This window comes from Myroides sp. C15-4, from assembly GCF_050522745.1.
GTDB lineage: Bacteria > Bacteroidota > Bacteroidia > Flavobacteriales > Flavobacteriaceae > Flavobacterium.
The window spans coordinates 115,344-216,673 of the sequence record NZ_JBMVQX010000001.1 but is presented as its reverse complement, the minus strand read 5'-3'; the positions used below and the strand labels follow the sequence as shown (position 1 = coordinate 216,673).

Below are 101,330 nucleotides of genomic sequence, written 5' to 3'. Positions count from 1 at the left end.
CCTGCGGAAGTAGCTCAGTTGGTAGAGCTCCAGCCTTCCAAGCTGGTTGTCGCGAGTTCGAGCCTCGTCTTCCGCTCCAAAAACTGGATGAAAGTTTCAAAAGATCATCACCTGCGGAAGTAGCTCAGTTGGTAGAGCTCCAGCCTTCCAAGCTGGTTGTCGCGAGTTCGAGCCTCGTCTTCCGCTCAAATAAAAAAGCCTGCTGATGCAGGCTTTTTTATTTTAATGTACTTAGATCTGTATTAGATTGAACTTCATATGCGGGTTTGTTTTGCTCAAAGATACGCGCTGGGAGTGTCCCTTTCAGTACAATGCGATCGCCTGTTACTTTTAGCCAACTTCCCTCTCTCAATCCAACCACTGGCTGTGAATTGATGGTGTGAAATTCATTGATTCTTGTTTCTCGTGTTTCACCCATATGGGTTGATCCTTCAATAGGATCTAAATAATGAGGATTAATGTTAAAAGGAACTAATCCAAAGGTTTTGAAAGAAGGTGGATAGGTGATCGGCATGTCATTGGTTGTTTCCATGGTCAACCCACAAATATTACTCCCTGCACTACAACCTAAATAAGGAGTCCCCTTATTGACAACCGCAGTAATGGTTTGTACCAAATCATGGGCGTATAGCTGTTTGACTAATAAAAAGGTATTACCACCTCCTGTAAAAATACCTGATGCTTCTTGAATCGCCGCTTTGGGATCGTCAAATTCATGAAGACCTTTTACCTGTATGTTGATAGGCTCAAGTGCTTCTCTTACTTTTGCAGTGTACTCCTCGTGACTAATGCCTCCTGGACGAGCATACGGTATAAAAATAATCGTTGATCCCGCAGTAAAATGATCCTGTAACGTAGGTAATAAGTACTCCAAATACCCTTGATTGTGTAAGGTTGATGTACTGGCTATGATAATGTTTCTCATAATTATTCCATTTGAAGTAACAAAAATAGCCTTTATTCGTCAAATGGAAAAGAGAGTTAAGGTTCGATTCTTTTTACATTTAACATAACTTTACACGATTAAAATTTTGCTTTATGCGATTATAAGATATTTTTACAGACTTCATTAATATAGTAGTAGATGAAATTAATTTTAACTTTTTTGTTGTTGATAGTAGGTGTAGGAGTGCTCGCTCAAGATCGGGTTGCTTTACACGGGAAAATTGTTTCTCGAAGCAAAAACCTCAAGGATATTTACGTATCCAATATCAACACAGGAGATGCTTTAATGACGGAGCAAGGGGGGTATTTTACTATTCAAGCACAAGAAAATGATACGTTGATGTTTTCAGGACCTCTGTTTATTGGCTACCGCTATGTTTTAGATGACATTGATTTTAAACGCGATATTGTTCTAATTCCTTTAGAACCCAATGACTTGAATCTTCAACTGAACGAAATTGTTATTACACATATTTCTTCTTCGTCTTTGGGGCTTGTACCTGAAAATGTAAGGCGTTATACCCCAGCGGAAAGACGACTCTACACGGCCACTTCAGGAAGTGGAATTATCCCAGTGAGCGCAATTGTCAATTGGATTAGTGGGCGTACAGCCATGTTGAAGAAAGCGCTGAAATATGAAAAACAAGAGATGAGAAAAGAGAAGTTCTTGAGTATCATGGATGAATATACCTTGATTAAAGACTACAGCATCCCAAAAGATTACGTTGTCGGTTTTGCTTATTTTGTTTCGGATGACGATCTCATGTCTAGTTTACTGACCACAAGTATGGTTGAAAAAGAGAAAGTTTCTTCTAGAACGGGAGTTTTAGCATTGGAGTTTTTAGATTTGCTTGGGGATAAAATAGAAACAGCGCCTTTAAAAGATACTTTAACAATCGAATAGGGAAATTAAAGTCTATAGATAGTAAATAAAAAATAATAAACTTTGTAGATTTGTAACGTAACTAAAAATAGAGGTATGTTTGGAATAGGAGGAGGAGAGCTTTTTTTTATCATATTAATCATTTTAATGCTTTTTGGTTCTGATAAGGTACCAGAAATGGCTCGCGCTTTTGGTAAGTTCATGGCTCAAGTGAAAAATGCAACGAATGACATCAAGCACGAAATCAATAAGAGCGCGGATGAATCAGGTATAAAAAAAGACATAGAAGACGCTTTAAACTTGGATGAGCATATTAATCCAATAAAGGATATTCAGCAAGAAATTGAAAAGCAAAAAGAAGATATTGAAGATATTACAGGCCCAATAAAAAGAAGAAATTAATGTTAGATCGCCTTATTCAACTAGACAAAGAGTGGTTGATTTTTTTTAATGGATTAGGTAGCGAAACCTATGATCCTTTTTGGTTATTCATTACAAAGCAGTTCAATTGGATTCCCTTTTTTGTCCTACTAGTCTATTTAACCTACCGCAAAGTTTCTTTGAAAAAGCTTGGCGTTATTATCTTGCTATTGGCAGGATTGGTTACTTTTACAGATCAAATGACCAATGTAGTGAAATATGCTGTAGCACGTCCTAGGCCGTGTAATACGGAAGATATTCAAAGCTTGATCCGCATTGTGAAATGCAGCCCTAGTTTGAGCTTCTTTTCTGGACATGCTTCCAATTCCATGGCGAATATGCTGTTTATGTTTATGCTGCTGAGACGCTATTATAAACACGCCTATTTGGTTTTCCTATTTCCTTTGATTTTTGCCTATAGTAGAATATACTTGACGATGCACTTCCCTCTTGATATTTTAGTAGGGTATTGCTTCGGATTAGTTTCAGGAACACTCTTCTATCAAATCTTCTTGTGGATTGAAAGAAAATACGATAACAAATTGATATAACAAAAAAGGGATTGGCCGTTCAAAGCCAATCCCTTTTTTGTTTATCGTACACGAGATACGGTTAGCCCGTCTCGAATTGGAAGAAGAATCGTTTCTACACGAGGATCTTCTTTTAGTAGCTTGTTGTATTGATCTAACGCCAAGGTACTTTTGTCATTGGCCTTTATTTCTTCAATTACCTTTCCAGACCACAACACATTATCGGATAAGATAAGGCCGCCAGGATTCATTTTACCTATGATTAATTCAAAGTAATTGCTGTAGTTTTTCTTATCAGCATCGATAAAGACTAAATCGTATGTTTTGTCTAGTTGCGGAATAATGTCCAAGGCACTTCCTATGTGTTGAGTGATTTGTTTACCATAGGGAGATAGGTCAAAATACTTGCGTTGAAAATCGTATAATTCCTCATTGACGTCAATGGTATCTAAGGTTCCTTCCGCTTTTAGGCCTTCGGCTAAACTCAAGGTAGCATATCCTGTAAAGGTGCCGATTTCCAAAATATGAGTTGGGTGTACTAATTTGGAGATCATACTTAAAAAACGCCCTTGAAAATGCCCACTCAACATACGGGGTTGCAGTACTTTTTGGTGTGTCTCCTTGTCGAGTTGCGCGAGTAATTCAGGTTCATTTTCACTGTGATTTGCCGCGTATTCTTCTAATTCTTTGGATATAAAGTGCATATAAGAAACAATTTTAAATGATGGGAATTGAGATGCAAAGATAAAAGGCTTTTGGCAATTCAGCTCTATTTTGTCGATTTTATAAGAATGAAGACTAAATCCTCAAAACCAAAGAAAAAAATGGTACATTTAACTATCATCAAGAAGAATTGGTTATGAAAATACTATGGAAATTCCTAAAGGGATTGATTATACTTCTAGCTGGAATAGTCCTTCTGGCTTATGTTTTTAAGGTAGATTACTTGTTTACCGCTGTGCGAACGATTTATTTTAATGGCTATAAAACGGCATTTTTAGATGACTACCACTATTTTCCCACTCGAGAGATTCCCACTGGAGTGCCACAACCATGGCCTCTAGCTGCGGATTATAACACTGTTGAGCCAACAGCCATTTTGGCCGACACCCATAAAGAACTCCAAACCATAGCATTTTTGATTATCAAAAACGATAGCATTTGGCATGAGAGTTACTATGATGGCTATACAGCGAATAGTAAAACCAATTCTTTTTCTATGGCCAAGAGCGTAGTTTCGGCTGCCTTGGGAAAAGCACTGCAACGGGGGGAGATTAAGAGTTTAGATGATAAGGTAATTCAATATCTCCCAGAACTAAAGGGAAAATACAACCAAGAGGTTACTGTGGGCGATTTGTCTTCAATGGCTTCTGGTTTGGATTGGGATGAGGGCTATTACAGTCCCTTTTCTGTGGTAACTCAGGCGTATTTTGACAAAGATTTGCGCAAGGTGATGATGGGGTTGGAAATTAAGGATCAACCGGGAAAAGAATTTAGCTATAAAAGTGGAGATACGGAATTGCTCACGATGGTGCTTGAAAAAGCAACTGGACAAACGCTTTCTTCCTATGTTTCTGCTTATTTTTGGAAACCAATGGGAGCGGATCACGATGCATTATGGCAAATCGACCACAAGGGAGACGGAATCGAAAAATCGTACTGTTGTTTTACCAGTGGAGCACGTGACTTTGCGCGATTTGGTAAATTATATAAGGACTTTGGTAAGTGGAAGGGTGAGCAAATTCTCGATAGTACTTTTATTGCAAAATCAATTGTTCCTCGTTTTGAAGCGAGCCCCGAATATGGATATGGGTGGTGGTTGAAGCAATACAACGGACAAGATTTTTTCTATATGCGTGGTCACCTCGGTCAATTTACTATTGTATCTCCCAAAGATAACGTCATAATTGTGCGATTAGGTCATATCAAAGGGGTCCAAACTGAAGAAGATCCTCATAGTAATGATTTGTATACCTATATTGATGAAGCTTATAAAATGTTAGCTCAACGAAAAAAATAACCATGTTAGATCGAATTAATTTAGCACATATTCTATTTTTAGATATTGAAACAGTTCCACAAGAGCGTGAATTTGGCTTATTGGAACCTGAAGTTCAGGAATTGTATGAGGAGAAAACGCGCTATCAACGCAAAGGTGAAATTCCCGCGGAAGAGTTTTATGCGCATGCGGGTATTTGGGCTGAATTTGGACGGATTGTTTGCCTGTCTGTAGGCTACTTTACGTATAAGATGGGAGAACGTCAGTTTAGAACGACTTCTTTTGTTGGAGAAGAAGTAAATATTCTTCAATCGTTTGCCAACCTGTTGCATGCTCATTTCAATCGAGGGGAACACCTGTTATGCGGACACAATGCCAAGGAGTTTGATTTCCCTTATATTGCACGCCGCATGATTATTCATGGAGTCAAAGTACCAGCTAAATTAAACTTAATGGGGAGAAAACCGTGGGAGGTTCCTCATTTGGATACGATGGAGATGTGGAAGTTTGGCGATTATAAACACTATACGTCTCTCAAATTATTGGCGCATATTTTACAGATTCCCTCTCCAAAAGATGATATACACGGAGCTGATGTAGCTCGGGTGTACTATGTTGACCAAGATATGGACCGCATTGTTCGCTATTGTGAAAAAGATGTCATTACAGTAGCTCAAATTGTATTGCGTTTAAGAGGGGAAGCAATTTTGGAGGAAGAGGAACTACTATCCGTCTAAAAAAAATAGTTAAAAATATTTGTAAATTTGCTTTTTATAAAAAAATAATTTCTAGCTTTGTACGCAGTAAAAAACAGAGAAAAATATACAATGTTAACAATTCAATCTTATTTTCATAAATCAATGTGGTATTCAGCTCCAGAGGTGGATGGATTGAGATTGTTATTTTAAAAGACATAAAATAATAAACGATATACAAAAAGCCTCTGTTGATTAAACAGTGGCTTTTTTTTTAACTATAATACAATGAGAACGCAAATTCAGTATCTATCGAACCCAGTATGTATGATGTGGATGTTTATTAAACATTCGCCTAATCGCTCGTTACCAGAACTGAAGCAAAAATCATCGTGTTTTTTTTAATAAAAATAATTCAATGTAATATTTCAAGTCCTTTTGGTAACGTACGACGACCAAAAGGACTTTTTTTTTGAGGTAAAGTGTCGTATTTAAAACAAGAAAAAATGAGTGAAAAAGTAGTAAAAGTATTGGGGTTTTCAGTGAGGGAAAGTCAATTGGCAATCAAAACAGCTAACTTTTCTTTTACCGTAAGAGACGGAAGAGAATTGGTGAGGGCAGCACAAGTAGATTCAGAAGAATTGCTCTTGGCAAAATTGGCTGGAAGTATTCACGCTGTAGGAAATTTAGTAGGATCAACGCTAAATGTAGATCTTAAATCAATCCAAATTGAGGTGAGTGGCGTGTTAAACGAAATCCAACAAAAAGAGGAATTAAATGCAAGCGCATTTCGACAAATTGACGTGATTGTCAAACCGACATCAACAGCGTCTATTGTGGTATTGAAAGAATGGATGGATGCAGTAAAATCAGCATGCCCTGTGTTTGCTAATTTTAAACAACAAACACCGACAATTGTGACGTTGGTAAAGGAATATGATCATGTAAATGTGGCTTAGTATGACGGACTCTAATTTTTTAGTTGCGGTTTAGTGTGCTATTCTCTGCCGAATAGCGGAAAACAGCGCACTAAATCACAATTAAATAGCTTATTTTTGTTTTAGACCTATTACATTTTATTCATGTCAACACAAAAAACATTGCTTACCGTTGAGAATCTCCAAGTTAGTTTTAAGCATAACAAGGATTGGAAGGCTATTGTACAAGGCGTTTCCTTTGATCTATATGCCAATCAAATCTTGGGTATCGTTGGAGAATCAGGTTCAGGCAAGTCTGTGAGTTCGTTGGCTCTTATGCGTTTACTTCCCGCGCATCAAAGTAAAATTGAAGGAAGGATTGAATTTGAAGGGGATGATTTAACCGCATTTAGCGAGGAGGAATACCGTCAAGTTCGCGGAAATAAAATAGCCATGATTTTCCAAGAGCCCATGAGTGCATTAAATCCATCGATGCGCTGTGGGTATCAAGTGGAAGAAATGTTGCGTTGGCATACGCCACTACGTGGTACTGCACTCAAGCAACGCGTCATGGCGCTATTCGAGCAAGTAAAGTTACCTGCTCCAGACGAGGTGTACCGAAAGTACCCTCATCAATTATCTGGAGGGCAAAAGCAACGGGTGGTTATTGCTATGGCAATTGCGTGTAAACCAACCTTATTAATCGCTGATGAACCTACAACCGCTTTGGATGTAACGGTTCAGAAAGACATTATACATTTACTCAAAGAACTACAGGAAGAGACACAAATGGCGATGATTTTTATCTCCCATGACTTAGGCTTGGTTTCGAGTATTGCCGATGAGGTCATGGTGATGTATCAAGGCAAAGTAGTCGAAAAAGGTGCCACAGAAGCGGTGTTCCATCAACCCCAACAACGGTATACACAGGCGTTGATTGCCGCTCGACCTTCAAGTTCCATTCGATTAAAGCGCTTGCCTACCATCCAAGATTTTGTTGAAAATACAGTGCCAGAGCTTGTAATCACAGTTGAAGAACGTCAACAGGCCCATCGCAAATTATATGCACAACAACCGCTTTTGTCTGTGCGTGATATAGCTAAAGATTATATATCAAGTGTAGGCCTATGGGGTAAAAAGAGTTTTCGTGCCTTGGATCAAATTAATTTTGAGGTATATGAAGGAGAAACCTTGGGATTAGTAGGAGAAAGTGGTTGTGGTAAATCGACCTTAGGTAATGCTATTTTACAGCTAGATCCTGCATCATCAGGTGCTATTTTTTATCAAGGTGTGGATATTACACAACTAAAAGGCAAGGCACTCCGCGCCTTGCGAAAAGATATTCAAATTATTTTTCAGGATCCTTTTTCTTCTTTAAATCCGAAGTTAACTGTTGGACAAGCCATTATGGAACCCATGATTGTACACCGGTTATTTGGCAGTAAAAAAGAGAAAAAACAAAAAGTATTAGCACTTTTACAGCAGGTCGGACTAGAAGCAGAAGCTTTCGATCGTTATCCTCATGAATTTTCGGGTGGACAACGTCAACGTATCGGTATTGCGCGTACCATTGCGGTACATCCCAAATTAATTATCTGTGACGAATCTGTTTCCGCTTTAGATATATCAGTCCAAGCCCAAGTATTAAATTTGCTGAATGAACTCAAACAACAGTATCAATTTACCTATATATTTATTTCACATGATTTAGCAGTAGTGAAATATATGTCGGATCAAGTATTGGTGATGAACAAAGGCAAAGTAGAAGAAATTCGCGAAGCCGATGACTTATATGCTCACCCTAAAACTCCGTATACACGAAAGTTAATTGCCTCTATCTTAGAATAAACAAAGGGTTTGCATGAAATAGCGCGTTGTTTCGATTGTTTTTGTTAATTTTACAGAATCACTTTTAGTGTTGAGCGTAAAGACCAAAGACGTGTGCTTCGTAGCGCATAAAAGAAAACAATAAAAAACAACTAGAGTATCCCATGAAAAAAGTCACAACCTATTTCTGTCTATTTTTTCTTATTTTTTGTACGGCCTGTAGCAGCGATGATGCTTCAAAAGAATCTTATCCCAAGATAGCGGAAGAAGATAAAGCCTTGTTACCTGGGGAATGGCAATTACTAAATTATTCAAATCTTAAGGGCGATGCCGTTGATTTAAAAAAAGAGGGTATCCTAATTTATTATCAATTCGCGTCTGTTGGAATACTGGATATTCGCAATGTTTCAGGAAAGCCAATTGAGTTGGCGTCTAATTCTAGGTATCTGAGTACTACGAGAACGTTGAACTATATGTATGCTAACATAGAATCAAAAGACGAAAAAGAAAAAAGAGGAGAGAAATTGTATTTTTATGACATGCGTTTAGCGTTTGATATGCAGGTGAGTCAAGATCAATTGATTATTACGGAGATAGGTGGTGAAATTTTGACATTTAAGCGATCAATCGAAGAAGATAACGTTGAATAATCTGCAATCGCAGCGGATGAAAAAGTTTACTCCTTGATTTATTTTATAAAATAAATTTCTTTAGTGTTGAGATTACAGCGCAACACAAGTGCTTCGCGGAGTATGGAAAAGAATAGTAAAAGAACAACTATAGTATACGATGAAAAATATTACAACTTATTTATGTCTATTTTTTCTTATTTTTTGCACGGCTTGTAGCAGTGATGATTCTTCAAAGAGAGCATACCCAAAGATAGGTGAAGAAGAAAAAGCCTTATTACTAGGGGATTGGCAACTACTAAGTTATTCCGATTCTCAGGGAAATTTAGTTGATTTTAAACAAAACGGTATCTTAATTTATTATTATTTTATCCCAAATGGAGTGTTACAAATCGATAATGTTTCTTCAAAATATGACGGTTTGTTGACTGGGAGAGCTAGGTATCTGATAGAAACGATTGACGTAAATTATAATTTTTGGAGAATAGAATTTAAAGAAGAGATCGAAGATCAAGGGGAAAAATTAATTTTTTTAGGGTTTATGTTTGATATACAGGCGAGCCAAGATCAATTGATTTTGACGAACACAGAGGGAGGTATCTTGACTTTTAAACGATCAAACAAGGGAGATGACATCGAATATCCTGCAATTGCACAGCATCAAAAAAGCTTGTTATATTCAAATAAATGGAAATTAGAAGCTATTTATGCTTTTAACGGAGCAACGAGATCGTTTGGCCAAGAGGAAGAGGTGATTTATTATTTTGGAAATACTCATGTTGTTATAAGTGAAAATGAGGTCGATATAGCGGATGAGTTTGCAGCGCTACTAGAGCCTAGATCGATTCCTTGTTCGTATCGCTACGATTTTGAATGGGAAAAAAGGGAAGTACTCTATGTAGAGGATTTGGGAGGTTTTAGGGTGGAAATCGAAGATGAAGAGTTAACACTAACCCAAAAAGAGGGCTATCTGCTTAGATTCAGTAAGAAATAAAAAACAAAAAGGTCAAAAGCATTGCTTTTGACCTTTTTGTTTGGTGACAAAGGATGTTCTTGATAGAAACTATGGGAAGGAAAAACAGTTGAAAAGAGGGAGGGAAAAAAGTTTATTTCCTGATTTATTTGATTACTTTCGATAAATTAACTTAAAAATTTATAGAACAGTCTAAACCATGAAAAAATTATTCCCTTACTTACTTTTTTTAGGTCTTATCTTCTGTACGGGGTGCAGTAAGGAAGAGTCTTCGCCATCCTCTTATACTAAAATAACAAAGGAAGAAAAAGAGTTATTAATAGGTAACTGGCAGTTGAGCCATTATTCGAATCGTGAAGGTGTGCAGTTTGATTTGATTCAAGAGGGTATTTTGATTCATTATGTTTTTACACAACATGGCACAGTAAACATTAGCAATGTGTCATCGAGACTCCTTCAATATACAGGTACTTCGCTTAGTATGACGAAAAGTGAGACATTGAATTACTTGTTCGATTATATCCCCCAATGGGATAAGGAAGCTCCTAAGAAAGAGCTTTTGTATTTTCGAAGCCCGTTTGATACAAGCCTTCCGCTTGATTTAGAAGTAACGCCACATCAATTGATCTTGAGACATGAAGAAGGAGATGTGTTTACATTTAGGCGTATGGATGCGGGTGAAGACTACCCTGTGGTTTCACAAGCAGATAAACTGTTAGTTGTTGGCCATTGGCAATTGAAGAGTATTAGGGCATTTAGTGGAGCGAAGCGATTTATCGAAGACAATGAACGATTGATCTATCATTTTACCTATGAAGATAAATTAGTTATTGAGAATAGATCAACAAACTTTGATGGTGTATTTGATCGTTTCCTAAAAGTAAACATTAGCGATTATGCTTATCGCTATGATTTTGCTTGGGAAAAAAGAGAAATACTCGATATAGCAGATTTAGGAGTTTATCGAGTGCAAGTAACGGATCAGGAACTTGTCTTGACGCAAACAGACGGGTATATCCTTAAATTTTTACGTGTAAACCAATAAGAAAAAAGGTCAAAAGCGCAGCTTTTGACCTTTTTGTATTTTAATAGATTTTAATAACCTTGGTATTCTACTTCGTTTTCGTCGAAAACGATACCGTTTTCTTCTAGTTCTTTTAGAATAGGAGCATATACTTCTTCCTCAATTGGCATTTGAACCCCTGGCGTGCTAATAATTCCTTTTAGAATTTTCAAAGCGGCAATAGCGAGTGGTAATCCAACGGTTTTTGCCATAGCAGTGTAGGTTTGATCATCGCCAATACAAATCATGGTAGAGTCAATTTGTTTTTTCTCTCCATTTAATTCGTAGCCAATTTTGTGGTACATAACGATCATGTCCTTGTCATCGGGAGCTAAAGTCCAGCTATCAGCCAATATTCGCTCTAGAATCTGAGCAGGCGTAGCATTTTTCAGGCCGATAATTTTATTGGGGTTGAAAAGATCTAATTCTAGTAATTTTTCCCAAGCAATATCATCTTGATCGATGTTTAATGCTAAGCGCAATTTTGTTTCCACTGTATCTGATGGGTGATAGGGAAGGTATAAATTGATAAATTCGCGGTAAGACATAGTCTCAGAATGGTCTATTACATACGTATCATCTGTAATGCCCAGTTCGGCGAATAAGTTCCAAGCTCTTGAATATCCAACACGGCGAATCGTTCCTCTAAAGATCGTTTTCGCGTCATCTAAACCGTAAACACTTTGGTATTTTAAAGAATCGCGGTTGGCATAAGCCTCAAATTTTCCATATCCTTTTACGTCTAAGAATTCAGTTCTTCTAAAAACCTTGTTGTAGGGAATGTATTTGTATTGTCCTTCTTGGATAAATTTAGCGGCTCCACCTTGTCCTGCAAGTACCACGTTACGAGGATTCCAAGTAAATTTATAGTTCCAAAGATTGGTATCTGATTCAGGAGCCATTAACCCACCACAAAAAGATTCGAAAGAAATTACTTTTCCTCCCTTTTCTTTTACTTCGTGGATGATTTTCATGGCACTCATGTGATCAATCCCTGGATCTAAGCCTACCTCATTCATGAAAACTAAATTGTTTGCTTTCACTTCTTCATCTAAAGCTGCCATAGCAGGACTGATATAAGATGCTGTGGCTAAGTGTTTTTTGAATTGTACACAATCTTTTGCCAATTCAATATGGAGAGCTGCTGGTAGCATTGAAATGACAATGTCTGATTGCTGAACCAAGGCTTGTCTTTGTTCTGTATTAAATAAATCAAACTCCTTTGCCGTAGCATTCGGATGTCCCATTGCTTTTTTCTCTGCTAGTGCTAAAGACAAGTCGCAGATGGTTAAATGAAGGTTTTCTGTCGTAGATTTTTCAAGTAAATACTTAATAAGTGAAGAGGCAGAACGGCCAGCGCCTACGATTAATATTTCTTTCATTATTTTGTTTTTGGTTGTTTTACGAGTTACGAAAGTAATGAAATATATAATCAAAGAGATAAATTATTTGCTAAAAAAAGTTTCGATACTTTGGGGGGATGCACTTGAATAAATTACAATTTACGATACAGAGGGACCGATAGTAAAGCGTTTAGAAGCAAGGGGTGTACATTTATTTTTCTAAAATCTTCTGCGTTATGTAGTGGATAATTTGTATCTTCGAGGGAAAAATAAATGGGACGAAAAATTATTATAACTGCAACATTATTAGGTGCTTTAGGTATTATTCTAGGTGCTTTTGGAGCACATGGATTGAAAAAGATTGTCAGCGAATCCGCGGTTGCTTCTTATGAAGTAGGCGTGCGTTATCAAATGTATCACGTCTTTTTCCTCTTGTTTGTTGGGCTTTCTACGTTCTTTTCTGATGTGGTGAAAAAGAGAATCTTTACGTTAACTTTGATTGGTGTATTGTTGTTTTCAGGATCAATTTACCTGTTAACCTTCAATGGTTTATCGGGATTTAACGTCAAGTTTTTAGGGCCAGTAACTCCTATTGGGGGTGTTTTTATGATTGCTGCGTGGATTTACGCTGCAATTCAGACCATTAAAACAGGAAAAAGTACGAAAAACTAGTTTTGTGTATCGTTATATTAAATTTATTTCTAAGTTTGCATATTAATTAAAAAGACAACATAACATAATGAAAATGGCTAATACGCAATCAATTTCACTTGAAAAATATGGTATTAAAGATGTTGTAGAGATTGTATATAATCCTTCCTACGATCTTTTATATAATGAAGAAATTAAGTCTGACCTGCAGGGTTTTGAAAAAGGACAAGTAACTGAATTAGGAGCTGTAAATGTTATGACAGGTGAGTTCACTGGTCGTTCTCCAAAAGATAAATACATCGTAAAAGACGCTGTGACTGAGCATACGGTTTGGTGGAACTCTCCAGAATCGCCGAATGACAATAAGCCAATTGACCAAAAAACGTGGGAAGCTTTAAAAGCAACTACTGCAACAGAGTTGTCAGGAAAAAAACTGTATGTTGTTGACGCTTTCTGTGGTGCGAATGAAAATACGCGTTTGAAAGTAAGATTCATTATGGAGGTAGCATGGCAAGCACATTTCGTAAAAAACATGTTCATTCGTCCAACAGAAGAGGAATTAGCGAACTTTGGTGAGCCTGATTTCGTAGTAATGAATGGTTCTAAAGCGACATTTAAAGATTATAAAGCATACGGATTAAATTCTGAAGTATATATCGCTTTCAACTTGACAGAGAAAATTCAGGTTATTGGAGGTACTTGGTACGGTGGTGAGATGAAAAAAGGGTTGTTCTCAATGATGAACTACTACCTGCCGTTACAAGGTATGGCTTCGATGCACTGTTCAGCTAACAAAGGAAAAGACGGCGATGTAGCTGTGTTTTTTGGCTTGTCAGGAACAGGAAAAACAACGCTATCCACAGATCCAAAACGCGAGTTAATTGGAGACGATGAGCACGGATGGGATGATCAAGGGGTGTTTAACTTTGAAGGGGGTTGTTATGCAAAAACAATCAACTTGAGCCAAGAAAACGAACCAGATATCTTTGGCGCAATCCGCAGAGATGCTTTATTAGAAAACGTAACCGTTGATGCAAATGGAGTAATCGATTTTAACGATGGATCTGTGACGCAAAATACACGTGTTTCTTATCCAATCGATCACATTGAAAATATTGTAAAACCGGTTTCTAAAGCAGGTCACGCAACAAAAGTAATCTTCTTAACTGCAGATGCTTTTGGAGTAATGCCACCAGTTTCAAAATTGACACCGGAACAAACGAAATATTACTTCTTATCTGGATTTACTGCTAAATTAGCGGGTACTGAAAGAGGAGTAACACAACCTGAGCCTACATTCTCTGCTTGTTTTGGTAAAGCATTCTTGTCTTTACATCCAACAAAATACGGAGAAGAATTGGTAAAGAAAATGGAAGAGCACAACGCTACCGCTTACATGGTTAACACGGGTTGGAATGGAACAGGAAAGCGTATCTCTATTAAAGATACACGTGCAATTATCGACCGCATCTTAGATGGTTCTATCGAGAAAGCAGAAACAACGATTGTTCCAATCTACAATTTCGCTGTACCAACAGCTTTAGAAGGTGTAGATACCAATATTCTTGATCCTCGTAATACTTATGCTGATGCTAAGGAGTGGGAAGACAAAGCAAAGAACTTAGCTGAGTTGTTCATCAAGAACTTTAATTTGTACACGAATAATGACGCAGGAAAAGCTTTAGTAGAAGCAGGACCTCAATTATAAAATAAAAAAAGGAAGCTTCATGGCTTCCTTTTTTTTTGGAAATGGGAGAATGGAGATTGGAAAAGGGTGAATGGAGATTGGAAAAGGGTGAATGGAGAGTGATAAGAATACTAAAATGGCTATAAAATTATTGAGCTAAATTGAAAAAAAAGGTTCGATCTGTTGAAACAGATCGAACCTTTTTTTTGATACTGCTAGTTATCAGTATGTAATTATGGGTATCTAATTATCGGTTAGCACCCTTTTATCTCACTAATTTTATATTGGTTTTGGTGTTCGATGAATATATCTCACCGAGCTTATATTTGTTTGGGAGTTCGATGAATCTACACTGCGTTTCGATTTTCACTGCGTTTCGATTTTCACTGCGTTCCGGTTTCCCATTTCCCATTTCTCATTTCCCATTTCTCATCACCAATAAAAACGGCTTCCGCAAGGAAGCCGTTTTTATTATTTATTTACTTTTTGAATGTATTTTTCAAGTGCCATGGTCATGGATGGAGCTTCTGGTGAAGGCGCCATAATATCCACGCGTAAATCGTGATCTAAGGCTTCTTTTTGAGTTGTTGTACCAAATACAGCAATACGTGTATTATCTTGGGTGAAATCAGGGAAATTCATGAATAATGATTTAATTCCCGTTGGACTAAAGAACGCTAAAACATCGTATTTTACATCTGCTAAATCTGATAGATCACTCATTACAGTTCTGTAAAATGTTCCAGGTGTCCAATCCACTTTTAATTCTCCTAAAATGGTTGGAACTTCGGCGTTTAATTGATCCGAAGCAGATAGTAAGAATTTTTCGTCTTTGTATTTCTTAATCAAAGGAGCTAAATCAGCGAAGTCTTTTTGCCCAACATAGATTTTTCTTTTGCGGTACACGACATATTTCTGTAAATAAAAAGCAATTGCTTCTGATTGGCAGAAGTACTTAAGGGTTTCAGGTACTTTATAGCGCATTTCTTCAGCAACACGGAAGAAATGATCTACCGAGTTTCTACTGGTTAAAATAACGGCTGTAAAGTTGTTTAAATCGATCTTTTGTTGTCTTACATCCTTAGCCGGTACACCTTCTACGTGTATAAAAGGCCTAAAATCAATTTTTACTTTATACTTTTGTTCGATCTCAAAGTATGGAGAGTTTTCTACTTTAGGTTCTGGCTGAGAAACCAAAATTGTTTTCACTTTCATAGTTTAATTCTTATTTAGGCTCTAAAGTTTTTAAATGCAAAGTATATTATAAAATAAGGAGCTATTTCAAGGGTGCAAAGATACAAAATAAAATAGAACAACTTATTTAATATCGTTTTTCGATTGTTTTTTATAAAAATAACGTATAAACTAAGATTTGTTAAGATTAACGTAATTCCTGTTAGACTAATAATCATTTGATTGACTATATCGTTGTAAAATAAGAGCAGGTCAATGCCCAATAGATACATACCAATGTAATTTCGATAGGTTGCTTTTTGCAAATTAAAATGATCTACAAAGTCTTCAATACCAAAAGTAATTCCAATAATCTTATCGATAAGGTATTTGCTAATGACAAAAAAACAAGTAAAATTGAGAATTTGAATAAAGGACAAAAAACTATAATGTTCGATATATCCGAAAGTCTTTGCCACAATTTGCAAAAAGAAAGTAATCGACAAAAGCTGAATCGTCAAAAAAGACAGGGTAAAACTATTTCGCAGGTTGGTATTGTCTTTGTAAATTTTTAGGTATTTATCTGAAATAGCTAAGCGTGTGAATTCAGCAAATCGAATACTAAAAATAGTTCGGTTTATGGCAATGATAGAAAAGCCCACGAAAAATAGTAGGGTAGCCCAATCCTTATTGGTTACAATTCTTTCAGTTAGTAGTAGATTGTCCATATCATTTGCAAAATTAGCAAAAAAATGTATTTGTCGGACTTTGTTAATTATTTAAGGGATAACTTTCTATAAAAAGGTTATTTTTGTATCCAAAGTAAAGACAATGAATGCAGGACTAGTTATTATTCCTACCTATAATGAGATTGAAAATATAGCGCAAATAATTGAGGCTGTGTTCGAATTGCCCGAGTGTTTTCACGTGCTTATTGTGGATGATAACTCGCCTGATGGTACAGCAGCTGTTGTAGAGCAGCTACAAGAGCAGTACGATAATCTACACCTTTTAAAGCGCAAAGGAAAAGATGGATTAGGCACAGCTTATGTCGATGGATTTAAATGGGCATTGGCTCGTGATTATGCGTATATTTTTGAAATGGACGCTGATTTCTCACACAATCCCCATGATCTAAGTCGGTTATTAGCGAGCTGTCAGGCCAATGGAGGTATGGTTGTGGGGTCGAGATATGTTACAGGTGTAAATGTGGTCAATTGGCCTTTAAATCGCGTACTCTTGTCTTATGGTGCCTCTATTTACGTGCGTTGGATCACGCGTATGCCGATCAAAGATACTACTGCGGGCTTTGTTTGTTATACAAAAGAAGTGCTAGAGCGCATTGACCTCGATCGAATTCGATTTGTTGGCTATGCCTTTCAAATTGAAATGAAGTATCGCGTCTATGTCAAGAAATTTCCCATCACTGAGGTTCCTATTATTTTTACTGATCGAACAAGAGGAGAATCAAAAATGTCCAAAGGCATTATCAAAGAAGCTATCTTTGGTGTGATGAGCTTGAAAATTAGAAAACTACTAAACAAACTATAATGAGCAACTACTTAATTAAAAATGGAAGCCTAGTCAATGAAGGAATTGTCAAAAAAGGAGATATTCTAATTCAAGACGGAAAAATTGCACGCATTGCCGATGTGATTGAAGCTGCGGAAGGAATGCAATGTATCGATGCAACAGGAAAATACGTACTTCCTGGTATGATCGACGATCAAGTGCACTTCCGCGAACCTGGATTGACACATAAAGGCGATATAGAATCTGAATCAAGAGCTGCTGTCGCAGGGGGGATTACGTCATTTATTGAGCAACCGAATACTGTTCCCAATGCTGTGACGCAAGAATTGCTCGAACAAAAATATGAAATTGCAGCGTCTAAATCATACGCGAATTACTCGTTTATGATGGGGGGAACCAACGATAACTTAGCCGAATTGTTGAAAACTAATCCGCGCAATGTAGCGGGAATTAAATTGTTTTTAGGTTCCTCAACTGGAAATATGTTAGTGGATCGTCAGGATGTTTTAGAGAAAATATTTTCTAGTACATCGATGTTGATTGCCGTACACGCAGAAGACGAAGGTACGATTCAAGCTAATTTACAACAGCATAAAGAAAAATACGGAGAAGATATTCCCGTACAATGCCACCCAATTATTCGAAGTGAAGAAGCCTGTTATTTATCTTCTTCTAAAGCGATAGAATTGGCAAAAAAAACAGGGGCTCGTCTGCATGTATTCCACGTGTCAACAGGAAAGGAGACTGCATTATTTCGCAATGATATCCCGTTAAAAGACAAGAAAATCACAGCAGAAGTTTGTGTACACCATTTATGGTTTACGGATAAGGATTATGACACCAAAGGAAATTTTATCAAATGGAATCCTGCGGTTAAAACAGAACAAGACAGAGAAATGTTATGGGAAGCGTTATTAGATGGTCGTATTGACGTCATTGCAACGGATCACGCGCCCCATACAAAAGAGGAGAAATCAAAGGCGTATGGACAAGCTCCATCCGGAGGACCGTTAGTTCAACATGCTTTAGTGTCGCTATTTGAGGCTAAAAAACAAGGTCGAATTACCGTAGAGCAAATTGTTGAAAAAACAGCACATAATCCTGCAATTCTCTTCCAAATCGAAAAAAGAGGTTTTTTAAAAGAAGGTTATCACGCCGATATTGTGTTGATTGATCCAGCGAATAGTTGGGAAGTGAATGCTTCAAATATTTTGTATAAATGTGGATGGTCTCCATTTGAAGGAGAAACATTTTCTTCTAAAGTAACCCATACCTTTGTCAATGGTTGTTTAGTCTATGAGAATGAAGTAGTACAAGATATTCGTTGCGGACAAAGAATGCTTTTTGAACGTTAGTAGTACCAAAAAATGAAAAATATACTAGTTGCTTTTTTTGCCGTTATTTTGTTGTCTGCATGTCAGGACAAGATCGCAAAACCCAGTCCGTTTATTGATGAATCAAAAATGGAAGATATGCTGTATGATGTGACGCTGCTATACGGTGCACAGAATACGAATTCCTTCGTTATTGATACAGTACAACCGGTACAGATGGCCGATATTTTTAAAAAATACGAGATTGACAGTTTGGCTTTTGTTGAGAATAGCCGCTATTATATCGCCTTAAAAAAGAATGTGTATTACAATATGCAGACACGAGTGCTGGAGCGATTGAAAAAAGAGCAGTCACGCCTGGATACGATTGTGGGCAAGCAAGATATGTTAAAGAAAGAAAAAATGAGTGAGCCCATAACGGATTCCCTAACAGATTCCCTGAAAAAAGGAGAGGTGACTCAGCCATAACGCCTGCATAGTTGAAAAAACACACAGCTAGAAAAAAAGGGTAAAAAAGAGACTGGAGCGTCAACAATACGTTCTATTTTATGGAAGGAAGTTTTCCATGAATAAAAAAAATATAAATAGATAAAAACTACGGTAAGTTTTTGCTGATAACTGCTAAAAAATGATTGTAGGGTGAAAATTGAAAGGATAGTGTTTCTTCAATTTTTGATGAATCATATACAAAAGTAGAAAGAGAGGCTTTCGCGATTGCTCGTGTAAAGCTTCTTTTTTTGCCAGTAATTAAAGAAACAAAGGCATCTAATCGCCAAGCAAGGGATAGTCCGATGCGGTTGACTTTAAAGTGGGCGGGTTTTTTTTGTAATAAAGTTGCAATTTCTCCTAGTAATTCTCGATTCGTTACGTTTGCTGCAACGAGAAGGTAACGCTCATTTTTAGTTGGGTTTTGCATCAATTGATACATACAAGATACAACATCTTCTACGGCTACGATTGCCGTAATCCCATCTGTATAGAAGGGAAGTCCACGATTTACCTTGTTAACTAGTTCACTGCTGCCTTCGTTGGTAAAACCACGTCCAAAGATTACGCCTGGATTGACAATTACGGCTGATAATCCTTCTTGTGTACCACGCCAAACTTCCATTTCTGCGCCAAATTTACTCAAGGCATAATCGCTGTGGTATAGCTCGGGATTCCATTCTGTTTTTTCTGTAATGGGAATTGAAGGGGTTAAGGGTTCTCCTAAAGTGGCGATTGAGCTGACATGGCATAGTTTTTTTATGCCAAAAGTCAAACTTAGATTCACAATATTAGCAGTGCCTTCAATATTGGTCTTGCGCAGTTTTTTCTCGTCTTTTGGATCAAAGGAGACAAGAGCTGCACAGTGATACACCTGGGTTATTCCAATAAAAGCTTCTTCGAGGGCAGGAAGATCTAAAATATCAGCTTCTTGCCAGTGAATACGATCAAATAAATCACGAGCATTGTGTAGTTCAAAGATATGTTTGGTTCTAGCAATACGCGAGGCATCTCGATAGATTGCACGCACATATTGCTCCTCCTCTTGAAGAAGATGTAAAAGAAGGTAGCTTCCTACTAAGCCTGTGGCACCTGTAATCAGTATCATAATAAACAAATGTAAAGGTTATGTTTTAGATAGTGAAAGAATAGGAGTAAAAGTTTTAAAGTAACGCCCGTATTTTCAATGTATTGTTTTGAAGAGTTTGAAAGCAATAAAAATGCAGATGTGGCAAAAAAAAGTTCTAATCACGCAAGGAATTGAACTATCTTTGCATAAAATATAATTAAATGAAAAATTTTATTGAAGAAGTGACTTGGAGAGGAATGCTCCACGACGTTATGCCAGGCACTGAAGAACATTTGTTGGAGCAGATGCGTGCAGCGTATGTGGGAATTGACCCAACAGCGGATTCATTGCATATTGGACATTTAGTAGGTGTAATGCTTTTAAAGCATTTTCAGTTGGCAGGACATAAACCAATTGCTTTAATTGGTGGAGCTACTGGAATGGTAGGAGACCCTTCAGGGAAATCAAATGAGCGTAATCTATTGTCAGAAGAAGCATTGCGTCACAATCAACAGGCGATTAAAGCACAATTAGAGCGTTTTTTAGATTTTAATTCTGGTGCTGAAAATGCAGCAGAACTAGTGAATAACTATGATTGGATGAAAGACTTTTCATTCTTAGAATTCATTAGAACCGTAGGAAAACACATTACTGTTAACTATATGATGGCGAAGGATTCTGTAAAGAAACGCCTAAATGGTGAATTCCAAGATGGAATGTCTTTTACTGAATTTTGTTATCAATTGTTGCAAGGATATGACTTCTTGCACCTGTTCCAAGCCAAGAATGTAACCCTGCAAATGGGAGGTTCAGATCAATGGGGAAATATTACAACGGGAACGGAATTAATTCGTCGTACGATTAGTGAAAAAGCCTATGCGTTGACTTGTCCATTAATTACAAAAGCTGACGGAACAAAATTTGGTAAATCCGAAGGAGGAAATATTTGGCTATCGGCTGAATATACGTCCCCTTATAAGTTTTACCAATACTGGGTAAACGTATCAGATGCAGATGCAGAAAAGTACATCAAGATCTTTACCTTTATCGGTCGTGAAGAAATCGAAACACTCGTAAAAGAACACCTAGAAGCACCTCATTTACGCGTATTGCAAAAGCGATTAGCAGAGGAGGTAACAACGATGGTGCACGGTACAGAAAATTTAGAAAACGCAATTAAAGCGTCTGGAATCTTGTTTGGAAATTCTTCTGCTGATGATTTGAAACAATTGGATGCGAAAACATTTCTAGAGGTTTTTGATGGAGTGCCACAAGCCGAAGTAGCGAAAGCCGATGTTGAAGCAGGATTGCCAATCATTGAAGCTTTAGCTGCAAAAAGTGGTTTTATGCCATCGAATGGAGAGGCTCGTCGTTCACTTCAAGCGAATTCTATTGCTGTTAATAGAGAAAAAGTGACCGAAGAGTATGTGATTACCACAGCTGATTTGATTAATAATCAATTTATTCTCTTACAAAAAGGAAAAAAGAATTACTTTATATTAGATGTAAAGTAGTTAAAATCAATATAGTAAATTAAAAAAGGTTATCTCAATCCAACTGAGATAACCTTTTTTAGTTAAATCTACCATATACATGGTATTTACTCCTATATAGGGAGTCCTTATCTTTGTCCTATCAAAATAAAATGATACTTGCCTTGATGCTAACGCTTTTGTGAGTAGTTGAGGTTAAAATCTAAAACAATAACATTATGCAGTCAATAGTTTTTTTACCTAAAATGACTTCTTCTTTTTCTTATGGTCTACCTGGAGTTTCTTCTTCCGTGACGATGAAGTGCTGCATGGGTTTGTGTTGTATCTAGCACATCTTCATTTCGAGGGCTTCAAGTTGAGTAGGCCTAAATCTTTTTAATTATAACATTTTTTTATTAATGTATTGATGAATACTATTCATCAAGCAAAGGGACAATTTATGCAAAAAATTTTACAAATTGTTTTTGTACTGGTAGGGGTTTATCAGCTACAAGCACAAGAAATTACGCTAAAAGGTACAGTTTCTGATGTTGGAGGAAATCTACCTGGGGTAAGTGTAATCGTAGAAGAAACAGGTAAAGGGGTAGCGACCGATTTTGATGGACATTATGCCATCAAAGTAGAGCCAAACCAAACCGTTGCCTTCTCTTTTATTGGTTACGTAACGAAAAGAGTAAAAGTGTCCAATCAAACGGAAATCAATATTTACTTAGAGGCGACGGCCGAAAACTTAGAAGAAGTTATTATTCAGGTGCCCTATGGTACAGCGAATAAAAAAACGTATACAGGATCAGTTGGATTAGTTAGCGCTAAAACCATTGGACAGTCTCAAGTGAGCAACGTTTCAAGAGTTTTAGAAGGCTCGGTAGCAGGGGTTCAATCGTTTGCAGCAAGTGGACAACCTGGTTCGGAAGCGGAAATACGCATCCGTGGGATTGGTTCAATTAATGCCGACAGTAAACCTTTATATGTAGTAGATGGAGTTCCTTATGAAGGAGGTCTATCTGCTATTGCTCCGGCAGATATAGAATCTATTTCCGTATTAAAAGATGCAACAGCTGCTACATTATACGGATCTAGAGCAGCAAATGGGGTGATTATCATTACCACCAAAAAAGGGTTGAAAAATCAAGAGCCTCAAATTGAAATATCCGCAAAATACGGAACGTCAAGTCGAGCGCGTAGTGATTATAAAACCTTGGGAACCAATCAATACATGGAATTGTATTGGGAAGCACTTCGCAACGGTCATATGGACCAAACAGGTGCTAGTTGGGATGCTGCAGGGCAGTATGCAACAGCCAATTTAGTTAATGAATTGGGAATTAATCCGTATGGATTGAATAATCCACAACCTGTTGGTACAGACGGAAAGTTACGCGCTGGTTTACAACCGTTGTGGAATGACAATTGGACGGATGCATTATCCCAATCGGCTAATTATACGGATATTAATGTACGTGTATCAGGAGGTGGAGAAAAATCGAAATACTATGTGTCAGGAGGGTTCTTGAACAATCAAGGGTATATCAAAGAATCGGGGTTTAAACGTTTTAATTTCCGTTCAAACCTTGTCGTGGATGCGAAAGATTGGTTGGAGCTAGGACTGAACGCTTCTGCTTCACATGCTATTCAAGATTATCCAAAACAGGACGATAGTGCCATTGGAAACGTAATCGGCTTTGGACGTAACATGCCATCGTTTTATCCAATTTATGAACGCGATCTAACAACAGGGGCATATCTAGTAGATCCTGTAACAGGAAATCGAATCTATGACTTTGGAACCTACAGAGCGAGTTCATATGCTCGCCACAACTTAGTAGCGACTCTACCCTTAGACAAAGCAGAGAACAAATTTGATATTGCTACTGTACGCACCTATGCACAAGTGAAGTTTTTGGACAATTTGAAGTGGAAAACATCGGTGAATATTGATTACAACAGTGAATATAAACACAATGTAACAAATCCAGAAATCGGACCATCGAGCTCAACTGGGGGAGGAGTAAGTATGCGAAATACACGTACGGTAAGTATGACCTACAATAACGTGTTGAATTATGATCTGGATTTAGATGATAAAAATAGCTTGACCTTTATGGGCGGACAAGAGTATTACCACTTTAAGTCAAACTATTTTGGAGGAGCAAGAGAGCAATTAGCAATGATGGGGTATGAACAGGCGGATGCGGCTTCTCGATTAGTTGATTTCTATGGAAAAGCGGATGAGTATAAAATGTTGAGTTTCTTCGGAAATGCGCAATATTCGTATGATAAGAAGTATTATCTATCAGCTTCTTATCGTGCAGATGGATCGTCTCGTTTTGCAAAGGCAAAACGTTGGGGTGGATTCTGGTCTGTAGGGGCTTCATGGAGAATTATAGATGAAGACTTTATGCAGAACTATCGCAATACGTGGTTGAATGAGCTCGTATTCCGTGCAAGTTATGGGGCACAAGGAAATGATAAAGTAGGATATTACGCGTATCAAGAGTTATACGATATCTACAACAATTTAGGAAACCCTGGTTTAGTTGCCTCTCGTTTAGAAACGCCTGAATTGAGCTGGGAATCAAATATGAACATGAATATCGGTTTTGACTTTGCAGTTTTAGACAACCGTTTAAGTGGTACAGTGGAGTATTTTGAACGCTCTTCTAAAGATTTGTTATTCAGTAAATCAATTGCTCCTTCTTTAGGCTTTACCTCCATCTTAGAAAATGTGGGGAAAATTAAAAATTACGGAGTGGAGCTTTCATTAGAAGGATATCCTATTCGAACAACAGATTGGCAATGGAAGTTGGGCTTGAATATCACTACCTATAAAAATAAAATTGTTTCTCTTCCTTCTGATGAAATGTTCTCTGGAACAAAGCGATGGGCAAAAGGAGGTTCGTTATATGACTTTTATTTACAAGAATGGGCTGGACCAAACCCAGAAACGGGAAGACCTCAATGGTATGGTACAGATGTCAACGGAAATCGCTATATCACCGAAAATTATGGTGATTTAGATGATCAGGATAAAGTGAAGGCTGGAAATTCTTTGCCTAAGTTTTCTGGAGGTTTCCTAACAGATTTGACGTATAAAAATTGGCAAGTAATTGCTAATTTCTCTTACAATATTGGAGGTAAGATTTACAATGGAGATAAAACGAGTTTGATGAGTAACGAGCCAGGAGGAGGAACATGGAGTGTGGATATGTTAGATCGTTGGACACCCGAAAATCCAAATGCAAATGTAGGTCGATTAACTACTGCCGATGCAGGAAGATGGACGTACTCCTCTGATCGTTTCTTAGTTGATCGTTCGTTCCTGAAATTAAAAACACTTTCTCTTGCGTATAATTTTCCACAAGAGTGGCTAGATAAAGTGAATATCGGACAAGCTTCGTTATACTTACAAGCAGAAAATTTATTCACTTGGACCAAACAACAAGGATTAGATCCAGAACAAAACTTCGATGGTACAACCTACTATCGTTATCCCGCAATGAAAACCATTTCAGTGGGGGTAAACTTAAAATTATAAACAGATGAAAAGATATATTACCTATACTAAAGTTTTTGTTTTACTAGTTGCTTTAGGATTGACTTCTTGTGAATTAGATACTTCACCAACGGATGCAATCGAAAAAAAGGAAGTCTTTAAAACAGTATCAGGGAGTGAAAAGGTATTAAACGGAAGTTGGGGACAACTGATGGAAACGTTCTATACGTATGCAAATCCTGGATTTGGTTCTTTTTTACGCACCAGTGATGCCATGGGGAATGATGTGGTATACCAAACCAATAAATATGGATTTGGTTCACATTACCAATTCAATGCTTTGTATGGAAAAGGGGGAACGAATACCCACAGCTGGAATTTGACCTATAAGACCATTAATAATATGAATAATATTTTGGCTTATATTGATGATTCACAAGGGGATGGTGGCGATCGTAGACGAATTAAAGGACAAGCTTATGCGCTAAGAGGATTTATGTATCTGCACTTGGCCTCTTCCTATGCCTTTGCTATCGATAAGGATCCCAATGCTTTAACAGCGCCAATTTACCTACAACCAACGACAGCAAAGTCACAGCCAGGTAAACGAGCAACTGTAACAGAGCTTTATAATCAAGCCCTGAAAGATTTGGAAGAAGCCTTAGTGCTAATTCCTGAGGGATATGCACGTGATCAGAAATTCCAAATTGATCATAACGTAGTCTTGGGCTTACTATCTAGAGGGAATTTATATGCGAGAAATTGGGATAAAGCAAAAGAGTATTCCGATCGTCTCTTAGCTAAAAATGATTATTTAATGAATGAAGTAGAGTATAAAGCAGGATTTAATGATGCCAATAATCGCGAATGGATTTGGGGACATCTGCAAACACCTGATCAAAGCTCTGCCTCGTATCAGTTCCACTATTTAGATGTGACGTCTAAAGATAGTTACTACTATAGTTTTAATGCAGATCCTTATTTTAAAGATCTTTTTGACGAGGGAGATTATAGAAAATCGATGATTAATTGGGCGCCAGATCCAAGTGCTGATATCGAGAAAACAGGTGTGGTTTGGATGCGTTATGCTAAGTTCAAATTCAAAGCAGGACAGATTGCTGATATTGTGTTGATGCGTACTTCAGAAATTTACCTAATTAATGCAGAAGCAAAAGCGCGACTACAGGATGGAGATGCTATCAATAAATTAAACGAAGTAAAACGCGCTCGAAATGCGGTCTTAGCTAGTAATTTATCAGGAAATGAATTGCTGGAAGCAATCTGGTTGGAAAGAAGAAAAGAGTTGTTTGGCGAAGGATTTAGCTTAGTGGATATCGTTAGAAATCAAAAAGCCGTGGTTCGCAAAAAATACGAACACGATAAAATAGAATATTCCTATGTGGTAAAAGATGAAGAAGGAAAGGAAATAACGAAAACGAAACTAATGACAGCAAATGGTCATTATGCGTTGAACTTTCCAGATAAAAGTCCTTTTGTATCGAATAGTCCATACTATTTGTATCAAATACCAAATGTGGAAGTAAGAGAGAATCCAAATCTGTAAGAGTGAGTGGTTCATTAGTTGTTTATTTTATTCAATCAGTAATGGTGGAAAAGGCTGTCTCATCGACAGCCTTTTCTGTTTATTCCTGAGATTATTTCCTTAATTTTGTACGATAAAGGTAAGTTATGATGCACATTGCTATTTTAGAAGAAAAAGAATTGGTTCGTTTAGGCATCAAAACGATAGCAGAACAGGTGTGCCCTGAGGAAATTGTATGGTATGATCTGCAAACAGTACAAGATATCCGTCTCTTTTTAAAGAAAAACAGTACAGGCTATGTCTTTTTTAATCCAACGACCTACCACCTTTTGCAACAGGTTGATGTTATTTATGAATTGAAAATCGACTATGAACGAAGTACCTGGGTCATGTGGTTAGAAGAATTACCCGAAGTGTGGTTGAAAAAAATACTGCAAGTGAAATCGGTGAATGGATTTAATATGGTCCAACAAAGAAATACCATTCAGGAGTTAAAAAACGCTTTGGCTCTCATTTGTAAAAAAGACCATTATATAGCGCCTTGTGTACAAGAAGTTCTCGCTTCATATAAGACAACTGCATTTAAGGTAGATCAAATTTTGACTAATGCAGAACGAGAAATTTTAAAGGAGATTGCCACAGGAAAAATGACAAAGGAAATTGCAGCCGATCGCAATATTAGTATACATACGGTGATTACACACCGAAAGAATATCTTTAAAAAACTAGAGGTTAACAGTGTACATGATGCTACGCGTTATGCTATACGAGCGGGTATTATTACAGTAAACGATTACTATATTTAGAAACAAAAAAAACTGCCTGGGCAGTTTTTTTTTGTTTTATATCGGTAATGGATTTTTGAAGATGTCTTGATTGATTTCATCAATATAAGCCAATACTTCATCTCGACCTGTTTTGTCTTCTGAAGACGTGACGAAATAAGGGGGCATTTCTTCCCAAAGTCCATTTAATAATTGCTTCTCGTAAGCAGCAACTAATTGGTGTATTTTGGTTTTACCTACCTTATCCGCTTTGGTGAAGATAATAGCAAAGGGAATACCCGTTTCACCTAAATACTCCATGAACTCCAAATCAATTTTTTGAGCTTCATGTCGAATGTCAATTAAAACAAAAGCAGAAACTAATTGTTGGCGTTTTTCAAAGTATTCCGTAATGAATTTTTGGAAAACACTTTTCGTCTTTTTCGATACTTTAGCGTACCCATATCCAGGTAAATCGACTAAAAACCAATTCGAATTGATTTTAAAGTGATTAATCAATTGCGTTTTTCCTGGTCTAGAGGATGTTTTGGCTAAGTTTTTTGAATTGGTAAGCATGTTGATTAGGGAAGATTTTCCAACGTTGGATCTCCCGATAAAAGCATACTCTGGTAAAGGCTCATTCGGGCACTTACTTACTTCAGAGTTACTCATTACAAATGCTGCAGTATTTATTTTCATTGTTTTATATGTTGCGTTCGTTGAACCATTTATTTAATAGTTCATTGAATTCGTCTGGGTGTTCCATCATGGCTGCATGCCCACATTTATCGATCCAATATAGATCAGAGTCAGGTAGTAATTCGTGAAATTCAACCGCAACTTCAGGTGGAGTTACTTTGTCATTTCTTCCCCAAATTAAACAAGTAGGAACATTTATTTTTGGTAAGTCTTTGGACATATTATGTCGAATTGCACTTTTTGCAATAGTCAAAGTCTTAATCAGCTTCATGCGATCATTTACTGTGGCAAAAACGTCGTCCACAATTTCTTTGGTTGCTACAGCAGGATCATAAAATACGTCTTCTGCTTTTTTTCGAATGTATTCGTAGTCTCCGCGCTTTGGATAACTATCACCCATAGCACTCTCGTATAGTCCTGAACTGCCAGTCAGCACCATAGCTTGTAGATGTTTCGGATACATTTTAGCAAAGTACAAAGCGATATGTCCTCCTAGTGAATTACCTAAAATAATAGCATCTTTATAACCAATACGTTCAATAAAGTCTTTGACAAACTTGGCAAAGGCTTTTACATTTGTTTTTAAAATGCTGTTGGTATATAAAGGCAATTCAGGAATAACAACTTTGTAACCTTTTTGCGGAAAGTAATTGGCAACCCCATCGAAATTACTAAGACCTCCCATTAATCCATGTAAGATGATAATTGGTGTTCCTTCACCAACTTCCACATATCGGAATTTACCGTCTTCTTTTAAAGTTCGCTCCATTAGCTCTTACTTGCGATTTTTAAATTCTTACAAATATACATTTTTAATAGAGACATTTATTGTAATAAAAGGATAAAATCGAATAGGGTGTGAAAAATATCAGAATAATTAAGCTGTTGCATTTTACAGTGTTTCTATTCAACGAAATAATGGTTAGGGAATGCACTGAATCTGTTGTGCTATAAGGAAGTTGCGTCTATTGCCTATGCAAATAGCGCAAAGGTATGGTGAAGTGAAATAAAAGGGAAGAAGGAGGAATGATTTGTTCATTTTAGAGTTTTTCTAACAATCTTTCTTTTTTTACTTGCCCGTTGGAAGAGTAAAAAAAAAAAAAGAGGTATTTGTTACAGGAAAATAAGAGTTAATTATGTCTCCCCTATAAGGAGATTTTAAGGCAATAGCTCCAATGAGATGACGAATATAAGGTACGAAGCGAAGTAATAAAATTGTTCTGATAGGCATTTGGTCGATAATCGTTAAACATGTACAAAGTTGTTCACATCAGAGAAGCACGGCATAATTTATGGATGTAAATTGCGCCAAACGAAGGAGTCGTGATTCCTGTTTTGTCTTGGATTTTAACCTAGGTGATAAAAGAGTGAATAGAGCGAGGTTAGTATGATTTAATTGAAGTATCGTTCAGGTTCGTATACCATGTCCAACGTACTTCATTGGAGTAATAAGCTGCTTTCTACTTATTTTTTTCTAGCAAAGACGGTTTCAAACTTTTGGATTGTATCAAGTATTTGATATTTAGAACATGCGTTTTGCGATGAGTTACCAAAAAAGAAGCCGTTCAAAGGTTAAGAGGACAGTCCTTCGTATAATTTTAATTAACACTTTGAATGTTTATTTAGTTTATACCTATTGGTTGTTTGAAGGCTCTTTGAATAGAAATAGGGAGGAATTTGATGTGCTCCTTTCTCCTGTGTTACAAGGGGGGATACAGTTCTTTTTTTTTCTTCAGAGGATAAAAAAAGTTGTTAAATCAGGTATCAGAAAGGAGGATGGTCTAAAGTAGCCGTTTTGTAGTCAAAACAGAAGATATGCTGCGGTGTCTTAGAGGGGTGTTTAAGAGGTGATGGGTTTTTGTTGAGCTGTAGGATAACGGTTGATACGTGTCTTTTTTAGGTAGAATAGGGCAGGTGAACACGAAAAAAGGCAGGGTTTTCAGCAAGTGAATTTTGCTTTTCTTTTGTGATTTATAGTTGTTTTAAAAAAGGAATAAAAAAATTGTTTTTGTGTGTTAAATGTGTCTTTTAAGTTAAAAGTATGGTAATTAATAAATAGAGGGAGTTGGTGAAAATGAAACATCACTTTTGGTGATAAGTGAGTTCAAATCAACTAGTTTGATCAAAAAATGCGAGGTTTTGGAGGGGGTAATCGCTGATTGAGGTCAGTAAATACGGTATATTTAGAAAACTTATCAACAAAGTGGGTAAAAGTGGGTAAAAGTGGTAAAAAAATAATTACATTTGCTAAGTATACATAAAATTAAATTTTGACGTCAATTATCGGTACATATGAATGTAAAGTCGATACCAAAGGTAGGGTATTGGTGCCTGCTTCTCTGAAGAAGCAGTTGCCTGCTATTGCCGATGGTTTTGTGCTGAAGCGATCGGTATTTGAAACATGTTTAGAATTGTGGCCAATGGCTGAGTGGGAGAAGATGATGGTGAAGATCAATAAGTTAAATCCCTTTGATAAAAAAGTAGATACGTTCATCCGTGCTTTTATGGCAGGGGTTAAGAAAGTTGATATTGATGATGCAGGTCGTTTGCTAATAGCAAAGGATCTGTTGCAGTTTGGTAGCATTACAAAAGAAATTGTAATGGCATCGAAAGTAAATATCGTAGAAATATGGGATAAAGACCTGTATGAAGCTACTTTAGAACCAGATGATTTTGACTTTGGCGCATTGGCACAAGAAGTAATGAGTAATATAAGTTTTGATGACTAACGATTTATACGCATATCATAGACCTGTTTTATTAACAGAAACGGTGGATGGATTGAATATTCGTCCAGATGGTGTTTATGTTGATGTGACTTTTGGAGGAGGAGGGCACTCACGAGAAATATTGAGCCGCCTAGGAGAAAATGGAAAATTATTTGCTTTTGATCAGGATGATGATGCAGTGAAAAATGCAATTGATGATCCTCGATTTGTTTTGATCAATCAAAATTTTAGATACTTAAAACGCTACTTGAGATTTTATGGAGTACGTGAAGTAGATGGAATACTGGGAGACTTGGGAGTTTCTTCTCATCAGTTTGATGTAGCAGAACGCGGATTCTCTACTCGTTTTGATGGCGAGCTTGATATGCGAATGAACCAAAATGGGGAAATGTCAGCGTATCACGTAGTAAACGACTACGAAGAAAAAGATTTGAGGTATGTACTTAGTGTATACGGAGAATTAAAAAATGCAGGATCTATGGCTTTTGCTATTGTAAAAGCAAGACAAGAGGGAGAAATAAAAAATACAGATCAGCTGAAACAAGTGCTATCTCGTTTTTTACCCGCACATAAAAGTGCTAAAATATTAGCACAAGTATATCAAGCAATTCGCATTGAAGTAAATCAAGAGATTGAGGTGCTGAAAGAATTGTTGGAACAAAGTGTTGAGGTGCTAAAAGAAGGAGGGCGATTAAGTGTGATTTCGTATCACTCGCTCGAAGATCGATTAGTGAAACGCTTTATGAAGAATGGGATGTTTGAAGGAGAGCCAGAGCGCGACATGTTTGGACGATTTGAAGTGCCGTTGAAACAATTGGGAAAATTAATTGTACCAACGGATGAAGAAATAGCAGTAAATAACCGAGCTCGATCAGCAAAGTTGAGAGTTGCAGAGAAAAAATGAAAAAAACAATAGCAAGTCCCGTAGATATAATAAAGGCAAAGATTCTTGTGAACGAGAATTCAGCGAGAACTTGGGGTTTTATTATATATGTGATTGTGTTGGGTATGATTTTGATTGGAAATACACAGCGATACGAATCGAAAGTGTTTAAAATTGGAAAACTAACACATGAGGTGAAAATGCTACGTGCTGAGTTTGTGGCAACGCGTTCAGAATTAATGGAACTGAAAATGGAGTCAACAATCACACGAAAATTAGAGGAAGAAGGAATTTATCCTTCCGAAACACCTCCACAAAAGATAAAGGTGTTAAAGGAGGAAGAAAATAAAACAGTGTGGAATAAGCTATGGCCCTAGGTAACAAAAATATTTACATCAATATTTATGTCGTCACTGCGATCGTGTTACTACTAGCAGGAGGGGTGGTTTATCGGTTACTGTTAATTCAGGGAGTAGAAGGAAGTGAACTTCGACAAAAAGCGCGAAGTGAAAATCGAGTGAAGGAGGAAGTAATAGAAGCCAATAGAGGAAATGTTTATTCTGCTGATGGAAGCTTATTAGCGACCTCAGTACCGGTCTTTGAAATACGTTTTGACGGGGTAGCACCCAAACAAGAAGTTTTTGAAAAGGAAGTAAAGCCTTTAGCTGATTCGTTGGCTGTGATGTTTAATAAATCTAGCGGACATTACGAGAGTATGTTGCGCAAAGGAAGAGCATCCAAAAGCAGGTATATTCTAATCGCTCGAAATTTGAGCTATGTCGAATATGTGCGAATTAAAAATTTCCCTCTATTTAAAAGAGGAGGGAATGGCGGTGGTTTTATCTCCTCTCAAAAGACAGTTCGCCAGCATCCTATCGGAAGAATTGCGAAGCGTACCATTGGTTACGAACGCAAGAATGAAGATGGAACATTCGGAAGAGTGGGAATTGAGGGGGCTTTTACAGATTACCTCAGTGGATTTGATGGCAAACGAAAAATGCAAAGCTTGGCAAAGAATCAATGGAAACCCATTAACGATGAAAATGAAATTGAACCGATTGATGGAAAAGATGTTATCTCGACCATTGATGTATACATTCAGGATATTGCGCATCATGCTTTGTTACAGTCACTAGATAAATACAGTGCCGACCACGGTTGTGTGATTGTGATGGAAACAAAAACGGGAGCAATTCGCGCGATTTCAAACTTAGGTAGAGATCCACAAACAGGAGCTTACTATGAAACGGTTAACTATGCAGTAGGAGAAAAGCACGAACCGGGATCTACCTTTAAAATTGCATCGCTATTAGCGCTGTTAGAAAAAAAACAAGTGGATACCGCTCGTGTATATGATACGAATAACGGGATGGTTCGCTTTTACAACGCAAGGGTCCGAGATTCCAAACACGGAGGCTATGGGAAAATTTCGTTGGCAAGAGGAATCGAAGTTTCATCCAATACAGTGATTACACAAGCTGTTGATGAGGCGTTTAAAAGCGATCCCAAAGTGTTTACGGATTATTTAGGTGCTTTGTGGATGGATAAACCACTAGGATTAAAAATAAAAGGAGAAGCAACACCCTATATTCCTAAACCAGGACAAAAAGGATGGAGTGGACTAGCGTTGCCTTGGATGGCTTTTGGATATGGATTATCCGTAACGCCTTTGCAAACGCTTACCTTATATAATGCTGTAGCAAATAATGGAGAAATGGTAAAACCTTATTTCGTTTCTGAGATCAAAGAATTTGATCAAACGATAGAGAAATTTGATAAGGTAGTGCTGAATCCGCAAATCGCATCGCCAGAGGTAATCGCTCAAGTACAAGCTATTTTGGCGAATACGGTAAAGAAAGGAACAGGGAGAAAATTGTACTCAGCGAACTTTTCAATGGCGGGGAAAACGGGAACTGCACAGGTGAATTATGGTAAGGGAAAAGGATATGATTCAGATATGTATTATTCCTCTTCGTTTGCAGGGTATTTTCCAGCAGATAACCCAAAGTATTCTTGTATTGTGGTGATTCACAAGCCAGATCGATCCAAGAGTTATTATGGAGCAGATGTAGCAGGACCCGTATTTAAACGTATTGCACAGAAGATTTATACGGATGTGCCAACGACAAAAGAACTAAGAGAATCGAATGAGGTACCTGAAAGTATTGCATCGAGTTACCAATCTTTTACAGTTCAAAACCAGTCGAGAGAATTGGTTATGCCAGACGTGAAAGGAATGCAAGTGATGGACGCCTTGCCTTTACTAGAAAACTTGGGATTAAAAGTACAAGTAAAAGGGGTAGGAAAAGTTAAAACACAGTCCATTGTTGCAGGACAAAAAATAAATAAGAATCAAAAAATAGTTTTAGAACTATCGTGAAAAAGATAAAAGACATATTATACAAAGTAGAGATACAGTCTATTGTTGGATCAACAGATACAACCATAGACCATTTGGCTTTTGACTCCCGTCAAGTAAAGTCAAATACTCTATTTATTGCCATTGTAGGAGAGGTAGCGGACGGACATACCTATATCCAACAAGCAATCGAGAAAGGAGCAACGGCTGTTGTATGTCAAGAATTGCCAGGTGAATTGGTCACTGGCGTAGTGTATGCTGTGGTAGAGGATAGCAATAGAGCATTAGCGGTAATTGCTGCTAATTTCTATGAGAATCCCTCGCATAAATTAAAACTAGTGGGCGTAACAGGAACCAATGGTAAAACGACCATCGCCACCTTGTTATATACCCTATTTACCAATTTGGGCTACAAAGTAGGATTGCTTTCAACAGTTAACATCCGAATAGGGGAAACTATTTATGAAACGTCACATACTACTCCAGATTCAATAACTATTAATGCGTATTTGAATCAAATGGCGGAAGAAGGTTGTGAATTTTGTTTCATGGAAGTGAGCTCTCATGGGGTGATTCAACATCGTACGTTTGGTCTTCAATTTGCTGGGGGAATATTTACCAATTTGACCCATGACCATTTGGATTACCACAAAACGTTCGCTGCATATCGCGACGCCAAAAAAATGTTCTTTGATCAATTGAAAAAAGCAAGTTTCGCTTTAACTAATATTGATGATAAGAATGGACCAATTATGGTTCAAAATACGCAAGCTAAGGTTTGTTCGTATGCCTTAAAAAATATGGCAGATTACAAAGGACAGATCTTGGAAAGTCAGTTTTCGGGCATGTTGATGAAAATCAATCAGCAAGAATTATGGGTACAACTGATTGGGGCATTCAATGCGTACAATTTATTGGCAGTATTGGGTACAGCAGTAGAGCTGGGTGTCCCGATGGAAGAAGCTTTGGTACAGTTGAGTAAATTGACTAGTGTAGAAGGGCGTTTTCAATACATTGTTTCGTCTAAAAACGTAACAGCAATTGTAGATTACGCACATACACCAGATGCTTTAGCGAATGTAATTGATACCATTAACAGCATTCGTACCAACAACGAACAACTGATTACAGTTGTAGGCTGTGGAGGGAATAGAGATAAAACAAAACGCCCAGAAATGGGGAAAATAGCTTCTGATTTAAGTAATAAAGTGATTTTTACATCAGATAACCCTCGATTTGAAGAGCCTGCAGCCATATTGGAGGATATTGAAGCAGGTGTTGAACCACAACACAAGATGAAAACAGTGGTGGTTGAAGATCGAAAACAGGCTATTAAGTTAGCGTGTCAACAAGCAACTGCTGGTGATATTATTTTGATCGCAGGAAAGGGACACGAAACATATCAAGAGATAAAAGGAGTAAGAAGTCATTTTAGTGACTTGGAAATAGTAAAGGAGTTTTTAGAACTATAGAAAAAGAAAAACAATTATGTTGTATTACGTATTTCAATACTTAGAAAGTTTATTCAAAATACCCGGAGCAGGTGTGTTTCAGTACATTACGTTTCGTTCGGGTATGGCGATGATCTTCTCGTTGTTGATCTCGATTATTTATGGAAAGCGCATTATTAAGCGTTTGAGAACTATGCAAATCGGAGAAACAGTTCGAGAACTAGGTTTAGAAGGACAAAAAGAAAAGGCAGGAACTCCTACCATGGGGGGAATCATTATTATTATAGCAACACTAATCCCCGTATTATTGTTTGCAAAACTTGATAATATCTATGTACTCCTGCTTATTTTGACAACAGTATGGATGGGGATTATAGGGTTCTTAGACGACTATATTAAAGTATTTAAAAAAGATAAAGAAGGATTGAAAGGCCGATTTAAAGTAATTGGTCAAGTGGGATTAGGACTTATCGTTGGAGCAGTCTTGTATTTTAGTCCAGCGGTGACCGTTCGCGAAGTACCAGCCAAACACATGTTAAGTGAGGTTGCTGTAAGTCAGTATGACGTGAAATCAACCGCTACAACAATTCCTTTTTTCAAGAATAATGAATTTGATTACAGTATGTTAATCAGCTGGATGGGAGAAGGAGCAGCAGACTATGCTTGGTTGATCTTTATTCCCATTGTGATTTTCATCGTAACAGCAGTCTCAAACGGGGCAAATTTAACGGATGGGATTGACGGTTTAGCCGCAGGAACTTCTGCTATTTCTACCTTTGTGTTGGGTATTTTTGCCTTTATATCTGGGAACGTGATATTTGCGAATTATCTTGATATCATGTATATCCCACATTCAGGAGAAATGACGGTTTTTGTCTCCGCATTCATTGGAGCGCTGATTGGATTTTTGTGGTATAATACCTATCCTGCTCAAGTGTTTATGGGAGATACGGGTAGTTTAACTATTGGGGGAATTATCGCTGTATTGGCTATTGCCGTGCGAAAAGAATTATTGATACCCGTATTGTGTGCTGTGTTTTTTGCAGAAACACTATCCGTGGTACTGCAAGTAAGTTATTTCAAATACACCAAAAATAAATACGGAGAGGGAAGACGTATATTTTTAATGTCGCCTTTGCATCACCATTTTCAGAAGAAAGGGTATCATGAAAGTAAAATCGTGACTCGTTTTTGGATTATTGCGATTCTGTTGGGTGTATTTTGTGTGATTTCATTAAAACTGAGATAATAAAATGAGGGTTGTTATTTTAGGAGGAGGAGAAAGTGGTGTAGGAACAGCTTTATTGGCCGTTGAAAAAGGATATGACACCTTTGTTTCAGATTATGGAGTAATTCAAGAGAAGTATAAAGAAGTTCTTATACATAATGCCATCGATTGGGAGGAAAAACAGCACACAGAAGCTAAAATAGTAAATGCTGATGTTGTAGTGAAAAGCCCTGGGATACCAGATAAGGCGCCAATCGTACAAAAAATAGTAGCAAAGGGAATTAGGATAATCTCAGAAATAGAGTTTGCTTACCCTTTTAATGATGCGTTGTCCGTTGGCATTACAGGTAGTAATGGAAAAACGACAACTACGATGTTAACTTACCATTTATTACAGCAAGGTGGACTCAATGTCGGTGTTGGTGGAAATATTGGTCAAAGTTATGCGGAGCAAGTAAAGGTGGATCCTGCAAAATGTTATGTTTTGGAGTTGAGTAGTTTCCAGTTAGATGGAATAGAAACCTACAGACCCCATATTGCAGTAATCACTAATATTAGTCCAGATCATTTAGATCGATACGACTATAAATATGAGAATTATATCGCTTCAAAATTTCGAATTACGATGAATCAGACAGCAGATGACTATTTGATTTATGATTATGACGATGTAGAGATTCAGAAATGGCTGAGCGAGCATGAGGTAAAAGCACAGAAGTTACCTTTTTCTATCAAACATAAGTTAGAACGAGGTGCCTATGTGGAAGACGATAAAATTATAGTGAATATGAGTGATGAAAAATTTGTATTACCTATTAAGGACGTGGCACTAGAAGGGATGCACAACGTAAAAAATGTTATGGCAGCAACAACAATAGCGCAGTTAAAGCGAATTAGAAAGAATGTAATACGAGAAAGTCTATCTGATTTTCAAGGTGTGGAGCATCGTTTAGAAAAAGTGCTGAAATTAGAAAATGTTCAGTACATCAACGATTCAAAAGCAACCAATGTCAATGCTACTTTCTTTGCTTTAGAAAGCATGAAAACACCAACAGTTTGGATTGTTGGAGGTGTAGACAAAGGAAATGATTACGATGAGTTAATGCCCTTGGTGCGTGAAAAAGTAAAAGCGATTGTTTGTTTGGGAATTGACAACCAAAAAATAAAAGCCGCCTATGAAAAGGTAGTCGATGATCTGGTTGAAGTACAATCCATGCATGATGCTGTTGTTCAGGCAAAAGCATTAGCTGAAGGCGGAGACACCGTTTTACTATCACCCGCATGTGCGAGTTTTGATTTGTTTACCAGCTATGAAGATAGAGGAAAACAGTTCAAAGAAGAAGTATTGAAATTATAAAATAAAATAAAGAAAAGGTAGATGATGAAAAAACTACTTTCATTGTTGTACGGAGATAAGATTATATGGGCATTAGCAATTTTATTGGCCATGCTGTCTTTTTTACCCGTTTATAGTGCGAGTACGAATCTAGTTTACACCATCGGAACAGGAAAGGCAACCACCGATTATTTGTTTCGACATTTCGTTCATTTATTTATTGGAATTTGCATCATGTGGTATTTTCACAAAAGAGATTATGCGCTCTTTCGGAAAATTGCCATCATCGGTATGCCCATTATTGCATTGATCTTGTTGTACACCTTATTAAAGGGAAATACAATTGGAGGAGCCAATGCAAGTAGATGGTTGAAAATCCCCTTGTTGGGACAATTTCAACCCTCTTCTACAGCGGCAATTATCTTGCTTATGTATGTGGCGCAATACCTTACAGGAATTAAAGATGAAGTAGTTACGTTTAAAACGTCCTTTTGGCAATTATGGGTTCCCGTATTGGTCATTATTGGATTGATTTTACCCGCTAACTTTTCCACGGCAGCCTTGATCTTTTGCATGGTCTGTGTATTGGTGTTTATTGGAAAATATCCCTTTAAATACTTGATGACAATCATCGGAATCGGTGCCTGTTGTATGCTTGTATTCGTTCTAGTAGCTAAAGCTTTTCCAGGAGCATTCCCCCATCGGGTGGATACTTGGATTAGCCGTATTGATCGCTTTGCTGGCCCCGATGATGGAACCCGAGATTTATATCAGGTAGAAAATGCTAAAATGGCCATCGCTAATGGTGGATTGTTCGGGGTTGGTCCTGGTAAAAGTGTATTGAAAAACTTTTTACCTCAATCTTCCTCCGATTTTATCTTTGCTATCATTGTAGAAGAATGGGGATTGCTAGGCGGATTTAGCATTTTAGGGATCTACCTCTTGCTTTTTTATCGCTTTCTCATTGCTGTGCACAAAGCACCTACCCTCTTTGGAAAGTTATTGGTAGCAGGATTGGGGTTTTATCTCATCTTCCAAGCGTTAATCAATATGGGAGTAGCCGTTTCACTTTTACCAACAACAGGACAAGCTTTGCCGTTGGTTAGTAGTGGTGGAACAGCAATCTGGATGACGTGTTTTGCCATTGCTGTTATTCTCAGCGTGACCAAAAAAGAAGCGGAAGTACAAGCAGAAGAACAAAAAAGACAAGAAGAAGAGCAAATGGAACAAGAAATGTTGCATGATTTGCACTTAGAACGATTAGAAAAAAATAGTATAGAAGAATAAAAGCAAATGGAACGTAAACCGAAGTTTATAATTAGTGGCGGAGGAACAGGAGGACATATTTTTCCTGCATTGGCAATTGCCGACGAATTAAAGGCGAGATTTCCTGAAGCAGCTATTCTTTTTGTAGGAGCAGAAGGGAAAATGGAAATGCAACGCGTACCCCAAGCTGGCTATCCCATCGAAGGATTGTGGATTTCGGGTATTCAACGCAAATTGACCCTCGATAATTTGATGTTTCCTTTTAAGTTGTTGAGCAGCTTGAAGCGATCTAGAAAAATTATTAAAAATTTTCAACCCGATGTTGTTATTGGTACTGGTGGATTTGCAAGTGGAGCAGTGGTAAAAGTAGCAGCAGGAAAAGGAATTCCAACGCTTATACAAGAGCAAAACTCATTTCCGGGGATTACCAATAAGTTATTGGCAAAAGAAGTAGACAAAGTCTGTGTGGCCTATGATGGATTAGAACATTTTTTTCCGGCACACAAAATTATAAAAACGGGAAATCCAGTTCGTCAGGGGTTACTCGATATAGCAACAAAAAGAGACGAAGCCATCAGTCATTTTGGATTAGATTCATCAAAAAATACACTGTTGGTTATTGGAGGAAGTTTAGGCGCACGTAGAATAAACCAATTGATAGAAGAACAATTGCCCTTGTTTAGCGAAATGGGGATTCAATTGATCTGGCAATGTGGAACGTTCTACTACGAGGAATACAAACAATATGAGTCAGCCGCTGTACGCGTATGTGCATTTGTAGATCGAATGGATCTAGCCTATGCCGCAGCAGATAGTATTATTTCTCGTGCAGGAGCATCTTCAGTATCGGAGCTAGCATTAGTGGGAAAGGCAGTACTGTTTATTCCTTCACCTAATGTAGCAGAAGATCATCAGACCAAAAATGCGAGAAGTATCGTCGAACAAGATGCAGCACTTTTGATCAAAGAAAGCGAGTTGAATGAAAAGTTTGTTTCGACTTTTCAAGACTTGTTTAATGATAAAGAAAGACAGAAGGCTTTGGGACAAAAGTTTAGAACACTAGCTTTACCCACTGCCACAAAAGAGATAGTAGATCAGATCGTAGAATTAATGAAGAAGTAAAAAATGGATATAAATAGCATTAAGAGCGTATATTTTATTGGAATTGGAGGCATTGGTATGAGTGCTTTGGCTCGTTATTTTAAGTTCATTGGAAAAGAAGTTGCAGGATATGATAAAGTATCTACGCAATTGACACAAGAATTAGAAGCCGCAGGTATTGAGATTCACTACGAAGATAGCGTAGACTTAATCCGCGAAAATTATAAAGAGGTAGTCTCAACTTTAGTTGTCGTTACTCCAGCAGTGCCTCAAGAGCATACAGAGTGGAATTATTTCAAAAACAATCAATTTGAAATTAAAAAACGCGCGGAGGTTTTAGGCATAATTACCAAAGATACCTACTGCTTTGCGGTAGCAGGTACGCATGGTAAAACAACAACAACGAGTATCTTAGGGCATTTGTTGTTTCAAGCGGGATTAGATGTAACCGCTTTTGTTGGTGGAGTAGTTGAAAACTATCAAACCAATTTAATCGGAAGTGGTAAAACCATTACCGTTGTAGAGGCAGATGAATTTGATCGTTCTTTTTTGCGCTTGTTTCCCAATGTAGCCTGTATCACTTCAACAGAAGCGGATCACTTGGATATTTTTGGAACAGCAGAACAGATGCTTGTTGCATTTGAGGATTTTGCGCAGCGATTGCCAGATGCTAATAAACTCTTCGTTACAGAAGCGGTGAGTTTAGATGGAATTCAAGTCGGATTTGGTCCTACTTGTAGCTATAGAGCGACGAATGTAAAGGTGGTAGACGGCTGGTATGTGTTTGATCTTGTAACACCGAAAGAAACCCTTCAAGACGTTTCTTTTGGATTGCCAGGAAGACACAACCTATCCAATGCTTTAATGGCTTTTGCTATGGCAAGTGATTACGGCGTGGATTCGCAAAAATTAATTGAAGGGTTAAAGAGCTTTCGAGGAGTACGCAGAAGATTCTCTTATAAAATAAGAACAGAGAACCTAATCTACATCGATGATTATGCACATCACCCAACTGAAATTAAAGCGGCTAGCCAAGGGGTACACGAAATGCACGGAGACAAGAAAATTGTCGCCGTATTTCAACCACACTTGTACAGTCGAACAAGAGATTTTATGGATGAATTTGCCGAAGCACTTTCGACGTTTGACAATGTGATTTTGCTGGATATTTATCCCGCACGCGAATTGCCAATCGAAGGAGTTACTTCAGCGAAATTGTTGGAGCAGTTAACCTCTAAACAAAAAGAGCTAGTGACAAAAGAAGATTTAATCGAACATTTAAAAGCATCAGATGCGGAGATCATCTTAACCATTGGAGCAGGAGATATTGGAGAAATGGTTCAGGAGATTAAAGTAGCTTTAGAAGGAAAATAAAAAAATGAAAAAATTGTTGAAGAAAATAAAATGGTCTGATTTGCGCATCTTGATGATGCTAGGAGTCGTCTTGTTTTTATATTCTTTTAGCAATGACAGAAGTACACATCGAAACTTAAAAGGAGTAGAGATTATACTGAAGGGAGAAGAGACTCATTTTGTAACCTCTAGTGATGTAAGCGAGATTGTAAGATACCAGAGTGGTACTGTGACAGCACAGGACAGAATGACGATTGATTTGAATGCGTTAGAAAAAAGCGTATTGCAAAACAGGTTGATCAAGGATGCAGAGGTTTATCTTACTATTGACGGGTTTTTGAAGGTGGAGATTGACCAAAAAAAGGCAATTGGACGAGTGGTAGGCGAACAGGAATCCTATTATTTGGATGAGAATGGAAATAAAATGCCCTTGTCAGAAAACTATGCAGAACGCGTCATTTTAGTTGAAGGTCGTATTAAAAGCGAAGCACAGCAGGATTTAAAACAGATGTTGGAAATTATCAATGCGGATGAGTTTTTAAAACAAGAGATTACAGGGATCAGTATTCAACCCGGGGAGGTCATTTACTTGAAAAGTCGAGTGAATAAGTTTCAGATTCTATTTGGAAGCTTTAATGAAATGGAGCGTAAACTCATGAATTATAAAGCTTTTATACAGTATGCAATCGATGAAAAAATAGAAATAGATAGTTATAAAAAAATCAATCTGAAATTTACCCAACAAGTGGTGTGTTCAAAATAAAATTGAGTATGGAAAAAGAAAATATAGCTGTTGGTTTAGACATTGGGACAACAAAGATTGTCGCAATGATTGGTAAAAAAAATGAATATGGAAAGCTCGAGATTTTAGGTTTGGGAAAAGCTAAGAGTTTGGGCGTTAAACGAGGGGTGGTGAATAATATTACACAAACCATCCAATCGATTCAACATGCAGTTGCAGATGCGGAGACTCAAGCAGGCTACAAGATTAAAAATGTTGTAGTAGGTATTGCGGGTCAACACATTCGAAGCATTCAGCACAGTGATTATATTAGTCGTCCGAATCCCGATGAGGTGATTGGAGATAAAGATATTGAACAGTTGATTAATCAGGTTCAGAAATTGAGTATGCTGCCTGGTGAAGAAATTATTCACGTTTTACCACAAGAATTTAAAATAGATGGAGAACCGGGAATTAAAGAACCGGTCGGAATGTATGGAAGCCGTTTAGAAGCTACGTTTCACGTGGTAGTAGGTCAGGCTGCTTTGATAAAAAACGCAGGACGTTGTATCAAAGATGCAGGACTTGAATTAGCGGGGATTACATTAGAACCGCTTGCTTCTGCAGAAGCAGTATTGAGTCAAGAAGAAAAAGAAGCGGGTGTTGCTCTAATAGATATCGGAGGTGGTACAACCGATTTAGCCATTTTTAAAGATGGGATTATTCGCCATACGGCTGTAGTTCCTTTCGGCGGAAATGTCATTACGGAAGATATCAAAGAAGGATGTTCTATTATTGAACGTCAGGCGGAGATCTTAAAAGTAAAATTTGGTTCGGCTTGGCCAGGGGAAAATAAAGACAATGAGATTGTTTCTATTCCTGGATTAAGAGGAAAAGAACCCAAAGAAATTTCTTTAAAAAATCTTTCTAAGATAATAAATGCAAGGGTAGAAGAGATTGTGCAACTCGTTTTTTCTGAAATTAAGAGTTATGGATATGAAAATCCACAGAAAAAATTAATCGCAGGAATTGTTTTAACAGGAGGAGGATCAGAACTCAAGCACATCAAACAATTAGTAGAGTATATCACGGGTATTGATACGCGTATTGGATATCCAAACGAGCATTTAGCTGGAGATTCGAGCTTAGAAGTTTCAAGTCCATTATATGCAACGGGAGTTGGATTAGTTATGGAGAGCGAAAAACACCGCAACAAAGGAGCGGTTGCAGTTGAAGAACTGAGAGCTGTAGAAACGAAAGTCGAAACAAAACCAGAAGAGAGAAAAGTGATTTACCAAACGCCTCCAGTGGAAGCAGAAGTAAACGCACCAAAAGAGCCAGTTGAACCGGTGAGCCAACCCCGAGTGGAAGTACACCGTTCACAACCTATGGAAGAGCCAAGAGAAGCGCAACCTAGTACAGCAGACCGCTTCGAAAGTAGTTTCATAGGAAACTTTTTTAGAAAAATTAAAGAATTTATTGAAAAGCAAGAATAATAAAACGATACGTATATGGAGAATACAGATTTCGGAGGAATAAAGTTTGATATGCCTAAAAACCAATCAAACGTTATTAAGGTAATTGGTGTAGGTGGCGGAGGTAGTAACGCGATCAATCACATGTTTAAGCAGGGAATTAAAGGCGTGGATTTCATCGTTTGTAATACGGATTCACAGGCTTTAGAAAATAGTTCAGTACCCAATAAAATTCAGTTAGGGGTTAACCTAACCGAAGGACTTGGTGCTGGGGCAAACCCAGAAGTTGGACAACAATCTGCTTTAGAAAGTATAGAAGAAATTGAGAAAATGCTCGATACCAATACCAAAATGGTGTTTATCACCGCGGGTATGGGTGGAGGAACAGGAACAGGTGCAGCTCCTGTGATCGCACAATTATCAAAAGAAAGAGATATATTAACGGTTGGGATTGTAACGATTCCTTTCCAGTTTGAAGGAAAAGTTCGTCAAGAACAAGCGTTAAAAGGAGTTGATCGATTGAGAAAACAAGTGGATTCTCTTATCGTTATCAATAACAATAAATTACGTGAAGTATATGGAAACTTAGGCTTTAAGGCTGGCTTCTCCAAAGCAGATGAGGTATTGTCAACTGCTGCCCGTGGTATCGCCGAAGTTATTACGCACCACTATACGCAAAATATTGACTTAAAAGATGCAAAAACAGTATTGTCAGATAGCGGTACCGCTATTATGGGGTCGGGAACTGCATCTGGTGACAATAGAGCGAAAGATGCAATTATTGATGCGTTAGATTCTCCATTGCTTAACGATAACAAGATTTCAGGAGCTAAAAACGTATTGTTATTGATCGTTTCTGGTACGAATGAAATTACAATTGATGAAATCGGTGAAATTAACGATCACATCCAAACAGAAGCAGGTCATAATGCCAATATCATTATGGGGGTTGGTGAAGATGAATCATTAGGTGAAGCGATCTCTGTAACGATTATTGCAACGGGATTTAACTACGAGCAACAAAAGAGTATCGTTAATTCTTCGGAACCTAAAGTTATTATTCACACCCTAGAAGAAGAACAAAAAGTAGTGCGCGATTTAACGCAAACGGCAGCTGTTCCTTCTTTTGGATTTACAACACCAGATCAACCTTTGCGCGTTTCTACTCCAGAAAGCCATGAGTTAGAAATGGAAAAAGAAGAAGTACATAACGAGGTGGAAACACGTAAAGTTTTTACCTTAGAAGATGATTACGAAGGTGACAATGATAATGACGATTTTGGTGGACCTGGATTTCCAACTCAACCAACAGGCGAAGTAGAGGAATTGGCTTTTGAAAGAAGAACCGCAGATGCTGCTAATTTAGACGTATTTTTCGAAATTGTAACGCCCAAAACGGAAGAGCGTACTATCGATCAGTCGAACAATGATCCTTCAGCTGTTAAACAAAAAGATATTCGAGATATCCAAGTATTTGACCCTGAATTTGTCATTGTAACGCCTAAAAAACAAGAATCAGCTGCGCCAATTGTACACCATCTTACGGAAGAGCTAGCTGAAATCGAAATAGCTCCTGCCGAAGCAGTAAGTCGTGCGAATGAAGTAATGGCACAAGCATCAGCGAAAAAAGAAGAGATTATTCGCTTCTCTTTGGAAGACTATATGGATAAAGAAGAAGAACTATCTTTAGCTAAACCTGTAAGTACACACCAAGAGGAAATTGCGGAAGAATTTAAGTTTTCAGTACGCGCTGAGGATGCTCCCGTAGTAAATAAAGTAGAAGTAGAAGCTTCTGCTGATGATTATGACGAGATGAATCCAACAGAAATGAGCATTGAAGAATTTACCTTGAGAAGTCGTGCTGCAGAGCGCAGAAGAAAGATGAAGGATTTCAACTATAAGTTCAACAACTCAACGGCACATTATTCAGATTTGGAAAAAGAACCGGCTTATAAGCGTTTAGGTGTTGATTTAGATGAAGTAAATGACGAGAATAACAAGTCGAGAATTTCATTTGGTGTGGACGGAAATAACGATCCTAAATTGAGATCAAACAATTCGTTTTTACACGATAATGTAGACTAATACGCTATAATACAAGAGCGTTTTAATATCAAACAGTAGTAAGCTTTCGTTTACTACTGTTTTTTTTTATGTCTAAGGGAAGCTGTTCTCTTTTCATCCCGTTTTTTTTAAAATTAATGTAATTATTCAATTATTGTTGATTGATTGTTACTTAATTCGTTTAAAGTGTTCATTATGTGATTTTTAAGGTATGTTTTTTGGGTTAAATGGATTTTATTTAACCCAATTGCATATGAGGAAACTTTATTTTATTATTCCTATTTTTTTGTTGCTCTCTTGTTCCAAAGAGGATAACCCTTTGGATCAACAAAAAGTAAAGCCTGGTGTTTACAAACAAGCAACAGCCTTTTGTTATTTAGAAGATGAGCTTGGTAATTGCTACGATGGAGGCCCCCCTATTGTCTTACCTGAAATCTTAATTGGTGTTCCAGGAGCTGGTGGAGGAACGGGGATTGGCGATTTGTGGCTAGAGATGTATCCTTCCATGAGTACACTTCCCAATGATGTTGAAGGTGGAGGTGGAGGACCTCCAAATAATGGCAACTTACATAATGGAGTGGAGGTGGACCAAAATTCACCCCAATATTTAAATGTGCAAAAAATTTTAAATGATACATTAATTGTTGGTAAATTACAGGAAATTTTCATTCAGACAACTCATTCTGCATCTGCAGAGGAAGGCAGGAGAGAAGCGGGTGCTTATGTTTTTTACGATGAAGTTAGCGATAAATTATATCTCGGTACTATCAAGTATGGTGCATATGTACAAGGTGGAGCAGGAACGAGTGGGGCTGTGAATCTTGGCAATGGTAGTGTTGCATCTAATTCCGATGAGAATAATGTGATACCTCTGACAGCAGTAGCAATAGCCGTATTTCATACCCATACGCCTTTGACCTATTTGCCTGAGGATGACTCTAGAAAAGTGGGTTTTTCACCGGCAGATATAGCCTTTGCAAATCGAAATAATGTACCCATGATTTTATTGGATTATGTTGGTACAGAGGCAACAGATGGTAACTTTTATATACACGGTGGTCATTCCATAGATGACCCTTCTAATTTTATTATTTATTACCCAAATCAGCATTAATTATGAAAAAAATAGAATTATTGATTTTATCCCTGTTGGTATCGGTTGTTTCTTTTTCCCAACCCAATAGTATTTACGTAAAAACCAAATACCTAGCCGATGAGGTAATCAAGAAATTGGAGTTTACTCAACCGTATACAGTTACCGATCGTACCCCTGTTACTTTTGTAGAGAAAGAGTCAATAAAGGATTTTACAGGAAGCGAATATGCCAAGACACCTTGGTATGGCGCTACAGCAGGAAAAGAGTTTATTGTGGTTGAATATGCAGACCCTAATCAGCAAACAGAATGGGGGTACCTTTATCAAGTGTATTTCTGGAAGGATCATACCTTGCCTTTTTTTGTTAATCGAGGAGATGGTATGGGTTTAAATTTAAAGTATAATGGCACATCGCAACCGTATTTCCGCGTTCATTATGCTACGGATTTACAAATATTCAAATATCCTTCCTTAGTGGAGCCCAACCAAGAATTAACCCTTCAGTATTTAGAAAGCGAATGGGTAGATGCCAGTGATTGGGTGACGGTTACTTCTTATGAATTTAGACCTGACAAAAGTAGAGGGGTTGAATTGATCTCTAGAACAGAAGAACCCTTGAGAGGAAATATTTTAATTACGTACAAAATTAAAGTGATCGCAGATGACGCTTGGGTTATTATTGAAAAAACGCAGGATGGTTATGATCTCAATCCACTTTAAATATCATATAATTTGAATAGCCTCAATCTTGTTATGTCCTACAGTACTCTAGTTTTCAAAGGAAGATCGTTTAATCACCGATAAAATTAAAGTCATCGTAGAGGAGGCTTGGCTTGCTATTGAGAAAACAAAAGAGAAATAGGAGCTCAATACACGGTAGCATCTACAGCGATATTAAAAAGTAAAAATGGCGAAATTATCTTATTTTACCGGCTTTTTTATATCTTTGCAAAATCAAATAAAAAAGATATGAGTTTACAAGCAAATATTATGGATGCGATGAAAAGCGCCATGAAATCAAAAGATAGTGTCGCTTTAGAGGCCTTGAGAGCTATTAAAGCAGAATTGTTATTAGCGCAAACTCAATCAGGCTCTAAGGAAGAAATCAGCGAAGAGGAGGAGATTAAGATCTTACAAAAATTAGTTAAACAACGCAAAGATAGCGCTGCGATTTTTTCGGAACAAGGAAGAGCTGATTTGGTTGAACCTGAATTAGCACAGGTTGCAGTTATTGAGAAATTCTTGCCAGCACAATTGTCTAATGAAGAAGTAGAAGCGATTATTGCTAAGATTATCGCTGATGGAAATCATGCAGGAATGGCTGCCATGGGACAAGTAATGGGAATGGCATCCAAAGAATTGGCCGGTAAAGCGGATGGAAAAACAATTTCAACAATAGTGAAAACACTATTAACAAAATAATATTTTAGGTCAGTCCGCGTAGTTCAATTGGATAGAATATCAGATTTCGGCTCTGAGGGTTGAGGGTTCGAGCCCTTCCGCGGACGCAAAAAAAAAAGCACTTATGAGGACCATAAGTGCTTTTTTTGTTAAAGTTTGCTTTTTTTTGTCATAAAGAGTGGAAAATGATAAAAGTCATGTTTTATGCATGCATAGCATCTTATATTTGTAGTGTAATAAAATACAGCTATAAAGAGAAATTAAGTTTCTATTTAGCTTGCTAGTAAACGAGGTTTGAGTGTCTTGTCCAAGACGGTTTACAGTAAATAAGTAGAAATGCTATGAAAAAGAAAAAGGATATTTTGTAGTTTGTGAGTTTGGCTACAGAATAGCATATTGTTGTTTGAAAAAAAAGCACTAATCGCTAGTTAGTGCTTTTTTTGTGCTATTATCTTTCGTATTTACAACAGCTGTGCAAACCGTTGTACGCTTCATCTGTCGCCTTTACTGCTGCTGTATCGTGTCCTGCTTTAGCAATGGCATTTTGTACTTCTTTTCCCGTTGTTTTTTTAGGGTTCAGGTAAACTGTTAGTTGCTGATCAGCAATTGACCAATCAACAGAGCGAACTCCTTTTACATCTAAAGCTGCTTTTTCGATGCGTTTTTTGCACATTTCACATTGTCCTTTTACAGCAATTACTTGTTTGGGTTGTTCTTTTTCTTGCGCTGATACAGCTGCACTAGTAAGAAGAACTAGAGTTAAAGTGGCAACTAATTTTTTCATATTGTAATTCGTTTAAGTTAATTAATCAAGTTTAAAGCGCAATCCTGCATAGTACATGGAACCAGCAATTGGAGCGTAGACCATCGACGTGTCAAAATCTGCGTCAAAAGGATTCTGTGCATTGACAATTGGATTGCGTTGTTTGTAGTTTCCTATATTCTCACCTCCTACATAAAATTCAAATTGAGGAGAAAATACTTTAGTGATCTGAAAGTTCATTAAGGAGTATGGATTAGATTCCTTTTTCATTTGATTGACAGTAGCATATTGTGCTGTGGAGGTAATACGCTGTTTACCTAGCCAATTATATGTAAAATCAAACTTCCAATGCGCACCGTTCTCTTGCTCATTTGTCGTGTATTCCACGTTTGCAAATAATCGGTGTTTGGGTTGATAGGCCTTTTCAAATGTACCCGTTTTTTGTTCTGTCGCAATATCGTAATACTTATAAGCAGAGCGCAAGTTTAAATTGCGAGCGAGGTTGTAGTTGACTTCTAGTTGAAAACTATTCGCATAGGATTTACCATCTAGGTTGTAGAATAACACTTGATGGGCATCATAATCGGCATCAACAACAATTTGATTTTCAAAATCAGTGCGATAAAAGTCTAACGTAACATCACCTTTTCGTCCAATTAGATGGAAGTTTTGGGTAAAACTCAACCCATAGTTCCAGGCAATTTCAGGATCGAGGTCATAGGTTTTTCCGTTGTTGCCTTCAATTTGAAACAGGCGATTTGTCGCTAAGAAGAGTTGATTCTCTGCAAAAATATTAGCTAGGCGTTTTCCCCTTCCTATAGAAGCACGCAATACGCTATTTTCCCACGGATTATAGCGCAAGTGTAAACGCGGCGTAGCAAATGCTCCCATACGGTTGTGGTAGTCCACTCGCATACCCGCGACAATACTAAAGTCAGTCGTATTGTCATAGGTATATTCATAGAATGCTCCTAAAGCATTGTCCGTGCGATTGAAATTCCCATCAATACCTGGCACAAAAACTTGTTCGGTATATTGATCTAAGGTAAAACTAATCCCTGTTGTAAATTTGTGTAAGGTATTACTGATAATGGAGTTGAATACAAAATTGGAATATAGACTATTCTGTTTGATATCGTAGCGATTTAACCCAAAATAAGAATCTTGCTTGTGGTAGTTGTATGCCACTTGAATTCCCGCACTTTGAAATGGTAAATCTGGAAATACATAACCGAGTTTGGTCGATAAATCTAATTTTTCGGTATTGATTTCAGATCCCCAAACAGTCGTTGATCCTTTGTCTTTATTCTTGTCAAAGTCAACTTGCCCAGCTACTTTATTGTCTTTCATATAGCGAGCGGTAATAAAATTGACAAGGCCTTTTTCGGCGTTGATATACTGCCAGCGGTTCATCACGTTGATTTGTTCTCCTTTGGGCATGTCTAAGAACCCATCGTGATTTTTGTCGTGATCTCCTGTTCGTAAATTGCCGTGAATAAAGAGAGAAGAACTCCATTTGTCATTGATATGATAGTTGCCATGTACGTTAGCTTCAAAACGCTCATCGGTAGATCCATATAGGTTGACGAACAAAGGACGATCCGTTGCCGGTTTGATTAATTCGGTATTCAATTGACCGGAAATACTCTCATATCCGTTGATCACAGTTCCTGTCCCTTTCGTCACTTGAATGCTCTCTACCCAGGTTCCTGGGGTAAAAGTCATCCCATATATTTGAGAGGCTCCGCGAACGGAAGGGATATTTTCTTCGGCAATTAAGATATACGGACTTGTTAAGCCTAACATTTTAATTTGTTTGGTTCCTGTGATGGCATCCGTATAATTGACGTCTATTGAGGGATTGGTTTCAAAAGCTTCTGAAATGTTACAACAAGCCGCTTTCAATAGCTCACCACTATTCATGGTGAAACTATTCGTTGTTCCCTTGATTGAGCGACTGGTATTGCGTTGTTTGGTCTTAATAATGACCTCTTCTAAAGACTCTTCAGGTTGTAGGACAATATGATAGGATTGGTTGGCCTTTACTGCTACCGTTTGGCTTTTATAACCAATATAAGAAATTGTTAGGGGCTCATGTTCTATATAGTTGAGCGTAAATTTTCCTTCCATGTCCGTGGCTACCCCCAAAGAGGCATTAGCATAGAAAACAGAGGCTCCAATTACTGGCGTATGGGTTTCATCTACCACTTGTCCTGTAATTGTTTGTTGTGCATATAGCGAAGTTCCTGCAGTAAATACTACAAGAGTAACTAAATTTTTTATCATTTTTTACGAATAAATAGTAATACATAATAGGGGTTTGACCTATAAATAATGGGGTCAAACTAAAATGTAAAACAAAATTTAGGCGTAAAAGACTAAGCGACAATAGAGTTGATAGAGTGGAGGGGCATTGGCCTCCAAGTAATAAGCTAGTGTTTCCTGTTTCTGAGTAGGAACGTACGCCCATGGCGTAGTAAGTGTTGTCCAGCTGTAGTCAGGTAAGATAAAATCGAAATGAGGAGCATAAACCTGTTGAATGTTGTGATCTGATGGATTGGATTTAATCAACTCATCTTGGCAACATTTTTTATCTGCAAATTTCTTTACGGGTTGTTGAACAGGTTTTTGAGTGGAACAACAAGACTTTTCTTCGTGTTGCTCTTCTGCTTTCATTTCTGCTTCCATCATGCATCCTGTTTCCTGATGTGCTTGATGGGTATGCGTATAACGCAGCGGACTGTAATGCGCTTCGCCTTGACAATAGTGCACACTCATTGACCATCCAATATTCGAGAATAGGAAGATCAATAAAAATAGCATACTGACAAGTTGTTTCTTTAGCATGAAACAAAAATAAGAAAAAAAGCACTATTTTGACAGGATAGAAAGTTTTTTGTATAAAATATAGGCCTGAAAAAAGAAAAAATGCCTAGAAGGAATCCCTTATCTTTGGTGACTAAAAACAAAACAAGATGCAAACGATATATCAAACACTATTAGCAGAAGCCCAACAAATTATAGCTAGTGAAGCCACAGTGACAGAAAAATTACAACTCATTTGCGAGGTATTGGAAAAGCGCATAGCTCACTATGATTGGGTAGGGTTTTATTTTGCAGATACTGAAAAACGCGTATTGCACTTAGGTCCATATAAAGGAGAAGCAACGGATCATACACTTATTCCTTTCGGAAAGGGAATCTGTGGGCAAGTGGCAGAAAGTAATCAAACCTTTTTGGTAGAAGATGTCACGGCTCAAACCAATTACATTGCTTGTAGCCTGACGGTAAAATCTGAAATTGTCGTACCTTTATTCGTTGCGGGAAAGAATATTGGGCAGTTGGACATTGATTCACATACGTTGAATGCCTTCACAATAGAGGACCAAGCATTCTTGGAAACGCTTAATGCGTCCATCGCTTCTTTATATGTATAAATAATTGCCTGTGAGGAGATTATTATTTTTTTTAAAATAAATCGTGAACTGTGATGTAGATTTAAAAAATAAAATTACCTTTGCAATTGAATTTTAGAACACTAGAATTCGTACATAAAAATCATTAAAGAATATTGGCATGTATTTAACAAAAGAAAAAAAGGCTGAGATCTTCCAACAACACGGAGGTGTAGCTGCAAACACAGGATCTGCAGAAGGACAAATTGCTTTGTTCACTTACAGAATCTCTCACTTAACTGAGCACTTGAAAAGAAATCGTAAAGATTACAACACGGAGCGTTCATTAGTTCTTTTAGTAGGTAAAAGAAGAAGACTTCTTGACTACTTAAAGAAAACTGAGATTAACAGATATCGTGAGATCATTAAAGTATTGGGTATTAGAAAATAATCAATATAGGAAAGAGGTGCCTGCGCGCCTCTTTTTGTTTTTTTGCCTTTAGCAGAGTTAGATCTGGTTTTTCATTGGGTTTCATATACTACACAACACACAACACAACACACACAACACATTTTACGTCTCTCTTCGGAGAGACAGAAACCCTAAAGTATTAAATTATTATGATTCCTAAGGTAACCAAAGAAATTATCGATTTAGGAGATGGACGTAGCATCTCAATCGAAACTGGGAAATTAGCGAAACAAGCAGATGGATCTGTTGTTGTTCGTATGGGAGACTGTATGCTTTTAGCTACAGCAGTTTCTGCGAGAACAGCTAACCCTGGTGTGGACTTCCTTCCTTTAACTGTAGATTACAGAGAAAAATTCGCTGCTGCTGGACGTTTTCCAGGAGGCTTTTTTAAGCGTGAAGCGCGTCCGAGTGACCAAGAAGTATTAACAATGCGTCTAGTTGACCGTTGTTTACGTCCATTGTTCCCAGATGACTACCATGCTGAAACACAAGTGATGATTCAATTAATGTCACATGACGAAAATGTAATGCCTGATGCATTAGCTGGTTTAGCTGCTTCTGCAGCCTTAGCTGTGTCAGATATTCCTTTTTACAATTCAATCTCTGAGGTTAGAGTTGGACGTGTAGACGGACAATTTATTATCAACCCATCTAGAGAGCAGTTAGATGCTTCCGATTTAGACATGATGATCGGTGCTTCGAAAGACTCTGTTTGTATGGTAGAAGGTGAAATGAGAGAAATTTCTGAACAAGAAATGATTGATGCAATTAAATTTGCACATGATGCCATCAAAGTTCAAATTGAAGCACAAGAAAAAATGCGCGCAGCATTAGGACTTACATTCCGTGAGTACGAAGCTGAACCAACAGATGCTGAGGTAGAAAAAATCGTTCACGAGGCAGCTTACGCTAAATTGTACGAAATCGCTTCTCATGCAAGTGCAAAGAGTGAGCGTGGTGAGAAATTCGATGAAGTTTACGAAGAAGTTAAAGCCTTATTCTCTGAAGAAGATTTAGAAGAAAAAGCAGAATTAATCAGCACGTACTTCAAGAAAACACAAAAAGAAGCAGTACGAAACCTGATCTTAGATCAAAATATTCGTCTTGACGGACGTAAGACTACAGAAATTCGTCCTATTTGGAGTGAAGTAGATTACTTGCCGTCTGTTCATGGATCCTCTATCTTTACACGTGGTGAAACGCAAGCGTTAGCAACAGTAACATTAGGTACATCAAGAGATGCGAATATTATTGATTTACCAAGTGAGCAAGGAGAAGAGCGTTTTTACTTACACTATAACTTCCCTCCATTCTCAACAGGTGAAGCAAAACCATTAAGAGGTACATCACGTAGAGAAGTAGGTCATGGTAACTTGGCACAACGTGCGTTGAAAAACATGATCCCTGCTGATTGTCCTTATACTATCCGTTTAGTGTCTGAAGTATTAGAGTCAAACGGTTCGTCTTCGATGGCAACAGTTTGTGCTGGTACATTAGCCTTAATGGATGCAGGTATCCAAATTACAAAACCAGTTTCTGGTATTGCTATGGGATTAATCTCAGATTCAAAAACAGGTCGTTGGGCTGTCTTGTCTGATATTTTAGGTGATGAAGATCACTTAGGAGATATGGACTTTAAAGTTACAGGTACAAAAGACGGTATCACAGCTTGTCAAATGGATATCAAAATTGATGGATTAGCTTATGAAATTATGGAACAAGCGTTGAAACAAGCGCTTGATGGACGTCTTCATATCCTAGGATTATTAGAAGAAACGATCGCTGTTCCAAATGCAACAGTTAAACCGAAAGCGCCAAAAATTGTTACAGTTACTATCCCTAAAGATTTTATCGGTGCAGTTATCGGACCTGGAGGTAAAAATATTCAAGCCCTTCAAGCAGATACAGGTACAACTATCGTGATTAACGAAGAAGGTGACTTTGGTGTAATCGAAGTATTAGGTACAGATGCAGCAGGTATGGACCGTGCATTAGCTTCTATTAGCAACACAATCTTCTCTCCAGTGGAAGGAGAAGTGTACAAAGTGAAAGTAGTAAAAATGCTTGACTTTGGTGCAGTAGTAGAATTTGTACCTGGAAAAGAAACCTTACTTCACGTGTCTGAATTCGATTGGAAACGCATCGAAAATCCAGCAGATGTATTGAAGATTGGCGATGAGTTAGAAGTGAAATACATGGGTGTTGATCCGAAAACGAAAAAACCAAAAGTTTCTAGAAAAGCATTGATGCCACGCCCTCCAAGAGAAAATAAACCAGAAGGTAACAACAAGCCAGAAGGTGCTCAAGGAGCAAAACGAGAAGAAAAAAAATAAGATAAAAAACACCTCAATTGAGGTGTTTTTTTGTTTACGGTTAGCTGTTCACCGTTTACGGCAAATGTAATACCGCAAGTACGCATAGTATTAGTACAAGGTAAAATAGGTGGACTAAGAAAAAATGTTTTATTTTAGACAAACTAAACTGTCAACCGTTAACTAATCATCATGAATATAGGAATTATAGGGCTAGGAGGAGTAGGAGGATTTTATGGAGGCTTATTAGCGCATCATTTTGAAGGGGATGCCCAAGTGGCTATTCATTTTGTGGCTCGAGGAGCACATGGTGCTAAGATCAAAGGAACTGGATTAACTGTACAATCCAAAGGGACTACGGTTGTTGGAAAACCTACACAAGTAGTAGAACGCATTCAGGATTTGGGTGAGATGGATGTTATCTTGCTCTGTACAAAGGAATACGATTTGGATGAGGTAATTATTGATTTAAAAGCAATCGTGTCTAAAAACACCATTATTTTGCCTTTATTGAATGGTGTTGAAGCATTTGAGAAGCTAGATCAGCAATTGGAAGCTGAAGTATGGCAGGGATGTACCTATATGGTTTCTCGTTTAAAAGAACCTGGGGTGATTGACAACCCCAGTGGGAGACAAAAAATTGTATTTGGACGAACAGAGGGAGTAACGGATCGCATGTTACAAGTAGATACGCTATTGAAAGTAGCTGGGATTCAGTCAATTTGTACGCAAGAGATTGCACGTGAAGTTTGGGAGAAGTATATTTTAGTTTCTTCCTCAGCGGTCGCTACCGCTTATTACAACTGCTCCTTTGGGGTAGTCATGCGCGATCACCCTACTGCTATTCACGCACTGGTTTCTGAAGCTGCGAGTATTGCAAAGGCAAAAGACATTGCAGTAGGGGCCGATGTCGTTGAAGTTGTCATGCAGCGCTTGCAAGCCATTCCCTTTGATTCTACCACCTCCATGCACAGTGATTTTATCAGTAATAAAGAAAAAACAGAGCTCGAAGTGATGGCGGGCTACTTAATCCGAGAAGGTGTGAGATTGCAAACTGATGTACAAACGTATCAAAAGATGTATGCTGTTTTAAAAGATAAGCAAGGAAAATATACCGTAGAATAAAAAGAAAAGCAGTGAGTACACTGCTTTTTTTATGTAAAAAAAGCAAGGAGGGACAGCAAGGTTTTCAGTACTAAAACAGCGGGAATCAACACTGGTCTTTAAATAACTTTTTTGTATACGAGGACAAACCATGCCAGGGGTAAGCGAACTACAGTTGTACTAGTCGGAGGTATAACAGCTCATAAAGAGTACTGAATACGCGATAGCTCTAAATTCTGTTTTCTCAAACACGCGACGGTGGCATAAAGGTCGTAATGACCAAAACACTTCCCCTAGAACGTAGTTGAAAAAGTTGGGCGGTTAGCTTGGATATATTCATCGTCTCGTTTTAACTACACGAATGATCTTCTTTTTTATAAGGGAAAAAGAAACGTTTTCAGAATAGACCAATTGATTATTAGCTAGTTATTAAAAGTCAAGTTTGGTCATGTCTAAAAAAATGCTTATATTTGCTATATCAGCTGTAAAGCGATTGTGAAAAATTGCTTTAAAATAGGCAGTATCGCAAAGAGAATCTCTCTCTTGCGTCTAGTAAGAACCCCTCTGGTTCTCCTATAACTAGGTCGTACAACGTACAACCTATCAAATCACTCCGCAGGAGTGTCTGTAAAGAATCTGTGAAATGATTCTTTTTTTGAGGAAATCGAAAATATCGTTTATTAATTAGCTCCATTTCGACAGAAATTTAGGGGCCTAAAATAGTAGTATATAATGACTAATTTTAAAGTAGGAATTATTGGCGCAGGACCAAGTGGACTTGCTATGTTAAGAGCTTTTGAATCAGAACAGAAAAAGGGTAATCCCATACCAGAAATTAAATGTTATGAAAAACAGGATAATTGGGGTGGCATGTGGAACTATACTTGGCGTACAGGTGTAGGAAAATACGGAGAGCCTTTACATGGAAGTATGTATAAATACCTTTGGTCCAATGGCCCCAAGGAGTGTTTAGAGTTCGCCGATTACACTTTTATGGAACATTTTAAGCAACCAATATCTTCTTATCCACCACGTGAAGTTCTCTTTGATTATATTGAAGGACGCATTAAACAAAGTAATGCAAGAGATTATATTAAGTTTAATACCGTCGCGCGTTGGGTGGATTATTTAGAAGACAAGAAGCAGTTTCGCGTTATCTTTGATGACTTGGTTAAAAATGAAACATTTGAAGAGTTTTTTGACTATCTCGTGGTGGGTACAGGCCACTTCTCAACACCAAATATGCCCTATTTTAAAGGAATTGACAATTTTCCAGGTACCGTTATGCATGCCCATGACTTCCGTGGAGCGGATCAATTCATTGACAAAGACATCTTGTTAATCGGAAGTAGTTATTCTGCTGAAGATATTGGGGTACAGTGTTTCAAACACGGAAGTAAATCCGTAACCATTTCCTATCGTACGAATCCTATAGGCGTAAAATGGCCAAAGGGAATCGAAGAGAAACCAATTGTTACGCATTTTGAAGGAAATACGGCTTTCTTTAAAGATGGTACAACAAAAGCATACGACGCTGTTGTATTGTGTACGGGTTATCAACATAAGTTTCCTTTTCTGCCTGATAATTTGCGATTAAAAACAAAAAATTGTTTGTATCCAGACAACTTGTATAAAGGTGTGATCTTTAATGAAAACGAACGTTTGATTTTCTTAGGTATGCAGGATCAATACTATACATTTAATATGTTTGATGCTCAAGCGTGGTTTGCTAGAGATTATATGTTGGGCCGTATTGCTTTACCTACTAAAGATGAACGGGAAGCAGATATCGCTAAATGGTTAGCTGGCGAAGAGCGAACAGAAACAGGGAATGACCATGTTGATTTTCAAACAGCTTATATTAAAGAGTTAATTAATCTGACCGATTATCCCACATTTAATATTGATAAAGTGGCTGAGATGTTTAAAACTTGGTTAGATTCTAAAGAAGAGAATATCTTAGGTTATCGCGATCAGGTGTATACCTCTGTTATGACTGAGGTTACAGCAGAAGAGCATCATACAGTATGGATGAAAGAATTGGATGATAGTTTAGAGCGTTACTTAGATGAAGTGGAAGTAGACGAAAAAGAACTGAGTAAGACGAATTATTACTAATTCGCTTGATAAATAGCAATCAGTCTTATTACTTTTAAAGCCTTGAAAACCTAGTTTTTAAGGCTTTTCAATTTTCAAATAGAACTATGAAAAAAATTATTTTTTCAAATATTGTAACTTTTTGAATGAAGCGTACGTATAACTAGTGTAGACCATAAGAACAAAGACAAATAAGGAGTAAAATAATATGAGACAACTTAAAATTACCAAGCAAGTTACGAATCGTGAAACCGCTTCACTAGATAAGTATTTGCAAGAGATTGGTAAAGTAGATTTGATTACTGCAGATGAAGAGGTAGAATTAGCGCAGCGAATTAAAGCAGGTGATCAAAGAGCTTTAGAAAAATTGACTAAAGCAAACTTGAGATTCGTGGTTTCGGTAGCAAAACAGTACCAAAATCAAGGATTGACCCTTCCGGATTTAATTAATGAAGGAAATTTAGGTTTGATCAAAGCAGCACAGCGTTTTGATGAGACTCGTGGATTTAAATTTATTTCTTACGCAGTTTGGTGGATTAGACAATCTATTTTATCCGCTTTAGCTGAGCAATCGAGAATTGTACGTTTACCATTAAACAAAATTGGTTCGATTAATAAAATTAATAAAATGTACGCCTTGTTAGAACAGTCAAATGAGCGTCCACCTTCAGCAGAAGAAATTGCGGTTGAATTGGACATGACTGTAAACGATGTGAAAGAGAGTATGAAAAACTCGGGTCGTCACTTATCAATGGATGCGCCTTTAGTAGAAGGAGAGGATTCAAATTTATATGACGTATTGCGTTCAGGAGAATCACCAAATCCAGACCGTGAGTTGATTCACGAATCCCTGCGTACTGAAATTGAAAGAGCATTAGAAACCTTGACTCCTAGAGAGGCAGATGTAGTTCGTTTGTATTTTGGTTTAGGAGATCAACACCCAATGACCCTAGAAGAAATAGGAGAAACTTTTGACTTAACGAGAGAACGCGTTCGTCAGATTAAAGAAAAAGCAATCCGTCGTTTAAAACATACATCGAGAAGTAAAATACTAAAAACGTATTTAGGATAATAGAAAAAGCACTGCCCAGGCAGTGCTTTTTTATTCAATAAATAAAAAAAGGATGCGATCGATCGCATCCTTTTTTTTAGTGTTGATAAACAACATATTTGATTTCGTCTTCTGTTACGACTTTCGTTAAGTTATGAGAAGATAGCCCTTTCATGGCTTTATCCCATTTCTTACCACTTAAAGCGGCTTGTTCTTTTAATGAACCTAACTCCACTTTATTTTCGTTGTTCGTCAGAATTTGGATGATGATTTTCTCTTCGTCCGATAATTCTACCGTAGGAGTTGTTTTTTCTGGTCTCATTTGAGGGAAGAACAATACTTCTTGGATTGATGGATTATTGGTTAAGAACATGGCTAAACGATCCATTCCAATTCCCATTCCCGAAGTAGGTGGCATTCCGTATTCTAAAGCGCGTAGGAAATCTTGGTCGATAAACATTGCTTCATCATCTCCGCGATCAGCTAACGCCATTTGAGCCTCAAAACGCTCTCTTTGGTCAATTGGATCATTTAACTCGGAATAAGCATTAGCAATCTCTTTTCCACAAACCATCAACTCAAAACGCTCGGTTAATTCAGGATTATCGCGGTGTGCTTTAGTTAAAGGTGACATCTCTTTTGGATAATCTGTGATAAACGTGGGTTGGATATAATTTCCTTCACATTTTTCACCGAAAATCTCGTCAATCAGTTTTCCTTTCCCCATGGTTTCATCTACGGGAATTCCCATGCCTAAAGCAGCTTGGCGAATTTCGTCCTCTGATTTACCTGTGATGTCAAAACCAGTAAACTCTTTAATCGAGTCTGCCATGGTGATGCGCTTGTATGGTGCTTTAAAGTCAATCTCGTGTTCACCAAAAATAGCTTTAGAAGAACCGTTTACTGCAATCGCACAATGCTCTAATAAGCGCTCTGTGAAGTCCATCATCCAGTTGTAGTCTTTGTAGGCTACATAGATTTCCATTACGGTAAATTCAGGGTTATGCGTACGATCCATTCCTTCGTTACGGAAGTTTTTAGCAAACTCATAAACGCCATCAAAACCACCTACGATTAAGCGTTTTAAGTACAATTCGTTGGCGATACGCAAATATAATGGAATGTCCAGCGCATTGTGATGAGTCATGAACGGACGTGCAGCAGCTCCACCAGGGATAGACTGTAATACAGGTGTTTCAACCTCCATATAGCCAGATTCGTTGAAGAACTGACGCATCGCGTTAAATAATTTCGTGCGTTTAATAAACGTTTCCTTGATTGAAGGGTTAACAACTAAATCTACATAACGCATTCTGTAACGCAATTCTGGATCAGTAAAGGCGTCAAAGGTATTTCCTTCGGCATCAGTTTTAGGTAACGGTAATGGACGTAGTGATTTACTCAATAGGGAAAGTCCTTTTACACGAACGGTTTTTTCTCCTACTTGTGTGGTAAATAACTCCCCTTCGATACCGATGATATCCCCTAGGTCAATTAGTTTTTTGTAGACTTCGTTATATAGATCTTTGTTCTCACCTGGACAAAGTTCATCTCGGTTGATGTATAGTTGAATTTTTCCTTCGCTATCTTGAATCGTTGCAAAAGAAGCTTTTCCTTGAATACGGGAAGACATTAATCTCCCTGCCACAATTACCTTCTTACCTTCTTCAAAACCGTTCTTTATCTGCTTGGAAGTATGGTTAACTGGAAATAAGTTAGCAGGATAAGGATTCACACCAAGCTCTTGCAATTTTGCGAGCTTCTCTCTTCTGATGATTTCTTGTTCTGAAAGTTGCATAATAATTGTGAATTATGAATTAATTTATAAAGTGCAAATATAGTTAATCTTTAAAAATTAGGGGCATTTGTATCTAGCCAAATGTCAGTTAATTAGTCATTTGATGCTTTAGTAGGGATTCTTGATGTGGCTTTAACTGAATTTATAGAAGTTATTCCTAAAAAAATGACGAAATTTGTCTTTTATAAATTGGTGATTATGAGTATTTGGAGAGTTATTCTATCGATTATTTTTCCTCCTATCGCTGTATATGATAAAGGATGTGGATCGATATTGATTGTATTGTTATTGACCCTTGCGGGATGGATTCCTGGTGTGATTGGTGCTTTAGTTATTCTTAATAATCCAAAATATAACCGTTAAGCTTTAAAATGATGAATAAAGAAGTAACGCTAATTGATTTAGGAGAAAAAGATTATAACGATACATGGACGTATCAAGAAGAACTTTTTCAGTCTGTTTTAGATATTAAAATTAAAAATAGACGAGAGGAAACAGAAGAACTAACACCGAATTACTTTTTATTTGTAGAACATCCCCATGTCTATACCTTAGGAAAAAGCGGACACATGGAAAACTTGTTGCTAAATGAGGCGCAATTAAAAGAAAAGGGAGCTACTTTTTACAAAATTAATAGAGGGGGAGATATTACATACCACGGACCTGGGCAAATTGTAGGATATCCGATCTTAGATTTAGAAAATTTCTTTACAGATATCCACAAGTACTTGCGTTTGTTGGAGGAGACGATGATCCTCGTATTAAAAGATTATGGTATTGAATCGGGTAGAAGTGAGGGGGAAACAGGGGTTTGGCTTGATGCGGGAACTCCTTTTGCTAGAAAGATTTGTGCAATGGGAGTACGGGCTTCGCGTTGGGTAACCATGCATGGTTTTGCCTTAAATGTCAATTCTGACCTCGGATATTTTGACAATATTATTCCCTGTGGGATTCGCGGAAAAGGGGTAACCTCTTTACATGTGGAACTTGGAGTGGATCATGTAGATGAAGACGAAGTACGCGCAAAAATTATCAAGTACTTTGCTGAACTTTTTGAAGCGACAATAAAAGCACAATAAAACAAGTTATGAAATCTCAAGTGGACATTCCTCTTGAGATTTTTTTTATCTTTGTACAAACAACACAAGAGTATGAAAAATATTAAGATTGCGCCATCAGTTTTGGCAGCGGATTTTGCTAATCTACAACGCGACATCGAAATGATGAACGACAGTCAAGCAGAGTGGTTTCACATCGATATCATGGACGGTGTTTTTGTACCAAATATTTCTTTTGGGATGCCCGTTTTGGAGGCAATTAATAAGCACAGAAGCGCAAATAAAGTATTAGATGTGCATTTGATGATTGTAGATCCTGATCGTTACATCAAAACCTTTAAAGAATTGGGCGCGGATATTTTAACCGTACACTATGAAGCTTGTACGCATTTACACCGCACTATCCAGGCGATTAAAGCGGAAGGCATGCAAGCAGGAGTAGCGTTAAATCCGCATACACCTGTTTCGGTTCTAGAAGATATCATTCAAGATTTGGATTTGGTGTTGATTATGAGCGTGAATCCTGGTTTTGGAGGTCAAAGCTTTATTGAGAATACCTATGATAAAGTACGCAGGTTGAAAGCAATGATCGACGCCAAAGGAGCGAAGACGATCATTGAAATCGACGGAGGAGTCAATGACAAAAACGCAAAAGCTTTGGTTGATGCAGGTGCAGAAGCTTTAGTAGCAGGAAATTTTGTATTTAAGTCGACGGATCCAAAAGCAACAATTGCGCAATTAAAAGAGATTACTTCCAACTAGTTTGTGAGGCGAATGACATTCGACTCGTATAGTTACATAAAAAGCCAAAGGAATTTTCCTTTGGCTTTTTATGTTTTTGTTCCTAAGCGTTCAAAAAAAGTGGCTTGAACATTACATCCAAGCCACTCAACTATAAAATGTGCGATTTTATTACATCATTCCTGGCATTCCTCCGCCCATTGGCATACCACCACTGTTTTCGTCTTTAATATCGACTAAAGCACATTCCGTGATAAGAATCATACCAGCAACCGAAGCTGCATTTTCTAAAGCAACTCGTGTTACTTTTTTCGGATCGATTACACCCGCTTGTAGCATATCGATGTATTCGTTTGTTTTTGCGTTGTATCCGAAGTTGTTACTTCCTTCTAATACTTTGGCTACTACTACAGAACCTTCTAAACCTGCGTTTTCAACAATTGTTCTCAATGGAGCTTCAATTGCTTTAGCGATGATTTGGATTCCTGTTTCTTCGTCAGCGTTAACCGCTTGAATCGTGTTTAAGTTTGCTTTAGCGCGTAGTAGAGCAACTCCACCACCTGCAACAATTCCTTCTTCGATTGCCGCTCTAGTAGCGTGTAAAGCATCGTCAACTCTGTCTTTTTTCTCTTTCATCTCTACTTCCGTAGCAGCACCAACATAAAGAACAGCTACACCACCAGCTAATTTAGCTAAGCGCTCTTGTAATTTTTCTTTATCATAGTCAGAGGTTGTTGTTTCCATCTGCGCTTTGATTTGGTTTACACGGTTTTGAATCATATCTGACTCGCCACTTCCGCTAACGATTGTCGTATTGTCTTTATCAATGCTTACGCGTTTACACGTACCCAACATCTCTAATGTTGTATTTTCTAATGTATATCCTTGCTCTTCAGAGATTACCACACCACCTGTTAAGATAGCGATATCTTCTAACATGGCTTTTCTTCTGTCTCCGAATCCTGGTGCTTTTACAGCAGCAATTTTCAAAGCTCCTCTTAATTTATTTACTACTAAAGTAGATAACGCTTCTCCGTCTACATCTTCAGCAATAATTAAAAGTGGTTTTCCAGATTGAGCAACAGGCTCTAATACTGGAAGTAATTCTTTTAGAGAAGATACTTTTTTGTCGTATAATAAAATGTAAGGAGAATCTAGTTCCACTTCCATTTTTTCAGAATTAGTTACGAAATAAGGAGATAAATATCCTCTGTCAAATTGCATTCCTTCTACTACATCAACGAATGTTTCTGTTCCTTTTGCTTCTTCAACAGTGATTACGCCTTCTTTACCTACTTTTTCAAATGCTTGCGCAATTAATTCACCGATAAATTCGTCGTTATTTGCTGAAATAGATGCGATTTGTTGGATTTTATCCATTGATCCACCTACTTCTTGTGCTTGGTCTTTTAAGTGACTTACAATTACTTCAACTGCTTTGTCCATCCCGCGTTTTAAGTCCATTGGATTTGCTCCAGCGGCTACGTTTTTCAACCCTTCTTTTACGATTGCTTGTGCTAATACCGTAGCAGTTGTTGTTCCGTCTCCAGCTAAGTCATTTGTTTTAGAAGCTACTTCTTTCACCATTTGAGCACCCATGTTTTCAAGTGCGTCTTCGAGTTCAACTTCTTTTGCTACAGAAACTCCGTCTTTTGTTACAGTAGGAGCTCCGAATGATTTTCCAATGATTACATTGCGTCCTTTTGGACCTAAAGTTACTTTAACAGCATTTGCTAAAGCGTCAACACCACGTTTTAAACCTTCACGTGCTTCAATGTCGAATTTAATATCTTTTGCCATGATCTAGTCTTGTTTTTCTTTGTTATTGATTCAATTTATTAAACAATCGCTAAAATGTCATCTTCACGCATGATTAGGTAATCTTTACCTTCCAATTTTAGCTCTGTTCCTGCATATTTACCATATAGGACTGTATCGCCTACTTGTACGGTCATGTTGTGGTCTTTTGTTCCATTTCCTACAGCGACTACTGTTCCTTTTTGTGGTTTTTCTTTCGCTGTATCAGGAATAAAAATACCAGAAGCAGTTTTTGTTTCTGCTGGTTGAGGTTCAATAAGAACTCTATCTGCAAGTGGTTTAATGTTTAATGCCATAGTATTATAGTTTATAAAATTGAATTATTTATATTTAATCTAAACGCAATAAAATAGTCATAAAGTGTGCCAAACCTTGTATTGACAGCTAATGGCAAAAAAAAATGCCAACTTGACAGCTGGCATTTTATATTCAAAGTTTTTACTTTCTTATTCTTGTGTAGTTTCAGGTGTTGAAGTTTCGCTTGTAGCTGGAGCTTCAGTTCCTGTAGCTTGTGTATTGTCTTCTTGTGATGCAGGAACAAGCTCTTGCTGCACTGGTACTGGCATTTCTGCATTAGGATCTAAAAGTTTAGAATCACCCATCGCACCACCGCTAAAGCTAATGCTTGACGTTAAGATTAAGATGATTAACACCGCTCCTAATGTCCAAGTACTCTTATCTAAGAAGTCATTCGTGTTTTTTACACCTCCTGCTACAGTAGATCCTCCGAAAGAGGAGTCTAAACCTCCACCTTTAGGATTTTGTACCATAATAACCACAATTAATAAAAAACATACGATAGCAATCAATACTAAAAATACTGTAAATGTGTTCATGCTTATAAACTATTATGTTGTTGTAACGCTTTTATATCTAATATTTGGTTTGCAAAGAAACTACTTTTTTCTGGATATTTCAAAATTAAAATCTCATAAGCTTGTATTGCTTTTTGATATTTTTTTTGCTCCAAATAAATTTTGGCTAAAGTCTCCGTCATCAAACTTGTATTCTCTTGTACTGATAATTCAATATTTATGGGGCTTGCCGTTGCTTTTTTTGTTGGGATAATTTTAGGATTTGTTTCGATGAATTTATCAATCATGGCCTGTTTTTTTTCTAAACTTTCCTGAAATTTTTTTTCATCTTTTGTAATTATCTCCTTTTTTTGCTCTTCTTCTTGTGGAGAATCGTCGCTTTTTGTATTCGATTCTCTGAGAATTGGCTGTTGTTTGGACAATTGTAACCACTCTTGAAAGGAGTATTTCTCGTCAGCCTCAAAAGCTAAAGGTTTGCCAATTTCCAACTTGTTTTCCAATATTTCAGTTGGGGAATCTGCGAGGGTATTTTCGCGACGAACTTGGTCGTTTTGCTCTTCTTGTACGTGGTCAGCAATTACTTCCGACGAGGTTGCTGCTGTAAAAACAGAGGTGTCTGTTGTATTAAGTGCTGTTTCTATGCTTGTTTCTGCCGAAGGTTCTACAGCAGGCTGTATCGCATCCTCCTGTTTGTGGCGTTCTTCGAAAGGAACTCTATCTTCTTTGGTGATAGCATAAGCTACTTTAGAAATACTCTCAAGTAGCGAACTAATGTTTTGTTCTGGTTCTCTGTCTTTGGTGGCTATGACAACAGACTCTGGTTGTATTTCTTCTACCTCTTTTTCTACTTCTTCTAGCGCTAGAGGTCGGTAAGCGGTAAAATCATCTGACACAATGAAGTTAAACAACATGTCGCGATCTAACGTATAAGCTGCTGTTTTCTTGAGTTCCTGATTGTAGGAGGTACTTTCATTTGAATATAGCGCTTTGAGGTATAAACTTCGGACGGCTTGTACATAGGGATACTGCTCAAGGAGTTGTTTTAACTCTTGAATATCTGATCGTTTGATTTGAGAGGGATCAGCTAAGTATGTATGTAGTGTGTTTATAGTCAAATTTTGGTTTTTAATATATTTTACCATTTAGCTAAAGACTCATTGAAGACATCTTGTGTAATGCGTTCAAAGATTTCGTCTAAAGCCGTGCTTAATGTTCCTCCAACTAATTGTGCATTAGCTTCATAGTCATGATAGAATGAAAAGCGCTTTTCAAAATCGTCTTCTGGATTTTTCTTGTTAATAAAGCGAACGTTAATGGCGATATACAAACGGTTTTGCGCAGCTCGCTGATCAGCTGTCGCTGTCATTGGACTGATTCTGTAATCGACAATTTCTCCTTCATAGATTAAATCTGCATCTGAGTTGGTCAGGGTTAAACTGGTTTGACCTTGAATTAAATCTTGTAATGCCAAGGTAAATGTACGTTCAATACCAGGTTCAACTAAAGGCGCATTATTCTGAAAATAATTGACTTGGAATGAATCAGCATCAATTTTTCCTGTACCAGTAAAGTTATAATATTTACAGCTTTGTAAGCCTAAAGCTATAAAAAGAATTGCAATAATAGGGCTAAACTTTTTCATTTATAAGTTGTATTGTTTAATCTTTCGATACAGCGTTCGTTCTGAAATACCCAATTCTTCGGCAGCCGCTTTTCTCTTTCCTTTATTTCTGTCGAGGGCTTTTCGGATTAATTCTACCTCCTGTTCTTCTAGATTTAGTGGTTCGTCGTCTTCCACGGTTTCTGCGATAAGGTAATCCTCGTCATCGTCATCGTCATTCATAAGGGTTGGATGAAAAGTAGGATGATTGGGTTGACCTGGGTGTAAGTTGCTGTTCTCCAATTGTAAAATATCAGAAGGATTCGCTGGATAATCTATGGATTCGTTGGAGGTATTGCCGTAAATGCGCTGGATCAAATGTTGGTTACTTTCTTGCACTTGACCTTTGTCTTGTTTTAAAAGCTCTAGGGTTAGTTTTTTTAGATCCGTAATGTCATTGCGCATGTCAAAGAGAATTTTATATAGAATTTCTCGTTCTGTACTAAAGTCACTTTCTGCTTTTTTACTGTGTATCACCGAAGGCAGTTGTCTATCGTGATTGGGTAAATACGATTGTAAAATAGGTAGCGTAATTTCTCGATTTGTTTCCAAAACGGAGATTTCTTCTGCCACATTTCGCAACTGTCTAATGTTTCCGTCCCAGCGATAGCGAATTAAGAAGTTAGCTGCATTAGCATCGAGGCGAACGGGAGGCATTTTGTATTTATGAGCAAAATCCGAAGCGAATTTTCGGAATAGCAAGTGAATATCTTCTCCTCTTTCGCGAAGGGGAGGAAGGGTAATTTCAATGGTACTCAAACGATAGTAAAGGTCTTCTCTAAACTTGCCTTTGTGAATGGCTTCTATCATATTGACATTGGTTGCAGCAATAATTCGGATGTCTGTTTTTTGAACACGTGAGGAACCTACTTTGATGAATTCGCCATTTTCTAAAATACGCAATAAACGCACTTGTGTGGTTAGGGGCAATTCTCCTACTTCATCTAAAAAAATAGTTCCGCCGTTGGCCTCTTCAAAATATCCTTCACGTGTGCTAATAGCACCAGTGAAGGCTCCTTTTTCGTGGCCAAAAAGTTCACTGTCAATGGTTCCTTCTGGAATGGCCCCACAGTTTACGGCAATGTATTTACCATGTTTGCGATGGGAAAGCGAATGGATGATTTTGGGAATACTTTCCTTTCCAACCCCACTTTCTCCCGTTACTAAAACAGAGATATCCGTTGGAGCAACCTGAACTGCTTTCTGGATGGCTCGGTTTAGCTTCGGATCATTTCCTATAATTTCAAATCGTTGTTTTATCGCTTGAACATTTTCCATGTAGTGAACTTTTTGATAGCGCTGTTTTTAACTGGGATTACGCCTGCATAGGTGAATAACCAACGGCCTTGCCTATAAGCGTGGCAGATGTACAATCTTCTACGTATACTTGGACGAAATCTCCCACTTTATAATTTTCTTTCGGAAATACCACCGTTGTGTTTTGTGAATTTCTACCGCTCCATTCTAAATCAGAACGCTTCGATGATTTCTCAATTAATACTTCAACTGTTTGTCCTACAAAACGCTTCGTACGCTCTAAACTGATCTTCCCTTGAACGGCAATGATCTCGCTTAAACGGCGTTTTTTTATTTCTTCTGGAATGTCGTCCTCTAATTTACGCGCAGCAAGTGTACCTGGGCGTTCAGAATAAGCAAACATAAACCCAAAATCATAACGCACATGTTCCATTAAGGAAAGTGTATCTTGGTGATCTTCTTCGGTTTCGGTTGGGAAACCCGTGATCATATCTTGTGAAAGCGAAATATCGGGAATTAAAGCGTAGATTTTGTCTACCAATTCGATGTATTCTTCTCTTGTGTGTTGGCGATTCATCTCTTGTAAAATACGCGTACTACCCGATTGAACAGGTAAGTGAATGTATTTACAGATATTTTCGTGACGAGCAATAACTTCAATCACTTCCATGTGCATATCCTGTGGATTTGACGTTGAAAAACGAAATCTCATTTTTGGAAATTTGGTTGCACATAGATCCAGAAGTTGAGCGAAGTCAACAGCTGTAGCTTTTTGAATTTCAGTTGCTTTGTCGAAGTCTTTTTTCAAACCACCGCCATACCAAAGGTAACTGTCTACGTTTTGTCCTAATAAGGTAATTTCCTTAAAGCCTCTTTCGTAAAGATCTTGAATTTCTGAAATAATACTGTGCGGTTCTCTACTGCGTTCGCGTCCTCGTGTAAATGGAACCACGCAGAACGTACACATATTATCACATCCTCTTGTAATCGATACGAAAGCCGTTACGCCATTACTTTGCAAACGAACAGGTGAAATATCACCATAGGTTTCGTCTTTGGATAATATAACATTGATGGCATCGCGTCCTTCGTCTACTTCTTTGAGGAGATTTGGTAAATCTTTGTATGCATCTGGACCAACAACCATGTCTACAATTTTTTCCTCTTCTAAGAATTTACTCTTTAAGCGTTCGGCCATACACCCCAAAACCCCCACTTTCATGCCTGGGTTTTTTCTTTTGATGCGGTTGTATTGATCTAGGCGCTTGCGTACAGTTTGTTCGGCCTTATCACGAATCGAACAAGTGTTTACTAATACTAAATCAGCTTCTTCTAGATTATTGGTTGTATTGTATCCTGCGTCAGATAAAATGGAGGCAACAATTTCACTGTCAGAAAAGTTCATTTGACATCCGTAGCTTTCAATAAAAAGCTTCTTTGTATTGTCTTTATTCTGTTCTAGCTGTAAGCTTGTTCCTTGTTTATTTTCGTCAATTACCTTTTCCATATGATTATTTAAAAGGGAGTTTTATTTTAGAGTACAAAGATAGTTTAATTTTATTTACTGACAAGTTGACAGCTTTATATTTAAGACGCTCTTAGCTATTTTATTGCTCTTCATCTTTCTAGTTCGAAACCGCTGTTTGAAAGGAAAAATAAATTGGCAAGGAGGAAAAACCGCTTGATTTGAATAGATAAGGGTTAATACTGCGTTGACAATGCCCCGAGAATGCTTCGACAGTGCTTCGAGAAAAGCCTGTTTTTACTAGCGAAACACGAAGGATTGTCGAAGGGTACTTGAACCAGTGTTTTTGTAGGTATAGGCAAAGCATGGCATTCTTGTAGGTAAGAGGAAAGGAAAAGAAAGGAGCTAGGGAAGGAGTATATAAGGAAAGAAGGAAGCGAATAAGAGCGGTTTTTTTAGGGGAGTATTCGTTGAGATTTCTTTATTTAATGGTGTTTTGAATGTATAGCTAAAGTAAAATACACCCGAAGGTACGCGTTAATTACTTTTGTTTTTTTACTTTTGAGCGAATTTCTTTTTATAGGAGGCGTTTGGTAAAAAAAGTTTTTTTTTGGTAATCAACGTTAAAAAAGTGTAGATTTTTTAAATCCTCCGAAAGGATTTTAAGAGAAAGTATGAATAATATCGGTTGAAGTGGAAATATTAAGAAAAAACACATATTTTTGCTTCACAAAACAATGAAGTATGGCAAAGAATTTAGTGATCGTGGAGTCGCCTGCAAAGGCAAAAACAATAGAGAAATTTTTAGGAAAAGATTATCAGGTAGAATCGAGCTATGGGCACATTGCTGATTTGCCTGCTAAAGAGATAGGAGTAAATGTAGAAGATAATTTCAAACCCAAATACGAGGTTTCGAGTGATAAAAAAGCAGTAGTAAAAAAGTTAAAGGATCTTTCTAAAACAGCAGAAACTGTTTGGTTGGCTTCCGATGAGGACCGCGAGGGAGAGGCTATTGCCTGGCATTTGGCGGAAGAATTAAAGTTAGATCAAAATAAAACGAAACGCATTGTTTTTCACGAGATTACTAAATCAGCGATTTTAAAAGCCATTGAAAATCCCAGAGGAATTAATTACAATTTAGTAAATGCACAACAAGCGAGACGTGTATTGGACCGTTTGGTAGGGTATGAATTATCGCCTGTGTTGTGGAAAAAAGTGAAAGGCGGATTGTCCGCAGGACGCGTACAGTCTGTTGCTGTTCGACTGATTGTCGAAAGAGAAAAAGAAATCAACGAATTCAACGTAGAATCTTCTTATGTGATAACGGCAGAGTTTAAAACAGAAGAAGGAAAAGTAGTTAAAGCTCGCTTGTCGAAAAACTTTACAAGTGAACAAGAGGCGAAAGATTTTTTAAACCTTAATATAGGAGCGAATTATGCCATTAAGGATTTAGAAACCAAACCTGCAAAGAAATCGCCAGCTGCTCCATTTACAACGTCAACGTTGCAACAGGAAGCTGCGCGTAAATTATATTATTCAGTTGGGCAAACCATGATGTTAGCACAGCGTTTGTACGAAGAAGGATTTATTACCTACATGAGAACGGATAGTGTGAATCTATCTGAAGAGGCTACCAAAGCCGCTGCTGCGGAGATCACAAAATCTTACGGTGCAGAATATGTACAATCGAGAAGTTATGTAACAAAAAGTAAAGGAGCTCAGGAAGCGCACGAGGCCATTCGACCAACGAATATGGCGCTACATGCTGTGCCTTTGGACAGAGACCAAGCCCGTCTATACGACTTGATCTGGAAGCGTACATTGGCTTCTCAAATGAGTGATGCTAAATTAGAGCGAACCAATGTGAAAATTGGTGCTAATAAATACAATGACTTATTTGTTGCAACAGGAGAAGTGCTGTTATTCGATGGTTTCCTGAAAGTGTATTTAGAAGGTCACGATGATGAAGATGAAGAAGTAGAAGGTATTTTACCTCACCTAAGGGTTGGGGAACCGCTATTGTCTAATACTATGGTAGCAACACAACGCTTTAGCAAACCTGCTGCTCGTTATACAGAAGCTTCGTTAGTAAAAAAATTAGAAGAGCTGGGAATTGGTCGTCCATCTACCTATGCGCCAACAATCTCGACGATTATAGCGCGTAATTATGTGGAAAAAGGAACCACAGAAGGAAAAGAACGTCCTTATAAAGTAATGACCTTAGCGCAGGCTGCTGTTACAGAGAAGGTGCTTGTTGAAAAAACGGGGTCTGATAAAGGGAAAATGATACCAACAGATATTGGAATTATTGTGACCGACTTCTTAGTTAAGAATTTCAAGACCATTTTAGATTATAATTTCACAGCAAAAGTAGAGGAAGACTTTGATGCAATTGCTGCAGGAGAAGAAGATTGGGCCAAGATGATGCGCGAGTTTTACGACCATTTTCATCCAACAGTAAAAGATGTAGAGGAAAATGCAGAGCGCGAATCAGGTGAGCGCATCTTGGGAACGGATCCAGTCTCCGGTAAACCCGTTTTGGTTCGCCTTGGGAAGTTTGGACCTATGGCACAGATTGGGGATGCAGAGGATGAAAACAAACAATTTGCAAGTTTAGCACCAGATCAAAATATTGGTACCATCTCCTTAGAAGAGGCGTTAAAGTTATTCTTGTTGCCTAAAATGTTAGGCGAGTACAATGGAGAAGAGGTTGAAGTTAACAATGGGCGATTTGGTCCCTATGTGCGTGTGGGTAAGACGTTTATTTCACTGCCAAAAGGATTAGAACCATTGGATGTGTCCTATGAAACGGCATTAGGTTTTATTAAAGAAAAGGAAGAAGCAGATCGACCAATCGCTACCTATAAAGATTTACCCGTTCAAAAAGGAGTAGGGCGATTTGGTCCCTACCTAAAATGGAATGGAATTTTTATTAATGTTAATAAAAAATACGACTTTGACAATCTTTCGAATCAAGATGTAATTGAATTAATTGAAGATAAAATTCAAAAAGAAAAAGACAAGGTTATTCACGATTGGACCGAAGAGGGAATTCGCGTAGAAAAAGCGAGATGGGGAAGATCTGTGATCTTAAAAGGTAAGGTTAAAATTGAGCTTTCTAAAGATGTCGATGCGCAAGCGTTAACCTTGGAGGAAGTAAAAGCGATGATTGAGGCAAAAACACCAGCTAAAAAGACTAAAGCGGCAACGAAAAAACCTGCCGCTAAAACTACTGCAAAGAAACCTGCAGCGAAGAAAACGACAACAAAGAAATAATTGAATAGAGAAGGTATGTTAGAGCTTTTACGTCCAGTTAGTGTTGAGTTTAGGAATTATATAGACGGATTACCCAGTCAAAGTTTGGGTAAGAAGGTTCATTTTCACTCAGGCGGAGATTTCGATAAGTATGATCAATATAAGATTGCAATTATCGGAGTGACGGATAACAGAGGATTAGCCTCTGATGTTGAAACGGTTGATTTGATGAAGGTTCGAAAATCGTTCTATACGTTATTTCCTGGCAATTGGCATGTTCGAATCGTGGATTTAGGAGATATAGCACCTGGAGAATCTGTTGAAGATACGTATTTCTTGTTGGGGAAAGTTATTGCAGATTTAGTTAAAAATGGAACGATTCCCGTTGTGATTGGTGGAAGTCAAGATTTAACATATGCTTTGTACCGAGGCTATGACAAATTAGAACAAATGGTCAACTTGGTTTGTATCGATCACAAATTAGATGTCGCTAAAGATGGAAGTCACCCTGCAGAAAGTTTTTTGTCGAGAATTATTCTAGAAGAACCCAATAATTTGTTTAATTTTTCAAATTTAGGCTACCAAACGTATTATAATTCGCAAGAAGAGATCGATTTAATTGAAAGTTTATACTTTGAAGCATACAGAGTTGGCGAAATTATTAATAATATTGCACTGGCAGAACCCGTTTTACGTGATGCGGATATTGTAAGTATCGATATTAATGCTGTAAAGTCGAGTGATTCTGGTAATTTTACGACATATAATCCCAACGGATTTGATGGACGAGAAATATGTTCTTTGGCTCGATACAGCGGTTTAAGTGACAAGGTTAGCACTTTTGGAGTGTTTAATTACAATAATCAAGTAAACGAAACGTTATTATTGGGACAACTGTTGTGGTATTTTATAGAAGGTGTTAATTACCGTTATAATGAATACCCTTTTGCTTGTAAAGATAATTACATCAAGTACATAGTGCCATTTGATGACTATGAAAACTTAGTATTCTACAAGAGTGATGTTTCGGGTAGATGGTGGATCGAGGTGAATGTTGGTGGGGGTGTTAACGAAAAGTTAATGAAGAAAACTTTGTTGCCATGTAGTTATGAAGATTACCAAAATGCCATTGCTCAGCAACTACCTGATAGGTGGTGGAGAGCATTTAAAAAGAGTTTAGTTTGACTAAAAAAAATTTAACATTTATATATGTTAAATATAAACTAAATTTTTTTTAGCTTTGTTTTTGAAAATTAAAAATAATTGAATACGTTTACATTTTTAAGAAGTATATAAGAAAACCTAAATAATATATGAAGAAGATCATTACGTTAGGAGCAGTTTTAGCTTTGGTATGCAGCTGTGGTACTGGAGATCGAGGTGAGTTGTTAGGAGGAACAGAAGGAAAGAGATGGTCAACTACGAAGCCTCATGGTATGTCTTTAGTTCCTGGTGGGACTTTTACAATGGGACAATCAAACGAAGATTTCCTTGGTGCACAGGATGCTCCAACAAAAACGGTAACGGTTGGTTCGTTCTATATGGATGAAACTGCAGTTACAAACAACCAGTATAGAAAATTCGTTGAATGGGTAAAGGATTCGGTTATCCGAACTCGTTTAGCTATTGCAGCTGATGATATGGGGTTAACTCCCGATGGTGGTGGTATTGGTGCATATGCATTTTTAGACAATGAAGAGAATCTAGATCGCATGACGCCTTATCAAAGATATATGTATGAGAACTACTACAGCATGGATAGCAGTGATGATATGTATGCTGGAAGAAGATTAAACAAAAAAGTAAATCTACCTTCGTCTGTAGATCGTTATCCAGATGAATACTATGTAGAGGTTATGGACTCGTTGTACATTCCAGCTTCGGAAACATATAATGGGTTGGGTATGTTTGATGCATCTAAACTTAGCTTCAAGTACACCTATGTGGATTTAGAAGGAGCAATGAAAGATAAAGGCGTAGATCCTCGTGGAAAACGCAACAGACACCTAAAAACAGAAACATTGTTGATCTATCCAGATACAACACGTTGGATTAAAGAATTCCAATATTCTTACAACGAGCCAATGCACAATGATTATTTCTGGCATGAAGCTTTCGGAGAATATCCAGTAGTAGGAGTAAACTGGCACCAAGCAAGAGCATTTGCAGCGTGGAGAACCTTGTACAAAAATACATTCTTACGTTCAAAACGCATGCCTTCAGAAGTACATGAGTACAGATTGCCAATGGAAAGCGAATGGGAATTTGCAGCTAGAGGTGGTTTAGAAGGAGCAATGTATCCTTGGGGTGGTCCTTACACAACAGATGAAAAAGGATGTTTCATGGCTAACTTCAAACCAAGTCGTTTTGATTATGCAGCGGATGGAGCTACTTATACAGCTGAAGCACGTGCATATCCGCCAAATGGATATAATCTATACAATATGTCTGGAAACGTTGCTGAATGGACGAGTTCACCTTATGACTCATCGTCTTATGACTTTATGTCAAGCTTAAAACCAAAAAATATCAGATCTGAGACACCATTAAAAGTAATCAGAGGAGGATCTTGGAGAGACCCTGCTTATATGTTACAAGTGGCAACTCGTGATTCTGAATATGCAGACTCGGCTAGATCATATATCGGATTTAGATTAGTACAATCTGTTTCTGGATCGATGTCAAGAAGCAACGCCGCTAAAATGGCAAGATAATTTTGAACCAAAACAATTATAGATTATAGACAAACAATTAAAACAATTAAAAAATTATGGCAATACCTAAAAAAGTAATGAACTTCTGTTATGGAATGGGGGCTTCAGTTGTAATTATCGGTGCATTATTTAAAATTACGCACATGGAGTTAGGTCCAATTAATGGAAATAATATGCTAACTTTAGGATTGGTTGTAGAAGCTCTTATTTTTGCGATATCTGCTTTTGAACCAGTTGATGACGAGTTAGACTGGTCTAAAGTTTATCCCGAATTAAAAGGCGGAGAACCAACACAAGTTAGAGGTGGCGGTAGTGGTGCTGTAGGATTTGTAGGTGGAGGAACTGAAGAGCAAGGAATGTTATCTAAAAAATTAGATGATTTACTTAAAGAAGCCAAAATTGATGGTGAATTAATGAATAGCTTAAATAGAAGTATCAGAAACTTTGAAGCAGCATCGAAAGAAATCGCTCCAACAGTTGATTCAGTTGCTTCTACAAGAAAATACGCTGAAGAAATGTCATTGGCTGCTGCTCAATTAGAATCTTTAAACTCAATGTATAAAGTTCAATTGGAAAGCGCAACGCGCAATGCTGAGATCAATAAAGAAGTTGCTGAAAATAACATCAAATTAAAAGAGCAAATGTCTGCTTTGACAGGCAATCTAGCTTCTTTAAACACAGTTTATGGAGGTATGCTTTCTGCAATGGGTCACCGCGGTGCTAATTAATTTATAATCAGATAAAGTTATAAATAATGGCAGGAGGAGCAAAATTGACGCCTAGGCAAAGGATGATTAACCTTATGTATCTTGTGTTCATCGCGATGATGGCACTTCAGATGTCAAAGGAGGTTTTATCAGCTTTTGGTATGGTAAACGACAAATTTGAATCGTCGAATATTTCGGCGATAGATAATAATAGCAATTTATTAGGAGGTTTAGAAGCTAAATCAGCAGATGATCCAACTCGTTTTGGCGAGCCTTATAAGAAAGCTAAGCAAGTAGCAGCAGTAACAAAAGAGTTTTACGATTATGTTGCCGTTGTTAAGAAACAAATTACAGATCCTTTAGAAGAGCAACGTGTGGATGGTAAATTACCAGCAGAGCGCATGGAAAAAGGCGATGTAATTGATCAAGCCTGGTTTAAAGGTGATAAATATTCTGCAGAAGGAGAAGAGTTTATCGGAGCAATTGAAAAATACAAAAGCACAATCTTAGAAATTATTGGGGATGACGTGAAGTTTATTCCAATCGTTTCAGAAGTGCAAAATAGATTTGATATTTCGGATGTAAAAGATGCTGAAGGGGTAGTCAAACCGTATTTAAATTACAATTTCCAAGGGTTTCCTGCAATTGCGTCTTTAACGAAGTTATCGACAATGCAAAATGATGCGATGATTATTGAGCATGATTACTATAACGTATTATTAGGTAATACATTAAGTCAAGCGGCTTCAATGCGTAACTATGCTGCAATTGTAATCCCTGAAAAATCAGCTTTCTTTGCTGGAGAGCAGTTTAAAGGAAAAGTTGTATTAGGACGTTATGATAAATCTACAGTTCCTACTGAAGTAGTGGTAAATGGACAAAAAGTTGATTTAACTCAAGCTTTAGAAGATGGGCAAGTAAACCTGAGCTTCGGTACAGGTAACGTTGGAGAACATGATGTAAAAGGTAAATTTACGTTCATGGAAGATGGAAAACCAGTTGAAATCGATATCAAAGGAAACTATGTTGTAGTGCCAAAACCGAATTCAGCGAATATCTCTGCAGATAAAATGAACGTGGTATACCGCGGGGTTGTGAACCCAATGACTATTTCATTTGCTGGTATTTCTGATGATAAAGTAGTAGCAAATGCGCCTGGTTTATCAAAAGGTGGAAAAGCAGGGCAGTATAATATGCGTCCGCAAGCAGGTAGAGAAGTTACAATTAACGTATCTGGAAAATTACCTGACGGATCAACTGTAAGCGACAAAAAAGTATTTAGAATTAAAGATATTCCTGCACCTCGTGGTACAGTTCGTGGTGAGTATGCTGCGAAAGGTCCTAAGTCTAACTTAGAGATCGTAACGATTGGTGCAAAATTAGAAGATTTTGATTTTGAATTAGGATTAACAGTTACAGGATTTGTATTGCAAGTTCCAGGACAACCATCTGTGGTCGTTCAAGGAAATAGAATGAATGACAGAGCGAAAGCTGCAATTTCAAAAGCAAGACTAGGAGATGTAGTGGTTATTTCTGATATCAAGGTGCGTTTAGATGGTGCGGGTGATTACGCATTAAAGAAAACAGCTCCTTGTACATTCGAAATCATGTAATTTCGAAATAAATAATAGAAGAAAACTTTGAATAATATGAACTGGAAAAAAATTTCACTATTTGTAGCATTTTCGATATTCTCATTGCAAGCATCTGCACAAAAAAACTTGTTAAATGCTAAGTCAGCAGAAGAAATCGGAATTAAAAGTATTCAAGATATATACGTACAAAGCGAAGGGCCAATTCCATACGGGTATGTAGCAGATAAGGATATCCTATTTGGTATAAAAGTATGGGAAAACATTTCTCTAGAAGAGAAAGCAAATGAGTCTTATTACTATCCAATCGAAGAAGTTTCGGGCGATGGAAGAAAATCAATGTTCCAAGCTTTGATTGACGGTATTAAGTCTGGAGCTATCACAGAAGTATATGATGATAGTGACTTTAAAAGAAAAAGAACGTTAAAGGAACTTGAAACATCTTTCGTTAAAATTGATACTACAGATGCTGGTATTGAATACTATAATGCTGGTGAAAGAATTCCAGAAGAATATATTCAACGTGTAGAATTACGTCCATCTGATGTAAAATCGTACCACGTAGTAGGGATGTGGTATTTTGATCGCAATGAAGGTCAGTTGAAATACCGTCTTTTAGGTATCGCGCCAGTAGTAGTAGATTTGTATACCAAAGGTGCAGAAGTTGAAAACGCAGTAGAACTTTTCTGGATTTTCTTCCCAGATGCTAGAAATACCTTGTTCGAAGCACAAGTATTCAACTCTAAAAACCCGATGAATCCAATGAATTTTGATCATTTGTTAAACGCAAGACGCTTTAGCTCTACGATTTATAAAGCAGATAATCAATACGGAGATTCACGTATTAACGATTATATCAAAGGTGGGGAGTTAAGTCAATTATTTGAAGGCGAGCGCATCAAAGAATTGATCAGAAACCTTGAAGATGATTTATGGAATTACTAATTTTGTAATTACTAATTTATAAAGCTCTTATCTAAATTAGATAAGAGCTTTTTTTATTATTTGACCTATGGTGGATTATATTGTTGTTGGAACAGGATTAGCTGGAATTGCTTTTACTGAGAAATTAGCCCAAGAAGGAAAAACGTTTATCGTGATCGATGCAGAAGAACGATCGTCCTCCTTAGTTGCAGGAGGGATGTATAATCCTGTTGTTCTAAAGCGCTTTACTGATGTTTGGAAGGTCAAAGAACAACTTACTTTAGCAGAAGTTTTTTATCCTGCACTGGAGGAGAAATTACAGATTTCATGTTGGCATCCTATGGCATTATACCGTCGTTTGGCTTCTATTGAAGAGCAAAATAATTGGTTTCAGGCCGCAGATCGTCCCAATCTAAATGCTTTTTTATCTCCCGAAATTGAAAAGAAGCAATTAGATGGAGTAGATTTGCCCTTTGGATTAGGTAAAGTGATGGCAACTGGTTATTTGGAAACCGATGATTTAATCCCTGCTTATCGGCAATATCTGACCCAATTGGGATGTTATAAAAAAGAATCGTTCGACTATGCGGCTTTGCAATATGATGAGCAAGGTATTTCATACAAAGGTATTCAGGCACACCGCATTGTTTTTGCGGAAGGTTTCGGTTTATTGCAGAATCCTTTTTTTAATACGCTACCCTTAGATGGTACCAAAGGAGAGTTGATGATTGTGAAAATACCAAACTTAAACTGCGATTTTATGCTAAAAGCAGGGGTGTTTTTAATTCCAATTGGAAACGATCTTTATAAAGTAGGAGCCACTTATAATTGGGAAGACAAAACAGATGATCCTACGCCGGCAGGTAAAGAAGAACTTTTGGAAGGATTGCGTAGTTTTATTACGCTCGATTTTGAAGTAGTCGAACACATGGCGGGTATTCGGCCAACTGTGAAAGATAGACGCCCTTTGTTAGGTAGAAGTATAGAATCTGACCGTATTCTCGTTTTGAACGGCTTGGGAACGCGAGGAGTCTTGCTTGCGCCTTATTTGGCTGAGCAATTATACAATTACATAGAAAAAGATATAGCGTTGGAGGAAAATATATCCATTCACCGCTACAAAAAATTTAAATTAAAGAAGTAGTATTTATGTTGAATATACATAATTTGTCTGTTTCGTTTTCAGGAGAGTTTTTATTTGAAAGCGTTACATTCAGAATTGGAGCTGGTGACCGTGTTGGTTTAGTGGGGAAAAATGGAGCTGGAAAGTCAACGATGTTGAAACTTTTATCTCGCGATATGGAACCTGATACGGGTAGTATCGCGATGGAAAAGGAACTTAAAATAGGATTCCTACGTCAGGATATTGATTTTATTCCTGGAAGAACGGTACTAGAAGAAGCCTACCAAGCCTTTGTAGAAATTAAAGAAGTTGAAGCAGCGCTGGATCGCGTCAATAAAGAATTAGCTGAACGTACGGATTATGAATCGGAATCCTACAGTGAGTTGATTGAGAAATTGAGTGATTTAACCCATCGTTTTGAAATTATTGGGGGATATAACTATGTCGGAAATACTGAGCGCGTACTCCAAGGATTGGGTTTCAAACGTGAAGATTTTGATAATCTTACTGATACATTCTCTGGGGGGTGGCGCATGCGTATCGAATTAGCTAAGCTCTTGTTGCAAGATAATGATGTACTATTACTCGATGAGCCAACCAACCACTTGGATATTGAAAGTATCATCTGGTTGGAAAACTTTTTAAAAGGATATCCAGGCGCTGTGGTAATTATTTCCCACGATAAAATGTTCTTGGATAACGTAACAAACCGCACCATTGAAATTTCATTGGGTAAGATTTACGATTTTGATAAGCCGTATTCTGAATACTTGGTATTGCGTGAAGAATTACGCGAAATGCAATTGGCTGCTCAAAAAAATCAAGCTAAAAAAATAGAGGAAACAGAGAAATTGATCGAGCGTTTCCGCTACAAAGCAACAAAAGCGTCCATGGCGCAATCGCTAATTAAAAAACTAGATAAGGTTGAGCGCATTGAGGTTGATGAAGATGATAATGCTGTGATGAATATCTCCTTTCCTGTAAGTATTGATCCTGGAAAGGTCGTATTGGAAATGGAGAATGTTACCAAGCGTTTTGGCGATAAAGTAATCTTTAAAGACGTGAATTTCTTGATTGAGCGCGGAAGTAAAATTGCCTTCGTTGGACAGAATGGACAAGGAAAGTCTACGTTGATCAAAGCGGTAATGAAAGAATTTGAATACGAGGGGTCAATTAAAGTGGGACACAACGTGCAAATTGGCTATTTTGCGCAAAATCAAGCGGATTATTTAGATGGCGAAAAAACGCTTTTAGATACCATGCTGGATGCTGCTACAGATGGCAACCGCGTCAAAGTTCGCGATATGCTAGGTGCTTTCTTATTTAGAGGAGACGATGTAGAAAAGAAAGTAAAAGTATTGTCAGGGGGTGAGCGAAATCGCTTGGCTTTATGTCGTATGTTACTTTCACCTATCAACGTATTGCTAATGGATGAGCCGACGAATCACTTGGATATTAAGTCGAAAAACGTATTGAAACAGGCGTTGCTAAATTTTAAAGGAACCTTGATCTTAGTTTCCCACGATCGTGATTTCTTACAAGGATTAACCAATTTAGTCTACGAATTCAAGGATCAAAAAATCAAGGAATATTTAGGTGATATCAACTACTTCCTAGAGGAACGCAAGGCGCAAAATATGCGAGAGATCGAGAAGAAAAGTGATAAACAAGAGCCTCAAGTGGTCAAGGTAGAAGAGAAGAAAGCAGTAACCTTGTCTTATGAAGATCAGAAAAAACAAAAGACGCTGCAAAATCGATTGAGTAAAATTGAAAGCGAGATCAGTGATTTAGAAAAGAAAATTGCCAAAGACGATGAGCGTTTAGCTGTAGATTACGAAAAACTTATGCAAGATGAAGCGTTTTTTAGCGCATATGAGAAGAATAAAAAGAAAGTAGAGGGATTGATGCAGGAATGGGAAGATATTGCTGCAGCACTGATGTAAATAAAGATAAAGAAAAGGTTTGTACAAATGGTACAAGCCTTTTTTTTTGTATTTGTGTTTATTACGTGTTTTTTTGTTTACATTTAGTAGAAAATAAACAACATGAAACGCATTTTATACCTTACTTGTCTAAGTACATTAGGACTGTGGAGCAGCGCTACTATCGCTCAGTCTAAAGAAAAAATAAATCCTTCCGCTGTGGCGGAATCTACGTTTAATCTAGCCGATTTGAATCGACACAATTATTCCTATGTGATGGAGATTGAGAATAAGGTATATTCAGGTTATAGTAGCTTGGGATTAAATCCTAAAATGATCAAAGATGTTATGTTGGAAAAGGGAGCTTTTGCACTAGATGGATTTACTTACGATCGCAAAATTAAAATAGAAACCAAGGATGCCAAACAACTACAATTGCTCACCTTAACAGAATGGCTAAAAGATGCTGGATTAGTGAATGAGAATGTAGTTTTTATGATTAATCAAGCTGTATTGAATGTTAAGCCTCAATATGTGTTGATAGATAAAGATTACATCTTAGACTCTGAAGTGATTGTTTTGGATCAATTGGGCTTTGAAAAACCGGTTACAGTAGTCAAAATACGCACCAAAATCAAAGAAAATTTGAAGATAGGTGTTTCCCATAAAGCGAAATAAAGAGAAAGGGAAGCATGAAGGAGGTCTATGTACTTAGTGGACTTGGAGTAGACCATCGTGTTTTTGAGCACTTTCGTTTCGAAAACATGAGGGTCACCTTTTTGGCCTGGGTACTACCAGTAAAACATGAATCTTTAGCTGCTTATGCCAAACGCATGGCACAGCAAATAACAACAGCACATCCCATACTTATTGGGTTGTCTTTTGGAGGAATGGTGGCTATCGAAATTGCGAAAATTCTCGCTGTACAAAAAATAATATGTATCGCTTCTGCGAAAGAAAAAGCTGAAATACCTCTATTGTTTCGTTTATTAGGGCGATTAAAAGTACACACCCTACTGCCTACTGCATGTTTAAAGCGAAGCAATAGCTTGACGTATTGGTTTTTTGGGGTGCATACGCAAGAGGATAAAAAATTGCTAAAAGCTATTTTGGACGATACAGATCCTGTGTTTCTTCGATGGGCTATTGATGCTATTCTAACCTGGAATAACACAACTATTCCATCGAATGTTCTGCATATTCACGGCGATCGGGATCGATTATTGCCGCACCGACTTGTGACTGTGGACTACTCTATTGTTGGTGGAGGACACTTTATGACAGTCAACAAGGCAAGTCAAATCGAGGCTATTATTTCAGCACATTTGTAATCAAAAATACCGTTTATTTATCAGATGTCCCCTAACTTTTTATGGACTCAATACCTTTTTTTCGGAGTTGTAATGAATTGTTAAGTGTTTAGTATAGCACTTGCGTTTATTGTATCTTTAATAGCTATCGAAAAAAGCAAGGCGGTTATATACCAAGGACACTAACCTCGATTTTAACTGCTATTAATTAAGTGTATAAAAGAAAATGAAATTATTAGATCTTTTTAAAAAGAAGAAAGCAAATAAATCAACATTTCCCGAAAATGAGTTAGAGCGTTATCTTATGGAAGCGCCTTCCAGCAGTGATGCTCAAAAATATTTTTACCAAAAATTGATTTGGAATCAGCTGATCGTTTTGACACCTGACTATTTGGAAGCAGAAGAAGGTGAACAAGTGGTGGAAGAAAATGGCAAGTTAAAGCTAGTTTCCTTTGAGGGGGGACAAATTCCCGTTTTTACTTCACTAAATCGCATTTTTGATCAAGATATCATCAACGAAAAAAAAGTGTCCTACATCAGTTTAAAAGGACAAGATCTATTCTCGATGACCAAAGGGGCTTCATTTATTTTAAATCCCTATTCTGGTTATGGTAAAGAATTGGTTCCAGAGGAAATTGAGCAATTGATGAACGGAACTATTTACGACCAAATTGATGCCGATGAGGCAGAGCGAATTCAAACAGAAAATTTTACTAAACTATACGATTTAGCTTGTGAAAAACAAGATGGTCTTATCCTGTTAGGTGGATACCGCATGGAGAGTTTAGATCCTGCGGATCAGTTGAAGTTAGAAGAGTCAGTAGATTATTTTAAACAGTGCTTAGCCTTAATTGAAGATCATTGGCCAAGTATGGTGCTAAAGGCTAAAGCACTACAACGCTTAGGTCGTCACGAAGAAGCTTTAAGCTTATTAGAAAAAGCTTTTGTTAGTAATGAAGAGAACCACGCTATTCCGATGGAGGCGGCACTTGAAGCAATTCATTTGCAGGATTTAGAAAAGGCCCTTTATTATTCAGCAGCATCCATGGAACGAAAACCCAATGATTTTGCTTTAATGGGCAATCATGCAATGAATTTAGTCTTGGCGGAACGAGACAATGAAGCTTTAGCTTTAATCGAACAAGCTTTGGTATTAGAACCTAAGGATGAAGTCAATGAAAATGTAAAAAACTTAATTTTAGGAGTGATAGCAGGAGATCGTGCACGTCCAACGATGGAAGAAACAGTAGGATACTAACGACTATAAGGAAGCTTTTTTAGTTGACAACAGAACAAAAAAAAAGACTTAATCGTTAGATTAAGTCTTTTTGGCTTAGTAGCGGGAACAGGACTCGAACCTGTGACCTTCGGGTTATGAGCCCGACGAGCTGCCTACTGCTCTATCCCGCGCTATTGTGGTGCAAATATACAAACAAATAGTAATACAAAACAAATAAAAACAAAAAAGTATTTAATTTATAACCTTTTTTTGTTTTTATTTCCTTGATTATTACTTGGTTGTCTGTTGTTTATTTTTTTGAAAAACAATTTTTGTGTATCGGTTGATATCCTTTTTTGCGGCATGTGCTACTTGTATGAGGAGTTGTTGAATGTCTTGTTGGCTAAAATCATTCAACGGGCCTATAGTATCAACAGCTTCCGTTTGAACTCCACAGTATGCTAAGATCCCATCTTTGAGCGGTATTATTCCAGTAGATTGGTAGATTTCTTGATGTACCTGAGGAGATAAATCGCCCATAGTAACGAGAATACGCGCTGTTTTTCCTGTTAGAAGTCCTTGTGTATTTCCCGTAGTGTGATGTTTAAAGACTAATCCAGGCAAAAATAAACGATCAAAAAATCCTTTCATTACTGCTGGCATACCTACCCACCACATCGGATGAATCCATACTTGATGCGTACTCCAATAGATATCATCCCATGCGCGGAGTAAATCGGGTTCTAGTTCCATGCGTTGGGTATAACCATATTGGAGATTAGGATTAAAGTTTAATTTGCCTATAGGGAGATAGCGCGCACGGAGGCTCCTAAAGCTCTTGCCGTTTCGATATAGGTTTGTGCGATGGCTGTATTAAGGCTATCTGGATTGGGGTGTCCGTTGATCACTAGTATATTCACGTTATTATCGATTTAAAATAGTTTGTAAATAGCGGGTTTGTTGTTGCCAAAATTCGCGTGCCATAGTTGTTGGGAAAAAATCAAAAACATGAGTAGCCCCTTTTATTTCTTTGATGGTTACGGATACGCCTGCTTCTTTTAGTTGCATTCCATAGTGTTTGGCTTCATCTTTTAAAGGATCAAACTCAGCCACAATAATTGTAGTAGACGGTAGATTAGCGAAGTTTGTTTGTAACAAAGGGACTGCATAGAGAGGTGGAGTAGTGTGTTTTTTCGCTAAGTAATATTTCCACATCCAATGCGCACTTTGACGGGTTTGCATCGGAGCTTCAGCTAAGGTTTGCATAGAAGCGGTTTGCAAACGATGATCCATAGGAGGGTAGAGGAGGTATTGATGTTGAATCGTTACTTCTTTTTTATCTCGTGCTAGATGAGCAAGTGAAGCGGCAATCGTGCCACCAGCACTACTTCCGCCAATGCTGATATTCTTTTTATTTCCCCCCAACTGCTCTGCTTCTTGCGCTAACCAGAGCAACGCATCATATCCATCATCCAATGCCGCAGGAAAAGGATATTCAGGAGCTAAGCGATAATCTACAGATACAATTAAAATATTTAAGGCTAAGGCTAACTGGTAGAAAATAAAATCATATTGTTCAGGCGTACCATAAATAAAGGCACCCCCGTGAAAATAGACGAATACAGGGAGATTATTCTTGTTTTGCGGGCGATAGGTTCTCAAGCGAATGCTTCGATTTTTCGCTCGAGAGGGAATATGATGGTTGTCGACCAGTAAACCTGTTGGAATCTCTAGTGGCTCTTCCGTATCTGCTACTTGTTGCTCTTCCGCTCGAATTTGTGTAGGGTTGTGTGCCAATAAATAATCATAATCAATTTGATTATAAGGACTTTCAAGGATTGCTTGTTGCAGTTCTATTTCGATAGGTGGCTGTATCATATTCGGTAAATAAATTAATATGATGCAAAAATAGACTGATATAGCATAGTTTTTTAGGTATAAATCAAGTGTGTTTCGGTATTTTTGCAGTATGGCAAGAGAAAATATGTATCAGTCCCTGGAAGTGTATTATGAAAAAGTAGAGGTTTGTCCTTTGCGCGATCGACAGTTTAACTTTTTTGAACTGGTGTATGTGATTTCAGGAGAAGGATATCATGCTGTAAATGGCAATCGCATTTCATTTCAAGCAGGTGATTTGTTTTTAATTACGCCTCAAGATTGTCATGAATTTGACTTAGAAGGAGTGTGTGAGTTTATGGTGATTCGATTTGGTGAGTCCTATGTCAAAGAGTATCAATGGAAGAGTATTGATCACCTTGAATGCCTGTTGTATTATGCTTCTCATCTTTCCGCTTCGGTATTAGTTCACGAAGAAGATAAACGGTTAGTAGCTCAGTTGATGCAAACGCTACAAGAAGTATTGAAGGTGGAGTTGATGTATAAGGAAGATGTAATTCGACCGATGGTCAATGCGATACTGGTGATCGCTGCACGCAATATTGCTCGAATTCAAGTCAAACCCTTAGAGATGACGACGGACGCGAAGATCATGCAGATTCTCAACTATATTCAGGAGCATATTCGCGAACCAGAACGGCTTAAAGTGGCAGTAGTTGCTGAGCGATTTGGTCTTTCAGAAACCTATTTAGGAAGTTATTTTCGCAAACAATGTGGAGAATCTTTTCAGGCGTATATATCTGCGTATAAAATTCGATTAATCGAACATCGTTTGCTATTTAGTGAAAAGCGAATCAATGAAATCGTTGATGAATTTGGCTTTGCAGATGAAAGTCATTGCAATAAATTCTTTAAACGACATAAGGGGATGAGTATGTCTGCGTTTCGAAAAGAATGAATGGAAATGGGAAAATGGAAATGGGAAAATGGAAATGGGAAATGGGAAATGGGAAAAGGGAAAAGGGAAAAGGGAAAAGGGAAAAGGGAAATGGGAAAAGCGTAGCGAATACCAAAACCAATATAAATTCAGTGAGATAAATGGGAGATTGAAATAGTTACTTAACTAAAAAAGGATTGCAATTGCAATCCTTTTTTAGTATTGAAAACATACTCTTTTATTTCAGTATAGAATTACCCATCTCTCATTTCTATTCTCTCATTTCCCTTTCCCTTTCCCTTTACTCCTCGCGATTCATATAGTTTGAGTCAACGAATTTGTAAGTGATAACCCCATCTTGATTCAATACAAAAACTGCGGGAATCGGTAATTCATGTTGTGTTGTACCATTGAAGGTAGGAAGATCAATGCCCAATGTTTCATAGATGGGAATGATATAGTCTTGTAATTGAAACGCAATTCCGATTTGTTTAGCCAATAGATTATCTCGATCAGTAAGCAGTTCGAAATCCAACTGATGGGTTTGTTTTAGTTCTTGGTTATACGCGGGAAGTTGAGGGGAAATCGCAACAACTGTTGTATTTTCTTGCGCTAAACGACTTTGTTTATTTTGGAAGGCACGTAGTTCTAAATTGCAATAGGGGCACCATGATCCGCGGAAGAAACTGATGATTACAGGTCCTTTTTGCAGTAATTCACTTAATTCCACCATTTGATTGTCCGTATTCTGAAGTTTGAAGTTTGGAAAAGGAGCACCTAGTGCAATCGCACTTTCTTCGAGTTGTAATTTTTTGAGGTCTTCAATGGATTGACCAAAACTTGTTAAAATTGCTGTAGGTACTTGTTGGGCTAAATTTTCATTCAATTCAGCAATTTGTTGAGCTAATGTAGGTATCATTTGCGATAATTTTCAGCAAAGATTTGGAATTAAATCCAAAGAGACAATACCGCATATTCTTATCCCTTAGGGATAAAAAAGTCAATATTGCATGGGCTATAGGGAGAAGAAGTGAAAAAAGTAGTGTGTTTTTTATCTCACCTAATTTATATTTTGTTTTTGGTGTTCGATGAACCTTCACTGCGTTTCGGTTTGTTGTTTGGCTTTAGTTATTCGCTCTTTGGCTTTTATCTCACCTAATTTATATTTTGTTTTTGGTGTTCGATGAACCTTCACTGCGTTTCGGTTTGTTATTCGGCTGTTTAGCATGACGACCTACCACTCACCACTCACAATTTACCATTCACCACAAAAAAAAGACCTAATCTTTCGATTAAGTCTTTTTGGCTTAGTAGCGGGAACAGGACTCGAACCTGTGACCTTCGGGTTATGAGCCCGACGAGCTGCCTACTGCTCTATCCCGCGATATTGTGGTGCAAATATACAAACAAATAATACTACAAACCAAGTAAAACCAAATAAAAGTTTTTTAAAATGGAGGGTTTGTTGCGGTTTAAATCCTAATGAGTTGAACAATAGGGGGATTATCTCCAATTGTTTTTTAGATTATTTATGTGCTTCATCGTACAAATGACTTTCACGTACTAAGATAGCAAGGTCATTGGCGGTAATATAGGGTTGTAGGGCCTTGAATTTGGTTGTTGGCCAATCATAAATTTTCAATTGGAGTAAGGTTTCAATTGTAGCGGCATCAAATCTCGTTTTAATTGGTTTCGCTGGATTACCCGCTACGAGAGTATAAGGTTCAACGTTTTTGGTTACAACTGCTCCTGAGGCAATCACAGCTCCTTCACCGATTACTAGGCCTGGCATGATCATCGCACGCATGCCGATCCAAGCGCCATCACCAATGTGTGTGTCGCCTTTGCCTTGATAAGCTTCAACAATAGTTTCTAAAAAGGGATATAGGCTAAACCAATCCATGCGATGGGTGTTATTACCCCCCATTAAGATAACCGCTTCAGCAGCAATGCATACATGGGATCCAATGTGTAATTGATCGATGGGCCAAGCAGGTTCCCATTGACTTAAACTATAAGTATCTCCATATAAATAGCGAACAACACTCTCTTCAAAGGTTCCACTCCATGCGCCACTGTAATAACTTGTATTGCCTTTGATGTGGATATTGGGGTTTTTTACTGTTTCATGTAAATATTCTACTTTAGACCAGTGTTTTTGGTTTTCAATCATATCGTTCTATTCTTCATTTTTAAAAAGTAAAGCTAGTAAAATCGCGTATAAATCAAAATTTAGTGCGCTAAAAAAGCTTTTTGGGAAGGATTTAGGTCGAGTTCTTTCATTTTTTTTCAACTATCTCATCGATAAAAACTACCTTTGTACCGAAAAATATATTTTTATGGCACATAAAGCTGGATTTGTGAACATTATAGGTAATCCCAATGTAGGGAAATCGACCCTGATGAATGCATTAGTGGGCGAGCGATTATCAATAATTACGTCAAAAGCACAAACAACAAGACATCGTATTTTAGGAATTGTAAACGAAGAGGATTATCAGATCGTATTTTCCGATACACCTGGTATTATCAAACCGGCGTATGAATTACAAGAATCAATGATGGATTTTGTAAAATCCGCTTTTGAAGATGCAGATGTGTTGATTTATATGGTGGAAGTAGGAGAGAAAGAGCTGAAAGACGAAGCCTTTTTTAATCGAATCATTCATTCGAAAGTGCCTATTTTGTTGTTGTTGAACAAGATTGATAAATCAAATCAACAGCAATTGGAAGAACAAGTCGAGTTGTGGAAATCAAAAGTTCCCAATGCCGAGATATTTCCTATCTCAGCTTTGGAGAAGTTCAATACACAAGCGGTATACGATCGCATTATTGAATTACTTCCAGAATCACCACCCTTTTATGCTAAAGATGCTCTAACGGATAGATCGGAGCGCTTTTTCGTTAACGAGATTATTCGCGAGAAAATTTTGTTGAACTATGAGAAAGAGATTCCTTATGCAGTAGAGGTTGAGACAGAGGAATTTTTGGAAGAAGAGGAGATTATTCGCATCAAATCCATTATTATGGTGGAACGCGATACGCAAAAAGGAATTTTGATTGGACATAAAGGAGCTGCTTTGAAAAAGGTCGGTATTGCTGCCCGAATGGAAATGGAGAAATTCTTTGCTAAAAAAGTACACCTTGAGCTTTTTGTGAAGGTAAATAAGGATTGGAGATCGAGCGATTATCAGTTGAAGCGTTTCGGATACAATCAAAAAAAATAGAGAAATTAAATAATAGCGTCAAAGTATTGCATTGAAGTATTAACTTTGCGACATATTAAAATAGTTTATGAGTAGTATAGTAGCCATAGTTGGGAGACCAAACGTAGGAAAATCCACTTTCTTTAATCGATTGATTCAAAGGAGAGAGGCAATTGTAGATTCGGTTAGCGGGGTAACTCGTGATAGAAACTACGGCAAATCAGAATGGAACGGAAGAGAATTCTCTGTGATTGATACTGGAGGATACATCAAAGGTTCTGACGATGTTTTTGAAGAAGAAATCAGACGTCAAGTTGCTTTGGCAATTGAAGAAGCAGATGTCATTATATTCGTTGTAGATGTAGAAGAGGGAATTACGCCCATGGATGCGGAAGTAGCGAAATTGTTGCACCGTGAAACAAAACCAGTTTTTGTTGCGGTTAACAAGGTAGATAGTGGAAAGCGCATGGAAGATACCTATGAGTTTTACAATTTAGGATTAGGAGAAATCTATCCTATTGCGGGAATGAGTGGTAGTGGTACTGGAGATTTATTAGATGAGGTAATCAAAGTATTGCCAGAAGAAGAAGTAAGAGAAGAAAGCGAAGATGGAGACTTGCCTCGTTTTGCTGTAGTAGGACGTCCTAATGCAGGTAAATCGAGCTTTATCAATGCACTTATTGGCGAAGATCGCTATATTGTTACGGATATCGCTGGAACAACTAGAGATGCTATTGACACGCGTTTTACGCAGTTTGGATTCGACTTTAACCTCGTGGATACTGCGGGAATTCGCAGAAAAACGAAAGTAAAAGAAGATTTAGAATTTTATTCTGTTATGCGTTCGATTCGCGCAATTGAACACAGTGATGTTTGTATCTTGATGGTTGATGCCACAAGAGGATTTGAAGGGCAAGATCAAAATATTTTCTGGTTAGCAGAGAAAAATAGAAAAGGAATTGTTATTTTAGTAAATAAGTGGGACTTAATTGATAAGGATACACTAACGTCAAAACAATTTGAAGACAAAATTCGCGAAAGCATTGCTCCGTTTACGGATGTGCCTATTGTGTTTACATCTACAATAACCAAACAACGTCTATTGAAGGCTTTAGAAACTGCGGTGCAAGTGTATGAAAATAGAAAGAATCGCATTTCAACTTCTAAATTTAATGAAACGATGTTGCCAATTATTGAACATACTCCTCCGCCAGCAATTAAAGGAAAGTATATCAAGATTAAATATTGTATGCAATTGCCAACGCCATCGCCTCAATTTGTGTTTTTTGCTAACTTACCTCAATATATCAAAGATCCATATCGCCGATTTGTTGAGAATAAATTACGCGAGATTTACGACTTTAGTGGCGTGCCTATCGATATCTATTTTAGACAAAAATAATTGTAATTATACTAAAATATACGGTCTTTGTTTGGGAGAACAAAGACCGTTTTTTATTGCTATGAAAAAAATAATAAGCATACTATTTATGCTAATTACTTCGGTTGTATTTGGTCAATCAACCGTTAGTATTCGAGGACAATTAACCGATTCAGTTAAAAATCCGCTCGAAGCGGTAACGGTCTATGTAGTCAAAGAAAAAGATAATTCAGTGTTGGAGTACAGCATGTCGAATGCGGAGGGAAACTTTGACTTAAAAGTAAAAATGCCCGAAGAAAAAGTGCTGTTTAAAGCCAGTATGGTTGGATTTAAACCCTATGCTCAAGCTTTAGAACCAACGAAAGAAAGCACCTATAATTTGGGAAGGATTCAATTGCAAGAACTCATTACTAGCTTGGATGAATTGGTTATTCAAGCTGATACTCCCCCTATTCGAGTAAAGAAAGATACGTTGGAATTTAATGCATCTTCTTTTTCAGTACGCCCAGATGCAAATTTGGAGCAGTTGCTCAAACAATTGCCAGGATTTCAGATGGATGAAAATAAGAAAATCACCATCAACGGTAAAGAAGTGAATGAAATCTTAGTCAATGGGAAGCCTTTTTTTGGTGAAGATGGCAAAATTGCTTTAGAAAATCTTCCTGCCGAAATCATCAATAAGGTGCAAGTGACTGATAAGAAAACTAAAAAAGAAAAATTTACAGGTGAACGAGCAAAATCAGATACTGCAAGTATAAATATTACCATTGACGAGGAGAATAATAGAGGATATTTTGGAAAAATAACAGGAGGCTATGGATCTGATGAACGGTATGAAGGAAGTTTGTTTTTCAATACTTTTTTTGATAAAACCCAATTGAATGTTATCGGCTCTGCTAACAATATCAATGCAATGGGCTTCTCTATGGATGAGGTGTTTGACAATATGCGCATGGGGAAAAGTTCAGGAGGAATTACAGAATCGAGAATGCTAGGACTTAACTTTGTACAAGACCTCTCGACTAAATTGAAGGTAAACGGTAGTTATAACTATAATTTTTCTGACAACGAAAGTAAAAATCGATCTACAGTCACGCAGTTTTTACCTTCGGGCGAGTTTACAACTAATGCAGAATCAGGATCTACAAGTGATTCTGAGGGACATTCAGCCAATGTGTCAATTGATTATATTGGAGAAAAAGACTCTTTTTATATTATGCCAAATTTTCAAACGAATTACTCAAGCTCAAGTACGAATTCAATGGATCAGGCGCTCAATAACTCAGGCGAGCTACTCAATGATAGTCAATCTGAGGCAATAAGTAAAGGAGAGAGCAATAGCTTTTCAAATGCCATGCGCTATATGAGAAAGTTAAAAAGAAATCGCCAATTCTTTACCGTAGAATTTTTGAACTCCAATGGTGTTAATACGAGTGATATTTTGCAAGAATCCACAACAAATTTTTATCAAACGGAACAAAAAGAGGATATTCGACGTCAATACCAGCAACAGAATAATTCTACCGATTCTTATACTTTTTCTTTGGAGTATAGTCAACCTGTAACTGATTCACTTACCCTGTTAATCGGTAATCGATGGGATAGAAATCAAACCATTACAGACGCTAAAGTATTCGATTACAACGAATCGACACAGGGGTATACGGATTTGAATACGCTACAAACCAATCGCTACTTGACGGTGCAAACCACAATCGCTCCTTACGTGGGATTTAATTTCACGCACAAGAAGTTCAATGCTGATTTTAATACATCAACACAAATTGTAAAAAATAGCGTAGAAGCCCTGTATAATAGTCAAAATTATGCCTTAGACAAGAAGTATATTGACCCCAATATTCGACTGAATTTGCGTTATTTGCTGTCGAAGGGTAATTTCTTTTTATTTATGTATAACTATGATGTGACCTACCAACGCGCAACGGAACTTTTGGATATTGTAGATATTAGTAATCCCTTACACACTTTTGTAGGAAATCCCGATTTACGTCCAACAGGAAATCACTCCTTTAATGCGAGTTATCGATCGTATAATTTTCAAACCCGTTCGGGTTATTCGTTTTATGGAAATGTCAATATTTTGAATAATAGTATTGTAAATGCTATTGATTATGACGAAGATCGCAAGAGTATTTCTACGTATAAGAACATATCAGGGGCTTATAGTTGGTCATTGAATGGAGCGTGGTACCGATCAGCGAAATGGGATGAACTTTCCTTGCGTTATGGAATTAATTTACGTTATAATCAAAGTGTGAGTAAAGGCTATATCGATGGAGTAACTTATGATGCCCTATCCAATAGTTTGAGTCCGCGTGTATATGCGAGTTTGGATTACGGGGATTTACTTCGAATTTCGCCTTCTTATAATTACAATACTAATTGGTCGAGTTATAAGAATTTTAATATTGATCGCGCGAGTAATTATACACATAATGCTGCTTTGGAAACTATTTTATATTGGCCGAATAAATTTACGTTCGGAAATGATTTCAGTTATACCTATAATTCGCAAATTGCCAGTGGGTATAATCGCGATTTCTATATGTGGAACATGAGTTTAGCCTATGAGTTTTTTGGAGATCGATTCAAGGCTAAGGTAAAAGTATATGATGTATTGAATCAGAATACCAGTTCAAGAAGAACGATTGACGCAACGTCAATTGTCGATTCGGAGAGTTTGGTTTTAAAGCGCTATGTGATGTTTTCTCTAACGTATAGTCTAAAGGCTTTTGGCGGAAAAGAAACAAGAGCAAATAGAGGGAACTATGGTAATGGAAGGAGTTATCGAGGCAGTATGATGCGTACAAGATAGCTCTAAATAGGGGTATTATGTTGTTATACCCATGAAACTAGGTTAAGAGGACGGTCTTAAAAAACAGAGAGGGGGACCCCAAAAGATCCCCCTCTTTATATGTATCAGTTACCAACTTCCACTTGATCCACCCCCAGAGAAACCTCCACCTCCGAAGCCGCCGCCAAAACCGCCGCCACCACCGAAGCTTCCACCTCCTCCAAAGCCACCTCCACCGGAGCTTCTTCCTAGGTTGCTGAGAATTACCATGCTGGTTAAATCATCTAAGAAACCGCGTTGACCTGAATGGCCACCTGGGCCTCTGCCTCCGTTGTTATTTTTGTTTTTAAATAGGATCATTCCTATGATCAGGGCAACGATAGCAAATACACAAAGTAGCCCTCCAAGCTCATTATCACCATCCATACGAGCATCTTTATCTGCTTGATAGGTTCCTGCGAGCATCTCCATAATCCCTGTGACTCCCTCATTTAATCCTGCGTAATAATCGCCTTTCTTGAATTCGGGAATAATTCGATTTCGAATTAATTCTCCGCCTTGTCCCGCCGTAATTTGAACTTCTGCGCCATAACCTGGATAGATACCAATCTGTCTTTCTTGAGCAGCTAAGAGGATAAGTACTCCATTGCCTTTGTCTTTCTGACCAATCCCCCACGTTTGTCCCCACTTAGGTCCTAAAATACCAATACTCTCTCCTTGTAAAGAAGGGATGGTAATCACAACAATCTGCGTTGACGTTTCTTTGCTGTACGCGATCAGTCTTTGTTCTAAAGCCTGATTCTGTTGACTACTCAGTATTTGAGCATAGTCATACACCGAAGTTTGCTGTGCTTTTGAAGGAATAGACGGAATATCAAATTGGGCATAATTGACTTGCGAACAGAGGAAAATGAAAGCAAATACAACAAATGATATGACTTTGTTTCTTCGTTTTTGCATGTTTTTTATTAAGCTTTTGATATTTCGTTGGATAGTTCATTGTTGCTTTCTCCCGTCGAGGGAAAGTAAATTTTCAATTGACTACCTGCTTTGAGTATACCGTAAATTAATCCTTGTTTATACAATCCTTGCTTGAAGTGATTGATTACAAGTTCTTTTGTGCCTTCCCAAAAATTTTCTTTTTGTACGCGTTGATCAATCCCCTTGTCTCCCAGAATAACAAAAGCCTTAGACGTTAGACAAACGTAAAATAAAACGCCATTCGCATGGGAAGTTTTATCCATCTCCAGTTCAAAAAACACCTCTTGTGCTCTCGCATAGGGCTCTTTTTTCGAAGTCATTTCAATGTGAACTCGAATTTCGCCTGTTGTGTTTTTCTCGGCTTGGGTGATGGCTTCTATCACTTCTTGTTCATCCGATGGACTTAAAAATTGATGAATAGGTTGCATAGCGAATTAGAATTTTACTTTTGGCGCGCTTTCAGCTCCTGCTTCTGCTTTGAAGAATGGCTTTTCAGGGTAGCCACTTAAGAAAAATTTATTCGGTATTTTTAATACATATCCATTGTATACTTGTACCGTTTCGTTGAAACGACTGCGTTGTGTAAATATTTGATTTTCTGTACTCGCTAATTCATCTTGTAATTTCAAGAAGTTTTGATTTGCTTTTAAGTCAGGGTATTTTTCAACAGTCACTAATAAACGACCTAAAGCACTTGATACTCCTGATTGTGTTTGTTGGAAGTTTGCCAATTGTGCTTCTGTCATATTGGTAGGGTCAATGCTAACTGAAGTTGCTTTTGCTCTTGCATTCACTACAGCTTCTAAGGTAGATTTTTCAAAATCAGCAGCCCCTTTAACCGTTTCAACTAAGTTTCCGATTAGATCATTTCTTCTTTGGTACGCTCCTTCGACATCAGCCCATGATTTATCTACGGCTTGTTTGTGTCCTAAAGCTGTGTTTTGGTAATTCATGGATAATAAGAAGTACCCGCCGATTAGTACCACTACGATGAGGATAATAGGTAAGATTTTTTTCATGTTCTTGTTTGTTTTAGAGTTCGTTTTTTATACTTATTAATGTTTCTTTGATGTATTCCAATCGCTTGATGATTTCTAAATTGTCAACGGCTTCCGTTGGTTTTAATTTTAGTTGTTCTTTTGCACCGTCCAAGGTAAAGCCTCGCTCTTTTACTAGGTGGTAAATGAGTTCAAAATTTTTGACGTCTTGTTGGGAGAACATTCGATTGCCTTTGGCGTTTTTTTTGGGTTTAATGATATCGAATTCCTTTTCCCAAAAGCGGATTAAAGAAGTATTGACATCAAAAGCCTTTGCTAATTCGCCAATGCTGTAATATCGTTTCTCAGGTAAATTAACTTTCATTAGTCTAGGGATTGATTTTCGTGGTTTGCTTCTTGTAACAACAACTCAAATTCTTTGGCAGAAATATCGCCATAGTAATAGTTTAACGGATTCACAGGGTTACCTTTGTAATGGACTTCATAGTGGAGGTGAGGACCAGAACTACGTCCTGTACTCCCTGCATAACCGATAATATCTCCTCTTTTTACAGTTTGTCCTTGTGTAACGTTGTATTTGCTTAAGTGGGCATAACGCGTTTGGTATCCATATCCATGTTCCACTTCGATCAAATTACCATAACCAGAGAGCTGATTATTAGCACGGGTCACACGTCCATCTCCTGTGGCATAAATAGGCGTTCCAATATTAACGGAAAAATCCATGCCAGCGTGAAATTTTTTAATTTTCGTAAAAGGGTCACTTCGGTATCCATAGCCAGAAGCCATGTGTTTTAAACTTTCATTTTTTACAGGTTGAATGGCCGGAATCGCCGCTAACAGCTTTTCCTTTCCTTTCGCTAAGTTGATGATATCATCTAATGAGCGCGATTGAATAGCCGTTTGCTTAGCAATAACATCTACTTTTTCTGTAGTAAGTCGTAAGAGCTTGTCATTTTGTAAGTTTTTAAATTCCTTGTAGCGATTTAAACCACCCAGCCCTGATCGGCGCTGTTCTTCTGGAATAGGTGCTGTGTTGAAATAGGCCCTGTAAATTTCATTATCTCGAACTTCTAATTCATCTAAAACTTCTGCAATAAGGTCAATCTTTTTATTTAATAAGGTATAGTTGGTCTTAAATTCAGCAACTTCTCTTTCGAGCATTTTTTCTTTAGGTGTTGCTAAAATATTGGCGTTAATCAATACAAATAAGCCAAGTAATCCAAATGCTGCAGCGGATAGTATGAATAGCAGTATGTTTACGATTCGCTTCGAAGATTTTGGACGTATTCTGTGAAACGCTAACTTTTCAGAATCGTAATAATATTTTACCTTAGCCATAATTTAAAAAACACTATTTTTGCAATAATTTTGTGAACACCTTGGATCGATTAAAAAAGGCATTGAACAACAAATTTAAACAATGTTTTGGTTTAATGGAGGATTAGATAACAAATGGAAATAAAAAATTAACACATTTTGTTGGTCTATGCGGGTTTACACGAAATAATTAGCAAGTAAATCAAATGTTTGATAGAAAATATTAGTTTCCGAAAATATGAAATCACAAGAAATTCGTCAGAAGTTTTTAAACTTTTTTGAAGAAAAAGGACATTTAATTGTTCCTTCAGCACCGATCGTTTTGAAAGACGATCCAACTTTAATGTTTAACAACTCTGGGATGGCCCAGTTTAAAGAATATTTTTTAGGAAACGCCACGCCGAAAAGCAAGCGTATTGCAGATACACAAAAATGTTTACGCGTTTCTGGAAAGCACAATGACTTGGAAGACGTTGGTTTTGACACCTACCACCACACCATGTTTGAGATGTTGGGGAACTGGTCTTTTGGTGATTACTTCAAAAAAGAAGCAATCGCTTGGGCTTGGGAGTTTTTAACTGAGGTTTTACAATTAGAAAAGGACCGTTTATACGTTTCTGTATTTGAAGGAAACTCGGCGGAGAATGTACCTTTTGATCAAGAAGCTTTCGACCTTTGGAAACAGTATGTATCTGAAGATCGCATCATCTTAGGAAATAAAAAGGACAACTTCTGGGAAATGGGAGATCAAGGACCTTGTGGGCCTTGTTCTGAAATTCACATCGACTTGCGTACGAATGCTGAAAGAGAAGCAGTTTCTGGTTTCTCTTTAGTGAATGCGGATCATCCACAAGTAGTTGAAATCTGGAATAACGTATTCATGGAGTTCAACCGTAAAGCAGATGGATCGCTAGAAAAATTACCTGCACAACACGTGGATACCGGAATGGGATTTGAACGTTTGTGCATGGCTATGCAAGGTGTAACATCAAATTACGATACAGATGTATTTACACCATTAATCCGCAAAGTAGAGGAAATCACAGGATTAAACTATACAGATAATACCGTTCAAGGTATTAGCGAGCAACAAAACAAAATTAATATTGCCATTCGCGTTGTGGTGGACCACGTACGCGCAGTAGCTTTTGCTATTGCCGACGGACAATTGCCGTCAAACAACGGAGCTGGGTATGTAATTCGCCGTATTTTACGTCGCGCTATTCGCTATGGATTTACCTTTTTGGGAATCAAAGAACCTTTTATCTATAAATTAGTTGAGGTATTGTCTACTCAAATGGGGGCTTTCTTTCCAGAAATTGTATCTCAAAGAAACTTGGTCGAAAATGTAATCAAGGAAGAAGAAGCTTCTTTCTTGCGTACTTTAGAGCAAGGATTGCATTTGTTGGATCAAGTAATTGAGAAAACCAATGGAAAAGTAGTAGATGGAGCTAAGGCATTTGAACTATACGATACGTTTGGATTTCCAATCGATTTGACCGCTTTAATTTTGAGAGAGAAAGGCTTAGAATTGGATGAAGCTGGATTTGATGCAGCAATGAATGAACAGAAAACGCGTTCAAGAGCGGCATCAGAAGTTTCAACAGACGATTGGACCGTTTTAATTGGTGGCAATGTGGAACAATTCGTTGGATACGATCAATTGGAGAACCAAGTAAAAATCACGCGTTACAGAAAAGTAGACAGCAAGAAAGATGGAAAATTATTCCAACTGGTATTAGATGCAACGCCATTCTATCCAGAAGGAGGGGGACAAGTTGGTGATTGTGGGGCTATTGTAACAGCAAATGAATCGATTGAAGTACTCGACACGAAAAAAGAGAATAATTTAATTTTACATATTGTAAGAGCATTACCTGCTAATGTGGAGGGAACTTTTACTGCTAAAGTAGATGTAGAGGCGCGTAAGCAATCGATGGCAAATCACACCGCTACACACTTACTACATCAAGCGCTACGTACCATTTTGGGTACGCACGTAGAACAAAAAGGATCTTTGGTTGCACCTACGCATTTGCGTTTTGACTTCTCGCACTTTGCTAAAGTAACAGAGGAGGAATTGCAATTGGTAGAGGATTTCGTTAATCAACGCATTCACGAGCAATTGCCCTTGATTGAAAGAAGAAGTATTCCTTTTAATCAAGCAGTAGAAGAAGGAGCTATGGCGCTATTCGGTGAAAAATACGGGGATGAGGTTCGCGCAATCCGCTTTGGAGAGAGTATGGAGCTATGTGGAGGAACGCACGTGCAAAATACAGCAGATATCTGGCAGTTTAAAATTGTAAGTGAAGGGGCTGTTGCAGCTGGAATTCGCCGTATTGAGGCTATAACTAATCAAGCCGCAAGGGCATTTTATGCAGAGCAAGAGCAGACACTAAAAGAACTAAAAGGGGTGTTGAAAAACCCACAAGATACGTTGAAGGCCGTTGTTTCATTACAAGAGGAAAATGCGAAGTTGAAAAAACAAGTGGAGCAATTGTTGAAAGACAAAGCGAAAAACTTAAAAGGGGAACTAAAAGGACAAATTCAAGTGATTAACGAGGTTTCCTTCTTGGCTGTTGAAGTTGATCTAGATGCAAATGGTGCGAAAGACCTAGCGTATGAATTGGGGAATGAATATACAAACCTCTTCCTCGTTTTCGGTTCTGTTGC

At 37.6% G+C, this 101,330-nt stretch carries 89 protein-coding genes and 5 tRNA genes (1 of these 94 only partly in view); 63 read left to right on the top strand and 31 right to left on the bottom strand.

The window, feature by feature from the left end; all coding sequences use genetic code 11:
• The first annotated feature begins 3 nt into the window (after nt 1-3).
• Together ACPDHL_RS01045 and ACPDHL_RS01040 are read left to right on the top strand one after the other, a co-directional pair.
• Nucleotides 4-79: transfer RNA gene (locus ACPDHL_RS01045), tRNA-Gly, on the top strand.
• 34 nt (nt 80-113) lie between these two features.
• A tRNA-Gly gene (locus ACPDHL_RS01040) sits at nt 114-186 on the top strand.
• A gap of 31 nt (nt 187-217) precedes the next feature.
• Here the strand turns inward: ACPDHL_RS01040 and pepE are convergent.
• The gene (gene pepE / locus ACPDHL_RS01035) at nt 218-925 is read right to left on the bottom strand and encodes a dipeptidase PepE (RefSeq protein ID WP_430530952.1); all 708 of its coding nucleotides are present in this window, start codon (nt 923-925) and stop codon (nt 218-220) included.
• 159 nt (nt 926-1,084) lie between these two features.
• Between pepE and ACPDHL_RS01030 the strand changes: the two genes are divergently transcribed.
• The 3 genes from ACPDHL_RS01030 to ACPDHL_RS01020 all read left to right on the top strand — a co-directional run bounded on the left by ACPDHL_RS01030 (nt 1,085) and on the right by ACPDHL_RS01020 (nt 2,799).
• The gene (locus ACPDHL_RS01030) at nt 1,085-1,849 is read left to right on the top strand and encodes a hypothetical protein (protein ID WP_430530951.1); all 765 of its coding nucleotides are present in this window, start codon (nt 1,085-1,087) and stop codon (nt 1,847-1,849) included.
• A 75-nt stretch (nt 1,850-1,924) separates the two neighbouring features.
• Entirely contained in the window at nt 1,925-2,230 is a 306-nt protein-coding gene (locus tag ACPDHL_RS01025) for a Sec-independent protein translocase subunit TatA/TatB (RefSeq protein WP_430530950.1), read from the top strand.
• The gene (locus ACPDHL_RS01020) at nt 2,230-2,799 is read left to right on the top strand and encodes a phosphatase PAP2 family protein (RefSeq protein ID WP_430530949.1); all 570 of its coding nucleotides are present in this window, start codon (nt 2,230-2,232) and stop codon (nt 2,797-2,799) included. Before ACPDHL_RS01025 ends, ACPDHL_RS01020 begins: the two co-directional genes overlap by 1 nt.
• Before the next feature lie 41 nt (nt 2,800-2,840).
• Here the strand turns inward: ACPDHL_RS01020 and ACPDHL_RS01015 are convergent, their stop codons facing one another.
• Complete coding sequence (locus tag ACPDHL_RS01015; RefSeq protein WP_430530948.1) at nt 2,841-3,482, bottom strand: O-methyltransferase; 642 nt, start codon at nt 3,480-3,482, stop codon at nt 2,841-2,843.
• A gap of 155 nt (nt 3,483-3,637) precedes the next feature.
• Between ACPDHL_RS01015 and ACPDHL_RS01010 the strand changes: the two genes are divergently transcribed.
• From ACPDHL_RS01010 to ACPDHL_RS00980, 7 genes are all read left to right on the top strand, one after another.
• Nucleotides 3,638-4,798, top strand: coding sequence for a serine hydrolase domain-containing protein (locus ACPDHL_RS01010; protein ID WP_430530947.1), 1,161 nt, complete (start codon nt 3,638-3,640; stop codon nt 4,796-4,798).
• Nucleotides 4,799-4,800: 2 nt separating this feature from the next.
• Nucleotides 4,801-5,514 (top strand): 3'-5' exonuclease, encoded by a 714-nt coding sequence (locus ACPDHL_RS01005; protein ID WP_430530946.1) that lies wholly within the window; start codon nt 4,801-4,803, stop codon nt 5,512-5,514.
• A gap of 464 nt (nt 5,515-5,978) precedes the next feature.
• Nucleotides 5,979-6,431, top strand: a complete 453-nt coding sequence (locus tag ACPDHL_RS01000; RefSeq protein ID WP_430530945.1) for an OsmC family protein — start codon at nt 5,979-5,981, stop codon at nt 6,429-6,431.
• A 123-nt stretch (nt 6,432-6,554) separates the two neighbouring features.
• Entirely contained in the window at nt 6,555-8,237 is a 1,683-nt protein-coding gene (locus ACPDHL_RS00995) for an ABC transporter ATP-binding protein (protein ID WP_430530944.1), read from the top strand.
• A gap of 143 nt (nt 8,238-8,380) precedes the next feature.
• Nucleotides 8,381-8,866, top strand: a complete 486-nt coding sequence (locus tag ACPDHL_RS00990; RefSeq protein WP_430530943.1) for a hypothetical protein — start codon at nt 8,381-8,383, stop codon at nt 8,864-8,866.
• Nucleotides 8,867-9,005: 139 nt separating this feature from the next.
• Nucleotides 9,006-9,839, top strand: a complete 834-nt coding sequence (locus tag ACPDHL_RS00985) for a hypothetical protein (RefSeq protein WP_430530942.1) — start codon at nt 9,006-9,008, stop codon at nt 9,837-9,839.
• Nucleotides 9,840-10,017: 178 nt separating this feature from the next.
• Nucleotides 10,018-10,863: a hypothetical protein gene (locus ACPDHL_RS00980; protein ID WP_430530941.1), complete on the top strand. Its 846-nt coding sequence runs from the start codon at nt 10,018-10,020 to the stop codon at nt 10,861-10,863.
• Nucleotides 10,864-10,913: 50 nt separating this feature from the next.
• On the opposite strand, the gene ACPDHL_RS00975 is transcribed toward ACPDHL_RS00980, so the two are convergent.
• Nucleotides 10,914-12,263, bottom strand: coding sequence for a saccharopine dehydrogenase family protein (locus ACPDHL_RS00975; RefSeq protein ID WP_430530940.1), 1,350 nt, complete (start codon nt 12,261-12,263; stop codon nt 10,914-10,916).
• Between the two features lie 234 nt (nt 12,264-12,497).
• Here ACPDHL_RS00975 and ACPDHL_RS00970 point away from each other — a divergent pair, with 234 nt between their 5' ends.
• Together ACPDHL_RS00970 and pckA are read left to right on the top strand one after the other, a co-directional pair.
• The gene (locus ACPDHL_RS00970; RefSeq protein WP_430530939.1) at nt 12,498-12,896 is read left to right on the top strand and encodes a DUF423 domain-containing protein; all 399 of its coding nucleotides are present in this window, start codon (nt 12,498-12,500) and stop codon (nt 12,894-12,896) included.
• A gap of 67 nt (nt 12,897-12,963) precedes the next feature.
• A complete protein-coding gene (gene pckA, locus ACPDHL_RS00965) occupies nt 12,964-14,583 on the top strand; it encodes a phosphoenolpyruvate carboxykinase (ATP) (protein ID WP_430530938.1) in 1,620 nt (539 codons plus the stop codon).
• Between the two features lie 450 nt (nt 14,584-15,033).
• On the opposite strand, the gene ACPDHL_RS00960 is transcribed toward pckA, so the two are convergent.
• The gene (locus tag ACPDHL_RS00960; RefSeq protein WP_430530937.1) at nt 15,034-15,777 is read right to left on the bottom strand and encodes a uroporphyrinogen-III synthase; all 744 of its coding nucleotides are present in this window, start codon (nt 15,775-15,777) and stop codon (nt 15,034-15,036) included.
• Nucleotides 15,778-15,791: 14 nt separating this feature from the next.
• The gene (locus ACPDHL_RS00955) at nt 15,792-16,463 is read right to left on the bottom strand and encodes a DUF4271 domain-containing protein (RefSeq protein WP_430530936.1); all 672 of its coding nucleotides are present in this window, start codon (nt 16,461-16,463) and stop codon (nt 15,792-15,794) included.
• Between the two features lie 103 nt (nt 16,464-16,566).
• Between ACPDHL_RS00955 and ACPDHL_RS00950 the strand changes: the two genes are divergently transcribed.
• From ACPDHL_RS00950 to ACPDHL_RS00940, 3 genes are read left to right on the top strand one after another with little or no spacing between them, the layout of a single operon-like run.
• The gene (locus tag ACPDHL_RS00950) at nt 16,567-17,286 is read left to right on the top strand and encodes a polyprenol monophosphomannose synthase (protein ID WP_430530935.1); all 720 of its coding nucleotides are present in this window, start codon (nt 16,567-16,569) and stop codon (nt 17,284-17,286) included.
• On the top strand, nt 17,286-18,623 hold the full coding sequence (locus ACPDHL_RS00945; protein WP_430530934.1) for a dihydroorotase: 1,338 nt from the start codon (nt 17,286-17,288) through the stop codon (nt 18,621-18,623). The genes ACPDHL_RS00950 and ACPDHL_RS00945 overlap by 1 nt, the downstream gene beginning before the upstream one ends.
• A 12-nt stretch (nt 18,624-18,635) precedes the next feature.
• Entirely contained in the window at nt 18,636-19,070 is a 435-nt protein-coding gene (locus ACPDHL_RS00940; protein ID WP_430530933.1) for a DUF4296 domain-containing protein, read from the top strand.
• Between the two features lie 127 nt (nt 19,071-19,197).
• Here the strand turns inward: ACPDHL_RS00940 and ACPDHL_RS00935 are convergent, their stop codons facing one another.
• Nucleotides 19,198-20,196 (bottom strand): NAD-dependent epimerase/dehydratase family protein, encoded by a 999-nt coding sequence (locus ACPDHL_RS00935; RefSeq protein WP_430530932.1) that lies wholly within the window; start codon nt 20,194-20,196, stop codon nt 19,198-19,200.
• A gap of 182 nt (nt 20,197-20,378) precedes the next feature.
• Between ACPDHL_RS00935 and tyrS the strand changes: the two genes are divergently transcribed.
• The 4 genes from tyrS to ACPDHL_RS00915 all read left to right on the top strand — a co-directional run bounded on the left by tyrS (nt 20,379) and on the right by ACPDHL_RS00915 (nt 27,492).
• On the top strand, nt 20,379-21,671 hold the full coding sequence (gene tyrS, locus ACPDHL_RS00930) for a tyrosine--tRNA ligase (protein ID WP_430530931.1): 1,293 nt from the start codon (nt 20,379-20,381) through the stop codon (nt 21,669-21,671).
• A 418-nt stretch (nt 21,672-22,089) separates the two neighbouring features.
• The gene (locus tag ACPDHL_RS00925) at nt 22,090-25,185 is read left to right on the top strand and encodes a SusC/RagA family TonB-linked outer membrane protein (protein ID WP_430530930.1); all 3,096 of its coding nucleotides are present in this window, start codon (nt 22,090-22,092) and stop codon (nt 25,183-25,185) included.
• Nucleotides 25,186-25,189: 4 nt separating this feature from the next.
• Nucleotides 25,190-26,707 (top strand): RagB/SusD family nutrient uptake outer membrane protein, encoded by a 1,518-nt coding sequence (locus ACPDHL_RS00920; RefSeq protein ID WP_430530929.1) that lies wholly within the window; start codon nt 25,190-25,192, stop codon nt 26,705-26,707.
• Between the two features lie 125 nt (nt 26,708-26,832).
• The gene (locus tag ACPDHL_RS00915; protein ID WP_430530928.1) at nt 26,833-27,492 is read left to right on the top strand and encodes a response regulator transcription factor; all 660 of its coding nucleotides are present in this window, start codon (nt 26,833-26,835) and stop codon (nt 27,490-27,492) included.
• A gap of 36 nt (nt 27,493-27,528) precedes the next feature.
• Here ACPDHL_RS00915 and yihA read toward each other — a convergent pair whose 3' ends face one another.
• Both yihA and ACPDHL_RS00905 read right to left on the bottom strand, forming a co-directional pair.
• The gene (gene yihA / locus ACPDHL_RS00910; protein ID WP_430530927.1) at nt 27,529-28,149 is read right to left on the bottom strand and encodes a ribosome biogenesis GTP-binding protein YihA/YsxC; all 621 of its coding nucleotides are present in this window, start codon (nt 28,147-28,149) and stop codon (nt 27,529-27,531) included.
• 4 nt (nt 28,150-28,153) lie between these two features.
• Complete coding sequence (locus tag ACPDHL_RS00905; RefSeq protein WP_430530926.1) at nt 28,154-28,918, bottom strand: alpha/beta fold hydrolase; 765 nt, start codon at nt 28,916-28,918, stop codon at nt 28,154-28,156.
• Nucleotides 28,919-30,419: 1,501 nt separating this feature from the next.
• Here ACPDHL_RS00905 and mraZ point away from each other — a divergent pair.
• From mraZ to ACPDHL_RS00820, 17 genes are all read left to right on the top strand, one after another.
• Nucleotides 30,420-30,878, top strand: a complete 459-nt coding sequence (gene mraZ / locus ACPDHL_RS00900) for a division/cell wall cluster transcriptional repressor MraZ (protein WP_430530925.1) — start codon at nt 30,420-30,422, stop codon at nt 30,876-30,878.
• Entirely contained in the window at nt 30,871-31,782 is a 912-nt protein-coding gene (rsmH, locus tag ACPDHL_RS00895; protein ID WP_430530924.1) for a 16S rRNA (cytosine(1402)-N(4))-methyltransferase RsmH, read from the top strand. Before mraZ ends, rsmH begins: the two co-directional genes overlap by 8 nt.
• Complete coding sequence (locus ACPDHL_RS00890) at nt 31,779-32,138, top strand: FtsL-like putative cell division protein (RefSeq protein ID WP_430530923.1); 360 nt, start codon at nt 31,779-31,781, stop codon at nt 32,136-32,138. The genes rsmH and ACPDHL_RS00890 overlap by 4 nt, the downstream gene beginning before the upstream one ends.
• Nucleotides 32,129-34,141, top strand: coding sequence for a penicillin-binding protein (locus ACPDHL_RS00885; RefSeq protein ID WP_430530922.1), 2,013 nt, complete (start codon nt 32,129-32,131; stop codon nt 34,139-34,141). Before ACPDHL_RS00890 ends, ACPDHL_RS00885 begins: the two co-directional genes overlap by 10 nt.
• Entirely contained in the window at nt 34,138-35,592 is a 1,455-nt protein-coding gene (locus tag ACPDHL_RS00880; RefSeq protein ID WP_430530921.1) for a UDP-N-acetylmuramoyl-L-alanyl-D-glutamate--2,6-diaminopimelate ligase, read from the top strand. The genes ACPDHL_RS00885 and ACPDHL_RS00880 overlap by 4 nt, the downstream gene beginning before the upstream one ends.
• Before the next feature lie 16 nt (nt 35,593-35,608).
• Nucleotides 35,609-36,820, top strand: coding sequence for a phospho-N-acetylmuramoyl-pentapeptide-transferase (gene mraY, locus ACPDHL_RS00875; protein WP_430530920.1), 1,212 nt, complete (start codon nt 35,609-35,611; stop codon nt 36,818-36,820).
• Between the two features lie 4 nt (nt 36,821-36,824).
• Nucleotides 36,825-38,156 (top strand): UDP-N-acetylmuramoyl-L-alanine--D-glutamate ligase, encoded by a 1,332-nt coding sequence (murD, locus tag ACPDHL_RS00870; RefSeq protein ID WP_430530919.1) that lies wholly within the window; start codon nt 36,825-36,827, stop codon nt 38,154-38,156.
• A 24-nt stretch (nt 38,157-38,180) separates the two neighbouring features.
• Nucleotides 38,181-39,422, top strand: coding sequence for an FtsW/RodA/SpoVE family cell cycle protein (locus ACPDHL_RS00865; RefSeq protein WP_430530953.1), 1,242 nt, complete (start codon nt 38,181-38,183; stop codon nt 39,420-39,422).
• A gap of 6 nt (nt 39,423-39,428) precedes the next feature.
• Nucleotides 39,429-40,523 carry an undecaprenyldiphospho-muramoylpentapeptide beta-N-acetylglucosaminyltransferase gene (gene murG, locus ACPDHL_RS00860; RefSeq protein WP_430530918.1) on the top strand — a complete coding sequence of 365 codons (1,095 nt, stop codon included), beginning with the start codon at nt 39,429-39,431 and terminating at the stop codon, nt 40,521-40,523.
• 3 nt (nt 40,524-40,526) lie between these two features.
• Nucleotides 40,527-41,876 carry a UDP-N-acetylmuramate--L-alanine ligase gene (gene murC / locus ACPDHL_RS00855; RefSeq protein WP_430530917.1) on the top strand — a complete coding sequence of 450 codons (1,350 nt, stop codon included), beginning with the start codon at nt 40,527-40,529 and terminating at the stop codon, nt 41,874-41,876.
• A gap of 4 nt (nt 41,877-41,880) precedes the next feature.
• On the top strand, nt 41,881-42,618 hold the full coding sequence (locus ACPDHL_RS00850) for a cell division protein FtsQ/DivIB (RefSeq protein ID WP_430530916.1): 738 nt from the start codon (nt 41,881-41,883) through the stop codon (nt 42,616-42,618).
• Between the two features lie 8 nt (nt 42,619-42,626).
• On the top strand, nt 42,627-44,072 hold the full coding sequence (gene ftsA / locus ACPDHL_RS00845) for a cell division protein FtsA (RefSeq protein ID WP_430530915.1): 1,446 nt from the start codon (nt 42,627-42,629) through the stop codon (nt 44,070-44,072).
• A gap of 15 nt (nt 44,073-44,087) precedes the next feature.
• Nucleotides 44,088-46,136 (top strand): cell division protein FtsZ, encoded by a 2,049-nt coding sequence (gene ftsZ / locus ACPDHL_RS00840; protein WP_430530914.1) that lies wholly within the window; start codon nt 44,088-44,090, stop codon nt 46,134-46,136.
• 232 nt (nt 46,137-46,368) lie between these two features.
• Nucleotides 46,369-47,229, top strand: a complete 861-nt coding sequence (locus ACPDHL_RS00835; RefSeq protein ID WP_430530913.1) for a hypothetical protein — start codon at nt 46,369-46,371, stop codon at nt 47,227-47,229.
• Between the two features lie 2 nt (nt 47,230-47,231).
• Nucleotides 47,232-47,930: a hypothetical protein gene (locus tag ACPDHL_RS00830; RefSeq protein WP_430530912.1), complete on the top strand. Its 699-nt coding sequence runs from the start codon at nt 47,232-47,234 to the stop codon at nt 47,928-47,930.
• A 249-nt stretch (nt 47,931-48,179) separates the two neighbouring features.
• A complete protein-coding gene (locus ACPDHL_RS00825; protein ID WP_430530911.1) occupies nt 48,180-48,632 on the top strand; it encodes a GatB/YqeY domain-containing protein in 453 nt (150 codons plus the stop codon).
• A gap of 12 nt (nt 48,633-48,644) precedes the next feature.
• A tRNA-Arg gene (locus ACPDHL_RS00820) sits at nt 48,645-48,718 on the top strand.
• A gap of 341 nt (nt 48,719-49,059) precedes the next feature.
• On the opposite strand, the gene ACPDHL_RS00815 is transcribed toward ACPDHL_RS00820, so the two are convergent.
• The 3 genes from ACPDHL_RS00815 to ACPDHL_RS00805 form a co-directional block, all read right to left on the bottom strand.
• Nucleotides 49,060-49,395 carry a heavy-metal-associated domain-containing protein gene (locus tag ACPDHL_RS00815; RefSeq protein ID WP_430530910.1) on the bottom strand — a complete coding sequence of 112 codons (336 nt, stop codon included), beginning with the start codon at nt 49,393-49,395 and terminating at the stop codon, nt 49,060-49,062.
• Between the two features lie 21 nt (nt 49,396-49,416).
• Nucleotides 49,417-51,660: a TonB-dependent receptor domain-containing protein gene (locus tag ACPDHL_RS00810; RefSeq protein WP_430530909.1), complete on the bottom strand. Its 2,244-nt coding sequence runs from the start codon at nt 51,658-51,660 to the stop codon at nt 49,417-49,419.
• A gap of 78 nt (nt 51,661-51,738) precedes the next feature.
• Entirely contained in the window at nt 51,739-52,221 is a 483-nt protein-coding gene (locus ACPDHL_RS00805) for an HYC_CC_PP family protein (protein ID WP_430530908.1), read from the bottom strand.
• Between the two features lie 128 nt (nt 52,222-52,349).
• On the opposite strand from ACPDHL_RS00805, the gene ACPDHL_RS00800 reads away from it, so the two are divergent.
• From ACPDHL_RS00800 to ACPDHL_RS00775, 6 genes are all read left to right on the top strand, one after another.
• Entirely contained in the window at nt 52,350-52,811 is a 462-nt protein-coding gene (locus tag ACPDHL_RS00800; protein ID WP_430530907.1) for a GAF domain-containing protein, read from the top strand.
• A 139-nt stretch (nt 52,812-52,950) separates the two neighbouring features.
• Nucleotides 52,951-53,220, top strand: a complete 270-nt coding sequence (gene rpsO, locus ACPDHL_RS00795; protein WP_002987657.1) for a 30S ribosomal protein S15 — start codon at nt 52,951-52,953, stop codon at nt 53,218-53,220.
• 170 nt (nt 53,221-53,390) lie between these two features.
• Nucleotides 53,391-55,574: a polyribonucleotide nucleotidyltransferase gene (locus ACPDHL_RS00790; RefSeq protein ID WP_430530906.1), complete on the top strand. Its 2,184-nt coding sequence runs from the start codon at nt 53,391-53,393 to the stop codon at nt 55,572-55,574.
• Between the two features lie 171 nt (nt 55,575-55,745).
• Nucleotides 55,746-56,678 (top strand): ketopantoate reductase family protein, encoded by a 933-nt coding sequence (locus ACPDHL_RS00785; RefSeq protein WP_430530905.1) that lies wholly within the window; start codon nt 55,746-55,748, stop codon nt 56,676-56,678.
• A gap of 711 nt (nt 56,679-57,389) precedes the next feature.
• Nucleotides 57,390-58,775, top strand: a complete 1,386-nt coding sequence (locus tag ACPDHL_RS00780; RefSeq protein ID WP_430530904.1) for an NAD(P)-binding domain-containing protein — start codon at nt 57,390-57,392, stop codon at nt 58,773-58,775.
• Nucleotides 58,776-58,962: 187 nt separating this feature from the next.
• Nucleotides 58,963-59,826, top strand: coding sequence for a sigma-70 family RNA polymerase sigma factor (locus tag ACPDHL_RS00775; protein ID WP_002987652.1), 864 nt, complete (start codon nt 58,963-58,965; stop codon nt 59,824-59,826).
• 76 nt (nt 59,827-59,902) lie between these two features.
• Here ACPDHL_RS00775 and lysS read toward each other — a convergent pair whose 3' ends face one another.
• Nucleotides 59,903-61,603 (bottom strand): lysine--tRNA ligase, encoded by a 1,701-nt coding sequence (gene lysS / locus ACPDHL_RS00770; protein WP_430530903.1) that lies wholly within the window; start codon nt 61,601-61,603, stop codon nt 59,903-59,905.
• 198 nt (nt 61,604-61,801) lie between these two features.
• On the opposite strand from lysS, the gene ACPDHL_RS00765 reads away from it, so the two are divergent.
• The 3 genes from ACPDHL_RS00765 (at nt 61,802) to rpe (ending at nt 63,423) form a co-directional block, all read left to right on the top strand.
• Nucleotides 61,802-61,966 carry a YqaE/Pmp3 family membrane protein gene (locus ACPDHL_RS00765; RefSeq protein WP_413511451.1) on the top strand — a complete coding sequence of 55 codons (165 nt, stop codon included), beginning with the start codon at nt 61,802-61,804 and terminating at the stop codon, nt 61,964-61,966.
• An 11-nt stretch (nt 61,967-61,977) separates the two neighbouring features.
• Nucleotides 61,978-62,682: a lipoyl(octanoyl) transferase LipB gene (gene lipB / locus ACPDHL_RS00760; protein ID WP_430530902.1), complete on the top strand. Its 705-nt coding sequence runs from the start codon at nt 61,978-61,980 to the stop codon at nt 62,680-62,682.
• Between the two features lie 72 nt (nt 62,683-62,754).
• A complete protein-coding gene (rpe, locus tag ACPDHL_RS00755; RefSeq protein WP_430530901.1) occupies nt 62,755-63,423 on the top strand; it encodes a ribulose-phosphate 3-epimerase in 669 nt (222 codons plus the stop codon).
• Between the two features lie 150 nt (nt 63,424-63,573).
• Here rpe and groL read toward each other — a convergent pair whose 3' ends face one another.
• From groL to miaB, 7 genes are all read right to left on the bottom strand, one after another.
• On the bottom strand, nt 63,574-65,202 hold the full coding sequence (groL, locus tag ACPDHL_RS00750) for a chaperonin GroEL (RefSeq protein ID WP_430530900.1): 1,629 nt from the start codon (nt 65,200-65,202) through the stop codon (nt 63,574-63,576).
• Nucleotides 65,203-65,240: 38 nt separating this feature from the next.
• Nucleotides 65,241-65,516, bottom strand: coding sequence for a co-chaperone GroES (locus ACPDHL_RS00745; protein ID WP_060873958.1), 276 nt, complete (start codon nt 65,514-65,516; stop codon nt 65,241-65,243).
• A gap of 150 nt (nt 65,517-65,666) precedes the next feature.
• On the bottom strand, nt 65,667-66,056 hold the full coding sequence (gene secG, locus ACPDHL_RS00740; RefSeq protein ID WP_430530899.1) for a preprotein translocase subunit SecG: 390 nt from the start codon (nt 66,054-66,056) through the stop codon (nt 65,667-65,669).
• 2 nt (nt 66,057-66,058) lie between these two features.
• Entirely contained in the window at nt 66,059-67,150 is a 1,092-nt protein-coding gene (locus ACPDHL_RS00735; protein WP_430530898.1) for a tetratricopeptide repeat protein, read from the bottom strand.
• 20 nt (nt 67,151-67,170) lie between these two features.
• Complete coding sequence (locus ACPDHL_RS00730) at nt 67,171-67,677, bottom strand: LptE family protein (RefSeq protein WP_430530897.1); 507 nt, start codon at nt 67,675-67,677, stop codon at nt 67,171-67,173.
• Complete coding sequence (locus ACPDHL_RS00725) at nt 67,678-68,973, bottom strand: sigma-54 interaction domain-containing protein (RefSeq protein WP_430530896.1); 1,296 nt, start codon at nt 68,971-68,973, stop codon at nt 67,678-67,680. It lies immediately after the preceding gene.
• Between the two features lie 37 nt (nt 68,974-69,010).
• Complete coding sequence (miaB, locus tag ACPDHL_RS00720) at nt 69,011-70,459, bottom strand: tRNA (N6-isopentenyl adenosine(37)-C2)-methylthiotransferase MiaB (protein WP_430530895.1); 1,449 nt, start codon at nt 70,457-70,459, stop codon at nt 69,011-69,013.
• Between the two features lie 702 nt (nt 70,460-71,161).
• On the opposite strand from miaB, the gene topA reads away from it, so the two are divergent.
• The 11 genes from topA (at nt 71,162) to ACPDHL_RS00665 (ending at nt 85,222) form a co-directional block, all read left to right on the top strand.
• Complete coding sequence (gene topA / locus ACPDHL_RS00715) at nt 71,162-73,693, top strand: type I DNA topoisomerase (RefSeq protein WP_430530894.1); 2,532 nt, start codon at nt 71,162-71,164, stop codon at nt 73,691-73,693.
• A gap of 15 nt (nt 73,694-73,708) precedes the next feature.
• Nucleotides 73,709-74,857 carry a formimidoylglutamase gene (locus ACPDHL_RS00710; protein WP_430530893.1) on the top strand — a complete coding sequence of 383 codons (1,149 nt, stop codon included), beginning with the start codon at nt 73,709-73,711 and terminating at the stop codon, nt 74,855-74,857.
• Nucleotides 74,858-74,985: 128 nt separating this feature from the next.
• Nucleotides 74,986-76,386 (top strand): gliding motility lipoprotein GldK, encoded by a 1,401-nt coding sequence (gldK, locus tag ACPDHL_RS00705; protein ID WP_430530892.1) that lies wholly within the window; start codon nt 74,986-74,988, stop codon nt 76,384-76,386.
• A 56-nt stretch (nt 76,387-76,442) separates the two neighbouring features.
• The gene (gene gldL / locus ACPDHL_RS00700) at nt 76,443-77,114 is read left to right on the top strand and encodes a gliding motility protein GldL (RefSeq protein WP_430530891.1); all 672 of its coding nucleotides are present in this window, start codon (nt 76,443-76,445) and stop codon (nt 77,112-77,114) included.
• A gap of 26 nt (nt 77,115-77,140) precedes the next feature.
• Entirely contained in the window at nt 77,141-78,706 is a 1,566-nt protein-coding gene (gene gldM / locus ACPDHL_RS00695) for a gliding motility protein GldM (RefSeq protein ID WP_430530890.1), read from the top strand.
• 36 nt (nt 78,707-78,742) lie between these two features.
• The gene (gene gldN / locus ACPDHL_RS00690) at nt 78,743-79,630 is read left to right on the top strand and encodes a gliding motility protein GldN (protein ID WP_430530889.1); all 888 of its coding nucleotides are present in this window, start codon (nt 78,743-78,745) and stop codon (nt 79,628-79,630) included.
• Between the two features lie 67 nt (nt 79,631-79,697).
• Nucleotides 79,698-80,753: an NAD(P)/FAD-dependent oxidoreductase gene (locus ACPDHL_RS00685; protein ID WP_430530888.1), complete on the top strand. Its 1,056-nt coding sequence runs from the start codon at nt 79,698-79,700 to the stop codon at nt 80,751-80,753.
• A gap of 5 nt (nt 80,754-80,758) precedes the next feature.
• Nucleotides 80,759-82,675: an ABC-F family ATP-binding cassette domain-containing protein gene (locus tag ACPDHL_RS00680; RefSeq protein WP_430530887.1), complete on the top strand. Its 1,917-nt coding sequence runs from the start codon at nt 80,759-80,761 to the stop codon at nt 82,673-82,675.
• Between the two features lie 102 nt (nt 82,676-82,777).
• Nucleotides 82,778-83,332 (top strand): hypothetical protein, encoded by a 555-nt coding sequence (locus ACPDHL_RS00675; protein ID WP_430530886.1) that lies wholly within the window; start codon nt 82,778-82,780, stop codon nt 83,330-83,332.
• A gap of 14 nt (nt 83,333-83,346) precedes the next feature.
• On the top strand, nt 83,347-83,985 hold the full coding sequence (locus ACPDHL_RS00670; protein ID WP_430530885.1) for an alpha/beta hydrolase: 639 nt from the start codon (nt 83,347-83,349) through the stop codon (nt 83,983-83,985).
• A gap of 205 nt (nt 83,986-84,190) precedes the next feature.
• Nucleotides 84,191-85,222, top strand: a complete 1,032-nt coding sequence (locus ACPDHL_RS00665) for an SseB family protein (protein ID WP_430530884.1) — start codon at nt 84,191-84,193, stop codon at nt 85,220-85,222.
• A gap of 79 nt (nt 85,223-85,301) precedes the next feature.
• Here ACPDHL_RS00665 and ACPDHL_RS00660 read toward each other — a convergent pair.
• The 4 genes from ACPDHL_RS00660 to ACPDHL_RS00645 all read right to left on the bottom strand — a co-directional run bounded on the left by ACPDHL_RS00660 (nt 85,302) and on the right by ACPDHL_RS00645 (nt 87,061).
• Nucleotides 85,302-85,374 (bottom strand) — tRNA-Met (locus ACPDHL_RS00660).
• Nucleotides 85,375-85,474: 100 nt separating this feature from the next.
• Nucleotides 85,475-85,936: an NAD(P)H-dependent oxidoreductase gene (locus ACPDHL_RS00655; protein ID WP_430530883.1), complete on the bottom strand. Its 462-nt coding sequence runs from the start codon at nt 85,934-85,936 to the stop codon at nt 85,475-85,477.
• Between the two features lie 47 nt (nt 85,937-85,983).
• The gene (locus tag ACPDHL_RS00650; RefSeq protein WP_430530882.1) at nt 85,984-86,103 is read right to left on the bottom strand and encodes an NAD(P)H-dependent oxidoreductase; all 120 of its coding nucleotides are present in this window, start codon (nt 86,101-86,103) and stop codon (nt 85,984-85,986) included.
• Between the two features lie 4 nt (nt 86,104-86,107).
• Entirely contained in the window at nt 86,108-87,061 is a 954-nt protein-coding gene (locus tag ACPDHL_RS00645; protein WP_430530881.1) for an alpha/beta hydrolase, read from the bottom strand.
• Between the two features lie 91 nt (nt 87,062-87,152).
• Here ACPDHL_RS00645 and ACPDHL_RS00640 point away from each other — a divergent pair, with 91 nt between their 5' ends.
• Nucleotides 87,153-87,977: a helix-turn-helix domain-containing protein gene (locus ACPDHL_RS00640; RefSeq protein WP_430530880.1), complete on the top strand. Its 825-nt coding sequence runs from the start codon at nt 87,153-87,155 to the stop codon at nt 87,975-87,977.
• A 280-nt stretch (nt 87,978-88,257) separates the two neighbouring features.
• On the opposite strand, the gene ACPDHL_RS00635 is transcribed toward ACPDHL_RS00640, so the two are convergent.
• The 3 genes from ACPDHL_RS00635 to ACPDHL_RS00625 all read right to left on the bottom strand — a co-directional run bounded on the left by ACPDHL_RS00635 (nt 88,258) and on the right by ACPDHL_RS00625 (nt 90,129).
• Complete coding sequence (locus ACPDHL_RS00635) at nt 88,258-88,875, bottom strand: peroxiredoxin-like family protein (protein WP_430530879.1); 618 nt, start codon at nt 88,873-88,875, stop codon at nt 88,258-88,260.
• A 392-nt stretch (nt 88,876-89,267) separates the two neighbouring features.
• Nucleotides 89,268-89,340: transfer RNA gene (locus tag ACPDHL_RS00630), tRNA-Met, on the bottom strand.
• 141 nt (nt 89,341-89,481) lie between these two features.
• Complete coding sequence (locus ACPDHL_RS00625; protein ID WP_430530878.1) at nt 89,482-90,129, bottom strand: CatB-related O-acetyltransferase; 648 nt, start codon at nt 90,127-90,129, stop codon at nt 89,482-89,484.
• Between the two features lie 166 nt (nt 90,130-90,295).
• On the opposite strand from ACPDHL_RS00625, the gene era reads away from it, so the two are divergent.
• From era to ACPDHL_RS00610, 3 genes are all read left to right on the top strand, one after another.
• On the top strand, nt 90,296-91,183 hold the full coding sequence (gene era, locus ACPDHL_RS00620; RefSeq protein WP_430530877.1) for a GTPase Era: 888 nt from the start codon (nt 90,296-90,298) through the stop codon (nt 91,181-91,183).
• Nucleotides 91,184-91,250: 67 nt separating this feature from the next.
• Entirely contained in the window at nt 91,251-92,564 is a 1,314-nt protein-coding gene (gene der / locus ACPDHL_RS00615) for a ribosome biogenesis GTPase Der (protein ID WP_430530876.1), read from the top strand.
• Nucleotides 92,565-92,625: 61 nt separating this feature from the next.
• Nucleotides 92,626-95,379, top strand: coding sequence for an outer membrane beta-barrel protein (locus ACPDHL_RS00610; RefSeq protein WP_430530875.1), 2,754 nt, complete (start codon nt 92,626-92,628; stop codon nt 95,377-95,379).
• Between the two features lie 108 nt (nt 95,380-95,487).
• Here the strand turns inward: ACPDHL_RS00610 and ACPDHL_RS00605 are convergent, their stop codons facing one another.
• From ACPDHL_RS00605 to ACPDHL_RS00585, 5 genes are read right to left on the bottom strand one after another with little or no spacing between them, the layout of a single operon-like run.
• Entirely contained in the window at nt 95,488-96,318 is an 831-nt protein-coding gene (locus ACPDHL_RS00605; RefSeq protein ID WP_430530874.1) for a TPM domain-containing protein, read from the bottom strand.
• An 8-nt stretch (nt 96,319-96,326) separates the two neighbouring features.
• Entirely contained in the window at nt 96,327-96,767 is a 441-nt protein-coding gene (locus tag ACPDHL_RS00600) for a TPM domain-containing protein (RefSeq protein WP_430530873.1), read from the bottom strand.
• Between the two features lie 6 nt (nt 96,768-96,773).
• Nucleotides 96,774-97,358 carry a LemA family protein gene (locus tag ACPDHL_RS00595; protein ID WP_430530872.1) on the bottom strand — a complete coding sequence of 195 codons (585 nt, stop codon included), beginning with the start codon at nt 97,356-97,358 and terminating at the stop codon, nt 96,774-96,776.
• A 13-nt stretch (nt 97,359-97,371) separates the two neighbouring features.
• Nucleotides 97,372-97,701, bottom strand: coding sequence for a MerR family transcriptional regulator (locus ACPDHL_RS00590; protein ID WP_430530871.1), 330 nt, complete (start codon nt 97,699-97,701; stop codon nt 97,372-97,374).
• Entirely contained in the window at nt 97,701-98,678 is a 978-nt protein-coding gene (locus ACPDHL_RS00585; RefSeq protein ID WP_430530870.1) for a M23 family metallopeptidase, read from the bottom strand. The genes ACPDHL_RS00590 and ACPDHL_RS00585 overlap by 1 nt, the downstream gene beginning before the upstream one ends.
• 217 nt (nt 98,679-98,895) lie before the next feature.
• Between ACPDHL_RS00585 and alaS the strand changes: the two genes are divergently transcribed.
• A protein-coding gene (gene alaS, locus ACPDHL_RS00580) for an alanine--tRNA ligase (protein WP_430530869.1) crosses the window boundary here: on the top strand, nt 98,896-101,330 show its 5' portion. The gene runs 202 nt beyond the window's last position; 2,435 of the gene's 2,637 nt are visible here — the first part of the coding sequence; the start codon lies at nt 98,896-98,898; its stop codon lies off the right edge, out of view.

Coding starts and splice junctions, on each gene's coding strand:
- murG (WP_430530918.1), top strand. CDS start 39,429: ATGGAACGTAAACCGAAGTTTATAATTAGTGGCGGAGGAACAGGAGGA.
- ACPDHL_RS00645 (WP_430530881.1), bottom strand. CDS start 87,061: ATGATACAGCCACCTATCGAAATAGAACTGCAACAAGCAATCCTTGAA.
- ACPDHL_RS01015 (WP_430530948.1), bottom strand. CDS start 3,482: ATGCACTTTATATCCAAAGAATTAGAAGAATACGCGGCAAATCACAGT.
- pckA (WP_430530938.1), top strand. CDS start 12,964: ATGAAAATGGCTAATACGCAATCAATTTCACTTGAAAAATATGGTATT.
- ACPDHL_RS00885 (WP_430530922.1), top strand. CDS start 32,129: ATGGCCCTAGGTAACAAAAATATTTACATCAATATTTATGTCGTCACT.
- tyrS (WP_430530931.1), top strand. CDS start 20,379: ATGAAAAATTTTATTGAAGAAGTGACTTGGAGAGGAATGCTCCACGAC.
- ACPDHL_RS01000 (WP_430530945.1), top strand. CDS start 5,979: ATGAGTGAAAAAGTAGTAAAAGTATTGGGGTTTTCAGTGAGGGAAAGT.
- ACPDHL_RS00655 (WP_430530883.1), bottom strand. CDS start 85,936: ATGGAACTAGAACCCGATTTACTCCGCGCATGGGATGATATCTATTGG.
- ACPDHL_RS01030 (WP_430530951.1), top strand. CDS start 1,085: ATGAAATTAATTTTAACTTTTTTGTTGTTGATAGTAGGTGTAGGAGTG.
- gldN (WP_430530889.1), top strand. CDS start 78,743: ATGAACTGGAAAAAAATTTCACTATTTGTAGCATTTTCGATATTCTCA.
- pepE (WP_430530952.1), bottom strand. CDS start 925: ATGAGAAACATTATCATAGCCAGTACATCAACCTTACACAATCAAGGG.
- lipB (WP_430530902.1), top strand. CDS start 61,978: ATGAATAAAGAAGTAACGCTAATTGATTTAGGAGAAAAAGATTATAAC.
- ACPDHL_RS00600 (WP_430530873.1), bottom strand. CDS start 96,767: ATGCAACCTATTCATCAATTTTTAAGTCCATCGGATGAACAAGAAGTG.
- ACPDHL_RS00800 (WP_430530907.1), top strand. CDS start 52,350: ATGCAAACGATATATCAAACACTATTAGCAGAAGCCCAACAAATTATA.
- ACPDHL_RS00935 (WP_430530932.1), bottom strand. CDS start 20,196: ATGATACTGATTACAGGTGCCACAGGCTTAGTAGGAAGCTACCTTCTT.
- ACPDHL_RS00945 (WP_430530934.1), top strand. CDS start 17,286: ATGAGCAACTACTTAATTAAAAATGGAAGCCTAGTCAATGAAGGAATT.
- ACPDHL_RS00905 (WP_430530926.1), bottom strand. CDS start 28,918: ATGGAGCGAACTTTAAAAGAAGACGGTAAATTCCGATATGTGGAAGTT.
- ACPDHL_RS01005 (WP_430530946.1), top strand. CDS start 4,801: ATGTTAGATCGAATTAATTTAGCACATATTCTATTTTTAGATATTGAA.
- ACPDHL_RS00745 (WP_060873958.1), bottom strand. CDS start 65,516: ATGGCATTAAACATTAAACCACTTGCAGATAGAGTTCTTATTGAACCT.
- ACPDHL_RS00835 (WP_430530913.1), top strand. CDS start 46,369: ATGAGGAAACTTTATTTTATTATTCCTATTTTTTTGTTGCTCTCTTGT.
- murD (WP_430530919.1), top strand. CDS start 36,825: ATGAGGGTTGTTATTTTAGGAGGAGGAGAAAGTGGTGTAGGAACAGCT.
- ftsA (WP_430530915.1), top strand. CDS start 42,627: ATGGAAAAAGAAAATATAGCTGTTGGTTTAGACATTGGGACAACAAAG.
- ACPDHL_RS00865 (WP_430530953.1), top strand. CDS start 38,181: ATGAAAAAACTACTTTCATTGTTGTACGGAGATAAGATTATATGGGCA.
- ACPDHL_RS00680 (WP_430530887.1), top strand. CDS start 80,759: ATGTTGAATATACATAATTTGTCTGTTTCGTTTTCAGGAGAGTTTTTA.
- ACPDHL_RS00980 (WP_430530941.1), top strand. CDS start 10,018: ATGAAAAAATTATTCCCTTACTTACTTTTTTTAGGTCTTATCTTCTGT.
- ACPDHL_RS00775 (WP_002987652.1), top strand. CDS start 58,963: ATGAGACAACTTAAAATTACCAAGCAAGTTACGAATCGTGAAACCGCT.
- ACPDHL_RS00780 (WP_430530904.1), top strand. CDS start 57,390: ATGACTAATTTTAAAGTAGGAATTATTGGCGCAGGACCAAGTGGACTT.
- gldM (WP_430530890.1), top strand. CDS start 77,141: ATGGCAGGAGGAGCAAAATTGACGCCTAGGCAAAGGATGATTAACCTT.
- groL (WP_430530900.1), bottom strand. CDS start 65,202: ATGGCAAAAGATATTAAATTCGACATTGAAGCACGTGAAGGTTTAAAA.
- ACPDHL_RS00955 (WP_430530936.1), bottom strand. CDS start 16,463: ATGGACAATCTACTACTAACTGAAAGAATTGTAACCAATAAGGATTGG.
- ACPDHL_RS00815 (WP_430530910.1), bottom strand. CDS start 49,395: ATGAAAAAATTAGTTGCCACTTTAACTCTAGTTCTTCTTACTAGTGCA.
- gldL (WP_430530891.1), top strand. CDS start 76,443: ATGGCAATACCTAAAAAAGTAATGAACTTCTGTTATGGAATGGGGGCT.
- ACPDHL_RS00995 (WP_430530944.1), top strand. CDS start 6,555: ATGTCAACACAAAAAACATTGCTTACCGTTGAGAATCTCCAAGTTAGT.
- ACPDHL_RS00825 (WP_430530911.1), top strand. CDS start 48,180: ATGAGTTTACAAGCAAATATTATGGATGCGATGAAAAGCGCCATGAAA.
- ACPDHL_RS00915 (WP_430530928.1), top strand. CDS start 26,833: ATGATGCACATTGCTATTTTAGAAGAAAAAGAATTGGTTCGTTTAGGC.
- ACPDHL_RS00805 (WP_430530908.1), bottom strand. CDS start 52,221: ATGCTAAAGAAACAACTTGTCAGTATGCTATTTTTATTGATCTTCCTA.
- ACPDHL_RS00765 (WP_413511451.1), top strand. CDS start 61,802: ATGAGTATTTGGAGAGTTATTCTATCGATTATTTTTCCTCCTATCGCT.
- ACPDHL_RS00975 (WP_430530940.1), bottom strand. CDS start 12,263: ATGAAAGAAATATTAATCGTAGGCGCTGGCCGTTCTGCCTCTTCACTT.
- ACPDHL_RS00985 (WP_430530942.1), top strand. CDS start 9,006: ATGAAAAATATTACAACTTATTTATGTCTATTTTTTCTTATTTTTTGC.
- ACPDHL_RS00730 (WP_430530897.1), bottom strand. CDS start 67,677: ATGAAAAAGTTTAGCCCTATTATTGCAATTCTTTTTATAGCTTTAGGC.
- ACPDHL_RS00790 (WP_430530906.1), top strand. CDS start 53,391: ATGATTCCTAAGGTAACCAAAGAAATTATCGATTTAGGAGATGGACGT.
- ACPDHL_RS00940 (WP_430530933.1), top strand. CDS start 18,636: ATGAAAAATATACTAGTTGCTTTTTTTGCCGTTATTTTGTTGTCTGCA.
- ACPDHL_RS01010 (WP_430530947.1), top strand. CDS start 3,638: ATGAAAATACTATGGAAATTCCTAAAGGGATTGATTATACTTCTAGCT.
- ACPDHL_RS00605 (WP_430530874.1), bottom strand. CDS start 96,318: ATGCAAAAACGAAGAAACAAAGTCATATCATTTGTTGTATTTGCTTTC.
- rpe (WP_430530901.1), top strand. CDS start 62,755: ATGAAAAATATTAAGATTGCGCCATCAGTTTTGGCAGCGGATTTTGCT.
- ACPDHL_RS00960 (WP_430530937.1), bottom strand. CDS start 15,777: ATGAAAGTGAAAACAATTTTGGTTTCTCAGCCAGAACCTAAAGTAGAA.
- ACPDHL_RS00585 (WP_430530870.1), bottom strand. CDS start 98,678: ATGGCTAAGGTAAAATATTATTACGATTCTGAAAAGTTAGCGTTTCAC.
- rpsO (WP_002987657.1), top strand. CDS start 52,951: ATGTATTTAACAAAAGAAAAAAAGGCTGAGATCTTCCAACAACACGGA.
- ACPDHL_RS00950 (WP_430530935.1), top strand. CDS start 16,567: ATGAATGCAGGACTAGTTATTATTCCTACCTATAATGAGATTGAAAAT.
- lysS (WP_430530903.1), bottom strand. CDS start 61,603: ATGCAACTTTCAGAACAAGAAATCATCAGAAGAGAGAAGCTCGCAAAA.
- ACPDHL_RS00640 (WP_430530880.1), top strand. CDS start 87,153: ATGGCAAGAGAAAATATGTATCAGTCCCTGGAAGTGTATTATGAAAAA.
- ftsZ (WP_430530914.1), top strand. CDS start 44,088: ATGGAGAATACAGATTTCGGAGGAATAAAGTTTGATATGCCTAAAAAC.
- gldK (WP_430530892.1), top strand. CDS start 74,986: ATGAAGAAGATCATTACGTTAGGAGCAGTTTTAGCTTTGGTATGCAGC.
- ACPDHL_RS00665 (WP_430530884.1), top strand. CDS start 84,191: ATGAAATTATTAGATCTTTTTAAAAAGAAGAAAGCAAATAAATCAACA.
- ACPDHL_RS00635 (WP_430530879.1), bottom strand. CDS start 88,875: ATGATACCTACATTAGCTCAACAAATTGCTGAATTGAATGAAAATTTA.
- rsmH (WP_430530924.1), top strand. CDS start 30,871: ATGACTAACGATTTATACGCATATCATAGACCTGTTTTATTAACAGAA.
- ACPDHL_RS00890 (WP_430530923.1), top strand. CDS start 31,779: ATGAAAAAAACAATAGCAAGTCCCGTAGATATAATAAAGGCAAAGATT.
- mraY (WP_430530920.1), top strand. CDS start 35,609: ATGTTGTATTACGTATTTCAATACTTAGAAAGTTTATTCAAAATACCC.
- der (WP_430530876.1), top strand. CDS start 91,251: ATGAGTAGTATAGTAGCCATAGTTGGGAGACCAAACGTAGGAAAATCC.
- secG (WP_430530899.1), bottom strand. CDS start 66,056: ATGAACACATTTACAGTATTTTTAGTATTGATTGCTATCGTATGTTTT.
- ACPDHL_RS00610 (WP_430530875.1), top strand. CDS start 92,626: ATGAAAAAAATAATAAGCATACTATTTATGCTAATTACTTCGGTTGTA.
- murC (WP_430530917.1), top strand. CDS start 40,527: ATGGATATAAATAGCATTAAGAGCGTATATTTTATTGGAATTGGAGGC.
- ACPDHL_RS00670 (WP_430530885.1), top strand. CDS start 83,347: ATGAAGGAGGTCTATGTACTTAGTGGACTTGGAGTAGACCATCGTGTT.
- ACPDHL_RS00725 (WP_430530896.1), bottom strand. CDS start 68,973: ATGGAAAATGTTCAAGCGATAAAACAACGATTTGAAATTATAGGAAAT.
- ACPDHL_RS00925 (WP_430530930.1), top strand. CDS start 22,090: ATGCAAAAAATTTTACAAATTGTTTTTGTACTGGTAGGGGTTTATCAG.
- ACPDHL_RS00920 (WP_430530929.1), top strand. CDS start 25,190: ATGAAAAGATATATTACCTATACTAAAGTTTTTGTTTTACTAGTTGCT.
- ACPDHL_RS00675 (WP_430530886.1), top strand. CDS start 82,778: ATGAAACGCATTTTATACCTTACTTGTCTAAGTACATTAGGACTGTGG.
- era (WP_430530877.1), top strand. CDS start 90,296: ATGGCACATAAAGCTGGATTTGTGAACATTATAGGTAATCCCAATGTA.
- ACPDHL_RS00685 (WP_430530888.1), top strand. CDS start 79,698: ATGGTGGATTATATTGTTGTTGGAACAGGATTAGCTGGAATTGCTTTT.
- ACPDHL_RS01025 (WP_430530950.1), top strand. CDS start 1,925: ATGTTTGGAATAGGAGGAGGAGAGCTTTTTTTTATCATATTAATCATT.
- yihA (WP_430530927.1), bottom strand. CDS start 28,149: ATGAAAATAAATACTGCAGCATTTGTAATGAGTAACTCTGAAGTAAGT.
- ACPDHL_RS00595 (WP_430530872.1), bottom strand. CDS start 97,358: ATGAAAAAAATCTTACCTATTATCCTCATCGTAGTGGTACTAATCGGC.
- ACPDHL_RS00785 (WP_430530905.1), top strand. CDS start 55,746: ATGAATATAGGAATTATAGGGCTAGGAGGAGTAGGAGGATTTTATGGA.
- ACPDHL_RS00830 (WP_430530912.1), top strand. CDS start 47,232: ATGAAAAAAATAGAATTATTGATTTTATCCCTGTTGGTATCGGTTGTT.
- ACPDHL_RS00970 (WP_430530939.1), top strand. CDS start 12,498: ATGGGACGAAAAATTATTATAACTGCAACATTATTAGGTGCTTTAGGT.
- ACPDHL_RS00710 (WP_430530893.1), top strand. CDS start 73,709: ATGTTAGAGCTTTTACGTCCAGTTAGTGTTGAGTTTAGGAATTATATA.
- miaB (WP_430530895.1), bottom strand. CDS start 70,459: ATGGAAAAGGTAATTGACGAAAATAAACAAGGAACAAGCTTACAGCTA.
- topA (WP_430530894.1), top strand. CDS start 71,162: ATGGCAAAGAATTTAGTGATCGTGGAGTCGCCTGCAAAGGCAAAAACA.
- ACPDHL_RS01020 (WP_430530949.1), top strand. CDS start 2,230: ATGTTAGATCGCCTTATTCAACTAGACAAAGAGTGGTTGATTTTTTTT.
- ACPDHL_RS00810 (WP_430530909.1), bottom strand. CDS start 51,660: ATGATAAAAAATTTAGTTACTCTTGTAGTATTTACTGCAGGAACTTCG.
- ACPDHL_RS00850 (WP_430530916.1), top strand. CDS start 41,881: ATGAAAAAATTGTTGAAGAAAATAAAATGGTCTGATTTGCGCATCTTG.
- ACPDHL_RS00990 (WP_430530943.1), top strand. CDS start 8,381: ATGAAAAAAGTCACAACCTATTTCTGTCTATTTTTTCTTATTTTTTGT.
- ACPDHL_RS00590 (WP_430530871.1), bottom strand. CDS start 97,701: ATGAAAGTTAATTTACCTGAGAAACGATATTACAGCATTGGCGAATTA.
- ACPDHL_RS00625 (WP_430530878.1), bottom strand. CDS start 90,129: ATGATTGAAAACCAAAAACACTGGTCTAAAGTAGAATATTTACATGAA.